The 115,343-nt window shown below is 42.3% G+C and carries 112 protein-coding genes, 1 other RNA gene and 6 pseudogenes (2 of these 119 cut by a window edge); 63 read left to right on the top strand and 56 right to left on the bottom strand.

What is annotated here, in order from left to right:
* From LC065_RS14615 to LC065_RS14640, 6 genes and pseudogenes are all read left to right on the top strand, one after another.
* Positions 1-280 carry the 3' portion of a CotD family spore coat protein gene (locus LC065_RS14615; protein WP_226589720.1) on the top strand. It extends 338 nt beyond the left edge of the window, so the window shows 280 of its 618 coding nt (coding positions 339-618); the start codon falls outside the window, past its left edge; the stop codon is at positions 278-280.
* Positions 281-364: 84 nt separating this feature from the next.
* Positions 365-928, top strand: a pseudogene (locus LC065_RS14620) (SLOG family protein).
* 77 nt (positions 929-1,005) lie between these two features.
* Positions 1,006-1,314, top strand: coding sequence for a cell division regulator GpsB (gpsB, locus tag LC065_RS14625; RefSeq protein ID WP_089652604.1), 309 nt, complete (start codon positions 1,006-1,008; stop codon positions 1,312-1,314).
* 95 nt (positions 1,315-1,409) lie between these two features.
* An RNA gene (gene rnpB / locus LC065_RS14630) (RNase P RNA component class B) lies at positions 1,410-1,784 on the top strand.
* 141 nt (positions 1,785-1,925) lie between these two features.
* The gene (locus LC065_RS14635) at positions 1,926-3,095 is read left to right on the top strand and encodes a THUMP domain-containing class I SAM-dependent RNA methyltransferase (protein ID WP_226589717.1); all 1,170 of its coding nucleotides are present in this window, start codon (positions 1,926-1,928) and stop codon (positions 3,093-3,095) included.
* A 70-nt stretch (positions 3,096-3,165) separates the two neighbouring features.
* Positions 3,166-4,632: a carboxypeptidase M32 gene (locus LC065_RS14640; protein WP_226591642.1), complete on the top strand. Its 1,467-nt coding sequence runs from the start codon at positions 3,166-3,168 to the stop codon at positions 4,630-4,632.
* A gap of 41 nt (positions 4,633-4,673) precedes the next feature.
* On the opposite strand, the gene LC065_RS14645 is transcribed toward LC065_RS14640, so the two are convergent.
* Positions 4,674-5,228, bottom strand: coding sequence for a hypothetical protein (locus tag LC065_RS14645; RefSeq protein ID WP_226589715.1), 555 nt, complete (start codon positions 5,226-5,228; stop codon positions 4,674-4,676).
* Positions 5,229-5,351: 123 nt separating this feature from the next.
* Between LC065_RS14645 and LC065_RS14650 the strand changes: the two genes are divergently transcribed.
* Positions 5,352-6,119 carry an SDR family NAD(P)-dependent oxidoreductase gene (locus tag LC065_RS14650; protein ID WP_226589714.1) on the top strand — a complete coding sequence of 256 codons (768 nt, stop codon included), beginning with the start codon at positions 5,352-5,354 and terminating at the stop codon, positions 6,117-6,119.
* 78 nt (positions 6,120-6,197) lie between these two features.
* On the opposite strand, the gene LC065_RS14655 is transcribed toward LC065_RS14650, so the two are convergent.
* Positions 6,198-6,665, bottom strand: a complete 468-nt coding sequence (locus LC065_RS14655) for a chemotaxis protein CheX (RefSeq protein ID WP_226589711.1) — start codon at positions 6,663-6,665, stop codon at positions 6,198-6,200.
* 114 nt (positions 6,666-6,779) lie between these two features.
* On the opposite strand from LC065_RS14655, the gene LC065_RS14660 reads away from it, so the two are divergent.
* From LC065_RS14660 to LC065_RS14670, 3 genes are all read left to right on the top strand, one after another.
* The gene (locus LC065_RS14660) at positions 6,780-7,862 is read left to right on the top strand and encodes a type III polyketide synthase (RefSeq protein ID WP_226589708.1); all 1,083 of its coding nucleotides are present in this window, start codon (positions 6,780-6,782) and stop codon (positions 7,860-7,862) included.
* Positions 7,863-8,060: 198 nt separating this feature from the next.
* A complete protein-coding gene (locus LC065_RS14665; protein ID WP_306163950.1) occupies positions 8,061-8,375 on the top strand; it encodes an isoprenylcysteine carboxylmethyltransferase family protein in 315 nt (104 codons plus the stop codon).
* A 420-nt stretch (positions 8,376-8,795) separates the two neighbouring features.
* The gene (locus LC065_RS14670; protein WP_226589704.1) at positions 8,796-9,083 is read left to right on the top strand and encodes a DUF6123 family protein; all 288 of its coding nucleotides are present in this window, start codon (positions 8,796-8,798) and stop codon (positions 9,081-9,083) included.
* Between the two features lie 10 nt (positions 9,084-9,093).
* Here the strand turns inward: LC065_RS14670 and LC065_RS14675 are convergent, their stop codons facing one another.
* The 3 genes from LC065_RS14675 to cspD form a co-directional block, all read right to left on the bottom strand.
* Positions 9,094-9,501, bottom strand: coding sequence for a ribonuclease HI family protein (locus LC065_RS14675; RefSeq protein ID WP_226589703.1), 408 nt, complete (start codon positions 9,499-9,501; stop codon positions 9,094-9,096).
* A 14-nt stretch (positions 9,502-9,515) separates the two neighbouring features.
* Positions 9,516-10,193, bottom strand: a complete 678-nt coding sequence (locus LC065_RS14680) for a queuosine precursor transporter (protein WP_226589701.1) — start codon at positions 10,191-10,193, stop codon at positions 9,516-9,518.
* A 769-nt stretch (positions 10,194-10,962) separates the two neighbouring features.
* Positions 10,963-11,163 (bottom strand): cold-shock protein CspD, encoded by a 201-nt coding sequence (gene cspD, locus LC065_RS14685; RefSeq protein WP_306163516.1) that lies wholly within the window; start codon positions 11,161-11,163, stop codon positions 10,963-10,965.
* A 301-nt stretch (positions 11,164-11,464) separates the two neighbouring features.
* Between cspD and LC065_RS14690 the strand changes: the two genes are divergently transcribed.
* The 23 genes and pseudogenes from LC065_RS14690 to LC065_RS14800 all read left to right on the top strand — a co-directional run bounded on the left by LC065_RS14690 (position 11,465) and on the right by LC065_RS14800 (position 31,961).
* Positions 11,465-13,135 carry a formate--tetrahydrofolate ligase gene (locus LC065_RS14690; RefSeq protein WP_306163517.1) on the top strand — a complete coding sequence of 557 codons (1,671 nt, stop codon included), beginning with the start codon at positions 11,465-11,467 and terminating at the stop codon, positions 13,133-13,135.
* Between the two features lie 107 nt (positions 13,136-13,242).
* Positions 13,243-14,097, top strand: coding sequence for a DUF72 domain-containing protein (locus tag LC065_RS14695; protein WP_226589697.1), 855 nt, complete (start codon positions 13,243-13,245; stop codon positions 14,095-14,097).
* 8 nt (positions 14,098-14,105) lie between these two features.
* Entirely contained in the window at positions 14,106-14,723 is a 618-nt protein-coding gene (locus LC065_RS14700; RefSeq protein ID WP_226589695.1) for an HD domain-containing protein, read from the top strand.
* On the top strand, positions 14,710-15,669 hold the full coding sequence (locus LC065_RS14705) for a thymidylate synthase (protein WP_226589694.1): 960 nt from the start codon (positions 14,710-14,712) through the stop codon (positions 15,667-15,669). Before LC065_RS14700 ends, LC065_RS14705 begins: the two co-directional genes overlap by 14 nt.
* Positions 15,670-15,775: 106 nt before the next feature.
* Positions 15,776-16,270: a dihydrofolate reductase gene (locus tag LC065_RS14710; protein ID WP_226589692.1), complete on the top strand. Its 495-nt coding sequence runs from the start codon at positions 15,776-15,778 to the stop codon at positions 16,268-16,270.
* Complete coding sequence (gene mobA, locus LC065_RS14715) at positions 16,270-16,869, top strand: molybdenum cofactor guanylyltransferase (RefSeq protein ID WP_226589691.1); 600 nt, start codon at positions 16,270-16,272, stop codon at positions 16,867-16,869. Before LC065_RS14710 ends, mobA begins: the two co-directional genes overlap by 1 nt.
* A gap of 131 nt (positions 16,870-17,000) precedes the next feature.
* Positions 17,001-17,177, top strand: a complete 177-nt coding sequence (locus LC065_RS14720; protein WP_160913814.1) for a twin-arginine translocase TatA/TatE family subunit — start codon at positions 17,001-17,003, stop codon at positions 17,175-17,177.
* 46 nt (positions 17,178-17,223) lie between these two features.
* A complete protein-coding gene (locus LC065_RS14725; protein WP_226589690.1) occupies positions 17,224-17,412 on the top strand; it encodes a twin-arginine translocase TatA/TatE family subunit in 189 nt (62 codons plus the stop codon).
* Positions 17,413-17,523: 111 nt separating this feature from the next.
* Positions 17,524-18,246, top strand: a complete 723-nt coding sequence (gene tatC, locus LC065_RS14730) for a twin-arginine translocase subunit TatC (RefSeq protein WP_264187795.1) — start codon at positions 17,524-17,526, stop codon at positions 18,244-18,246.
* Positions 18,247-18,429: 183 nt separating this feature from the next.
* Positions 18,430-18,648: a YozE family protein gene (locus LC065_RS14735; RefSeq protein WP_089652524.1), complete on the top strand. Its 219-nt coding sequence runs from the start codon at positions 18,430-18,432 to the stop codon at positions 18,646-18,648.
* Between the two features lie 15 nt (positions 18,649-18,663).
* Complete coding sequence (locus LC065_RS14740) at positions 18,664-19,818, top strand: exonuclease SbcCD subunit D (protein ID WP_306163518.1); 1,155 nt, start codon at positions 18,664-18,666, stop codon at positions 19,816-19,818.
* Between the two features lies 1 nt (position 19,819).
* Complete coding sequence (locus LC065_RS14745) at positions 19,820-22,933, top strand: AAA family ATPase (RefSeq protein ID WP_226589685.1); 3,114 nt, start codon at positions 19,820-19,822, stop codon at positions 22,931-22,933.
* Positions 22,934-23,116: 183 nt separating this feature from the next.
* Positions 23,117-23,821: pseudogene (locus tag LC065_RS14750) on the top strand (uracil-DNA glycosylase).
* Positions 23,822-23,865: 44 nt separating this feature from the next.
* The gene (locus LC065_RS14755; RefSeq protein ID WP_226589682.1) at positions 23,866-24,408 is read left to right on the top strand and encodes a YqfQ family protein; all 543 of its coding nucleotides are present in this window, start codon (positions 23,866-23,868) and stop codon (positions 24,406-24,408) included.
* A 96-nt stretch (positions 24,409-24,504) separates the two neighbouring features.
* Complete coding sequence (gene msrB, locus LC065_RS14760; RefSeq protein ID WP_306163519.1) at positions 24,505-25,464, top strand: peptide-methionine (R)-S-oxide reductase MsrB; 960 nt, start codon at positions 24,505-24,507, stop codon at positions 25,462-25,464.
* Between the two features lie 66 nt (positions 25,465-25,530).
* Positions 25,531-26,103 carry a TetR/AcrR family transcriptional regulator gene (locus LC065_RS14765; RefSeq protein WP_226589679.1) on the top strand — a complete coding sequence of 191 codons (573 nt, stop codon included), beginning with the start codon at positions 25,531-25,533 and terminating at the stop codon, positions 26,101-26,103.
* A gap of 86 nt (positions 26,104-26,189) precedes the next feature.
* Entirely contained in the window at positions 26,190-27,218 is a 1,029-nt protein-coding gene (locus LC065_RS14770; RefSeq protein ID WP_226589678.1) for an AbrB family transcriptional regulator, read from the top strand.
* Positions 27,219-27,321: 103 nt separating this feature from the next.
* Complete coding sequence (locus LC065_RS14775) at positions 27,322-27,921, top strand: alpha/beta hydrolase (RefSeq protein WP_226591641.1); 600 nt, start codon at positions 27,322-27,324, stop codon at positions 27,919-27,921.
* Between the two features lie 70 nt (positions 27,922-27,991).
* Positions 27,992-28,195 carry a DUF6501 family protein gene (locus LC065_RS14780; protein ID WP_226589676.1) on the top strand — a complete coding sequence of 68 codons (204 nt, stop codon included), beginning with the start codon at positions 27,992-27,994 and terminating at the stop codon, positions 28,193-28,195.
* 169 nt (positions 28,196-28,364) lie between these two features.
* Positions 28,365-29,960, top strand: a complete 1,596-nt coding sequence (locus LC065_RS14785; protein WP_226589674.1) for an amidohydrolase — start codon at positions 28,365-28,367, stop codon at positions 29,958-29,960.
* Between the two features lie 82 nt (positions 29,961-30,042).
* Positions 30,043-30,591, top strand: a complete 549-nt coding sequence (locus tag LC065_RS14790; protein ID WP_226589671.1) for a histidine phosphatase family protein — start codon at positions 30,043-30,045, stop codon at positions 30,589-30,591.
* 171 nt (positions 30,592-30,762) lie between these two features.
* A complete protein-coding gene (locus LC065_RS14795) occupies positions 30,763-31,002 on the top strand; it encodes a ferredoxin family protein (RefSeq protein WP_089652514.1) in 240 nt (79 codons plus the stop codon).
* 218 nt (positions 31,003-31,220) lie between these two features.
* Positions 31,221-31,961, top strand: a complete 741-nt coding sequence (locus tag LC065_RS14800; RefSeq protein ID WP_226589669.1) for an SDR family oxidoreductase — start codon at positions 31,221-31,223, stop codon at positions 31,959-31,961.
* A gap of 35 nt (positions 31,962-31,996) precedes the next feature.
* Here the strand turns inward: LC065_RS14800 and LC065_RS14805 are convergent, their stop codons facing one another.
* Positions 31,997-32,272 (bottom strand): acylphosphatase, encoded by a 276-nt coding sequence (locus LC065_RS14805; RefSeq protein ID WP_226589666.1) that lies wholly within the window; start codon positions 32,270-32,272, stop codon positions 31,997-31,999.
* Positions 32,273-32,348: 76 nt separating this feature from the next.
* On the opposite strand from LC065_RS14805, the gene LC065_RS14810 reads away from it, so the two are divergent.
* From LC065_RS14810 to LC065_RS14895, 18 genes are all read left to right on the top strand, one after another.
* Entirely contained in the window at positions 32,349-33,311 is a 963-nt protein-coding gene (locus tag LC065_RS14810) for a P1 family peptidase (RefSeq protein WP_226589664.1), read from the top strand.
* Positions 33,312-33,324: 13 nt separating this feature from the next.
* Positions 33,325-34,206 (top strand): gamma-glutamylcyclotransferase family protein, encoded by an 882-nt coding sequence (locus LC065_RS14815; protein WP_226589662.1) that lies wholly within the window; start codon positions 33,325-33,327, stop codon positions 34,204-34,206.
* Positions 34,203-35,027: an alpha/beta hydrolase gene (locus LC065_RS14820; RefSeq protein WP_226589660.1), complete on the top strand. Its 825-nt coding sequence runs from the start codon at positions 34,203-34,205 to the stop codon at positions 35,025-35,027. Before LC065_RS14815 ends, LC065_RS14820 begins: the two co-directional genes overlap by 4 nt.
* Positions 35,024-36,073 carry a C45 family autoproteolytic acyltransferase/hydrolase gene (locus tag LC065_RS14825; RefSeq protein WP_226589658.1) on the top strand — a complete coding sequence of 350 codons (1,050 nt, stop codon included), beginning with the start codon at positions 35,024-35,026 and terminating at the stop codon, positions 36,071-36,073. Before LC065_RS14820 ends, LC065_RS14825 begins: the two co-directional genes overlap by 4 nt.
* 75 nt (positions 36,074-36,148) lie before the next feature.
* Positions 36,149-36,754 carry a dynamin family protein gene (locus tag LC065_RS14830; protein WP_306163520.1) on the top strand — a complete coding sequence of 202 codons (606 nt, stop codon included), beginning with the start codon at positions 36,149-36,151 and terminating at the stop codon, positions 36,752-36,754.
* Entirely contained in the window at positions 36,747-37,943 is a 1,197-nt protein-coding gene (locus LC065_RS14835; RefSeq protein WP_306163521.1) for a hypothetical protein, read from the top strand. Before LC065_RS14830 ends, LC065_RS14835 begins: the two co-directional genes overlap by 8 nt.
* Positions 37,921-39,738, top strand: a complete 1,818-nt coding sequence (locus LC065_RS14840; protein ID WP_306163951.1) for a dynamin family protein — start codon at positions 37,921-37,923, stop codon at positions 39,736-39,738. Before LC065_RS14835 ends, LC065_RS14840 begins: the two co-directional genes overlap by 23 nt.
* A 154-nt stretch (positions 39,739-39,892) precedes the next feature.
* A complete protein-coding gene (locus LC065_RS14845) occupies positions 39,893-40,390 on the top strand; it encodes a superoxide dismutase family protein (RefSeq protein ID WP_226589654.1) in 498 nt (165 codons plus the stop codon).
* Between the two features lie 256 nt (positions 40,391-40,646).
* Positions 40,647-40,847, top strand: a complete 201-nt coding sequence (locus LC065_RS14850; protein ID WP_027954344.1) for a cold-shock protein — start codon at positions 40,647-40,649, stop codon at positions 40,845-40,847.
* Between the two features lie 76 nt (positions 40,848-40,923).
* Positions 40,924-41,136 carry a cold-shock protein gene (locus tag LC065_RS14855; protein WP_226589652.1) on the top strand — a complete coding sequence of 71 codons (213 nt, stop codon included), beginning with the start codon at positions 40,924-40,926 and terminating at the stop codon, positions 41,134-41,136.
* Positions 41,137-41,196: 60 nt separating this feature from the next.
* Entirely contained in the window at positions 41,197-42,537 is a 1,341-nt protein-coding gene (locus LC065_RS14860; protein WP_226589649.1) for a DUF2252 domain-containing protein, read from the top strand.
* An 81-nt stretch (positions 42,538-42,618) separates the two neighbouring features.
* Positions 42,619-44,235, top strand: coding sequence for an ABC-F family ATP-binding cassette domain-containing protein (locus tag LC065_RS14865; RefSeq protein ID WP_206945137.1), 1,617 nt, complete (start codon positions 42,619-42,621; stop codon positions 44,233-44,235).
* A 328-nt stretch (positions 44,236-44,563) separates the two neighbouring features.
* The gene (locus LC065_RS14870) at positions 44,564-45,370 is read left to right on the top strand and encodes a 3D domain-containing protein (protein WP_226589646.1); all 807 of its coding nucleotides are present in this window, start codon (positions 44,564-44,566) and stop codon (positions 45,368-45,370) included.
* Between the two features lie 124 nt (positions 45,371-45,494).
* Positions 45,495-46,490, top strand: coding sequence for a zinc-binding dehydrogenase (locus LC065_RS14875; RefSeq protein ID WP_226589645.1), 996 nt, complete (start codon positions 45,495-45,497; stop codon positions 46,488-46,490).
* A gap of 143 nt (positions 46,491-46,633) precedes the next feature.
* Positions 46,634-47,020 (top strand): helix-turn-helix transcriptional regulator, encoded by a 387-nt coding sequence (locus tag LC065_RS14880; protein WP_226589642.1) that lies wholly within the window; start codon positions 46,634-46,636, stop codon positions 47,018-47,020.
* Between the two features lie 18 nt (positions 47,021-47,038).
* Positions 47,039-48,031 carry an LLM class flavin-dependent oxidoreductase gene (locus LC065_RS14885; protein ID WP_306163523.1) on the top strand — a complete coding sequence of 331 codons (993 nt, stop codon included), beginning with the start codon at positions 47,039-47,041 and terminating at the stop codon, positions 48,029-48,031.
* A gap of 258 nt (positions 48,032-48,289) precedes the next feature.
* Positions 48,290-48,376 (top strand): YjcZ family sporulation protein, encoded by an 87-nt coding sequence (locus LC065_RS14890; protein WP_008640034.1) that lies wholly within the window; start codon positions 48,290-48,292, stop codon positions 48,374-48,376.
* Between the two features lie 116 nt (positions 48,377-48,492).
* Positions 48,493-49,365, top strand: coding sequence for a CvfB family protein (locus LC065_RS14895; protein WP_226589637.1), 873 nt, complete (start codon positions 48,493-48,495; stop codon positions 49,363-49,365).
* A 92-nt stretch (positions 49,366-49,457) separates the two neighbouring features.
* Here LC065_RS14895 and LC065_RS14900 read toward each other — a convergent pair whose 3' ends face one another.
* The gene (locus tag LC065_RS14900; protein WP_226589634.1) at positions 49,458-49,946 is read right to left on the bottom strand and encodes a YusW family protein; all 489 of its coding nucleotides are present in this window, start codon (positions 49,944-49,946) and stop codon (positions 49,458-49,460) included.
* Between the two features lie 154 nt (positions 49,947-50,100).
* Here LC065_RS14900 and msrB (LC065_RS14905) point away from each other — a divergent pair, with 154 nt between their 5' ends.
* From msrB (LC065_RS14905) to LC065_RS14915, 3 genes are all read left to right on the top strand, one after another.
* Positions 50,101-50,685, top strand: a complete 585-nt coding sequence (gene msrB, locus LC065_RS14905; protein WP_371933346.1) for a peptide-methionine (R)-S-oxide reductase MsrB — start codon at positions 50,101-50,103, stop codon at positions 50,683-50,685.
* Positions 50,686-50,898: 213 nt separating this feature from the next.
* On the top strand, positions 50,899-51,453 hold the full coding sequence (locus tag LC065_RS14910) for a nitroreductase family protein (RefSeq protein ID WP_226589632.1): 555 nt from the start codon (positions 50,899-50,901) through the stop codon (positions 51,451-51,453).
* A 366-nt stretch (positions 51,454-51,819) separates the two neighbouring features.
* Positions 51,820-52,686 (top strand): exonuclease domain-containing protein, encoded by an 867-nt coding sequence (locus LC065_RS14915; protein WP_306163524.1) that lies wholly within the window; start codon positions 51,820-51,822, stop codon positions 52,684-52,686.
* 82 nt (positions 52,687-52,768) lie between these two features.
* Here LC065_RS14915 and LC065_RS14920 read toward each other — a convergent pair whose 3' ends face one another.
* The gene (locus tag LC065_RS14920) at positions 52,769-53,308 is read right to left on the bottom strand and encodes a YiiX/YebB-like N1pC/P60 family cysteine hydrolase (RefSeq protein ID WP_226589626.1); all 540 of its coding nucleotides are present in this window, start codon (positions 53,306-53,308) and stop codon (positions 52,769-52,771) included.
* A 233-nt stretch (positions 53,309-53,541) separates the two neighbouring features.
* On the opposite strand from LC065_RS14920, the gene LC065_RS14925 reads away from it, so the two are divergent.
* Entirely contained in the window at positions 53,542-54,531 is a 990-nt protein-coding gene (locus tag LC065_RS14925) for a potassium channel family protein (protein ID WP_226589622.1), read from the top strand.
* Positions 54,532-55,599: 1,068 nt separating this feature from the next.
* On the opposite strand, the gene LC065_RS14930 is transcribed toward LC065_RS14925, so the two are convergent.
* The 3 genes from LC065_RS14930 to LC065_RS14940 all read right to left on the bottom strand — a co-directional run bounded on the left by LC065_RS14930 (position 55,600) and on the right by LC065_RS14940 (position 59,713).
* Complete coding sequence (locus LC065_RS14930) at positions 55,600-56,763, bottom strand: glycosyltransferase family 4 protein (RefSeq protein ID WP_226589619.1); 1,164 nt, start codon at positions 56,761-56,763, stop codon at positions 55,600-55,602.
* 13 nt (positions 56,764-56,776) lie between these two features.
* The gene (locus LC065_RS14935; RefSeq protein WP_226589616.1) at positions 56,777-57,925 is read right to left on the bottom strand and encodes an NAD-dependent epimerase/dehydratase family protein; all 1,149 of its coding nucleotides are present in this window, start codon (positions 57,923-57,925) and stop codon (positions 56,777-56,779) included.
* A gap of 294 nt (positions 57,926-58,219) precedes the next feature.
* Positions 58,220-59,713 (bottom strand): flotillin family protein, encoded by a 1,494-nt coding sequence (locus LC065_RS14940; protein WP_306163525.1) that lies wholly within the window; start codon positions 59,711-59,713, stop codon positions 58,220-58,222.
* Positions 59,714-59,910: 197 nt separating this feature from the next.
* Here LC065_RS14940 and LC065_RS14945 point away from each other — a divergent pair, with 197 nt between their 5' ends.
* Positions 59,911-61,866, top strand: a complete 1,956-nt coding sequence (locus LC065_RS14945; protein ID WP_306163526.1) for an AMP-binding protein — start codon at positions 59,911-59,913, stop codon at positions 61,864-61,866.
* A gap of 87 nt (positions 61,867-61,953) precedes the next feature.
* Here LC065_RS14945 and LC065_RS14950 read toward each other — a convergent pair whose 3' ends face one another.
* The 13 genes and pseudogenes from LC065_RS14950 to LC065_RS15010 all read right to left on the bottom strand — a co-directional run bounded on the left by LC065_RS14950 (position 61,954) and on the right by LC065_RS15010 (position 78,444).
* Entirely contained in the window at positions 61,954-63,483 is a 1,530-nt protein-coding gene (locus LC065_RS14950; RefSeq protein WP_226591640.1) for an acyl-CoA carboxylase subunit beta, read from the bottom strand.
* 15 nt (positions 63,484-63,498) lie between these two features.
* Positions 63,499-64,281, bottom strand: a complete 783-nt coding sequence (locus LC065_RS14955) for an enoyl-CoA hydratase (protein WP_226589607.1) — start codon at positions 64,279-64,281, stop codon at positions 63,499-63,501.
* Between the two features lie 3 nt (positions 64,282-64,284).
* A complete protein-coding gene (locus LC065_RS14960; RefSeq protein ID WP_226589604.1) occupies positions 64,285-65,193 on the bottom strand; it encodes a hydroxymethylglutaryl-CoA lyase in 909 nt (302 codons plus the stop codon).
* 13 nt (positions 65,194-65,206) lie between these two features.
* Positions 65,207-65,419: an acetyl-CoA carboxylase biotin carboxyl carrier protein subunit gene (locus LC065_RS14965; RefSeq protein WP_146816252.1), complete on the bottom strand. Its 213-nt coding sequence runs from the start codon at positions 65,417-65,419 to the stop codon at positions 65,207-65,209.
* Positions 65,420-65,431: 12 nt separating this feature from the next.
* Positions 65,432-66,790 (bottom strand): annotated as a pseudogene (locus LC065_RS14970) (acetyl-CoA carboxylase biotin carboxylase subunit).
* Positions 66,791-66,807: 17 nt separating this feature from the next.
* Positions 66,808-68,448 carry an AMP-binding protein gene (locus tag LC065_RS14975; protein ID WP_306163527.1) on the bottom strand — a complete coding sequence of 547 codons (1,641 nt, stop codon included), beginning with the start codon at positions 68,446-68,448 and terminating at the stop codon, positions 66,808-66,810.
* Between the two features lie 22 nt (positions 68,449-68,470).
* Complete coding sequence (locus tag LC065_RS14980; protein WP_226589597.1) at positions 68,471-69,613, bottom strand: acyl-CoA dehydrogenase; 1,143 nt, start codon at positions 69,611-69,613, stop codon at positions 68,471-68,473.
* A 69-nt stretch (positions 69,614-69,682) separates the two neighbouring features.
* A complete protein-coding gene (locus tag LC065_RS14985; RefSeq protein WP_226589595.1) occupies positions 69,683-70,315 on the bottom strand; it encodes a TetR/AcrR family transcriptional regulator in 633 nt (210 codons plus the stop codon).
* Positions 70,316-70,535: 220 nt separating this feature from the next.
* A complete protein-coding gene (parC, locus tag LC065_RS14990) occupies positions 70,536-72,989 on the bottom strand; it encodes a DNA topoisomerase IV subunit A (protein ID WP_306163528.1) in 2,454 nt (817 codons plus the stop codon).
* A gap of 15 nt (positions 72,990-73,004) precedes the next feature.
* A complete protein-coding gene (gene parE / locus LC065_RS14995; RefSeq protein ID WP_226589591.1) occupies positions 73,005-74,960 on the bottom strand; it encodes a DNA topoisomerase IV subunit B in 1,956 nt (651 codons plus the stop codon).
* Positions 74,961-75,424: 464 nt separating this feature from the next.
* Positions 75,425-75,838: a CoA-binding protein gene (locus tag LC065_RS15000; protein ID WP_306163529.1), complete on the bottom strand. Its 414-nt coding sequence runs from the start codon at positions 75,836-75,838 to the stop codon at positions 75,425-75,427.
* A gap of 11 nt (positions 75,839-75,849) precedes the next feature.
* Positions 75,850-77,377: pseudogene (locus tag LC065_RS15005) on the bottom strand (ABC transporter permease/substrate-binding protein).
* Complete coding sequence (locus LC065_RS15010; protein WP_226589584.1) at positions 77,374-78,444, bottom strand: ABC transporter ATP-binding protein; 1,071 nt, start codon at positions 78,442-78,444, stop codon at positions 77,374-77,376. Before LC065_RS15010 ends, LC065_RS15005 begins: the two are co-directional and overlap by 4 nt.
* Before the next feature lie 259 nt (positions 78,445-78,703).
* Between LC065_RS15010 and plsY the strand changes: the two genes are divergently transcribed.
* The 4 genes from plsY to LC065_RS15030 all read left to right on the top strand — a co-directional run bounded on the left by plsY (position 78,704) and on the right by LC065_RS15030 (position 81,008).
* Entirely contained in the window at positions 78,704-79,285 is a 582-nt protein-coding gene (gene plsY / locus LC065_RS15015; protein ID WP_226589581.1) for a glycerol-3-phosphate 1-O-acyltransferase PlsY, read from the top strand.
* Between the two features lie 175 nt (positions 79,286-79,460).
* On the top strand, positions 79,461-80,393 hold the full coding sequence (gene folE2 / locus LC065_RS15020) for a GTP cyclohydrolase FolE2 (RefSeq protein ID WP_226589578.1): 933 nt from the start codon (positions 79,461-79,463) through the stop codon (positions 80,391-80,393).
* 8 nt (positions 80,394-80,401) lie between these two features.
* Complete coding sequence (gene yidD / locus LC065_RS15025; RefSeq protein WP_226589574.1) at positions 80,402-80,656, top strand: membrane protein insertion efficiency factor YidD; 255 nt, start codon at positions 80,402-80,404, stop codon at positions 80,654-80,656.
* A gap of 61 nt (positions 80,657-80,717) precedes the next feature.
* On the top strand, positions 80,718-81,008 hold the full coding sequence (locus LC065_RS15030; protein WP_146816278.1) for a HesB/YadR/YfhF family protein: 291 nt from the start codon (positions 80,718-80,720) through the stop codon (positions 81,006-81,008).
* Between the two features lie 17 nt (positions 81,009-81,025).
* Here LC065_RS15030 and LC065_RS15035 read toward each other — a convergent pair whose 3' ends face one another.
* The 7 genes from LC065_RS15035 to acnA form a co-directional block, all read right to left on the bottom strand.
* Positions 81,026-81,334 carry a hypothetical protein gene (locus LC065_RS15035; RefSeq protein ID WP_226589571.1) on the bottom strand — a complete coding sequence of 103 codons (309 nt, stop codon included), beginning with the start codon at positions 81,332-81,334 and terminating at the stop codon, positions 81,026-81,028.
* A complete protein-coding gene (locus LC065_RS15040; RefSeq protein ID WP_226589568.1) occupies positions 81,334-81,759 on the bottom strand; it encodes an acyl-CoA thioesterase in 426 nt (141 codons plus the stop codon). Before LC065_RS15040 ends, LC065_RS15035 begins: the two co-directional genes overlap by 1 nt.
* Positions 81,759-84,023 (bottom strand): AAA family ATPase, encoded by a 2,265-nt coding sequence (locus tag LC065_RS15045; protein ID WP_226589565.1) that lies wholly within the window; start codon positions 84,021-84,023, stop codon positions 81,759-81,761. Before LC065_RS15045 ends, LC065_RS15040 begins: the two co-directional genes overlap by 1 nt.
* Positions 84,024-84,155: 132 nt before the next feature.
* Positions 84,156-84,401, bottom strand: a complete 246-nt coding sequence (tlp, locus tag LC065_RS15050) for a small acid-soluble spore protein Tlp (protein WP_371933347.1) — start codon at positions 84,399-84,401, stop codon at positions 84,156-84,158.
* 144 nt (positions 84,402-84,545) lie between these two features.
* On the bottom strand, positions 84,546-84,689 hold the full coding sequence (locus LC065_RS15055) for an FbpB family small basic protein (RefSeq protein ID WP_160912244.1): 144 nt from the start codon (positions 84,687-84,689) through the stop codon (positions 84,546-84,548).
* Between the two features lie 51 nt (positions 84,690-84,740).
* Positions 84,741-85,313, bottom strand: a complete 573-nt coding sequence (locus tag LC065_RS15060; protein ID WP_226589563.1) for a TlpA family protein disulfide reductase — start codon at positions 85,311-85,313, stop codon at positions 84,741-84,743.
* A gap of 285 nt (positions 85,314-85,598) precedes the next feature.
* Entirely contained in the window at positions 85,599-88,304 is a 2,706-nt protein-coding gene (gene acnA, locus LC065_RS15065) for an aconitate hydratase AcnA (RefSeq protein WP_226589560.1), read from the bottom strand.
* A 278-nt stretch (positions 88,305-88,582) separates the two neighbouring features.
* Here acnA and LC065_RS15070 point away from each other — a divergent pair, with 278 nt between their 5' ends.
* Complete coding sequence (locus LC065_RS15070; RefSeq protein WP_264187704.1) at positions 88,583-89,011, top strand: DUF2621 domain-containing protein; 429 nt, start codon at positions 88,583-88,585, stop codon at positions 89,009-89,011.
* Here LC065_RS15070 and LC065_RS15075 read toward each other — a convergent pair.
* The 7 genes from LC065_RS15075 to LC065_RS15105 all read right to left on the bottom strand — a co-directional run bounded on the left by LC065_RS15075 (position 88,958) and on the right by LC065_RS15105 (position 94,809).
* Entirely contained in the window at positions 88,958-89,506 is a 549-nt protein-coding gene (locus tag LC065_RS15075) for a CcdC family protein (protein WP_306163530.1), read from the bottom strand. The genes LC065_RS15070 and LC065_RS15075 overlap by 54 nt on opposite strands.
* A 249-nt stretch (positions 89,507-89,755) precedes the next feature.
* On the bottom strand, positions 89,756-90,187 hold the full coding sequence (locus LC065_RS15080; protein WP_306163531.1) for a Na(+)/H(+) antiporter subunit B: 432 nt from the start codon (positions 90,185-90,187) through the stop codon (positions 89,756-89,758).
* Positions 90,188-90,251: 64 nt separating this feature from the next.
* On the bottom strand, positions 90,252-90,956 hold the full coding sequence (locus LC065_RS15085; RefSeq protein ID WP_306163532.1) for a cytochrome c biogenesis CcdA family protein: 705 nt from the start codon (positions 90,954-90,956) through the stop codon (positions 90,252-90,254).
* 139 nt (positions 90,957-91,095) lie between these two features.
* On the bottom strand, positions 91,096-91,320 hold the full coding sequence (locus tag LC065_RS15090) for a YneF family protein (RefSeq protein ID WP_035505139.1): 225 nt from the start codon (positions 91,318-91,320) through the stop codon (positions 91,096-91,098).
* A 330-nt stretch (positions 91,321-91,650) separates the two neighbouring features.
* On the bottom strand, positions 91,651-93,651 hold the full coding sequence (gene tkt / locus LC065_RS15095) for a transketolase (protein WP_306163533.1): 2,001 nt from the start codon (positions 93,649-93,651) through the stop codon (positions 91,651-91,653).
* Between the two features lie 180 nt (positions 93,652-93,831).
* Complete coding sequence (locus LC065_RS15100) at positions 93,832-94,065, bottom strand: DUF896 domain-containing protein (protein ID WP_306163534.1); 234 nt, start codon at positions 94,063-94,065, stop codon at positions 93,832-93,834.
* A gap of 84 nt (positions 94,066-94,149) precedes the next feature.
* On the bottom strand, positions 94,150-94,809 hold the full coding sequence (locus LC065_RS15105) for a YneB family resolvase-like protein (RefSeq protein WP_226589549.1): 660 nt from the start codon (positions 94,807-94,809) through the stop codon (positions 94,150-94,152).
* A gap of 301 nt (positions 94,810-95,110) precedes the next feature.
* Between LC065_RS15105 and lexA the strand changes: the two genes are divergently transcribed.
* Positions 95,111-95,734 (top strand): transcriptional repressor LexA, encoded by a 624-nt coding sequence (gene lexA / locus LC065_RS15110; protein WP_226589546.1) that lies wholly within the window; start codon positions 95,111-95,113, stop codon positions 95,732-95,734.
* Positions 95,735-95,782: 48 nt separating this feature from the next.
* On the opposite strand, the gene LC065_RS15115 is transcribed toward lexA, so the two are convergent.
* From LC065_RS15115 to miaA, 9 genes are all read right to left on the bottom strand, one after another.
* Positions 95,783-96,007 (bottom strand): hypothetical protein, encoded by a 225-nt coding sequence (locus LC065_RS15115; protein ID WP_226589544.1) that lies wholly within the window; start codon positions 96,005-96,007, stop codon positions 95,783-95,785.
* Positions 96,008-96,124: 117 nt separating this feature from the next.
* Entirely contained in the window at positions 96,125-97,456 is a 1,332-nt protein-coding gene (glnA, locus tag LC065_RS15120; RefSeq protein ID WP_226589542.1) for a type I glutamate--ammonia ligase, read from the bottom strand.
* 24 nt (positions 97,457-97,480) lie between these two features.
* Positions 97,481-97,885 (bottom strand): MerR family transcriptional regulator, encoded by a 405-nt coding sequence (locus LC065_RS15125; protein ID WP_089652332.1) that lies wholly within the window; start codon positions 97,883-97,885, stop codon positions 97,481-97,483.
* 126 nt (positions 97,886-98,011) lie between these two features.
* Positions 98,012-99,259, bottom strand: a complete 1,248-nt coding sequence (locus LC065_RS15130; RefSeq protein WP_226589540.1) for a methionine gamma-lyase family protein — start codon at positions 99,257-99,259, stop codon at positions 98,012-98,014.
* 57 nt (positions 99,260-99,316) lie between these two features.
* A complete protein-coding gene (gene hflX / locus LC065_RS15135) occupies positions 99,317-100,549 on the bottom strand; it encodes a GTPase HflX (protein ID WP_226589538.1) in 1,233 nt (410 codons plus the stop codon).
* Between the two features lie 80 nt (positions 100,550-100,629).
* Positions 100,630-101,574: an AAA family ATPase gene (locus tag LC065_RS15140; protein ID WP_226589535.1), complete on the bottom strand. Its 945-nt coding sequence runs from the start codon at positions 101,572-101,574 to the stop codon at positions 100,630-100,632.
* 12 nt (positions 101,575-101,586) lie between these two features.
* Positions 101,587-101,727 (bottom strand): hypothetical protein, encoded by a 141-nt coding sequence (locus LC065_RS15145; protein ID WP_306163535.1) that lies wholly within the window; start codon positions 101,725-101,727, stop codon positions 101,587-101,589.
* Positions 101,728-101,732: 5 nt separating this feature from the next.
* Entirely contained in the window at positions 101,733-101,957 is a 225-nt protein-coding gene (gene hfq / locus LC065_RS15150) for an RNA chaperone Hfq (protein ID WP_089652336.1), read from the bottom strand.
* A 45-nt stretch (positions 101,958-102,002) separates the two neighbouring features.
* Complete coding sequence (gene miaA / locus LC065_RS15155; RefSeq protein WP_226589531.1) at positions 102,003-102,932, bottom strand: tRNA (adenosine(37)-N6)-dimethylallyltransferase MiaA; 930 nt, start codon at positions 102,930-102,932, stop codon at positions 102,003-102,005.
* 185 nt (positions 102,933-103,117) lie between these two features.
* On the opposite strand from miaA, the gene LC065_RS15160 reads away from it, so the two are divergent.
* Positions 103,118-103,477, top strand: coding sequence for a helix-turn-helix domain-containing protein (locus tag LC065_RS15160; RefSeq protein WP_220583187.1), 360 nt, complete (start codon positions 103,118-103,120; stop codon positions 103,475-103,477).
* Between the two features lie 111 nt (positions 103,478-103,588).
* Here the strand turns inward: LC065_RS15160 and mutL are convergent, their stop codons facing one another.
* The 9 genes and pseudogenes from mutL to LC065_RS15205 form a co-directional block, all read right to left on the bottom strand.
* A complete protein-coding gene (mutL, locus tag LC065_RS15165) occupies positions 103,589-105,451 on the bottom strand; it encodes a DNA mismatch repair endonuclease MutL (RefSeq protein WP_226589528.1) in 1,863 nt (620 codons plus the stop codon).
* Positions 105,452-105,464: 13 nt separating this feature from the next.
* A pseudogene (mutS, locus tag LC065_RS15170) lies at positions 105,465-108,051 on the bottom strand (DNA mismatch repair protein MutS).
* A gap of 708 nt (positions 108,052-108,759) precedes the next feature.
* Entirely contained in the window at positions 108,760-109,335 is a 576-nt protein-coding gene (locus LC065_RS15175; RefSeq protein ID WP_226589523.1) for an outer spore coat protein CotE, read from the bottom strand.
* Positions 109,336-109,505: 170 nt separating this feature from the next.
* Entirely contained in the window at positions 109,506-109,931 is a 426-nt protein-coding gene (locus tag LC065_RS15180; RefSeq protein WP_226589521.1) for a YlbF/YmcA family competence regulator, read from the bottom strand.
* Positions 109,932-111,503: a tRNA (N6-isopentenyl adenosine(37)-C2)-methylthiotransferase MiaB gene (gene miaB / locus LC065_RS15185; RefSeq protein WP_226589519.1), complete on the bottom strand. Its 1,572-nt coding sequence runs from the start codon at positions 111,501-111,503 to the stop codon at positions 109,932-109,934.
* A 321-nt stretch (positions 111,504-111,824) separates the two neighbouring features.
* Entirely contained in the window at positions 111,825-113,000 is a 1,176-nt protein-coding gene (locus LC065_RS15190; protein WP_226589517.1) for a glycine C-acetyltransferase, read from the bottom strand.
* A gap of 18 nt (positions 113,001-113,018) precedes the next feature.
* The gene (tdh, locus tag LC065_RS15195) at positions 113,019-114,059 is read right to left on the bottom strand and encodes an L-threonine 3-dehydrogenase (protein ID WP_226589515.1); all 1,041 of its coding nucleotides are present in this window, start codon (positions 114,057-114,059) and stop codon (positions 113,019-113,021) included.
* 482 nt (positions 114,060-114,541) lie between these two features.
* On the bottom strand, positions 114,542-114,802 hold the full coding sequence (locus tag LC065_RS15200) for a stage V sporulation protein S (RefSeq protein ID WP_008640081.1): 261 nt from the start codon (positions 114,800-114,802) through the stop codon (positions 114,542-114,544).
* A gap of 108 nt (positions 114,803-114,910) precedes the next feature.
* Positions 114,911-115,343: pseudogene (locus tag LC065_RS15205) on the bottom strand (TIGR00282 family metallophosphoesterase) (it continues 365 nt past the right edge of the window).

The raw sequence follows: 115,343 nt of genomic DNA on the forward strand, positions 1-115,343 counted from the left end.
AGGCCAAATGCCTATGATGAACGAAGAGGATATGGAAGACATGGAAGGTATGATGGGCCAGGGTGGTCAAATGCCGATGATGGGTCAGGGTCAAATGCCAATGATGGGCCAGGGTGGCCAAATGCCGATGATGGGTGACGGTCAGATGCCAATGATGGGCCAGGGTGGTCAAATGCCGATGATGGGTCAGGGGCAGATGCCAATGATGGGCCAGGGTGGCCAAATGCCGATGATGGGTCAGGGTCAAATGCCAATGATGGGCTCAGGATCGAATAGCTAAGCTAAGATAAGCCACAAAACTGTGGCTTATTTTCTTTTTATCAGGAAACGTATTAAAATGAATGAAAGGAAAGGTGGAAGAACATTGAAAACCATTGTTGTTACGGGTTATAAACCGATGGAAATGGGTATTTTCAAGAATAATGACCCAAAAGTCGATTTCGTAAAAGAAGCCATAAAAAAAAGATTACGTTCCTACATAGAAGAAGGTTTACAATGGGTGCTTATTTCTGGACAAATGGGAGTCGAGTTATGGACAGCTGAAGTTGTACTTGATCTAAAAGAAGAGTATGAGGTGAAATTAGGTGTTCTTCCCCCTTTTGAAAACTAGGATGAGCGCTGGCCTGAAGACCTTAAGCTTATTTATGAGGAAATTACAATGACCGCCGATTTCTACCAGCCGATTTATAATAAAGGATATGAAGGCCCTTATCAATTCAGAGCAAAAGATCAATTTTTAATCGACCACTCGGAAGGTTGTCTAGTTCTATTTGATGAAGATACAGAAGGTAGTCCACAATACTTCTTAAGATTAGCAAAAAAGGCACAAGATCAAGGTGACTATGAGGTTGTTTATATTACTCCATTAGACCTTGAAGAGACGGTTGAAGAGCTTCGGATGGCAGATCCGGATTTGTGGAGTCAATAAATGTTCCGGATTTGAAATTGACATTTCCGTGACCTTTTGAAAAAATGGTTATAATGTGTGAAACAGAGGTGAGAAAAATGAACTTAGAAGAGTATCATTTAAGCGGAAAGGATATACTTGAGAAAGACTTCAAAACGTCTATGAGAGGGTATAACCAGGAAGAAGTAGATGAGTATCTGGATTTGATCATTCAGGATTATGACCGTTTTCAGCAGGAAATTGAACGTCTGCAGCAGGAAAATGACCGATTGAAAAAAATGTCATCACGGGAAACTACACAGAGACAAAGGCAACCATCTACGAATAATCATCAAGTGAATTATGACATCTTGAAGCGTGTTTCAAACTTAGAGAAGGCTGTTTTTGGTAACAAATACGCTGATTAGTATTCAATTTTTTCCAATGACAAGCGAGTAAGTGTCTGTTATAATGATTTAGCACGTCTTAAAAGACGCAATGACAAATGATAATGCTCATTTGAATACTCGGGTAATCGCTGTATAGGTTCCTATACAGAGGAAAGTCCATGCTCGCACAAGCTGCGACGCTTGTAGTGTTCGTGCTTGACGAAACCATAAGTCAAGGGAGTTCTTTAGAACTTACGGCAGGGAAAATTCCTAAGTCTTTGATAAGGAATGACTACCTTGAAAGTGCCACAGTGACGGAGCCGATGTAGAAATACTTCGGGTGGAACGAGGTAAACCCCACGAGCGAGCAACCCAAATATAGGTAGGGGCACTTTTCAATGGGAAATGAACCAGAGAAGAGGCCGTTTGACGGCAGATAGATGATTGCCACCGGAGTACGAGGTTGACCACCGTTTGCAGTACAATGGTACAGAACATGGCTTACAGAGTATTCAAAGGTCGCTAATGATACAGATGACACCCTTCTGGAAAGCCTTAAGCTTTTTGGAAGGGTTTTTCTTTTTGTATAACATTTATTAGTGAAGGAAACGTTTCTTGTTTGTTCATGCTACATATGAAGGAGGTTTATCATGTCGAAAAAAGTTACGTTGATTGCAACAGCAGCTATGGGACTTGAAGCCATAGTAGGGAAAGAAGTTAAAGCGTTAGGATATGAAGACATACAGATCGAAAATGGAAGAGTCGTATTTGAAGCGGACGTATCAGCGATACCCAGAGCCAATCTTTGGCTTCGAACGGCTGATCGTGTCAAATTGTTGGTTGGAAAGTTCAAGGCCACATCGTTTGATCAACTTTTTGAAAACACGAAGGCATTGCCGTGGGAAACTTTTATAGAAGAAGATGGCGAGTTTCCAGTAGTTGGTAAATCGGTGAAATCGAAGTTGTATAGTGTGCCTGATTGTCAATCGATTGTGAAGAAAGCAATAGTAGAACGATTAAAAGTCAAACACGGCGTTGATTCATGGTTGAAAGAAACGGGAGCCTTCTACAGAGTGGAAGTGGCGATTCATAAGGATGAAGCGTTATTGACGATTGACACGTCAGGAAGTGGACTGCATAAGCGAGGATATCGTGTAGGCCAAGGGGAAGCACCTTTAAAAGAAACTTTAGCCGCAGCACTCGTACAAATTACAAACTGGAGCCCTGACCAGCCGTTTGTGGATCCGTTTTGTGGCTCCGGGACGATCGCTATTGAAGCCGCGCTGATCGGTCAGAACATTGCACCTGGTTTTAACAGGGAATTCGCTTCTGAGAGTTGGGGTTTCATTCCGCAAAAGGTTTGGGATGATGCTTTTCAAGAAGCGGAAGACGCAGCGAATTATGATCAGCCGCTTCAAATCTTCGGCTCAGATATTGACCCCGACTTGATCGAAATCGCCAAAAAAAATGCGATGGAAGCAGGGCTCGGAGAATTGATTACTTGGAAACAAATGCAGATGAGTGATTTCAAACCGAAGCAGGAAAATGGATACCTCGTGTCTAATCCTCCTTATGGAGAGCGAATGGGTGAACGGGAAGAAGTGGAACAGATGTACCGCAATCTTGGTACGATCATGTGTGATCATCCAACTTGGAGTGTGTACGTTCTTACTTCTCATGAAGGGTTTGAGAAGCTTTACGGAAAGCCTGCCACTAAAAAACGGAAGCTCTTCAATGGCTTTATCAAGACGGATTATTATCAGTATTTCGGTAGGAAGCCAAAATCGAAGCCGGACAATGGCAAAGGATTCGGTTTTTAATTCGTTGATATAGTTATCCATTCAGTGAAGGGGAGAGGTAGTTGTGAGTAAAACAACAGAACGAAATTTTATGGAGCTATTGAAAGAACAATCGGCATACGGGGAAGCAATCGGGCTGATGGCTTGGGACATGCGTACTAAAGCCCCCCGCAAAGGAGTCGAAGGTCGTTCTGAAGTCATCGGCGTAATGTCACAAAAAGTCCATGAAATACAAACATCAGAGGAAATGCGTGGATACATCGATGAATTAAAAAGCAAAACTCTAGATCCAATTTTAAAAAGAGCGGTGGAAGAAGCGGAAGAGACGTACGATAAAACGGCTAAAATTCCTGCTGAAGAGTATAGAGCTTACGTGACGCTCCAAACCCAGGCGGAATCCATGTGGGGGGAAGCCAAAAGTAACAATGACTTCGAAAGTTTTCGTCCATATCTAGAAAAGCTGGTTGAATACAACCGTAAATTCGCGGATTACTGGGGGTATGAAAACCACCGCTATGATGCTTTGTTGAATAATTACGAGCCGGGTGTAACTGTGGAAGTACTGGATAAAGTGTTTCCAAAAGTGAGGGAAGCTTTAACGGACCTTCTTAAACAAATCCAAGAAGCTCCCAATCAACCTGACCCGTCAGTCCTGCAAGGTCATTTTTCTAAAGATCGTCAGGCAGAGTTCAGTGAAGTGATCTTGGAGCGGATGGGGTATGATTTTGAGGCGGGACGATTAGATGAGACCGTTCATCCTTTTGCAATCGGACTGAATACCAATGATGTCAGAGTGACAACGAAATACGACGAAAAAGATTTCCGGACAGCTGTTTTTGGGACGATTCACGAAGGAGGCCATGCCCTCTATGAGCAAAACATAGATCCAAAGCTTGCTTTTACACCTCTTGCTGACGGGACAAGCATGGGTATTCATGAATCACAATCACTTTTTTGGGAGAATTTCATAGCTCGAAGTGAAGGTTTTTGGAGAAATCATTATGAGTTGTTTAAATCCTACGCACCTAAGCATTTCCAACACTTATCCTTAGAGAAGTTTTATCCGGCGGTCAATGAAGTGAAACCATCCCTGATTCGAATTGAGGCGGATGAATTGACGTATTGTTTGCACATTATGGTCCGCTATGAGTTGGAAAAAGCACTGATTGCTGGTGAAATTGAAGTGAAGGATCTCCCTGAACTGTGGAATCAAAAGATGGAAGACTACCTTGGAATCACCCCTGAGAGTGATTCTGAAGGAGTACTGCAAGATATTCACTGGTCTGGTGGGGATTTCGGCTACTTTCCATCCTATGCATTAGGATATATGTATGCAGCCCAGCTAAACTCCAAGATGAGAGAAGAGATCGATGTGGAACGTTACATTGAAGAAGGCGATTTTCACAAAATCAAGGAATGGCTGACTGAAAACGTCCATCAGTATGGAAAAATGAAAAAACCGCTGCAAATCTTAAATGACATCACTGGTGAAGGCCTGAATCCTGAGCATCTCATTAACTACCTAACTGATAAATATAAAAAAATCTATCATTTTTAAAATGAAAAAAGCCCGGCTGAATAAGCCGGGCTTTGTTTTATTTAAGACATTTCTTCCATCAAATCTGGAGTTGCTGGGAAACCGGCTTCCTTAACGATTTCGTTGTATTGATCGTTAAATTCCGTGAATTTCTCTTCAGCTGCTGTAAAGTCAGCATTTTCCATGTTTTCATTCAATGCTTTCTCTACACCTTCATAATAGGCTTGAAGGGAAGGTAGTGTTTCTTCGAATTTTGTCATTACATCATCAGGTAGATCGGCCTCAATTGTATAATCGTCGACCATGGAAGAAGCTTCGCTTGCGGCTGTCTTTGCTTCTTCAGCAGCAGATTGAATGGCTTCTGCATCCGGTTCTTCTGCTGAGACAGCTGCTTTGTATGCAGAAATTTTCTGCTGATATGGTTTGAACGTGTTCGTCAGAGCCATTTGAGCACTGAGCAATTCTTTCTTCACCTTTTGTTCATCGTTTTCTTGATTTTCTGTCGTGTCTTCTGTCTGGTTTTCAGTGTCTGCGTTTGTGCCTTCTTCCGTGTCACTGTTACATCCTGCTAAAACGAGTGCTCCGGAAAGACCTAAAGCTAACAACCATTTTTTCATACAGACAACCCCCTTTTTTCTATTCACGATTTTCATTCTATGTCAGCCTTTCACGTATGTAAAGAAATTGCAAAAATGTTATACTATACTGAAAATTCAACACTATTGATGGAGGCTATTGCGATGTATCTACCAGACTTTAGATTAGAAAATAAACTTGCTGTTATTACTGGAGGAACAAAAGGAATCGGTAAAGCCATCACCCTTGCTTTTGCTGAATCTGGCTCAGATGTGATTGTGATCGCGAGAAACTTGAAAGACCTGGAACAGACGAAAAAAGAAGTGGAAGAGCTTGGACAACAAGCTTCAATTATCTGTCAGGACATTAATGATTATAAGGAAATCATCCAGGAGGTTGAGCGCATTCGTGAAGGGCGGAAGCTTGATATATGGGTTAATAATGCAGGAATGAATATCAGAAGTGAAGCAGAAAGTGTAACAGAGGAAGAATGGGACCAGATTATTTCGACGAATATGCGAAGCGCATTCTTCCTTTCCCAATATGCAGGTCAAGTGATGAAATCGTCCAAGGAGGGGAAAATCATTAACATTTCTTCCGTCGGAGGCCACACAGCTTTACGAACGGGGGTCGTTTATGCCATGACGAAAAGCGCGCTTATCCAAATGACCAAAAACCTGGCCCTTGAATGGGGAAAGTATAATATCAATGTTAATGCCATTGGTCCCTGGTATTTTCCGACCTCGCTCACAGAGAGACTCCTTCAGGATGAGTCCTATGTGCAGGAGATTCTTGAAAGAACACCGCTCAACAGGATTGGTAAATTAGAGGAATTGAGCGGTGCTGCGGTGTTCCTCGCTTCAGATGCTGGGAATTATATGACAGGTCAAACGTTGTTCGTTGACGGAGGGATGACCATTTACGGATTTTAATCGAACCATTCATGTCTGATCTTCATCTTCCATAGCATGACATAACAAAAGCGCCATTTGCTGCAAATGGCGCTTTTGTTATGTCATCCTTAGTTTTTCTTCAATCATTAAAATCAGTGAAAGCTTATGTTCTTGTTCAATGGTCAAAGGGACAAGAAACCCTTTACTGAAATCTTCCACTTTTCGTTTGCCTCCTATGACAGTCGGTGTAGTGATATCGATGGATACTTCCTGCTCAGACACATGAGTAGCGAGATTTCCTGCAATCATATTCCCGAGCTCGCCAGTAAAAGAAGAAAGCATTTCGCCTTCCAGGGGCAGACCGTACATCTTTTCACCTACTAAGCTGAAACTCGCTTCACTTCCCTCGATCAATAGCTTTCCTGTAAAGTCACCGGTCATACCGATCAATACTCCCAGATCCTCATTTAGGTAATCTTGATTTAGAAGGGAGGGTTGTTCAGCTTTTAATTCGAATGGCATGATGCGATGGACTGTATGGATACTTCCATTGAGAACAGCGGTAATGGATTGATTTAAAGACATCCAAATCCCTCCGAAATAGATTCAATTGACATGGGTCTATCATACCACAAAAGTCGTCATTTAAAGACATAATTTCCCCTTTTTTGTACATAGTAAATAAAAAGGAGGATGAAAATGCCATACATATTATCTTCGGGCGTCCAATGTGCTGACTTTTCCTGTAATCAATCCGAGGTTCAAAAGCTCGTTTATGAATTATTTCCTTTAAAAGATCATGAGAAGAAGAGATTAATGCCGATTTTTGAACACGCGAATATTGAAAAGCGTCAATTCGCTGCTCCATTAGAGTGGTTCAAAGAAGATCATGGGTTAGAAGAGAGGAACCATTTATACCATACCAAAGCTTTATCATATAGTTTACAAGCAATCAATTCTTGTTTAACGAACTTACCTGGAGATATCAAATTTTATAAAGAAAATATTGATCATCTTATTTTTGTTTCTTCCACAGGCATTTCTACCCCAACCCTCGATGCTTATATTATGAATGAACTCGGTTTCAGGGAGGATACGAAGCGGACACCTTTATTTGGACTAGGATGTGCAGGAGGAACAAGTGGTGTCGCTAAAGCTTATGAATGGCTTCTCGGCCATCCTGATAAAAATGTTCTTGTCGTTTGCGCAGAACTATGTAGCTTGACCTTTCAACCGAAGGATGCAAGAGTGAGCAATTTCGTAGGCACAGCTCTTTTTGGCGATGGAGCCTCTGCTGTCTTAGTTGCGGGTGACCATTCTTCCCTTCTGAAGAAAACGGAGCACCCTCTTCCGAAAATCATCAATTCCAGTTCCAAAACAAAAGCCCACAGTACAGATGTCATGGGTTGGAGGGTTGTAGATACAGGTTTTGAAGTGATTTTCAACAAAAGTATCCCCAGATTGGTCAAGGAATTTTGGAGTGTCCATGCGGAAGAAGTCGTACGCAGCAATGATTGGCTCATCGAAGAACTTCCTTTCATTGTAGCTCATCCCGGAGGAAGAAAAGTGTTGGAATCTTACGAGGAAGTATTCAATTTGAAGGAAGATGCTTTAAATATCCCTAAAAGCGTGTTGTCCTCTCATGGGAATATGTCTTCCCCAACGGTGCACTTTGTATTGCATGAAGTCTTAAAGACGCAACATGAAAAAGGGACGAAGTCGATCATGACTTCCCTAGGACCTGGGTTTAGTTCAGAAATTGTCAGTTTGGAGTGGGAGTAGAATGGAAATCTTTTTATGGATGATTTTAGCTTTATTAATATTTCAGCGTTTGGGGGGAACTTGCTCTAGCTAACCGCAATCGTAAGTGGATGGTGGAAAGGGGGGCAAAGGAGTGGGGGCAGGGTCACTATTTCCTGTTCATTCTTTTACACAGTGCATTTTTTGTGTGCATAGTTGCAGAGTTCGTTTGGACTCCATATGTTCAGCAGCCATTTTTTTTATATCGCGTTGGCCGGATTCTTCGTGTTACAAGTATTAAGGTTGGTTTGCATTCGAACTTTGGGAAAACGGTGGAATACGAGAATACTCGTATTACCTGATGAAGAGCCGATTAGGAAGGGGATCTACCGGTTTGTGAAACACCCGAATTATGTGATTGTCTTTTTTGAATTGATGATTATCCCTGTATTATTTCATGCGTATTTAACAGCACTGATTTTTCCATTTCTCCACTTGCTCGTCCTTACAGTGAGAATTCCTGCGGAGGAAAGGGCGTTACAAGAACGGGTATAAATATTCAAAAAACATTGCTCATTTCTTGAATGTCTGTTAAGATTCTAATTAGAAATGAAATTCATTTTCAATTAGAAAGGTGAGAACAATAATGGTGGTTTTCATAATGTTAACGGTCGCCGTTTACAGTAGTTTGATGATTTTTGTATTAGCTAAGTTGGGAAGCGTTCCTGCCCAAACCGTCATGAATGTCTTCAGAATGAAAAACCAACGTTCTCATTTTTACCATAAAAAAAGATATGAACGAACCCTTTCGGCCAGGTGAATCCACCTGGCTTTTCTCATCTTTGGAATTCTAACAGGGGAAACAAAAATTCCGTGAAGAATTCAGGTCGAATGGCCGAAAATGCGATTTTTTTGTTATGATATAGAAAAATGTCGAAAATACATACCTATGACGAATAAGGTTAGGAGCGAATTATGGATAGAGACACGTTAGCTTACTTCTTAGAAGATCTTTGGAGTAAGGGATTCAAATTGAGTGATGAGGATGTACAATTTATATATTTTGGGAACAACTCTTCTCATGCTCCGGAATGGAAAACCATTGTAGCTGTTAACATGACTTTGAAAGTCCAACAGTCCTTTGATCCGAGTTTCTTTATTAGTATTTTAGAACTAATTTCAAATCCATCCATCACTAGTAAAAGAAAGGCCTATGAATCCATCGAACAACAACTTTCCATTGCAAGGACCACTCGAAATTAAAAAACCCAGATCATTGCTGATCTGGGTTTTGTTTCGTCTGCAGACACTCTCTGGCAAGGCGGTCTGCATTTTTATTTTTTTTGTCAGGAATCCATTTATAAAAAACGTAGGAGAAGTTTTCTTCAAGGTTCATGATTCTTTCAAACAAGGGCAGGAATTTCTCATTTTTTGTGTACCGCTTATCCATAGTATCTACAGCGATTTTTGAATCAGACCTGATTGAAATGATCTCTCCTGAATATTTCTCTTTGCAAATTTGCAATGCATGAATGATTGCGAGGAACTCTGCTTCATGATTCGTCCAATTCCCCAAGTAGATTTGATGCTCTTCCGTTTTTTGGTTTTGTTTAATGACCACTCCTGCAGCACTAGGACCAGGTTCTCCACTGCAAGCAGCGTCTGTGTACACTTCTAACATGGCTTATGACCTCCTCAATCAGAATGTGGCATTTTTTTGGCCAAATAAAAGAATGGTGTATCCAAAGCTGCCACGACGAACTTGATGATATACGTTGTGATGAAAATCTCAAGCCAAATTTCGAAAGGATACAAACCGAAAAAAGCGATGAAACAGAATATGCTCGTATCTAACAATTGACTAATCATTGTACTCCCATTGTTCCTGATCCAAAGCGCACGATCAGAGGGGAACTGATCTTTCAGTTTAGCATATAACCATACATCAAAATATTGGCTTGCAATATAAGCAAGCATGCTGCCAAGTGCAATTCTCGGGACGAGACCAAATAACGACTGCAAGGCTGGTTGAGCGATGTCGTTTTCGCCTGGGTTGAAAAGAATGGCGAACTGCATGATGATCGTCATTATGATTAATGTGGAAAAACCTAACCACACAGCTTTTCTCGCCTCTTTTTTTCCGTATTTCTCATTGAGAATATCAGTAGCTAGAAAAGCGGTTCCATAGACAATATTTCCAAGAGTTGCATTCAGGCCGAACATCTCTACTGTTTTGACTACTTGGATATTCGCAAGGACGGTGGACATTCCGATCCAGACAAATAAGCCGGGTTTTCCGAATATGCGATAAATTCCTAGTAGTAAGCCGAAATTAATTAGTGCAAATAATATCCATAGGACTTCGTTACTCATCGTATTTCCTCCTTAGTTTTGGTATCGCGGGAGTTTACGAACCGCGGGTAAATAGAACCAACAGCGATCCATTATACGACGGTACGAGCCATTTGACAAGAATGATTTCTCTTATTCAATAATATGGCAGGTTTCTTGAATACTATGTTTCATGGCTTTTATTGAGTGGATGGGGGCTACGGAGAATAGCACGCTTTCCGCGGGAGCGCGGTGAGCCTCCTCGGACTACGTCCTGTGGGGTCTCACCCTGCACTTTTTTCCCGCAGGAGTCTCGCTATTCCCCTCCGCCCCTTTACCATGGAAGATTCTCGAATCCACTACTGCAAAAATCAGCTTGTATGGTTGAGGGAAGTGGATGATATCAACTCTTCCAAGTGGCATTTAGAACGTAAATGCTTGATACAGAGCTCTTTATGCCTGATTAGGAGGGACGAGTGGGATCCCTACTTCTTTGTAAAGGGGTTCGTTTTTCCTTACATGAGATGGGGTGGTTGGGAAGCTGCGAGACTCCCGTGGGAGAAAGGAGATAGGCGAGATCCCACAGGGCTTTAGCCCGAGGAAGCTCGCCACTCCCCCACAGGAAAGCGAGTAGCTTCCCAGCCACCCCTGACTCTCATTATGGCAAACGAAACCCGAAAGCACCTCGAAACTGAATCTTAAACAATAGGGAGCTAATCTTGAATATTGAGTGTGGGAGATATAAGGCTTGTTAGTCTTTAGAGGGAAAAGAAAAAGCAATCTCCGGAGAGATTGCTTTTTGATGATTCATCTATTCTTTCACAACGTTCGCAGCTTGTGGGCCGCGGTCGCCTTCTACGATTTCGAAAGTAACGGCTTGTCCTTCTTCTAGAGATTTGAAGCCTTCTTCATGGATAGCAGAGAAGTGTACGAATACGTCGTTTCCACCCTCAACTTGAATGAAACCGAAACCTTTTTCTGCATTGAACCATTTAACTGTACCATTTTGCATGATTTGTTCCTCCTAAATCTTGCACGTAAAACGTGTAAATTACAAATATCAGACCGAAAAAACCTCATAGAAGCACGGAACGATAAATTCCGAAGCACTTCTATGAGGAGTTACCTGTCATTTATGTTTCCGATCATGTTATTTGCTTAACCCAAATATATCGTATGTAAAAAGGTGCGTCAACAACCTGATTCTAATAAATTTCAACAACTTGTAACCGCTTCCCAGAATGGAATACTATAACTCACAACAAGAGTCAGGTACAATGATAAAAGATACATAAGGAAAGGAAAGATTTTCAATGAAATCCGATATAGAAATCGCTTTGGAAGCTAATATGAAACCAATCCATCAGATAGCAGAACAGTTAAATTTATCAGAGGAAGACTGGGAACCTTATGGGCATTATAAGGCTAAATTGTCGGACCAACTATTGAATAAACTCTCGGATCGGAAAAAAGGGAAAATCATCTTAACGACTTCAATCAACCCGACACCGGCAGGAGAAGGAAAGTCCACAGTAACGGTCGGTTTGGGGCAAGCCTTGAACAGGATGAATCAACGCGCTGTGATCGCCCTGAGAGAGCCTTCCCTCGGGCCTACGATGGGAATTAAGGGTGGAGCAGCGGGAGGGGGATACTCCCAAGTTGTACCGATGCAGGATATCAACCTGCACTTTACCGGCGATATCCATGCCATTACATCAGCTAATAACGCACTTTCTGCTTTTATCGACAATCACATTCACCAAGGAAATGAACTAAACATCGATCCGCGAAGAGTTTCATGGAAGCGTGTAATGGATTTAAATGACAGGGCTTTACGGGAAGTCATTGTAGGCCTTGGTGGCCCTGTGAAAGGAGTTCCGAGAGAAGATGGCTTTAACATCACCGTTGCTTCAGAAATTATGGCTATTCTTTGTTTAGCGAAAGATCTTGCAGACATGAAGCAAAGACTTGCTGAAATTGTCATTGGATACACCTATGACAAAAAGCCAGTTCAAGTGAAACAACTGGGAGTAGAAGGGGCGTTGACACTTCTTTTGAAGGACGCGATCAAACCAAATCTTGTCCAGACCATTGAGAATACACCAGCAATTATTCATGGAGGGCCATTTGCGAATATTGCTCACGGATGTAACAGTGTGATGGCTACAAACTTAGCTGCCAAACTTGGTGATTATGTGGTGACAGAAGCTGGTTTCGGAGCAGACCTTGGAGCAGAGAAGTTTTTGGATATTAAAACGAGAGCAGGCGACTTAGAACCTGATGCAGTCGTCATCGTAGCTACAATAAGAGCATTAAAAATGCATGGAGGTATGGAGAAAGGGGTGCTTGGGAGTGAAAACGTGGAAGCACTAAAGGATGGGATTGGAAATTTGAAGAAGCATATGGAAACTATCCAGCAGTATGAACTTCCTTTTGTTGTAGCGATCAACCAGTTCCCTTCAGATACAGAACAGGAAATTGACTTTCTCACTCGATGGTGCGAAGAGCAAGGAGTCGAAGTATCCCTAACTAACGTTTTTGCTGAAGGCGGCCAAGGTGGTATGGACCTGGCAGAGAAAGTAATGAGTGTTTGTGAGAAGAAAACCGCTCCGATGAAGTATATTTACGAATTGGAAGATTCGATAGAAGAAAAGATACGTAAAATTGCGACGAAAGTTTATGGAGCTGAAGGTGTCGAGTTTTCATCAAAAGCTGAGAAGCAGATGCGCCAACTGAGAGAGCTTGGTTATGGAGAGCTTCCTGTTTGTATGGCTAAAACTCAATATTCTTTATCTGATGATCCTAAAAAGCTTGGACGACCGCAAAACTTCAGGGTAACCGTCAGAGAGATCTACCCATCAATAGGAGCCGGTTTCATGGTCGCTCTAACAGGAGACGTCATGACCATGCCAGGGTTGCCTAAACAGCCTGCTGCTTTACGGATGGATGTAGATGACAAAGGCATCATCCATGGTTTATTCTGATACAAAGCTCGGTGATGATCTGCTATAATCATTCAAGTCGACCATTATTCATGGGTTTGAATCGAAAAGGAGAAGAAACGGTTTTATAGAAGGTAAGGGGGCTTAAAGTGACAATACGCATTGGTTTGACAGGATGGGGAGATCATCCTGCCCTTTATTCCGACAAGACGAGATCCGAGGAGAAATTATCCACGTATGCTTCGCATTTTCCTGTAGTTGAAGTGGACACAGCCTTTTATGCAATTCAGCCAGTTTCCCGTTATGAGAAATGGTTGAAAGAAACGCCTGCGTCCTTTTCATTTGTCATAAAAGCATTTCAACAGTTGACCGGTCATGACCGAGAATCAAGGACGGTGCAGGAAGCGAAGGATTTAATGAAGCGTTACGAAGAATCCATCCAGCCTGTATGGGAAAGCGGACAAGTGTATGCTCTCTTATTTCAATTTCCACCGTGGTTTGATGTGCGAAAAGAAAACATAAGAAAGCTGCGTTATATCCGGGAGTGGATGGAAGACTACCCATTGGCACTGGAATTTAGAAACCGCACGTGGTTTGAATCTTCCTATTATGACCAAACGCTTTCGTTCATGAAAGATCAACAATGGATCCACAGCATTTGTGACGAACCTCAGGCAGGAGAAGGCTCTGTTCCGCGAGTTCTTGAACCAACCCATCCTGAAAAGACATTAGTACGCTTTCACGGTCGAAACATTCACGGGTGGAACAAGAATGGTCGTAAAGACTGGCGGAAAGTGCGCTTTTTGTATAGATACAATGAGGAAGAATTACAGGAGTGGAAGGAACAGGCGTTGAAGCTCGAAGAAATAACCCCTGAAGTGACTCTTTTGTTTAACAACAATTCAGGTGGAGATGCCGCGGATAATGCTAAACAAATGCAGGAGCTACTTAATATTAAATATGAGGATCTTAATCCACGGCAAATGGACCTTTTTAACTTTTAGGAGGCAATATGGACAAAAAGGAAGCACTGGTAGCGATAAGGCATTTCGTTTATGATTTGTTCAGCGATGATACGAGCGGGCACGATTACGTTCACATGAAACGGGTGGCCTCATGGGCAGAATACATCGCAGAAAATGAGGGCGATGATCCTTTTTTATGCGAAGTGGCAGCCCTCCTTCATGATGTGGGAGACCATAAATTATTCTCTGATCCGGCACAGGCGATCCAACAAAGAGATGAACTCCTTTTTAGTATCGGTTTCACGGAAAATGAAGTAGATACGATTGCTGATGCGATTCAGACGGTATCTTTTTCAAAAGGAGCTGTCCCGAATTCTAGAATCGGAGAAATCATTCAAGATGCTGACAGGTTAGATGCCATAGGAGCGGTCGGCATTGCTCGAACCTTTGCATTTGGCGGGACGATCAATCAGCCGATATATAAGGAAGGCGAAAAGGACGCCGTTGGCCATTTTTATGAAAAACTTTTGAAACTAAGAGAATTGATGCATACCGAAAGTGGAAAGCACGAAGCCGAAAGACGCCATCAATTCATGCTTCAATACTTAGAAGAGTTCTACCGTGAACAAGATTGTAGAGAGGAGACCAGCCATGTCACAGAATGAACAAGCTTATTTAAATATGTGCGAACACGTGTTGAGAGAAGGAAACTCAAAAGAAGATCGAACAGGAACCGGTACTCTTTCTGTTTTTGGACACCAGATGCGGTTTGATCTCCAAGAAGGTTTTCCGCTCATGACCACCAAACGTGTTCCTTTTAAACTGATTGCTAGTGAACTGTTATGGTTTATAAAAGGCGATACGAACATTCGGTATTTATTGCAACACAAAAATAACATTTGGAACGAGTGGGCCTTTCAAAAGTGGGTGGAGAGTGAAGATTATCAAGGGCCTGACATGTCTGACTTTGGGCGCCGCAGTCAGAGGGATGAGGAGTTCAAAAAGCAATACAGCGAGCAGATGGATGTGTTCAAAGAAAGGATCCTTCATGACGATGCTTTCGCAAAAACATTCGGAGATTTAGGAGCGGTTTATGGAAAGCAGTGGAGGGAATGGAAAACAAGCAGAGGGCAAACCATCGATCAACTTCAAAATGTGGTTGAAAGCATAAAGAAAAACCCTGACTCCAGAAGACATATTGTCACCGCATGGAATCCAGAGGATGTCCCCTCTAACATGGCGTTGCCACCATGTCATGCTCTTTTTCAGTTTTATGTTGCGGATGGTAAATTATCATGTCAGCTGTATCAAAGAAGTGGAGACATTTTCTTAGGGGTGCCGTTCAATATTGCGAGCTATGCTTTGTTGACCCACCTGATCGCACATGAGTGTGGGTTGGAAGTCGGTGAATTTATTCATACTCTTGGCGATGCTCATATATACAGCAATCATATGAAGCAGATCACTGAACAATTATCCAGAGAACCTAGATCTTTGCCTTCGATATCCTTGAACAAGGAAAAAGAAAGCATATTCGATTTCGAAATGGAGGATATTACCATCGAGGGTTATGATCCTCATCCAAGCATAAAAGCTCCAGTAGCTGTTTAACTTGAAGTGAATCTTTATCGAGCTAGGAAGTTACCACTGAACTAGGCATGGTGCCATAAGTCATATACTTTCATTACTATAAATCTTAATAAAAGAGGTGTTAAGGATGATTTCATTTATCTTTGCCATGGATAAAAACCGATTGATCGGAAAAGACAATGATTTGCCGTGGCATATTCCGAACGACTTTAAATTCTTCAAAGACACCACATGGGGGAAAACAATCATCATGGGAAGGAAAACATTTGAGTCTTTTCCTCAACCTCTACCTGAGCGTGAGCACGTCGTAATTACAAGCAATGAAAATTACGACCGGGAAGGGTGTACAGTGATCCATTCCATTGATGAAATTCTTCAAATGGAGAAGAATAATCCCAATAAAGAATGGTTCGTCATTGGGGGAAGCGTCCTTTTCGAAAAAATGCTTCCTTATGCAGACCGTATGTATTTGACCTATATTGATGCGAGCTTTGATGGGGATACTTATTTTCCAGAGTATGACGAAACCGAGTGGACACTTGTTTCTGAGACGAAGGGTCTAAAAGATGAAAAGAACCCGTATGACTATTATTTCCGTACCTACGACCGGAAAAGCTCCTGATGCAACATAAGCATTTGTGTGGAGTGGTCCTCAATGGTGGAGGATCGACAAGAATGGGAACCGCTAAGTCCTCCTTGGCTTTCGGTTCTATGACCTCACTGGAGTTGATTGCATCGACTTTATCAAGAGTGACCGACACCATCGTAGTGAATCAGAATGAAGGAAATAACGTTCCATACCCGGTCGTCGAAGACATTTACGAAGATGCAGGCCCACTTGCTGGATTGCATGCGGTCATGAAAGAAAAAAAAGCCACATGGTTTGTCATGGCCGCATGTGACACTCCTTTTGTCAGCGAGAAGGTTTATCATCACTTGATCCAAGAGGCGGATGAATCAGTGGATGCGGTGATTCCGATCTATGAGGGACGATATCAACCGATATCCGGAGTGTATCATCACCGGATTTTAGACAAACTGGAGTCTTATCTATCTCAAGGCGGCAGGAAAGTCCTAGGGCTGTTTGATGATATAAAGGTCAAAGAACTGTCCACTTACCCTGGCATCGATCAAGAAAAGGTTTCCATGCACTTTTTTAATATGAACACCCCAGGGGAATACACGAGAGCAAGAGAGTTGTTTAAAAAGTGGAAGAGGTAGAGACAATAGAATACAACGCATGGTATGATAGGGAAGATAAAGATGGTAATAATTTTAGGTGAAGTTGTTTCTTTTCTTTGTCTACTCTTGTAAAATGGATATAAAGTACGTGTTGAAGGCGGTGAATGGACATGCTGTCAAGTATCGGAATACCAGGTCTGATTTTGATTTTGACGATTGCGTTAGTCATTTTCGGCCCGAAAAAATTGCCTGAAATCGGAAAGGCTGCTGGAGAAACGTTAAAAGAATTCAAAAATTCTGCTCGTGAACTTACAAGTGACTCTAGTGAAGAAAAAACGAACAAATAACATAAGCACAAATTTTTAAAAGACATAATTAATGGAGTGATTGACCATGTTATCAAGCATTGGTGTACCAGGTCTCATTCTGATCTTAATCATCGCACTTGTCGTTTTTGGTCCTTCTAAACTTCCTGAAATCGGGAAAGCATTTGGAAGCTCCCTTAAGGAATTTAAGAAAGCAACAGGCGACATTATGTCTGATGATGAAAGCAGTAAGTCAGAAAAGAAAACCAAAGAATAAAATGAATAAAGAAGGTGTAAGGGGTTTTCCCTTACATCTTCTTTTTGTCAGGCTCCTATCAGCCTGGAGGTGAATGTAGTGTCAGAACAAAAAATAACTCAGGATATCGAAATGAATGTGACCGATCACTTGAGCGAGTTGCGTAAACGCGTTTTATGGACGTTAGCTTTTTTTATCACTTTCTTCATTGTCGGTTTTATCTATGTTGAAAAAATACAGATATTCTTTATTAAAGATTTACCTTTTGAATTGAATATGACGAGTCCAGGTGAAATCATATGGATTATTTTCACAATAGCAAGCCTAGTAGCAATTGTAGGAACTTTGCCCATTTTATCGCTGCAGATATGGCTATTCGTCAAACCCGCTTTAACACCTAAAGAGCGGCGGGTTTCGCTTTCATATGTACCCGCGATCTTTTTACTTTTCCTTGCGGGGCTCACTTTTGGTTACATCGTATTTGTTCAGCTGATCCTGCCTTTTCTCTTGTCTCTCAATAATGGAATGTTCAATGAAATTTATACGGTGGAGCGTTATTTCCGATTTCTATTCAGAGTAACGATTCCTTTTGCGGTTCTATTTGAAATCCCCATCCTCATCATGTTCTTGACGAGTCTCGGGATCGTGAATCCCGTCTTTCTTGTGAAAGTACGTAAGTATGCGTATTTTATCTTGATCATTATCGGAACGATCATCTCCCCACCGGATTTCATCTTGCAATTGGTTGTTGCAGTTCCTTTGATTCTTTTGTATGAGGTAAGCATCATCCTATCGAGGATCGTTTATCGTAAGAAACTTCAAAATCACAGGGAATTCATGGAATCTGATGATTAGAGGTAGTCAATAAATAACGAGGCACTTGATCGGCCCAGAGATACACATCTCTGGGCTTTTTATTTGAAGTTTTTCTTCAATTTGCTAAATAGACCTGTTCTCTGTTTTGCAATAATATCTTTTGCTGTAAAGGCCGGAACATGATAAAAATAATGTAGGAATATGCGAGGAGGAACAGAACGAATGAGATCTTTTTACCACTACATGATGAGATATAGAGGGAACAAGAAAAATAATGATGAAAAGCAACTCGCTGAATGGATGTTCGATGACCACAGTTTTCCAAAACAGGCAAAATCTTATGATGAGATTAGCTCCTATTTAGAGTGGAATGCACCATTCCCTTCAGCTTTATCCGTTTTCGATCAATTATATGAGAAATACAAAATAGAAGAAGAGTAAAAGAGAGGTGAATCCATGAAGATTTTACACACGGCTGACTGGCATTTGGGGAAAATCGTGAACTATGTACATATGACAGAAGACCAACGCTATATCCTTAAGCAATTCGTTGAAGTTGTAGAGAGCGAAAAGCCGGATGTCATCATCATAGCAGGGGACCTCTACGATCGTTCCATCCCACCAAAACAAGCGGTTGAATTACTGAATGAAACCTTAACGACCCTCATCAATGATTTCCGGGTTCCTGTCCTAGCGATTTCAGGCAACCATGACAGTCCCGATCGCTTGAACTTCGGCAGTCAAATGTTCAGGAGACAAGGGCTCTTTTTAGATACGAAATTACAAAAAGATAGAGAACCTGTGACATTGTACGACCAAGACGGACCTGTCCACTTTCATCTTATTCCATATGTAGAGCCTGCTGAAGTGGCTTATGCGTTTGAAGATGAACACATTAAAACCCATCAACAGGCAGCAGAAGTTCTGATCGGGGATATCGAGCAACGTTTTAACATGGATGATCGTCATGTCTGGGTCGGTCACTCCTTTTTAGCTGGAGGGATGGAATCGGAATCTGAAGAGCGCCTCTCTATGATTGGTGGCAGCCCCTATGTGGATGCCCGTTTATTCAAAGCCTTTTCTTATGTCGCCCTCGGTCACCTTCATCAGCCCCAAAGAGTAACAGAAGATTATATACGGTACAGCGGATCGATATTGAAATATTCATTTTCTGAAGTCAATCATGCGAAATCTGTGACGCTGATTGATATGGATCGGGAAGGTTCTTGTGAAATAGAAAAAATCCCACTCACGCCGATTAGAGACTTCCAAGTCATTGAAGGTTATTTTGAAGACCTCCTTACGGGAGAAGCCACTGAACATCCTGAAAACTACTTGCATGTGCGTCTCTTAGATGATGGACAACTTGTTGATCCCATGGGCAAATTACGCAAGGTGTACCCGAATATCCTTCATTTGGAAAGACGGAGGTCAAAAACGAATCTGCAAATGGAAGAACTGCAGGAAGTGAAAAAACGTCAGAAACTTTCGCCTGCTGATCTTTTCGCATCTTTTTATGAAGACATTAAAGGGGAAGCAATCCCGCAGGAACGGAAAGAATTGATCGAACAAGCCATAGATAAGCTAAGAAAAGAAGAGAGGGGGAAATAAGATGAAAGCACTCACTCTTACGATGGCGGCTTTTGGTCCTTATCGTCATAAGCAAGTGGTGGATTTTACGACTTTAGGAGAAGAGTCGATCTTCCTCATCACCGGACCGACTGGCGCAGGGAAAACAACGATTTTTGATGCGATGTGTTTTGCCCTCTATGGACGTGCTAGTGGCAGCGATCGGGACCAGGACTCAATGCGTAGTCATTTCGCCGATTCAAACGAGCCAACCTATGTAGAATTCACTTTTGAATTACGAGGCAAAACGTACCGCATTGTGCGTATGCCAAAACAAACGAAAAAAAAGGAGCGTGGTGAGGGTTGGAAAGAGGAGCCTGCCCGTGCCGACTTTTATATCCATCAAGGTGATGAAGAGAAACTGGTAGCATCGAAAATTAAAGAAGTGAACGAACACATTGAAGACATCCTTGGTCTTGATTATGAACAATTCCGGAAAATGATCATGATTCCACAAGGTGAATTCCGAAAATTAATCTCTGAAAACAGTAAAGAGAGAGAGGAAATCTTGCAACGTATCTTTAAAACAGAATTCTTCGCTGAAGTGACTGACTACTTCAAGAAACAGTCGAAGGAACTGGAAACAGAGATCAAGCAATTTGAATGGAAAATTTCTCAGGAGAAAGAGAGAATCGTTTGGGGCGAAGAAGCAGACAGTGAATTGGAGAACGAAGAACTTTCAAAAGTCCGAGAACGCTTGAGTCAACGGATCAATCATCAAATAGAATGGATGACGGAACAAAAAAACTATATGAATCAACTCAAGCAAACGACCGATCACATGCAAAACCAGTATTTCGAATCAAAACAGCTCCTGGATTTATTTGAAGAAAGAGACAAGTTGTCCACGGAACGTCAGAATCTTAACGAACATTCAACTGTTATCAAAGGTCTGGAGAAAGAATATGCTCTTGCAAAACAGGCAGCGGAGGTCCGTTCGTATGAGAAGCAGTATGAAGAACGAAAAAGTGAGCTTGAGCAGCTCCTTTCGAGTCAAAAAGAGAGAAAAGAAACTTACAATCGTGTGAAATCGGAGTTTGATAAGGTTCAGGAAGAGTATGTAAAAGAAGCAGATCAACAAGAAAACCGTGAACAGTTAAAAGAATCCTGGCAGCAAAAATTGAGAGAAAAAGAGCATTTAGAAGAGTTTTTGAAAAAGAATCAAGGACTAAAAAATCTCGAAAAAGAGATGGCCAATCATCGACGTGCCCTCTCAGGCTTGAATGAAACGGAACAAAAGATTCTAGATGACACAAAGTGGATGAAAGAAAAATTGAAAGGCGAAAGGACTTTAAGAGAAGCGGCTTATGAGAAAAAGCAGTCCTATCAGACCCTGAAATTAAGAAAAGAAACCATTGAACGCTTATCCAAAGAATGGCTTCAGTTGGCAAAGCTCCGCTCACGTTATCAGTCTGTTTCCAAACACTATCAGGAAAGGAAACAAACGTCACAAAAAGCCAAAGAATCCTATGAAAAAGCATTGGATGAAATAAGAAAACATCATGCATACACCTTATCCTTACATTTAAGTGATGACACACCGTGTCCTGTGTGCGGTTCATCAGACCACCCACACCCGGCAGGGAAACCGGATGGTGTGATGAGTGAAGAACAGGTGGAGCGACTTAGAGAGAGGCATGGAGAAGCTGAGCAATCTTTCGAGAAAGCACAAGATGAATTAGTTCAGGTGAAATCTGAAGGAGAAGCCCAGCGTCAATTGACAGAAAGTTTGTGGAGTGATTTAAAAATAGAACATGAACTCTCTGAAGATTCGATCGAAAAAGAAAGACAAATCTGCGTTTGGAATATGGAAAAGGTCTTCAAAGAATATAACGACCTTAAAGAACAAATTGAAGACTTGCAATCCACCGAGAAAAAAATGGACCAGATGGATCAACAACTGGAATCACTAAAAAAAGAAAAAGACGCACTTCAACAAAAAATCAATGACCAACAGCAGGAGCAAACCAAACGAAAAACAGAGTTGGAATCATTGAAAGAAAATCTGCCTTCCACGACCGAACATCCTGATATATTAGTAGAAGAAGCGGCCAAGCTTGAAAAGTCATTCAAAGAAGCAGATGAAAAATGGAAAGAAATCCAAAGCTTATATCAAAGCAAAAGGGACGAATGGCAGAAAATCCAAACAGCTGTAGAAGAAGGTCAGAAATACTTGGAGCAGGCGGAGAAGGCTTTAGAACAACGGAAAACGGAATTTGATCAAACGCTTGTTCAATTTTCTTTTGACTCAATCGAGCAATATCAATCGGCTATACGAACACCTCAAAAAATGGAACAAATGATTAACGAAATTCAGCAGCACCAACAACGGGTTCAGGTTGTCAACGAGCATTTGGAAGAATTGGACCAGAAGCTAAAAGAAAAAGACCGTCCAGAATTACATGCCGTTCAGGAGAAGTTGGAAGAAATGCAGGAAAAACTGAACGAGCAGCGGGAAATGGTTAATCATCTTCATATGTCTCTACAACAAAATGAGTCCATTCGAGACAACATCCGAGCGCTGGTAGAAGAACAAGGGGAGCTTGCTGCAAAATATTACGATATTGCTGAGCTTGCTCAGATTTCCAACGGGGACAATCATTTACGTCTCTCATTGGAGAGGTATGTGCTAGCCTCTTATTTGGATGAAATTCTCATACAGGCCAATTTGCGCCTCGATCAGATGACGGACCACCGTTATCAACTGATCCGAAGTGATTCTATAGCTAAGCGCGGTGCTCAAAGTGGGCTCGATCTTGAAGTGATTGATCATCATACGGGTCAACAGCGTTCAGTAAGAACATTATCTGGTGGGGAAGGTTTCAAAACATCCTTAAGTTTAGCTCTTGGAATGGCTGATGTCGTTCAGGCCCATGCTGGAGGTGTTCAATTGGACACATTGTTCATCGATGAAGGCTTTGGAACGCTTGATGACCTTTCGTTAGAACAAGCGATTGGCTGCCTTAGAAGTTTGCAGGACGGCAACAGGATGCTCGGTATTATTTCCCACGTGCAGCAATTGAAAGAGGAAATTCCTGCGAAGTTGCAGATTGATGCAGGACCTGAAGGATCGAAAGTGGAATTTGTTTTTCAATAAAAGGAGGAAGGAATATTTCCTCCTCTTCGGATGGTCTTGTCTAAAAAGCGCCAAGGTACAGCATAAATCTCTTCATTCGCTAGTCGTATTTAAAGAATTTAGAAAGATACCTGTCATATTTTGCGCTTGCCCGGGAAATATCTTAAATTTCCCATGGGAAATGCTCATGTAGGAGGTGTTCGGATGATCCAACCAGCGAATGATTGGTCAGATCTCCTGAACGAAGAGTTTACAAAAGATTATTTTAAAGAATTACAGAGGATTATGGAGAAGGAATACAAAAAGCATGTCATCCATCCTGCCTATCATGATATTTTTGCAGCCTTAGAATGCACTCCATATGCGTCAACTAAAGTAGTGATTCTTGGCTAGGATCCTTATCATGGAAAGAACCAGGCTCATGGTCTCAGTTTTTCCGTACGACCCGGCAATCGCATTCCACCATCTCTTCGTAATATTTACAAAGAACTACAGGAGGATTTAGGTGTTCAACCTCCGGACCATGGCTCCCTTCATTCTTGGACAAAACAAGGGGTGCTCCTTTTAAACGATGTATTAACAGTGAAGGAAGGGGAGGCGAATTCACACAGAGAATTAGGATGGGAAAAGTTCACAGATGCTGTTATTCAGTCATTAAATGAAAGAACGAAGCCGGTTGTATTCTTTTTGTGGGGGAAACATGCACAAAAGAAAGGGGCGTTCATCGATCGGGAAAAACATTTGGTGCTTACTTCTTCCCATCCCAGCCCGTTTGCCGCACACAAAGGCTTTTTTGGTAGCCGTCCCTTTTCTAAGGCGAATACATTTTTATATAACAACGGGATGGAACCAGTGGATTGGTCGTTACCACCTGCTAACACAAAGACAGGAGCCCAAACCAGTTTATAAAAAAGGCATATGCTAGAGTATTCTAACGTTTCGGAGGGGTTTTTATGTTTCCGACAGGTCAACCGCCTTTCCCTCCTATGGGCCAATTCCCAGGGTTTCAGCAAGCTGCACCGCAAATGATGCGCTCAATGGCGCCGTATATAAATGCGGGAAGCCGGGGCTTCGGCGGCTTTGGTGCTCCAGGCTTTTTAGGAAATACAGGTTTTGGGTTCGGATCTGGACTCCCGGGAGTTCTCGGCGGAGGTGGAGGTACTGGTTTTGGTGCACAGGCTCTTGGTGCTGCAGGGACAGCTGCAAAAACAGGAGGAGCTGGATGGCTTGGTCACATGCAGACAGCACTTAAAGCCATGCAATCGGCAGCACCTATGATGCAGCAATACGGACCGATGCTGAAAAATATTCCTGCCATGATCAATATGATGAAGATTATGAATGAACCTGACGATGATGATGATGAGAGTCTTGTATCATTGGACGAAAGCAGTGAGAAAGCGTCTGTTTCTCAAGAATGGGACTCAACGAGTGTTCTCGACAAAAAAGAGAAAAAACGATCTCAAGGTGCATCACAGCCTAAATTATTCATTTAGGCTGTGCGTGTAGCTTGATTTTTTTTGTTGAGTTAGCAAGAATAAGAACATATCCAATTATAGAAGTAAGAACCTATGCCTTTAGGAGGTTTTATATTGAGTACACAATTAGAAAAAGCAACATTCGCAGGGGGATGCTTCTGGTGTATGGTCGAACCTTTCGATGAACGCCCTGCAATCGAATCCATCGTTTCAGGCTATACAGGAGGACATACAGAAAACCCGACATACTTACAGGTGGTCACAGAAACGACGGGGCACAGGGAAGCGGTACAGATCACTTTCGATCCGGCCATTTTTTCTTATGAGCGACTCGTTGAGCTTTTTTGGCAGCAAATCGATCCCACGGATGCCGGAGGTCAATTTGCTGATCGAGGCCACTCTTATACGACAGCTATCTACTATCACAACGAGAAACAAAGGCAAGTGGCTGAAAAGAGTAAAAAAGAGCTTGCATCATCAGAAAAATTCAAAGCCCCGATTGTAACGGAAATTCTGCCGGCAGAAACGTTTTATCCTGCTGAAGATAAGCATCAGGATTATTATAAGAAAAATCGCTTTCATTACAAACGGTACAAGAAAGGGTCTGGACGAGCTGATTTTATAAAAGATCAATGGAGTTATGAAAAAGACCAGGAAGAATTGAAGCAGCGTCTAACCGATATCCAGTATAAAGTTACGCAGGAGAACGCGACCGAGCGCCCTTTTCAAAATGAATTTTATGATCACGAAGATGAAGGCATCTATGTTGACATTGTTTCAGGAGAACCACTGTTCAGTTCAAAAGATAAATATGATGCGGGTTGTGGTTGGCCTAGCTTTACAAAGCCCATTGAAAAGCAGCAGGTGAAAGAAGAAGTCGATCGGTCTCATGGAATGTTCCGTACGGAAATCCGAAGTGACCGTGCCGACTCCCATCTCGGTCATGTGTTCGAAGATGGACCCAAAGATCAAGGAGGATTGCGCTACTGCATCAATTCTGCTGCTTTGCAGTTCATTCCTAAAGAAGAGATGGAAGAAAGAGGATATGGATATTTGACATACCTTTTTCAATGAAATCCCTCGGGCGCCCCTCTCACCTTTGATGATGATATAATGAAGGTAGTTTGAGGAGGTACCGCATTGGGAAGAAAACGAATTCTTACAAAAGAAGAAATATTAAAAGAGACAGGCGCATTGCTCAGGAAAGAGGGAATCCATGGGGTTCATTTTAAAAAACTCTCAACGGAACTCCAGGTGAGCAGAAGTACGCTTTACGAATACTTTAAAAATAAAGAAGACCTCATTCTCTCCTACATGAGAAATATGATGGAAGAGATGAATAAACAAATTGAAGCGATTCCGGAAGAGGAAGAGCCTAATAAAAAGCTTTACGACCTCCTATTTATTTTTCTTGATCATGCAGAAACTCATCACATCGATCAAATGATTCGGGAGCTGCAGAGCAGTGATCAAACCTTAGCCATATTCTATCGCACAAAGATCCATGAAGACCTTATGGGAACTTATGAGCAAATGTTGGAATGGATTGATGAAGCGAAGAGGTCGGGGCTATGGAAAGATGATATAGAAAGCGAGATGGTTGCTGATCTCATTTTCCATTCCATCTTATTTCCCACCAGGCATAAATATGGAGTGAAAGAGATGACGGATCAACTTTTTAGAATGATCGAATTTGGTGTGAGAAACAAATAGGCAAACCGCTTTCCGAGAGGGAAGCGGTTTGTTGTATTTATCTGATTTTTTGTCTTGTTATATTTTCCGAAAGGAGCGGTGGCCCCATGAAACCTTCGAACAAGATGAAGACTTATTTAATCGCATTGCCAGGCGGTCTTTTGTTCGATTTGTTAAACATCCCGATCCCATGGATATTGGGGCCGGTCGTGTTCGTTGTACTTGCTAAATACTTCACGTCAATGAAATCGGAAACGGTACCGGTAGGAAAAAACATCGCTTTTGTTCTACTAGGAATTCAAATTGGTCTGACGTTCAGTGCGAACACCTTTCATTCTATCGGTCCTTACCTGCTCCCTTATACTCTTCTTACCTCATTGATGATTGCGATCAGCTTATTAGCTGGTTTGTACATTGCAAAGCATGGGACAGTTGACAAAACAACGGCGCTTGTTGGAAGTTCTCCAGGAGGGTTGTCAGTCATGATTGCTGTCAGCGAATCTATGAAAGGGAACAGTACGCTTGTTACGATTTTCCATACCTTACGTTTAATCAGCGTTCTTTTTATTATTCCGTTTTTCGTTACCCATGGAAATTTTGATGTCTCAACAACTGTTGTTGCCGGCGTAACAGGAGGTATGGAAAAAGGCTTGTATTATACCATTCCTTTATATATGGTAGCTGCTTTCATTGGCTGGCAGGTGAGAGACTGGATCCCGGCTGCTCTCGTGATCATTCCTATGCTTTTTATAGGGGCACTAAAGACAGCAGGTGTGTCATTCTACCCATTGCCAGGTGTGCTCTTCACTTTTGCCCAGTTCCTTATAGGCACATACTTGGGACATACGGTATCTTTAAGGGAGATTATATCTGCTGGAAAGACTTGCATCGCTTTCTTTGCATTGGCAGTGTCCATGATCGGAATAGGAATTGGGATGGCCTTTTTATTAAGCTGGTGGACAACCATGGACCTAAAGACAGCTGTTTTAGCTCTGGCTCCAGGTGGACTTGTAGAAATGTCTATCACAGCAGAACAAACAGGTAGTGAACCTGCCATTGTCAGCTCTTTGCAGACCATTCGTTTGTTGATGATCGTCCTGTTGCTCCCCTGGTTGTTCAAAAAGCTAAGAACATGAATTTTGACATTATCTCGAATTGAAGATAAAATAATTTTAGAATGAACTAGGTACCCAGAAAAATATTATGTAAATCAGAAAATAAGAGGTGAGCGCAATGAATATGAAACATATTTTCCAAAAAGGAAAGTCTGAACGCACCTTGTTGCTTCTTCATGGCACAGGGGGTACAGAACAAGATTTGCTGCCTATAGCAAAGATGATTGATCCAGATGCATCGATCTTATCTGTAAGAGGGAATGTATCAGAGAATGGAATGCCACGTTTTTTCAAACGTCTAAGAGAAGGAGTCTTCGATGAAGAAGACTTAATAGAAAGAACGGATGAGTTGAACGAATTCCTTGATGAAGCCAGCAAAGAGTACGGATTCGATCGTAACCATATCATTGCAGCAGGATATTCCAATGGAGCGAACATTGCAGGAAGTCTGTTGTTTCATTACAAAGATAGTTTGCGGGGGGCTTTGCTGTTTCATCCAATGGTCCCGCGGAGAGGGATAGAACTTCCTGACCAATCAGGTCTTCCTGTATTTATCGGTGCCGGTGAAAATGACCCGATCTGTCCAGCTCAAGAAACCAAAGACTTAGAAGAGCTATTAACCAAAGCTGGAGCCAATGTCACCGTTCATTGGGAGCGTATGGGGCATCAATTGACAGAAAATGAAGTGAAAACAGCAGCAGATTGGTATAAAAGTCAATTTTAATCATTTGTTTTATTGAGTCATCTCTACGTTCATTGTATGATAGGTACACAGAAACCAAGGAGGATGCTCTATGATTCACAAAAATTGGGAAAACAATGAAACCATCAAACAAATCGAGTGTGTTCATAACGATGCAAAAAAATTCGTTGTAAACAACGTTCTTACTCCAGGCAAAGTGTATGATGTAAAAAATGAAAGTGAAGAGTTTTACTTTATTATTGATAATTCCGGCCGGATGGGCGGTTTCTATAAGGAGTATTTCAAAGAAGTGTAAACGATTGAAAAGCCAGGGAACCATTCCCCTGGCTTTTTCTATGGCTGCAAACTTTCTTCCATTCCTCTCAAAAGAAAAATTCCTTCCTATAGGGATTTGTTCCCATGTTTATAAAAAAGATGATGTGGGGTAATGGTTATTAAAAAATACTTGAAAGGAAGAGTATGCCATGATTTTGGATAACGTTAGAATCTACCAGCCTCATCAAACCTATGAGAGTGACCGCGCTTATGCGATTAAAATAAAAGGGGAGAAGATTGAGTCCATTTATGAGTCACCTTATGATGGTGAGGAAGATGTCGTAGATGGAAGAGGACGAGTCCTTTCTCCGGCCTTCAACGATAGCCATATGCACCTTCTCCGTTACGGTCTGTTAAAGAAGGAATTAGACCTTACCCAAGTAACGAGCTGGGAAGAAATGAAAGCTGTTGTCGAGAATCATTATGATGAACTGCAGCAATACGACTGGGTTTTTGGGAAGGGATTCAACGATGGAAACTTTGATGATATCGACCATCTTTTAACAGCAGAAGACTTAAATGAAATTCAAGTGAATGCGTATATGTACTTCATGCATCAGGATGGTCATGAATGTGTCATTAGTGAACAGGCGATGGATCTGTTGAAAGAAGAAGAGGATTTCAAGAAAGAACCGGATGAATTTAAAGAAAAAGATGAACATGGGAACTGGAATGGCCGCTTTAAAGATACGGCGGTTCATTATATTAAGCACCATTTTTGGGGACGGTCCGCCGAAGATGCAAAAGAAGCATTAAAGAAAGCGATGCCTCACCTTAGTCAACACGGCCTGACCTCTGTGCATACGGATGATATTAACTTCATCGGTTCTTATCAACGGTTGTGGCAGGCCTATACAGAACTAGAACATGAAGAAACTTTACCGATCGATGTACAACTACATCATTATGTTTTTAATATTGATGACATGAAATCCTATTGTAAGGAAAATGATCTTCGCACAGGTCAAGGAACACCTCAAGTGAGAGTAGGGTCTTTCAAGATTTTCTTAGACGGTACCCAGCGGCTTTATACGGCAGCCATGAGGAACCCTTATCCTGTAGAACCGAGTACAGACGGCCGTTTGATTTATACCCAGGAACAGCTCGATGATATGGTCAAATATGCAAGTGACAATGATATGCAGGTGGCCATGCATGCCATCGGGGATCGTGCTGTTGATCAGGCGATTACGGCGCTTGAGAAATCGAAGGAGGCGACGAAATGTTTTAGGCACCGGATTATTCATGCCCAGACGCTTGCTCCTGATCTGATTGCCCGCTTGAGAGAGTTGAAGCCTTACATTGAAACACAGCCTTCCTTTCTTCTTGATGAGTGGAGCGAAAAAGGGAAATGGACACCGGAAAGCCTTCTGCCATATTGTGATGCTTATGAAAGCCTTTTAAAAGAGCAGGTCCCATTAACGTTGAGCTCTGATCTTCCTATTGGTGCGCTGAATCCTTTTACGACCATATTCTCGGCTGTCAACCGGACAGACCTTAATGGAAACCCAGAAGGCGGCTGGATGCCGCAGGAAAAAATAAGCGTAAAGGAATCTTTTATCGGTTTTACAAAAACTCCAGCTGAGCTCGAATATAGAGAACAAGAAAAGGGTAAAATAGAACCTGGTTATCAAGCTGATTTTGTAATCCTGGACAAGCATCCCGAGGAAATAGAAACTGAAAAGCTGAAGGATATAAAAGTATTAGAGACCTGGCATAGAGGAAAGTGTGTCTATAGGAAGTGATGTCTTCTACAACTTTTCTTGTAAACACTCGTTCCATCAGCCATAATGGACATAAGTGATGGAAAGGGGAGGATGGGTAGCAATGGAGAAATTATTTTTAGTGCGTCACAGCGAAACGGAAGGTCAACATGAAGATTCCCCGTTAACAAAGACGGGCATCAGGCAGGCCCAAATGCTTGCGGCTTTTTTAGAGAAGTACGGGCACAACATTGACCGCATCATCTCAAGTCCTTATTTGCGGGCGATTGAAACGATTAAGCCTTTTGCCAGAAAAAATAATGTGACCATCGAAATGGATGACCGTTTAGAAGAGCGTGTCCTTAGCCGCGAACCTCTGGATGACTGGGAAGAAGTCCTTCATGACACGTTTGTCGACCCTGAGCTGAAACTAACGGGAGGGGAATCCTCGACAGAAGCTAAGAAACGTGTCCTTTCTCTGATTGATGAACTTGAAAATGAGGATTGTGGAAACGTTCTCCTTGTTACTCACGGGAACCTGCTCGCCTTATTACTGCAAAAATATAACCGTGAAATCGGTTTTTATGAATGGAAGCGTCTCTCCCGTCCAGATGTTTTTCTTGTACAAAAACAAGGAGGAGAATATACAGTCGAACGCATTTGGGAAGACTGAGATCATCCTTCCCATTTCTTTTTCAGTTCGATGCGAAAATGGTCGAACAACTACGGGAATTGCGATTTTTTATCAAAATCGTTATAGTATATTGTGGTGTTTATCTTAGCCATTATGGGTGAATAGTATTTAATAAGCACACGAAATTATATAAAAGGAGGAGAAATAGATATGGCATTTGTAATCACATCCCCTTGTAAAGATGAAAAAGCTGGAGAATGCGTGGATGTGTGCCCAGTTGATTGTATCGAAGAAGGGAAAGATATGTTCTATATCGACCCTGCGATTTGCATAGATTGTGGTGCGTGTGAAGCAGTTTGTCCAGTTGAAGCGATTTATATCGAGGACGAGGTACCAGAAGAAGAAACTCCATACATCGAGATTAACCGTAAGTTCTTTGAAGAACAATAAGTATCATAACCAGACCGTCTCTTTCCTGAAGAGGCGGTCTTTTTCATATCTTTCGATCCCTTCTTTATCTAACACAATAACTAAAAATCACTCTTCAATAATCTTGCCATATAATCGAATAGTTAAGAGTGCTTTTAGGTCAGTGGGTTGATAAGTGAATAATTCTTCTTTATGCAGGGTAGATAGAAAAAGAATGATTACAAGGGAGGACACAGATCATGACAAAACTAAAAAATCAAACAGCGATCATAACAGGGGCCAGCAGCGGAATCGGTAAAGCGATTGCTCACCATTTAGCAAATGATGGGGCGAATGTTGTACTCGCAGCTAGAAGAGCAGAAAAGCTTAATGAACTCGCAGAAGAAATTATTGAACAATATAATGTAGAAGCGAAAGTGGTAGAAACAGATGTAACGAAAAGAGAAGATGTGGAGAAGCTAGTTTCAGAAACGAAATCAGCATTCAATACGGTGGATCTTTTCATTAATAATGCAGGAGTTATGTTGCTCTCCTTCTTAAAGAATGACCACGTGGATGAATGGGAACAGATGGTTGATGTTAATATTAAAGGGGTTTTATACGGCATCCATGCAAGCCTGCCTACCATGATTGAACAGGAGTCCGGTCATATCGTTAATGTTTCCTCTGTTGCTGGGCATGAAGTCTTTCCATCCAGCACCGTTTACAGTGCGACAAAATATGCGGTAAAAGCTCTTTCGATGGGAATGGAAAAAGAACTTTCTAAATCGGGCGTCCGAGTGACGAACGTTTCACCGGGAGCCGTGGATACAGAACTTACCGACCACATTACAGACGGAGAGGTCATTGATATGTTCAAAAACCGTAGCATGGATCCGCTGGAAGCGGATGATATTGCCCGTGCCGTTGCTTATGCAGTGACTCAGCCATCTTATGTGAATGTAAATGAGGTCATCGTACGTCCCATGCATCAAAAGTAAATGAAAAAAAGATGACCGCAGGGATGCGGTCATCTTCATTGTACTACTTTAAATTTCTTGTAATTATTGATTTTATCTTTATTTTTAACATCGAGTGCTTCTACTTTACTGAAAGGTGTAGGCCCCTCATCTATTTCTTTTATGAACTGCTGTAATTTTCCATGCTCTCCTTCCGCTTCAATAAGAACGGTGCCGTCGGGCTGATTTTTCACCCATCCTGAAATACCGATCTGTTCAGCGATCTGTTTAGTTGCAGCACGGAAACCGACACCTTGAACGCGGCCGTGGACGGTTATCTGATTGTTTTCCATTCTTACACCTCCTCATCTATCCTCTTGTTTCCCCAAAAATAGAATTCGGCAAACCTTAAAAAGGAGTGGATGTATGATGAATGAGATTGATATCACGGAAATTGAAGGGTTCTTTTTTGGTCAAAAAGAAAGTGAAAATCATCACACAGGGTGCACAGTTATTCTGAGTAAAGACGGTGCCACGGCAGGTGTGGATGTCCGGGGCGGGGCTCCAGGTACGAGGGAGACCGATGCCTTGAAATCTGAAAATCTTGTGCAACAGGTTCACGGCGTATTTCTGTCTGGAGGCAGTGCTTTTGGTCTTGAGGTTGGTTCAGGAGTGATGAAATATTTGGAAGAGGAAGGGATCGGTTTTGATGTAGGGGTAACTCGAGTCCCGGTCGCCCCTGGTGCCATTTTGTTTGACTTAAGAGAAAACGACCAGGGCATGCGCCCGGATGCTAAAATGGGTTATGAAGCTGCAGCAGCTGCTTTCAAGCATTCACATTTGAAACAGGGGAATTATGGAGCAGGTGCAGGGGCGACAGTTGGAAAAGGGAAAGGACCTTCTTTTAGTATGAAAGGCGGATTGGGGCATTATTCCATTCAAGTGGGGGACGTAAAAGTGGGTGCGGTCGTTGCCGTTAATTGTTTTGGGGATGTCATCAATCCTGAGACTGGCCAAATCATCGCCGGCATACAGAGAGAGGGTAGTTTCTTAAATAGTGAAGATGTGTTGATGGATCAAATGAAAGAGGGACCGACCAATCGATTTCACGGGAATACGACCATTGGTGCCGTGGTTACTAATGCGAAGGTAGATAAACCGGCAGCAAACAAACTGGCGGCCATGTCCCATGCCGGCCTTGCACGTACCATTCGTCCTTCCCATACATTCGTTGATGGCGACACAATGTTTTTTGCTGGGTCAGGGAAAATTTCCTGTGACTACAACAGTCTAGGAGTCATGGCTGTCAGAGCGGTTGAAAAAGCAGTACAAAATGCAGTGACTCATGCTAAAACAACGAAAAACTTTTTATCAGCTAAAGATCTACAGTAGGAGGAAGAGTGAGATGAACGTTTTTGTTTACGGTTCTCTTTGCAAAAATCAGGAAAATCATCATTATATGAAAGAAGCGACATGTCTTTCAGAACAAGCTTTTGTGAAAGGTACGTTGTATACGGGACATTCTTATTATCCGCTTCTCATAAAAAACGATCAGGAGATCACCTATGGAGAATTGTACGACATTCCCTCTTCATTATTAGCCGTGTTGGATGAATTAGAAGGCTATTCCAAGGATTCAGAGGATCCATATTTCGTACGGGAGATGTGCGAAGTTTCTACACCACAAGGAGTAAAAGAAGCGTTCGTCTATTATTGGCCGCGAGAAGCTGCAGGTGAAGAGGTCCACAATCACGATTGGAAAGTCCATCGATCTATTCAAAGGGAGCATCTCCATTATTTCGCTTATGGGTCATGTATGGACAATTCCAGATTATGCGAGCATGGAGTTGACCATTTATTTACTACAATCAAAGGGAAAGGGATGCTTAACGATTACAGGCTTTCTTTTTCCACTCATTTCGAGGACGGTTCACGAGCTGATATTACCGAACACCCTGGTTCTCACGTGGAAGGAGTTGTTTATGAAGTTGGAAGAGAGGCAAGAGAGTATTTATATCGAAGGGAAGGGGTGGAAACGAAGGTCTATAGACCAACGATTGTTCATGTGATCGGAGATGACGGAATGACAATCCCTGCTCTTTCTTTCACGGTTATTGAAAAGAAAGCTGAAATCGCTCCACCTTTTCATTATGCAGAAGAAATTCATCGAGGAGGTTCGAAATACCTCTCTGAAAACTACATGAAATCTATCGAACAAAAGTTCATAGAAGAATGGAAAGTGCCAGAATTTAGAACGTATTTGCAAAAAAAGGGGTGGAGAGAATGACAAAGGTCATGTGGTCTAGTTACACAGCCAGGGATTTTACTCGTTTACAATATGCGCTTCTTAAGAAGGAGACCTCTTCTAAGGAAGCGATTATTATCGTACACGGGATTACAGCCGAATTTCATCATCATGAAGCTTTTGCTCAGGAATGTCTCCGTGACGCTGATATTTATTTTCCTGTGTTAAGAGGGTATGATCAGAGTCAAAAGAGAGGGGACATTGACTACATTGGGCAATATGATGACGATTTATTTGATTTCATCCATTTCATTGAAAAAAAGGGGTATGAAAAAGTGACCATGGCCGGACACTCCATGGGCTGTGCCAACCTATTGAGGTTGATTCAAACAAACAAGAGCGCTGCCAGTGAATACTTGTTTATCGCTCCATTCTTTCATCCTACTTTGCCTGTCTATCATGAGGATGCGACCGAGCAGTCCACTGATCGAACCGATGTGGATTATACGGTATTCGACAAGAAAGTCATGCTTCTCATGACTTTGTATAAGATGAATATCCATCGATTCAATAACAGGACTGTTGCGGAAATTCCCGATGAGTTCAACAAAACTGAAAAACTAACTTTGAGCTTCCGACTCCTTGCCTCAAGGTTTCTTGAAAAAATCCCCCCAGAATTGCTACATGATATAAAGGGTAGAGTGTCCATTTATGTGGGAAGTGAGGATGAAGTTCTATTGCATGATACATTCCAGCGGTATGTAAATGAGCATTGGAACGTTGAGATCCACATCATTCAAGGAACAGACCACAACCATATCCTTCACCATCCTCAACTGCATAAGGAATGGGCGGAGAAATGAAACCTTTTTATTCCCAGTTGCTTGCATTCCGCGGTCGTTATGACGACTTCGGGTACGAACAGGGAAAACATTTGAAACATACGCTTTTATATAAACACCACGAACAAAGAAGGAAACGATCGAGGCTTCGATACGATGTTGATGTTCAAGTGGTAAAAGAACAAATGGATCTTTATTCAATGGGTCTCTTCGACGAGCTCAGAGGTCTTGCTGAAGGATTACAATGGTCTTTGGAAGAAGTCGTTCATGAATACAGCGGGTTTCAACAGGACTGGGAAGGTTCAGGCTGCTCCATTTTGACAGGAAACGGATACTTTGCAAGAAATTATGATTACCACCCCAAAACGTATGAGGGCCGGTTGGTTTTGTTTCAACCCGAAGATGGTTATGCGAGCATCGGACCCTCCCAGCGCATCATCGGACGTACAGACGGAATGAACGAACATGGACTTTGTATTGGATATAATTTCGTTAACAGAATTCACCCGGAAGACGGGTTTATTTGTTGTCTGCTGACAAGAATGGTCTTAGAAACATGTAAAACGACCAAGGAAGCGGTTCACCTATTGAAAAAACTCCCTCACAGACATTCGTTTAACTATGTAGTATTTGATAAAGAAGGAACATCAAAAGTCATTGAAGGCTCTCCTCGCGGGGTCACCGTGAAAGAAGGGATGGCTTGTACGAATCACTTCACGGAACTTGAGAAAGAAAACCGCAGGCATCTCTCCGATTCACAGGAAAGACTGGATGACCTCAAAAGCCGTCAAGCTTATATTTTTGATGAATTGGAGGCTTTTCATTTATTGAATGACTCCTACGGACCGATCTTTTCTCATGGGTATAAACAATGGACCGGCACAATCCATACAACCTGCTACAGTCCAGGATCTTTAACTCTTCATTTTGGACTCGGTGGAGATACGGAGCCATCCGTGATTTTATTCGGTGACTGGCTGAATGGAAGGACGGTTCTTCCTAGTAAGGTTTATGGGGAATTGGATACGGATCAAACGATTCCCTACATGGATGACCATTCGTTATAAATATCTCCCCCTTGAGGAAACACAGTTCTTCAGAGTAAAATGAGGGAGGACATTGTACGGCAAAGGAGACGAGACATGAGCCATTTGACAGATGTAAGCATCGGTAAAATTCAGAATTTATACGCTTTTTTAAAAGATCAAGGAAATGAAGAACAAAAAGAGAAAGTATTGGATTTATATGGAAAGTTGATCCAAGAAGAAATGATCGTCGGCTTCGCGGGGCACTTTTCAGCTGGAAAATCCACTTTGATCAATACGCTATTAGAGAATGACCTTCTCCCCTCAAGCCCCATTCCTACTAGTGCGAATATCGTTCGGTTAAAGACAGGGGACCCCTATACACTTGTCCATTTTCAAGATGGAACGGTCGTCCGATATGATGCGGATATCGATCTGGAAACGATTAAAGCGCTCTGTAAAGATGGTGAGAAAATTACAGGACTTGAAATCTCACAACCAGGACAGTCTTTGCCTCCTCATGTGTCGATCGTCGATACACCAGGAGTAGATTCCACGAATGACGCGGACCGTTTGATTACTGAATCATCCCTTCATTTGATGGATTACATGTATTATGTGATGGACTATAACCATGTACAGTCTGAAGTGAACCTTATGTTTCTATTGGAAATGCAGCGTCGAAAAACACCTTTTTCAGTGGTGATCAAACCAGGTGGATAAACATGTAGAAAAAGAGCTTTCTTTTGAAACCTATCAAAAAACGGTAAGAAACGCCTTCAAAAAATGGGGCATAGCCCCTGAAGAAATCTATTTCACTTCCTTGAGAGATTATTCCCTTCCTTTCAATGAATTTCAAACGTTAAAGGAAGACTTCCGCTCCCTCTTTTCCATCTCCCAACTGGAAAGACAAGCGGAAACGCAAGTGAAATGGATTGCCGAAGAAGCGGTGATGAATTATTCGGAACTGATCGAAGGTGAGATGGCACAGCTTCGAGAAGAAAAGGAAAATTGGGAGGGAAAGATCGATCAAAGTCCCTTCCATGTTAATGAGCTCGAACACCAGCAAGCTCTCTATGAACAAGCAGAAGCACACTTTCAGGAGAGGGTCAGCCAATTCATTTCGAATGCTTATCTCATGCCCAGCGCTCTACGTGAATATGCGGAGGCATATTTACAGTCTGTACAACCGGACTTTAAAGTGGGAATTCTTTTCACGCAAAAGAAAACAGATGAAGAACGCTCAGCAAGGAAACATGCATTTTATAAGAAGCTTACAGAGTCAGTGGAGAAAAACCTGTACTGGCCGCTGCGGGAACGAATGCTTGAGCTGATGGAAAGCTATTCGATCAGTGACCAGCGGCTGCTCGAACATGTGCAAAAAGAGACCTTCCATTATCCTGAGGAACGGTTGTATGCTCTTGTCGAACGTGGAGCGTCTGTCACAGGTTCTTACGTATTACGTTACACGGATGATGTGTCAAAAGATATCCAAAAGGAAGCGCGTCGTTTCATACAAGAATGGAAGCTTTTATTCCTCGAAGCGGTCGCGGCCAATCAACAAGAAATGGTCGACCAGCATAAAGAAGTTTTTGAAGCGGCTGATAGAAAGCAGGAAATCGAAAAACGACTAGAGGTTTTAAATGAAGAAATCAAAGACTACCGTCATAACCTAGAAGAATACTTGGGAAAAGAGACCTCGGAAGAAGAGAGATTATGGATCAGTGAGAGATGGAAAGAACGACAAGAAAAGATGATTTTTAAAAGTGCTGATGAAATTCCTGCTGAAACGCCGGTCATTGAAGAGGAAGACCTCGACCCTCGTCCAGCGCCTTCTAAAAAAAAGTGGTTCTTCCATCGACCAGGCACTTCTCCGTGCAGAGGAAACATTGGAAAACATCCACTCACTTGAAGGTACGAAGCGGCTCTATGCTCAATTAAAGAAAAAACGAAACCGTCTGGAGGACAGACATTATACAATCGCCCTATTCGGAGCATTCAGTGCGGGGAAATCAAGTTTTGCTAATGCCCTGCTGGGAGACCTGGTACTGCCTGTTTCTCCAAATCCGACTACAGCGACGATCAATAAAATTTCTCCATCTCATGCTGGAAAACCGGACCGCTCGATTGACGCTTATGTGAAGACAGAAGCAGAGATGCTGGAAGATTTATCTCCAATTCTTGAGGCCCTTGATCTCAGCGCTCATACTCTGGAGGATCTTCATACGAAAGCTAACCATATGAAGGAAAAAGATTGGCAGCCACTTGACCATAAGAAACACTCCTTTTTACGTGCTTTCATAGACGGTTATCCAACTATGAAACAGAATCTGGGAAGGTGCATCGATGTGTCATGGGATGATTTTTCATCGTATGTTTCTAAGGAAGAAAAATCCTGTTTCATCGAGTCTATGGAACTCTTCTATGACTGCCCGTGGACGGAAGCGGGAGTCACTCTCGTAGATACCCCTGGAGCGGACTCTGTCAACGCACGTCATACAGATGTGAGTTTTGAATACATCAAGGATGCGGATGCCGTTTTATTTGTCACCTATTATAACCATCCATTTTCACATGCTGATCAAACGTTCCTTAAACAGCTAGGCCGTGTAAAGGATAGCTTCAGCCTTGATAAAATGTTCTTCCTCATCAATGCAGCAGATTTGGCATCATCCGATGAGGAACGGAAGCAGGTGGAAAGCTATGTGAGAGGGCAATTGAATGAGTTCCAAATACGCCACCCGAAACTTTTCTCTATATCGAGTTTACAAGCACTCGATGAGAAAATGGATGGAAAAGATTTGAAGTCAGGCCTGCACGCTTTTGAAGAAAGCTTCCATTCTTTCCTTCACGAAGACCTCGCACAGATGATGATTCATGCGATGGATAAGGATATTAAGAACATAAGACAAGTCCTTGAGAACTTCATCGCTGCAAGTCAGCTCAACGAACAAGAGCGCCGTGAAGAAATTGAAAAGACGAAAGAGGAATACCATCACATACGCGAGACGCTTGAGAAGAATTTCGGTCAGGGGGCGGAAGACGCTATTCATAACAAAGCGGATAAACAGATTCACTTTGTACATGAACGAATGATGCTCAACTTTAATGATCTGTTCAAGCGGCACTTCAATCCAGCCACCATTCAAAACAAGGGAGATTCAAAAGAAGCATTGAAGGTTGCTCAGAAGCAGCTTCTGGATGAATTGAGTTTTGAAATGCTCCAGGAAGTGAAAGCGGTTTGTGTGCGGATGGAGAGGTTCATGGACCAGTTAGTAAATCAGTCCAAAGAAAGGATTGAAAGTGATCTTTATAAAATCCGCCCCTTCCTTCAATTGTCGATGATCGAAGAAGGAACATTCCCTCTTCCGATACTAAGTGGAAATGTTGACATTGGAGAAAAAGAAAAAGCTGGCTTGCGAAAATTTTTCAGAAACCCAAAAGCTTTCTTTGAACGAAATGAGAAAGAAGAGATGAGGGAATCCATGGCAGCTCTTCTTTCTCCGGAGCTGAAAGCGCAATTGGAAACACTTGAATCACTGGTTATTGACCATTATACAGAGTTGTGGCAGAGAAGGTATGCGGAATGTATGAACATTTGGAAAGAGGATGTGTCAGACCATTTCACTCAACTTCAATCTCACCTTGAACGACCAGAAAACACAAAAGACTTGGAAAAGATCCTATCTCAAATTCCTAAGTTCTAATTTACTAAACCAACACATAAGGTAATACATCAGCTTCCCCTTTTCTAAGGATTTCTTCCTCCTCCTCGGAAAGGGGGATTTGTTTTGCTGAAAAACTCTGGTATAAGAAGACAGCGGAAGCCATAAGTATAGACAGAAAGGTAGGTGTTATTCAGTGTATATCCAAAACGGTCCCTATAGACAAACGTATGCTTCTGAAACAGCGCAAGCGAAATTTTTGAGTAGTCCACTTGCTCCCAACTTGAAAGGGACCATCCAATTTTACCAAATGCCCTACGGCGTCGAGGTTTTTGTACAGGTAGAGGGCCTGCCTGATTTCAACAAGCCAAAAAACGGAAAGCAGATTGGACCTCATGGGTTTCACATCCATGAAAAAGGGGTGTGTGAAATCGGGGACGGCAAGGATCCTTTCGCATCTGCAGGTGGACACTGGAATCCAGATGAGCAGCCCCACGGGAATCATGCGGGAGACTTCCCCGTTTTGTTTTCCAATCAAGGAAGAGCACGGATGATATTTTTCACTGATCGGTTCAAAGTGAGTGACATCATTGGCAAATCTGTAATCATCCATGAAGGACCTGATGACTACCAGTCCCAGCCTAGCGGCAATGCAGGGAAAAGAATCGCTTGTGCTATTATTGAAAGATCTTGACGGAATGGAATAATTCACCTTCTCCACGTATATACTAGTCGTGTAACGTTAATAGCACAGCACGCTCTGCTTGACTTCACCGGTGAGTCATAGTATAGTGTATAAAAGGATAAAATTTACCAATATTCAGAAGTTCGCACTTCCAATCACCTATTATAAAGAGTGATCAATCCTTATTGGTACTTTTTATAATATGTGATTTTTTCTTTATTGCAAAACGCATATTAATTTTTGAAACATTGGAGGATCCATCCCTATGAAAACAGGTACAGTGAAGTGGTTTAACGCGGAAAAAGGTTTTGGTTTTATCGAGGTTGAAGGTGAAGATGATGTATTTGTACACTTCAGCGCGATCAACGAAGAAGGCTTCAAGTCTCTAGAGGAAGGTCAAGCTGTAGAGTTTGAAGTGACAGAAGGCAATCGCGGACCACAAGCTGCAAACGTCACGAAACTATAATAAAAAATAGAAAGAGACTGGCTTTTGAAGGTCAGTCTCTTTTATATCATGACATTCTAAAGGGGGGGCTACGCCGATGGCTTTCGGAAAGAAAAATCAGGCAGAGATCAAAGAAGAAGATACGAAGATTTGGGTTTGTACGTCCGAAGACTGCAACTGCTGGATGAGAGATAACTTCAGAACGAATGATAACAAGAAGTGTCCCATGTGCGGAAGTGATATGGAAGAAGAAAACAAAGTGCTTCAAGTTGTCGAAAATAATAGTTTATACTATAAATCAGAGTCTTAAAGAAAAAAGCGGTTGCTTATCAGGCAATCGCTTTTTCTTATATCTAAGGGAGGGGAAACCATGGATCAAAAAATAAAGCAGATGCGTGAAACCAAACAGAGCTTAAGAAAGATTTCACTTTCTACTGTTTTGGATAAATTTGATGGGGATTTAATGGCATTATCTGAAAAAGAAAGAAAGAAGAAGTATAACAAAATGAAAGCTGATCCTTACAGCTTTTTTAGAGGAAGTGCCTACTTGTTCTTTCATGATACCACAGAGCTTCCCTTTACCTTTCATACACCCGCGGACAAACCGACATGGCTCATGGGAGATTTGCATTTCAACAACTTCAGTGTCTTTCAAAACGAAAACAAAGAGATTGTCTTCGATGTGGACGACTTCGATGAAGGTTATCTAGGTTCATATCTATACGACGTCCTACGCATGGTCGTTAGTATACGTTTAATGATGCAGTCCCTTTCGTATGATGATGAAGCCAAGGAAGAGATGGTTCATCGATACTTGAAGACGTACGTGAAGCAAATAGAAGCTTACCATCATCGAGAATTGAGCCCGGAGAAAGTTCAATTTACGAAAGAGTCCACAAAAGGTCCTGTCAAAAAGGCCATTAAAAAAGCGGAGCAAAGAAGTTTGTCACACGAACTGGAAAAGCAGACGATGATCAATCACGAGTCCATACGTTCTTTTGATATCGGGAAAGACAAGCTGTCTTCCGTTTCTAAACACGAGAAACGATTGTTAGAAAGAGCGTGGGAAGAGTATTATCAATCCTTGGAAGAAAAGAACAAGAAAGCGAAGGACTATTACCGCATCAAGGATGTGGTAAAAAAGACTGGAGCGGGAATCGGCTCGACCGGCTTGAAGAGGTATTACATTCTTATTGAAGGTGCGTCTCACGAAGCTCATGAGGATGATATCATCCTTGAAGCAAAAGAAGCGCGAACTCCTATCCCTGCTTATTTCTTTCCCTATGATGAAAAGTTCTGGAACGATCATAAACATCAGGGAAGAAGAGTCATTCACACTCAGCGGGCGATGCACCACCTCTCCGATCCATTTCTCGGCTACTTTACTATGGAAGGGAAAGAATTTTACGTGAGGGAACGATCGCCTTTTTCCAAGGATGTTAAAGAAAAGCATCTAAGTGATCTTAAGTCTGTCAAAAAGACGGTAAAGACCATGGCAAAAGTGAGTGCAAAAATCCATGCGAGAGCGGATGTGGATATTGACGAAGGAATGCTCGACTATCATAGTGAAGACAGCATTATGGAAGCGATCGGGACAGAGAAAAAGAGGTTCCGACAGCAGCTCAGTTTGTGGGCTCATCATTATGAAAGAAAGGTATTTGAAGATTATGATCTGTTTCTTGAGTGGGGAAACGAGCGTGGATATTTTTAATATTGACGACGGCTATCATACAACGCTCAAGAATGATATAATTTCTATGTTATAGAAACGAGAGTACTGGAGGATTATCACATGTTAACAGTAAACAATGTAAGTCTTCGATTCGGCGACCAAAAGTTGTTTGAAGACGTAAATATAAAATTCACCCCGGGCAATTGCTATGGACTGATTGGTGCGAACGGGGCAGGGAAATCTACATTCTTAAAAATTTTGAGTGGTGAGATCGAGGCACAAACGGGTGATGTAAGCTTGAAGAAAGATCAACGTTTGGCCGTTTTGAAACAGAACCATTTCGAATATGATGAATACCAAGTGCTTGAAACCGTCATTATGGGGCATACCCGTTTATATGAAGTGATGAAGGAAAAAGACGCGATCTATATGAAAGGCGATTTTTCTGAAGAAGACGGCATGCGCGCAGCGGAACTTGAAGGAGAATTCGCTGAAATGAATGGATGGGAAGCGGATTCCGACGCCGCCCGTCTATTGAAAGGCTTAGGCATTGGCGAAGACCTTCATGATAAGAAAATGAGTGAACTGCAAGGATCAGAGAAAGTGAAGATTCTCCTTGCACAAGCGCTTTTCGGAAATCCGGATGTCCTTCTTCTCGATGAGCCTACCAACCACCTGGACATTAAAGCGATCCAATGGTTGGAAGACTTCTTGATCGATTTTGAGAATACAGTTATTGTGGTTTCCCACGACCGTCACTTCCTGAACAATGTCTGTACACATATTGCGGACCTTGACTTTGGAAAAATCCAGGTTTATGTCGGAAACTATGACTTCTGGTATGAGTCCAGTCAATTAGCACAGAAAATGGCTGCCGAACAGAATAAGAAAAAAGAAGAGAAGATTAAGGATTTGAAAGAGTTCATTGCACGTTTCAGTGCCAACGCCTCCAAATCCAAACAAGCAACTTCCCGTAAGAAACTACTCGATAAAATCACGTTGGATGATATTCAACCATCTTCCAGAAAGTATCCTTATATCGCATTCAATGCGGAACGTGAAATCGGTAATGACTTGCTGACAGTTGAAAACCTTTCGAAAACGGTAGATGGTGAGAAAGTATTGGACAACGTCAGCTTTACCCTTAATAAAGACGATAAAGTGGCCCTTGTGGGATCAAACGAAGTAGCGAAAACGACTCTTTTCCAAATCCTTATGGGTGAGGTTGAGCCGGACGAGGGAACCTATAAATGGGGTGTAACGACATCGCAAAGCTACTTCCCTAAAGACAACTCGGAATTCTTCGAAGGTTCGAATTTGAATCTTGTCGAGTGGCTTCGTCAGTATTCACCAGAAGATGAAACAGAAACGTTCCTGCGCAGCTTCCTTGGACGTATGCTGTTCTCTGGAGAAGAAGCGCTTAAGAAAGCGAATGTCCTTTCAGGTGGAGAGAAAGTGCGTTGCATGCTTTCTAAAATGATGCTTTCTCAAGCAAACGTTCTTCTTTTGGATGAACCGACCAACCACCTCGACCTGGAGTCCATCACATCCTTGAACAAAGGATTGATTAATTTCAAAGGTTCGGTCATTTTTGCTTCCCACGACCATGAATTCATTCAGACCATTGCTAATCGTATTATTGAAATTACGCCTAATGGTAAGATTGTCAATAAAGAAATGACGTATGATGAGTTCTTGAATGACCCGGAAGTTCAAAAGCAAGTAGCAGCTAAATAAGGATGAGACAAAAGCACAGATCCCAGTGGATCTGTGCTTTTTTTCGCTAGAATATGTTTTTTTCTATCATTTTCGGGTAAAAAAATCTATGAATAGGCAAACCTCCGCTTTGTTGAATGATGACGAAGGGTAGCAGAAGAAGGGCATTTATGACCGTTTCGCGGTGCAAATGCTCCTTTTGTAATGGCTGTGAAATATGGATGTTATGTTTGCAACTAAACTGTTGCTTGTTTGTTCTTAATTTATTCTGAGATTCTGTTAATCTTGTAATTGTGAATGGATCACCTAAATACATAGGGATCGATCAATCAAGAGGAGGCAGAATTTCATGAAAAAAACTGTATTTTCTGTTGTAGCAACTGTCGCATTAACGGGAGCATTCGCCACTTCGGTAAGTGCCCACGAAACGGAATATAAAATCAATCAGGGGGACACTCTTTGGGGAATCTCTCAAAAATATGACGTCAGCGTCCAAGATCTAAAAACATGGAATGGTTTAAATTCAAACATCATCTATCCAAATCAAACGTTAAAAGTAGCAAACGAGTCTAAATCCAGTACACCTTCATCTACTACGTCTTCCAACACATCCACTTATACAGTGAAGTCTGGAGACACGTTGTACGCCATTTCTCAAAAATTTAATATTTCAGTTGATCAGCTGATGGCGTGGAACAACCTGACTTCCACCCTCATTTATCCTGGCGAACAGTTTAAAGTTGATGGACAGGCTGTGCAAACATCTGCTCCAAGTTCCAATAGCAGCTCTAGTAATAGTTCCAGCAACAGCACATCAACAGCAACTCAAACCAGCACAAGTCAAGACACAAGTAACGATGTGGTCAAAGAGTTTACGGCTGAAGCTACTGCCTATACTGCATTTTGCACAGGATGCAGCGGTGTAACAGCAACTGGAATTGACCTGCGTGCAAATCCTGACCAAAAAGTGATTGCCGTAGATCCGAACGTCATCCCACTTGGTTCTAAAGTTTATGTCGAAGGGTACGGAACAGCAATTGCTGGAGATACCGGGGGTGCCATTAACGGCAACCGTATCGATATCTTCATGCCTTCCCGTGAGGATGCTCTTGCCTTTGGTAGACAAACCGTTAAAGTTCAAGTACTGGCTGACTAATTTGATAAGATTTAAAACTCCTTTCTGTAAATGCAGAAAGGAGTTTTTTTATGCGGTTTATTTTGAGTTTCAACCACTTATTGATAGACTAAAGACAATTGTAATAAGAAGGGAGAAGGTATGGATGAAAGCGATTGTACATGAAGGAAAAGATGGACTAGAGGGATTGAAAGTAAAAGAATTACCGAAGCATCAAATGAGTGACAACGAAGTGAGGATTAAAGTACATACGGCAGGAATGAACCGGAGAGATTTGGCTGTGGTCACGAAACGTCACAAAGCGGATGATCCTGCACTAATTCCTGGATCAGATGCTTCTGGAATTGTAGAAACAGTTGGGGAGAGTGTCACCAAGTTTCAGCCAGGTGACGAGGTCATTGTCAATCCTGGACTCGGCTGGCAGAAAAATAGCGCAGCTCCTCCAAAAGGGTTCGAAATCGTCGGTCTTCCTGATCATGGGACTTTTGCTGAATATTACACGTGTACGGAGGACCATCTTGAACGAAAACCTGAGCATTTGTCTTTTGAAGAAGCAGGCGTACTTCCATTAGCAGCGCTAACCGCCTATCGCGCCTTGTTTACAAGAGGGAATCTTGAAGCGGGTCAAACAGTTATGCTGCCAGGGATCGGAAGCGGTGTTCTTACTTTTTGCCTGAAGTTTGCAAAAGCCGTTAACGCAAGAGTCATCGTAACCTCCCGTTCAGAAAGTAAACAAAAGGAAGCGTTGAACCTTGGGGCGGACATAGCCATTTCAACAGAAGAAAGTTGGCAGGAAGCTTTAGCTTCTGAACAAGTGGACTTGTTAATAGAAAGTATTGGGAACGCTACATTCAATAAATCATTGGACATTGTCCGAAAAGGTGGAACCATTGTTACTTTCGGTTCGACGACGGATGATGAAGTGACAATCAATATCCGGGAGTTCTTTTATGGGCAGTACAACCTGCTTGGTTCAACGATGGGGAGCGCAGAGGAATTGCGTGAGATGCTGGACTTTATTAGCAAGCACAACATTAAGCCTCAACTAGACAAGGTTTTTTCGATTGATCAATATAAAGAAGCATTCGAATACATTCAAGATTCCAAAAACTTCGGGAAAATTGCTTTTACGATGGAATAATGTTCTTTATTTAAACTTAGTAGTAACTCCGAATTAATAAAATAAAAAAACACACATCAAGCGAACGAATGTGCGTATAATTAGACAATTCATCCATCTTTTGTTGTAAAATGATAGAAAGACCATTTTATGACAAGGGGTGGATGATTTTGTCACATAAAAACAATCCGAAGCGATTTGCTTTAAACATGAGTGCCGCACAATTTACAAAGTTTTATATCATGCATCTGTTACAAGTGCATCAGCCGATGATTAGTGAACATTTCAAAGCAGAGTTTAAAAAGCTTACGAAAAACTGGATTCCAGCACCTTCCACATTACTTGATACCCTACATGAAATGACAGAGCAAGGATTATTATACCGTAAAGATGATTACAAATCACATGATAAAAAGAGACAAAAAGTATACTGGTATTACCTGACGGATGAAGGAAAAGAAGAATTCGATGTGTTAAAAAAGCGTTATAAGCTGTTATTTGAAGAACAAATGCAAATACTGAAACAAATTATGGATGATGTTTATAGATAAAGGAAAGGTGAGCTTGCAGTGAAATTAAGTGTTCTGGATCAAAGCCCCATATCTGAGGGGGAGTCTGCTCAAGATGCATTACAGAAATCAGTAGAATTAGCGAAATACACAGAGAAATTAGGCTACCATAGATACTGGGTCGCCGAACATCACAATACGAATGGTCTTGCGAATACGTCACCTGAAATTCTTATATCTATGATCGCACAAGCCACAACATCCATTCGGGTCGGTTCTGGCGGGGTCTTACTTCCACAGTACAGTCCATTAAAAGTCGCAGAGAATTTCCGTATGCTTGAGGCTTTGTTTCATGGACGCATGGATCTTGGAGTAGGGCGCTCCCCTGGAGGTGGACCAAAGACAAGGCTTGCCCTTACAGATAGAATCGAAAAGCCCCTCAGTTCTTTTTCTAGACAAGTGAAGGAGCTGAAACAATTCTTACAAGATTCCATTCCTAAAGGAGATCGGTTTTATGGTGTAAAAGCACGCCCGGAAACCCATTATCAACCTGAACTTTGGGTCCTGGGTTTGACCGAGCGGGGAGCCAAACATGCAGCAGTGAACGGCACAGGGTTCACTTTTGGTCATTTCATTAACCCTGATCATGGAAAAATGCCTATTGAAACTTACAGGGAGCGATTCAAGAGCACGGATATGGAAAAACCTAGAGTGAATGTATGTATATTCGTCATTTGCGGGGAGACGGAGGAAGACGCAGAGAAGCTGGCTAAGAGTCAGGACCTCTGGTTGCTTCGTGTGGATAAAGGACTAGATACTCGTGTTCCCTCAGTGGAAGTGGCTGAAAGTTACCCTTATACAAAAGAAGAAATAGAAAAAATAAAAAAGAATCGGAGACGCTGCATTATTGGAAATCCAGATCATGTGAAAACTAGATTGATGGAACTATCTGAATATTATGGGACAGATGAGTTTTTGGTTATTACCAATCTATTTGATTATGAAGAAAAGAAAAAATCCTACAGCAGAATTGCTCATCTATTCACAAATTAATTGAACCTCATGATAGATATGTTCCGTTTGTCCGAGACTCAATTTCCAAATTTTTTGTGATCCTAGGGAGCTGCGGGGAAAGTTTCGTTCTGCTGTTCAAAGCAAACAACCCGGTGATACCGATCTTGTACACCTTAAATTGTAATGGAGCCTTTTTTTAAAATAAGTGTTGATCCGCCTAATCACCAGGGAGCTCAGCCTTTCACCCATACCGATTCTTACCCAGCTTCATATACAGAAGTAAAGGGGGGAATTGGAATGAGTAAAGGATATGGTGGAGGCTTTGCGCTAATCGTTGTTTTGTTTATTCTCCTAATTATTGTAGGAGCTTCTTGGTGGTATTAATCACTATAGAGCGTGGCAGTTGCCACGCTTTTTCTATTCCATAAAATCATCGTTTTAAAATGGATCAATCTAAGCTATAATAAGTAACATTACGTCACGGAAAAGGATGAAATTACATGAAAGATGTCAATATATTGGGAACTATTCAACAAGGGAAAATTAAAAAGAAAATCACAGAGGGTTTCATTGTTCATATCCAAAACGAAGAAGTGGTACTGCCCGACGAAAATGTTACTGAAGAGATTGAATTGGATGAAAGCCGAGACATGTTCATTTATGAAAACAAGAAAGGACAAGCTTCTGCGACCATGGAAATTCCGGAAGTTACAAAAGATACCTATGGTTGGTCGGAAGTGGTAGAAGTCGTTCCGAATATGGGAGTATTTGTGGATATTGGTTTAACAAACAAAGATATCCTTGTTTCCTCCGATCATCTTCCTCTCCTTAAATCTGTTTGGCCGACAGAAGGAGACCATTTGTTTGTCAGTCTGGAACTTGATAAAAAAGGCCGTCTTCTAGCCGAACCCATCTCTGAACAAGAAGTCATGGATGACTTGGAACCTGCACCGAAAGAATTGCTTGGGCAAGAAGTGACCGCTCGCGTATACCGCGCTACGAAAGCAGGCTCTACTGTATTGACTGGCGAAGGATACAGAGGTTTCATCCACCCAAGTGAAAGAAAAGAGGAACCAAGGCTTGGAGAAACAATTACGGCTAGGATCATTGATGTGAAAGACGATGGAACAATCAATTTATCTCTTCGTCCTTTAAAACAAGAGGGAATGAAGGAAGATGCAGAGATCATTTATGAATACTTACAAGAAAATGACGGAGTCATGTTCCTTCATGATAAAAGTGATCCGGAAGATATCCGAAAAACCTTTAAAATCAGTAAATCAGCATTTAAACGAGCCCTCGGCCAATTAATGAAAGAAAGAAAAATCATTCAAGAGAATGGAAAAACAGTGATCAATCATAATCGCACTTAAAACTTAGTAGCAACTCCGAAACTAAATAAAAAAATAAAACAAGCATCTAAGTCATCATCCTAAGGTGCTTGTTTTTTCTTTTCAAATATACGTTAATCTTCGTATTCTGCCTCTATCCCATTGCTATAAACAACTCTCAATGTAAATTCCTTATATGTTTCATCAAGTCCAAATACTTGTAAAACATCTTCTATTACTTCTTGTTCCGATGAATCTTCATCAAAACTGAGTTCCATGAAATGGGGTGTTAGTTGATTGAGCGCCTTTTCTCCTGAGATCTTTTCTTCTCCTATTTCATGAATAACAGCACGTGTTTGTGATTCATCCGACACGTATTGGATTTCATATGAAAGTGTATCAACATAATCAATTTCCAGTACAAATTGTTGAAACGGAAGAGCTTTCCTTGCTTTATCCACCTTCTCATTCGTTTCATAGTTCATATCATTGAGTGAATCGGTGGGGGGAGTAGTGGATAATGGCTGCTGCTCATAATCCATCATTTCCTCTCCATTGTTACCAGCCGCACATCCACTAATGGCGATTAAGGCAATTGTCAGTACTGAGGTTAAAATTTTCATTCATGGTCCCTCCATTCATATCTCTTTTCTTAGGATGGACGAAAATTACTGTTTTCATAACTTGATTTAGATAAGATGAGCGTTGTAATTTTTGATATGGAAGAATCATGATAAAATGAAGATACAAATACTCATAACCTAGGGAGGAGAAGGAATGAATAAGATGACAGCAGTTGCCATCAGCATTCTTTTACTATTGAGTGTCGGAGTCCTTTTCTTTTTCAATAAAAACTCTGGAGCTTCTACAACCAACGACTCTGAAGATGGGAAGAGAGTAGAGGTATATAAAGGTGAAGTTGTTGAATATTCTGAGGAAGACTTAAAAAGCAAGCTTACGGATATCCAATATGAAGTAACCCAGCAAGACGGAACAGAAAAAGCTTTTGATAACGCCTACTGGGACAATAAGAAAGAAGGCATTTATGTAGATATTCTCTCAGGAGAGCCTTTATTCAGCTCGACAGATAAATATAAATCAGGTACAGGCTGGCCTAGCTTCACGAAACCAATCACCGAGAGAAACATCACAACAAAGGATGATCCAGGGATTTTCGGGATGAGAACGGAAGTAAGAAGCAAGCATGGAGATAATCATCTTGGGCATGTGTTTGAAGACGGACCAGAACCAACAGGATTGAGATACTGCATGAATAGTGCAGCCATGGAGTTTGTCCCTAAGGAAGAGATGAAAAAGCGTGGATATGATGAGTTTTTACATTTGTTCAAAGAAGAAGGGTGAACTCACCCTTCTTCTTTTTTGTTTCTGTTAATGAACAATAACTACTCCTTTACACTTTGAGAGTCTAGAAGCTACTTGAACATGGTAGCTTTTGAATATTCTTCAAAATACCCAACGTTATTATCCTAGCTTATAAAGGACGAAACCTTGACAAAAACAATGAGAACGATTATCATTACCGTAAACAAAACTATAGATACGTAGGTGAGAGGTATGGAACAAACAAAAACAGAATTAGCAAAAATCATTCGTGAACGTCGCTCCGTGAAGAGTGGATATTTAGATAAAGAAGTACCAACTGAACTTATTACCGAATTGTTAGATGACGCAAGATGGGCACCCACACACGGTTTACGAGAACCATGGAGATTCATTTTCATTCCTTCTCATGAAAAAGAAGAATTCGTGGAATCCCTTGTACAAACATTTCCTCGTGACATGCAGGAAAACCGCAGAAACTATTTCAGCCAACCGGCCGCTTTTCTTATAGCGATTATGGATGAAGATCCTCGTCAAAAACAGTGGGAGGAAAACTTTGGTGCGATCAGCAGCATGCTTCAAAATTTCCAGCTATTAGCCTGGGAGCGTGAATTAGGTGTATGTTGGAAAACCAACCCACAAATTCATGAGCCAAAAGTGCGTGAACTCTTAGGTGTTCAACCTGGAGAAAAAATTGTAGGTTTTATCCATATGGGCTTCTTCGAGCAACAGCCAAAGCAGAAAAAACGAACACCAATTGAAGCAAAATTGACAGTTTATAAAAATTAAACAAAAGCACACCTTCTATATAACAAGAGAAGGTGTGATCTTCAAATGGATCCGTATTTTATAATTAACAAAAAGACGCCAATCATGGCGTCTTTTTGTTAATCTTTGTACTTCGTATCGTAGGCGATTAAAACGACGTTCAGTTGATCCTCCAGCTCTTTTATCCGCTGCAGCTGATCCTTTGGTAATTCAGCATAATCGAATGCCATCTCCAACGCCTCCTTCGCTTTATCCTTTGCAGAACAGTATAGGAATATTCCATGAACAACAGTTCACCTGCTTCATTGAATGGCAAGGCTTTACAATAGACGAATCTGTGGTTATCCATTTATGATGAAGGTAAGACCATAAGTAAAGGAGATCGTCATGAATTTTGTAGCTCTTGATTTTGAAACAGCTAATTCCTCAAGAGATTCTGTTTGTTCCATAGGTATGGTGGAATATGAACAGGGCTCTATTAAAAGAGAATACTACAGGTTAGTGAAACCTAAGAAAAATTATTTTGCTCCCATAAATATAAGAGTGCATGGAATAACAAAAGGTGATGTTATTAATGCAGAGGAGTTTGATGTATTATGGGAACGCGAGATTAAATCTTGGTTAGAAGGAAAATTTATCGTAGCTCATAACGCTCAGTTTGATATGGGGGTGTTACGTGCGGTTTTAGACCAATACAACCTCAGCTATCCAATGCTTGCGTATAACTGCACCGTCAATATATCCAAGAAAACGTGGCAGCTTCCGAAATACAACTTGAGTATCGTCTCTGACCATCTAGGGTTTTCATTCAGTCACCACCATGCATTAGAGGATGCTAAGGCTTCTGCTCATATTCTTATGTCAGCAAAAGAAGAGCTTGGAGCGACTGATGCTAAGGATCTTGTAAACAAAACAGGTACAACAAATGGAATGATGTTCGATGGGGGATATGAACCTGCGAGAATTAATAAAAGGAAGCGTGCCAAGAGAGCTCATCCTTCTTCCTATGTAGCAGCAACCAAACAGTTTGATCCCTCGCATCCTTTTTATAACGCTGCGGTGGTGTTTACAGGGAAGTTACGAGAAATGAAAAGGGATGAAGCCAGTCAAAAAGTCGTTGATTTAGGTGGTAACCTTCACAACACGATTGAATCTAATACAAGTTTTGTAGTCGTCGGCGAACAAACGTTCGAAGGGTATAAAAATGGCATAAAAACGAGTAAACTTGAAAGAGCAGAAACACTGCTTAGCTAGGGGTATCCAATTGAAATCATCTCAGAGGCAGAGTTTTATCGATATTTAACACGCTCATCCAATGAATAAGGATGAGCGTGTTTTATTTTTCATATAGGAATCTTTGATCTTTTAACCGCTGAGGGTGGACAGATCTTGCATGAGGTGAAATCTTTCCTAAATTAATACCTGCACCAAAATGATAAGATTGCCATACGATTTTTGTACAATATTGTTCCTCGTAGAGACTGCTTATAGGTGTCCATAACTTATAGTCGGCCCGAGGGTGCTCTTTTTGAAGCTTTGCCGCATAATCAGCAGCAGCCTCTCCAGATTTTGAATCAATGGCTGAATAGATGCGTATATAGCTGAATTTGTTGAAATAAGCTTCCATTTGATCTTGTATGACTCCTGAAGGAATGGAATGAATGACTTTATTATCTTTTGTTACAATTCCTACATGACCTATAAATCGCGATTCTCTTCTTCCGATCGGAGAAAACAGTAGGTCCCCAGGTGTAATGGATTTGCTTGTACCTGGATACAGATGAGTCTGTTCTTGTATCAATGGTGCAACTATTTTCTTAGGCTTTATAATTAAGGCCAAAAATACAGTACTCACGAAAAGAAACAACTTCTTCATAAACATCTTCCTTTGTCTTCTTATATCTTTATCCTAGCTAAAATCGTTCGAAAAAACAAAGAGAAGGTGCGAATAATTAAGCCTAAGAACAAATGTTCGCAATCACAAATAAAGAATCGAACATTTTGAGAATTCTTTATTTAATAAAGGATAATATATAAAGCGAAAATGCCTCAAAATTGATATGATTATGAAGGATAGTCTAATCCAATAGAATTAAAAGAGGTGGGGGAATGGAATACCGAAAAATTGTTGTTTCGATCATCCTCTTACATATTATTATATTGCTAGGGATATTCGGGTACATGTTCTTTGAAAATCTGGCATTTTTTGATTCTTTATGGTTAACCATTGTATCCGTTTTAACGATCGGTTATGGAGATATTTCGCCTGAATCAACAGGAGGGAAGCTCCTTACCTTAGTTTTAATTCCAAGTGCCATTGGTCTTACGACTTACATGTTAGCTCAACTGGCAGGTGCCATTATAGGCGGTAAACTATCTAGCGAAGTGAGGAAGAGAAGAATGTCATTAAAGATACAAGATCTTCACCAGCATATTATCTTGTGTGGTTACGGCCGGGTGGGCCAGCAAGTATTTCAACAATTACGGCATGAGAATCAACCATTGGTCGTTATTGAGAGTGATGAAAGTGTCATAGACCAGTTACCTGAAGGTGCTTTATACGTGAAAGGAAACGCCACGGAGGATCGTGTATTGATTCAGGCGGGAGTTGACAGGGCAAAAGGGATGATTGTTACTCTGCCTGATGATGCTGATAATGTTTTTATAACTTTGACGGTAAAAGGGAGGAATCCCGCTCTTTATACAGTCGTTAGAGCAGAAAGGGACTTTTCTGAAGAAAAGCTTTATCGAGCAGGAGCCGATAAAGTGATTAACACCTCCAATATAGGAGGAAAACGTATGGCAACTGCAATTACAAAACCGGTAAGCGTTGAATATGTTGAAACGATTCTCCACGATCCCTTAAATGATTACAACATCGAAGAAATTCACATTACTAATACATCATCTTTATTGAATCAAACATTAAAAGAATCTGATATAAGAAGAATATACGGAGTCAATATCGTGGCGATTAAACGGAAAGACATAATTATAAGTAACCCTGAAGGAGACGAAACGTTTCAAGAAAATGATTTGTTGATTGTTTTCGCAACTCCTGAACAATTGAAGCGTTTTGAAAAAGTAGCTACTGATTAACACAGAAGCTGCTTTTTTATAGGTTAAAAGACAACGATATCAATGTGCATTTCACTGTAGATAGGGTTTATCAATCCATGAAATAATATAAGTCGCGGTTTGTTTACTTAAAATACGTGCGATCAATAAATTCACTTAAAGTAAAAGTTACAGATCAGATTTGTTTTATTCATTTAAAATGAGAATTTCTATCCAATGAAGAAGCGAAGGGAATGGAGGTTCAAGGATATTCTGGTAGTATTATTTGTTTTTCATTTTAGTTTACATAATATTTATTATACTAAGTCAATTTAGGAATGATGATTATATCTCATTTAAGAAGTATACTTATGATATTGAGACATAACAAAAATAAATAAGCATAAATACATCATCTATCCTTAATGTTCATCAATCACTTGTCGTCCGAAATTATTATGCATTATGATTTCTATAAAAATCTAACTCAGCTTTGTTCAGTTCCAGTTAGATTAATTTGATTTATACCTTCCATAAGTCTTTCACAGCAACTCATAAATTTTGCTTTAAGATCTCCAGCAACTGTTAAATCATGTCTAAAGATGTTACGTTACATTTCATCCTGGACATTCTAAACTGTTTTCCATTCAACTCTTGTACGTTTATCGGATTTTACATCACCGTTTTATAAATGTGATTGCATTAATATTTGGATTTATGCGACACATTTATATTTTAATACCCTCAATCTATCATCCAATGAGTTTTTGGGTTCCAACCAAACACTTACTCACGTTTAAGCGTATAAATTTTCATAATTTGTATGATAATCTCCTCATATATAGACTCATTTAAAATTCGTGTGCCTCTCTTCTTTCCTGCTCTAGACATATTCTTGCCTTTGCTCCTCATTGGTTTTAGTATGGAGATGTCTTATTGATTGTTTTTTCTGAATATTTCGGAGTTGCTACTAAGTATGAATAGGTATTTTCTTATAAAAATGCTCATTTTACGGGGGTCGGAACATGTGTTCTGTTTTTGGGTTTTATTTGTATATTTGGAGTTACTACTAAGTTTTTTTGAGCATACAAAAGAAAAGTCACAGAGCATTTACTCTGTGACTTTAACCTTTGATTTTTTTGACGTTGTTGCTGCCTGTTCATCATACACCTTTAACGTCTTATAGTAATACTCAAGGATCTGCTCCGAAGGTTTTTGCCAGCTATACTTTTCAGCTTCTTGGCGCGCATTCTTACAAAGTGTCTGATATAACTCCTCATCTTCCAGCCTTTCAATCGCTTGAATCATGCTGTCGGTGTTCTCATTTTCAAACAATAGTCCAGTTTTGCCGTCTTCTACTTGCTCCATGGTCGGGCCGCTCTTTGCGGCAATGACAGGCAGACCAGAAGCCATAGATTCCAGGATGACAAGGCCGAGCGTTTCTGTGACTGATGGGAAAATCAGAGCGTCAGAAGAAGCGAACGCTTGTGCAAGCTCCTCTCCGTGCATAAGCCCAGTAAACACTGTATTGGTGTCCTTGAAAGTTTCCTCTAATTCATCTTTCACAGGACCATCACCAACGATGGCAAGAGAGATATCGTCTCTCTTTTCCAATAAAGGTTTGATTTTATGAATTTCTTTTTCAGGAGCCAGTCTACCGACAAAAACAAGCAATTTGTTTCCTTTCCTGCCAGCAGATAACCGCTCCCTCATTTCTTCATTTTTATGTCGAGGATGATAATGGTCGACTGCGACTCCACGGTCCCATACACTCACATTATGGAAGTTTTTCTCATCAAGCTCCGTCTTAATGGCTCTGGAAGTACACAAATTTACATCTGCATAATTGTGTAACTTTCTAAAATACCACCAGACAAGAGGTTTGAACGGATATAACCGGTAGTAATCCAAGTATTTAGGGACGTGTGTATGATAGGAAGCAATGAGCGGATAATTCAGTTTATCTGCATAATAGACGCCAGAAACCCCTACAAGTGCAGGGTTGACCACATGGACGAGGTCAGGATCATGTTTTTGCAGCAAGTCCTTCACTCGTCGTTGTGGTAAACTGAATTCTCTATACCTGTAGAAAGGCATTTTTGTCGTTTTGACCCCTTCGACGATCGCCCCTTCATATTCCGTCACACCAAAGTCTGGAGCAATGACGACGACCTCATGATCTTGGTTTCGCAAGTATTTGATGGACTCTTTTAATCGTGTGACGACTCCATCTGTTGATGGTAGGAATGTTTCTGTAATGATGGCGATTTTCAAAGCGGAAAACTCCTTACTTCCAAGTGATTGACGGCAATACGTTCTCTTTGATGATCCGGTCTTTATTTTCGACGGCTGTGCGCAAAATGTCACGAATGACATCGTCTGTCAACAAGTGAGGTTCTAGACCAAGGTCACGCAGTTTAGTATTCACCGCGTTGTAATAGTGGTCTTCATTCTCGATACGAGGATTCTCGATCTTCTTCACTTGTGTATCAAGACCTTCTTCTTTGGCAATTTTTTGAACGCGTTCAGCAAGATCCTGAACTGAGAACCATTCAGTAAATTGGTTGAATACGCGGAATTCACCTTTGTCTGCTGGGTTCTCAGCCGCGATCTCAACACATCTTACTGTGTCTTCAATGTTTAGGAACGCACGTGTCTGCCCTCCTGAACCATAAACCGTGATGTCATGGCCGATGGCTGCCTGGTTGACGAAACGGTTCAGAGCCGTCCCGAATACGCCATCGTAGTCTACACGGTTTACGAGCATCGGATCCTTACGCGTTTCAGCTGTATGTAAACCGTATACGATTCCTTGATTCAAATCAGTGGCGCGGATGCCCCAGATTTTACATGCAAACATAATATTATGGCTGTCATGTACTTTAGACAGGTGATAAAAGGAACCTGGTTGTTTTGGATAAGGAAGGGTATCCTTCCGTCCTTTATGTTCAATTTCAATATATCCTTCTTCAATATCAATGTTAGGAGTACCATATTCGCCCATTGTACCCAGTTTGATGAGGTGACATTCCGGAGCGAATTCTTTAATGGCATAAAGAACGTTCAAGTTCCCCATGACATTGTTTGTTTGTGTATAGACCGCGTGCTCGCGATCGATCATTGAATATGGAGCCGAACGTTGTTCAGCGAAGTGAACGAATGCTTCAGGTTCCGTTTGACGGAAAACTTCGCTAAGGAAATCATAATGGTTCAAGTCACCAATGAATGTTTTGATTTCTTTTCCTGAAACTTCTTTCCATTTAGCTACCCGGTCTTCTAGTGTTGCAATCGGTGTAACTGAATTCGAACGTAGTTCATCATCATACTTTCTGCGTACTAAATTATCTACGATGGTTACATCATGTCCTTGTTCGGATAGGTATAGTGCCGTTGGCCAACCGCAAAAACCGTCTCCCCCTGCTACAATAATTCTCATAATCTACCTCCTAGTTACGTCTTGCATACTCGTATTCCATTATAGAATGACTCTTATGACTATTCGATCTTCTTACCAATCGTCCCTTGTTCGAAGACGGGGAAAAGTCAAGGTCTCTACGTTTTTGACTTTACCATTAATTTAATTTTGAAACAATTAATTCTTTGTTAAACCGTCGATTCTATGTAGAGATATGCTTGTGAGACCTCAAACCTATTTACCCCAAATGAAGATGGCTTCAAACCTACTTTACAATAAAAGCCTGCAGAACAACAAGTTCTGCAGGCTGAGCGGTTATTTTTCTTCTTCCTGACCTTCTGTTAAGGATGTTTCTTCTTCCTTATTCTCATCCTCTTCTTTCGTAGCAGCCGCTTCCTTCAATTCATTATCAGAAGTTCCTCCAAATTCATGGACAGCCCCTCTTGATACATAGCTCTCAAGCATTGCTTTCAGATCCATACCTGTCGTTTCTTTTAATGATTCCTGAATGCCAAGCATGGTAGAAGTCACACTGTTCGCTACTTTCGCAGAACCTCCACGTGAATCGTTTCCTCCCATATCAATGACCTTCATATCTTTGATTTGGCTAATTGGTGCGGATACTTTTTCTGCATATTCCGGCAATACTTTTATGAGCATTTCCATAATAGCCGCTTCTCCATAATGTTCCATCGCTTTCGCCATACGTTCTTTCGATTCCGCTTCAGCAATTCCTCGTTGACGAATGACTTCCGCTTCGGATTCCCCTTTGATTCGTTCATTGTCGGCTTCTGCCTGTGCACGTTTTGTCACTTCATAAGCTTCAGCATCAGCGATAGAGCGGCGGCGTTTGTTCTCTTCCTCTTCTAATTCGACCGCTCTCTGTTTCTCAATGTATTGAACCTTCAACTCTTCTTCCTTGATCTGCTGGGCAAGTTTCTGCCTTTCCAATTCCCCGGCTTGGTCTGCGTTGGCTTTTGCACGGTTCGTTTCTTTCTGGAATTCCGCTTCTTTGATGTCTTTCTCCTTCGTCGATGCCGCAACCGCAGTCAAACGTCGGTTTTCTTCATCTTGTGCTTCATGGTCGTTTTTCGCTTGATATATCCGAGTCTCTTTCGTGGCATCGGACTCTGCCATGTTCGCTTTCTTCTGAACCTCAGCGATATGAGGACGACCTAGCGCATCGATGTATCCATTTTCGACATCCACATCCTCCACATCATTCAGAGCGAAAGAAGTGATTTCAAACCCCATGCCTTTTAAATCGGATTCAGCAATTTTCTTTACCTGAGTGTTGACTTCTTTGAAATCATTATAGATTTTTTCAATCGGAAGCGATGCGATGATCGAACGTAAATGACCATTCAGCACATCTTTCAACTCTGATTCTCTTTCTTTCTGCTTTTTACCAAGGAATTTCTCCGCAAAGTTAGCCATGATCTCAAGCTCACTTCCAATACTGATGACGGCCGTACTAGCAACTCTAACGGGGATCCCCTCTTTTGTATAAGCCTTGTCTGAATTGACTTGTAGTTGGAAAGATGTCAAATCAATCGGTGTCGCTGTCTGGAACATTCTCAGGCGGTACCCTCCACCACGAATGATTTTTACCGAACGTCCATTATCATCTTCAAATACATTCTTTTCTTTTTCCGGATCACCTAGTTTTGGACCTGTAACAATCAACGCTTCATTCGAACTGGCCGTCTTATAGCGCATTCGGAAGACGATAAAAGTTATGATTCCCCCAACAAGAACAACCGCTCCAATAACACCTAGAATTAACAAAAATAAAGCACCTTCAAACAAATAACCACTCCTTTTTATTTCTCCCTATTTATGTAACTAAAGGGGTTATATTACATAACGATTACAACTCTATTAAAGTTTCAGGAATTTTGCAATATCAGACATCTTTCTGTAAGAAACATAAATCAACGAATGCAATCGAGCAGCGAATTCAGTTATAATAGTTATAAGAAAATTCTGAAAAAGGAGGAACGTTCATGGGTACAGATATCAATGCATGGACCCCTACCGCAGAATATAAAGAAGCGACACGATTATTCCGATGGATGAAGAAGCATGGCTACAGCTGCTATGATGACTTTTACTCTAAATCCATTTATGATCTTGAATGGTTTTGGGAAATAGCAGTTAAAGAGCTGGACATCGAATGGTATACCCCTTACAAACAAGTGTTAGATCAAACCCTTGGAGCTATGTATCCTCAATGGTTTAAAGGTGGAGAGCTGAATGTTGCGCACTTAGCTCTTGATCGCTGGGCGGATGATCCATCTAAAAGAAATGACATTGCCCTTTATTGGGAGGGAGATAATGGGCAAACGGCCTCCTTCTCCTTTACTGACTTGCAAAAAGAAGTGGACATGATCGCTAACGGTCTTGAGAGCTACGGGATCGCGAAAGGAGATATCGTTACATTGTATCTGCCGATGCTTCCTGAGACCCTCATTGCCATGTTAGCCATCTCAAAAGTAGGAGCCATCTTTTCACCTGCCTTCTCTGGTTACAAAGCGGATGCCGTCATAACAAGAATTCATGCAAGTAAATCAAAAGCGTTAATTACAGCTGATGGCTTTTATCGGAGAGGAAAAACGATACCCCTGAAACAGGAAGCGGACATCGTTGCACATCAATGCCCATCCCTAGAGCATGTGTTCATCGTCGAACGTACAGGGATGGAAATGAAATTGGAAGAACCTCGTGATGTTCGCTGGAGTGATTTAAGAAAGAAGGAAACCGAGTACAAGACGAAAGTAAAAAGAGCGAACGATCCGTTTATGCTCATTTACACTTCAGGAACAACGGGTACGCCAAAGGGAGCTGTCCATACACATGCAGGATTCCCCATTAAGGCTGCCTTCGATGCTGGCATATGCATGGATGTTACGAAAAAAGATACGTTATTTTGGTACACGGATATGGGATGGATGATGGGGCCTTTCCTCGTGTACGGTGGTTTGGTTAATGGAGCATCCATCGTCATGTTCGAAGGTACCCCTGATTATCCAGAACCCGACCGTTTATGGGACCTTGTGGAGAAGTATCACGTCACCCATTTAGGACTCTCTCCCACCCTTGTCCGCTCCATGATGAAGCACGGGGAAGCTTGGATCGAAAAACATGATCTCAGGTCTTTAAAACTTATCGGATCAACAGGAGAACCGTGGAATCCGGAGCCGTGGCATTGGCTATTCAAACATGCAGGAGGTTCGCGTATACCGATTTTTAACTATTCAGGTGGAACAGAAATTTCTGGGGGGATTCTCGGTAATGTACTCGTCAAACCGATTCAACCGGTCACTTTCAATGCTGCTCTTCATGGAATGGATGTTGATGTTTATGACGAAAAAGGACAGTCACTCTTTGATGAAGTTGGAGAACTCGTGATTAAATCCCCATGGGTTGGGATGACAAAGAGTTTCTTTGGAGACGATCAGCGTTATGAAGAAACCTATTGGAGCCGCTTTAAAGATACGTGGGTTCATGGCGATTGGGTGATTAAAGATAAAAAAGGATATTATACGATTACCGGACGATCCGATGATGTTTTAAATGTGGCCGGAAAACGGTTAGGACCTACGGAAGTTGAATCCATCCTTATTAAACATCATGCAGTGATAGAAGCTGGAGTTATCGGCATCCCTCATAAGGTGAAGGGAGAAGAACCAATCGCTTTTATCGTCCTTAAGGATAACCATCCTCTAGGCGATCTAACAGAAGAGTTAACGGTGCTTCTGAATCAGAAACTAGGTAAGGCACTAGCTCCGAAAAAGATATTCGTTGTTGATGACCTGCCGAAAACGAGAAATGCCAAAGTAATGAGACGGGCCATTAAGTCTGCTTATTTAAATAAACCTGCTGGCGACTTAAGTGCACTCGTCAATCCGGAGAGCGTGAAGCAAATCCGGAATATTGGCCAAAATGTTTCTTCAACTTAATCATGTGACGCTTCTGGAGCACGCTATATAGAATTCCGTATATAAGCAAAAAGGTTCCTGGACTTTAATTGTCCAGGAACCTTTTGATTATACCGGATAGACGCCGTGTTTTCTTTCTGTAAATAGAACATCTTTTGTCTCGTAAGCATCATATCGAGTGGAAAGCTCTTCTCTCAGCTTATTCGGCTGAACGATGTCATCGATCACCATCTCAGAAGCCAAACGATAAATATCAATGTTTTCTCTGTATTCTTCATGCTTTTCTTTAATGAATGCCGGTCGCTCTTCTTCAGGAAGTGCGGCAATCTTATTAGCATAAACAGCGTTTACAGCCGCTTCTGGACCCATGACAGCAATCTGTGCGGTAGGCAAAGCTAGACATGCATCCGGCTCAAACGCAGGTCCTGCCATTGCATAGAGTCCTGCTCCGTAGGCTTTACGAACAACAACAGAAATTTTAGGTACGGTCGCCTCGCTCATCGCAGAAAGCATCTTCGCCCCGTGACGGATAATCCCTGCACGCTCGACTTTCGTTCCGATCATAAACCCTGGAATATCAGCAAGGAAAAGCAGCGGAATATTAAAGGCATCACAGAGCTGGATGAATTTCGCTGCTTTATCTGCGGAATCAGGGAAAAGGACGCCTCCTTTTGCTCTCGGCTGATTGGCGATAATTCCTACAGGCCGCCCTTCGATTCTCGATAGACCTGTAATGAGCTCCGGAGCAAACTTTTTCTTAATTTCACAGAACGAATGATCATCAATGAGACGATCAATCAACTGATACATATCAAACGGGGCATTTTGGTTTTTTGGAATCAATTCTTCCACGCTCTTCTCAAACGGAGCAGGCTCTCTTGATTCTGCCTTTTTCGGTAATTCCCTGTAGGACTGTGGGAAATAGCTCAAATATTTTCTGGCGAATGCAATCGCATCACTTTCATCCTTCGCGAGTACATCCCCGCAACCAGAGACGGAACAATGCATATTCGCACCACCCATTTCCTCGAGCGACACTTTTTCACCAATAACTTTCTCTGCCATACGCGGGGAACCTAAATACATCGAGGCATTACCATCGACCATGACGACGATATCGCAAAAGGCAGGTATGTAGGCCCCACCCGCTGCGGAAGGTCCGAATAATAAACAGACTTGTGGCACACGGCCGGATAGTTTGATTTGATTATGGAAAATACGTCCTGCTCCGCGACGATTAGGGAACATCTCCACCTGATCGGTAATCCTTGCCCCTGCAGAGTCGACAAGGTAAAGCATCGGTACATTCAGTTTTAATGCGGTTTCCTGAATCCGTATGATTTTTTCAACGGTCCGCGCTCCCCATGAACCCGCTTTTACGGTGGAATCGTTGGCCATTACACATACTTTTTCTCCGTTGATCTTCCCGATGCCTGTGACGACACCATCAGCAGGGAGGGAATCATCCTGACAATTAGCAAAAAAAGCATCTTCAATATCGATGTTGTCATCAAACAGAAGCTGTAGACGTTCACGCACGAACATTTTTCCTTTTTCAGCATTCTTGCTATGATACTTTTCAGCACCACCAGAAGCAATTTTCTTCGCTCGTTCTTCTAACGTTTCATTTGTAGGCATCGTTTTTTCCACCTTTTATTCTCCTTTGTATTCCGGTTTCCTTTTTTCCTTAAATGCTTGAAGTCCTTCTACACGATCATCCGTTGGAATCGTCTTTTCATAACAGCCACGTTCAATCTCAAGACCTGAAGACAAATCGGTATCATATCCCTGATTGATTGCTTTTTTTGCCTGCTTCATGGCAATTGGACCGTTTCGTGCGATGCATGCAGCCAGGTCCTTCGCTTCTTCCATAAGGAACTGCGGTTCGTGCATATATTCGACTAGACCAAGGGTGTACGCTCGCTTTGCTTCCACCGGCTTAGCGGAATAAATCATCGCTTTGGCCTGACCGATTCCAATCAATCTGGATAAACGCTGGGTCCCACCTGCGCCTGGGATAATGGCAAGAGATGTTTCCGTCAGTCCCACTTTCGTTGATGTACTCATCATACGTAAGTCGCAGGCAAGCGCGAGTTCCAGTCCGCCCCCAAACGCGACCCCGTTGATAACAGCGATCGTCGGTACATGAATATCTTCAATCATCCGGACCGTATCTCCGATTTTTCTAACGGTCTGGATGACTTCTTCATCACTCATTCCCCGTCGTTCTTTTAAATCAGCTCCTGCGCAAAAGGCTTTCGTTCCTTCCCCAGTCACTAGAACCACCCTGATTTCCTGACGCCGGTTGATTTCGTGAGCTTTTTCCTGCAGTTGAGAAAGCAAATCGCTAGACAATGCGTTCGCTGCATCGGGCCGGTTCAAATTCAGTACATATACATGTGGGGAAAGCTCCTCTAACGTGACTAGCTCCTCCATTCGTTACACCCTTTCTTTGTTTACCACTTGCATTTGATGACTTGGCAATGCCTTATTCAGGACGCGCTGGATATAAACGGCCGCTTCCTTCAGTTTTTCTTCGTCGATCCCTGTTTCAATACCCATTTGATGGAGCATGTGCACAAGATCGTCGGTTGCTAAGTTTCCGGAAGCTCCTTTGGCATAAGGACAGCCGCCGAGCCCTCCCAGGGCCGCATCAAAAGTGGTGATGTTATGCTGCATGGAGACAAGAACGTTGGATAAGGCCATCCCTCTGGTATTGTGAAAATGCATGGCAAGCTTATCGAAAGGCAGCCATTGTTTCCATTCGGAAAGCGCTTGATCCACTTGTCTTGGATTTGCTACACCAATCGTATCTCCTAAAGAGAGCTCGTCAATGCCCATGTCCAGTAGACGCTCACTTACCCGCGCGACCTGGTCTGTAGCAATGGCTCCTTCATAAGGACATCCAAAAACCGTAGAGACATAACCTCTAACACTCTTACCTTCTAATTTTGCTTCTTGGACAACTTCTTTCAGAACCGGATACGTTTCTTCAATAGACTTGTTGATATTTTTTTTGTTATGCGTATCGGAAGCGGACATGAATACAGAAACTTCATTCACGTCCGTATCGATCGCTGCTTCTAGCCCTCGCCGGTTAGGGACGAGAGCGGCATAGGTGATCCCTTTTTTTCGGGAGATCATCTCTGCCACTTCTTTTGCATCTTTCAACTGTGGGATCCACTTCGGATGGACGAATGAACTAAATTCGATGTACGAATATCCCGCTTCTGACAAAAGGTCGATCCAGGCAACCTTATCTTGAAGCGGCACTTCTACAGGTTCATTCTGCAAGCCATCACGCGGACCGACTTCTTTAATGGTGACTTTTTCAGGCCATTCCAACATAAGAACCTCCTGTTTATTCGATGATTGCGATGACGTCCCCTTCGTTGACGAAATCCCCTTCACTCACTTTCAACTCTTTGACTGTTCCAGATGTTTCTGCAGGGATTGGAATCTCCATTTTCATAGATTCTAGGATGGCGATATCCTCCCCATCGTTCACTTGGTCCCCTTGGTTTGCAACAATTTTCCATACACTTCCTGCCATGGATGCTTTGATTTCTGTCATGATTGTTCCTCCTTAATGATTCGTCAATGTTGGTAGATAATAGTTTTCTACGAATGTGGTTTTTGTTTTGCCTTCTTTGAACTTCTCATGGGTGACGACGCTCTTCAGCATCGTCAGGTTACATTTGATACCTTCAATTTCATATTCTTTAAGAGCTTTTGTCAGTCGTTCTATGGCGTCCTCGCGATTCTCTCCATGCACGACGAGTTTAGCAATCATAGGATCATAGAACGGTGTCACTTGTGAATCCCCTTCTACCGCTAACTCATGGCGGACACCAGGACCTTCAGGAAGGACCATTTTCGTCAATTTTCATGGTGAAGGATAGAAAGTATTGGGATCCTCCGCATAGATTCTCACTTCGATCGCGTGTCCATTGATGGTCAAATCCTTCTGACTAAGCGATAATTTTTCACCATCCGCTACCCGCAACTGTTGTTCGACTAGGTCGATTCCTGTGATCTGTTCCGTTACAGGGTGCTCGACTTGTAAGCGTGTATTCATTTCAAGGAAATAAAAATTCTCTTCATCATCAACTAGAAACTCAATCGTACCGGCATTGGAATAGCCGAGGGAAGATACCGCTTTAAGCGCGCTTTCTCCCATTTTTTCTCGAGTTACTTCAGATAGAACTGGTGTGATGGAGCTTCTTCGACAACTTTTTGGTGCCTGCGTTGGATGGAGCACTCTCTTTCAAATAAATGAACAGCATTTCCGTGACGATCCGCTAACACTTGAATTTCGATATGACGCGGATGTTCGATCAATTTCTCAATGAACATTTTCCCGTCCCCAAAAAAGGCCTGGGCACGTTTGGAGTTGCCTTCAAACGCTTTTTCAAGTTCTTCATCGTTATAGACCGCCTGCATGCCGATGCCACCGCCGCCCGCTGCTGCTTTCAACATGACCGGATAACCAAATTCACCAGCAATTTTCTTGGCATCTTCTGTGTTAGCCACTGCATCTTCCGTTCCAGGGGATGATTGGAACGCCGGCCGCCTTCATTTCCGCTCTCGCGGCAATCTTATCTCCCATTTTCGCAATAACATCCGCACTCGGCCCGATAAACGTTAGGCCTGCTCCTTCGGTTCTCCTTGCAAACTCCGCATTTTCGCTCAAAAGGCCATAGCCCGGATGAATCGCTTCCGCTCCAGAGTCTTTGGCTACTTGTAAAATCTTATCGATATTTAAGTACGATTCGTTGACACGTGGCTTACCAATGAGCTGACTCTCATCCGCCATTTGTACATAAGGGGCGTGTTGATCCGCTTCCGAATAGACAGCGACTGTTTGGATGTTCAGCCTTTGACATGTCCGAATAATTCGGGAAGCAATTTCTCCCCGGTTGGCAATTAGGATTTTTTGAAACAACAGTGATCACCTCTCTATTAGGATTTTAGGTTCATCATTTCAAGCGCGTGTTCCCGAAGTCTGAATTTCTGGATTTTTCCGCTCGCTGTCATTGGGTATTCATCGGTAAAGCTTATATAACGAGGGATTTTATGTTTCGAAATTTTACCTTGACTGAATTCCCTGATATCGCTTTCATTTAATTGCTTGCCTTCTTTCGGAATAATCCATGCCATGATCTCTTCCCCATACTTCTCATCGGGGACTCCGACCACTTGCACATCGAGAATGTCCGGATGCTGATACAAAAATTCTTCAATTTCTCTCGGATAGACGTTTTCGCCACCACGAATAATCATGTCTTTAATTCTACCGGTGATTTCGATGTATCCGTTTTCATCCATGACTGCAATATCTCCCGTATGAAGCCAGCCATCTGGATCGATCGCAGTCATCGTTGCTTCCTCGTTTTTGTAATACCCTTCCATAACAAGGTAGCCTCTCGTACAAAGTTCACTAGGAACCCCTGTGTCGACTTCCTCACCTGTAGCGGGCTCAATGATTTTCACTTCGACATTCGGATGAGCCTGGCCGACACTGCTTACTCTTAAATCGATCGGATCATCAGCTTTCGTCTGCGTAATGACAGGGGAAGACTCCGTCTGACCATAGGCAATCGTGATTTCTTCCGCTCCCATATCTTCAATCACACTCTTCATGACTTCCATTGGACATGTGGATCCCGCCATGATTCCTGTTCGTAAGGTCGTCGGCTTCAAGTCTTCGTATTCAGGATGGTTCAATTCGGCAATGAACATGGTAGGCACTCCATGCAATGCTGTGCAATTTTCTTCTTTCACAGCCTGCAGCACTTTTTTCGGATCAAACTGTTCCAGAATGACCATCGTGGTCCCTTTGGAAACGGCAGCCATCGTACCTAAAACACATCCGAAACAGTGGAAAAATGGCACTGGTATACAGAGGCGGTCTTCTTCTGTCAGGCGCATACAATCCGCTACCTGGTTTCCGTTGTTCACGATATTATAATGACTTAACATGACTCCTTTTGGAAAACCTGTCGTTCCTGATGTGTACTGCATGTTGATCACATCACGATGATGGAGGGTTTCTTTCCGCTCTTTCAGTTCATCATCAGTTACGGTCATCGCCATATCAAGGATATCCTGCCATGAATAACAGCCCCGATAGGACTTGTCACTCAAGACGACGACATTCTTTAAAAATGGCAAACGATCACTTTGAAGATCTCCTTTTTCAGAAGTTTCAAGCTCCGGACAGATTTCTTTCAAAATATCAATATAAGAGGTTCCTTTGAAATCCTCAGCAAGAACCAATGTGGACGCATCTGATTGTTTTAATAGATATTCTAGCTCCTGAGCACGATAGTTCGTGTTGACGGTGACGAGCACGCCACCCATTTTTCCGGAAGCAAATTGGGATTGTAACCATTCCGGCTTGTTATCAGACCATATGGCGACATGCTCTCCTTTTTCAATTCCAAGAGCCATGAATCCCTTAGCTAATTCATCCGTCATGTCGTTGAATTCAGCATAGGTTTTTCTAAGGCCTTTCTCAGGATAAACGAACGCCTCATGATCGGGATGGGCTTTTGCCTGCTGTTCTAGTAATTCACCAACCGTCTGTTCTAGTAGGGACATATCATTTCCTCCTTTATAATTTTTAACAACCTAACTGACGGGCAATGACCAAGCGCTGGATTTCAGATGTTCCTTCACCAATCTCCAGGAGTTTCGCATCACGGAGAAAACGTTCAACTTCGTACTCTCTCATATATCCATAACCACCATGAATTTGAATGGCCTGATTCGCAGATCGGAAAGCCGTCTCTGAAGCAAAAAGTTTCGCATATGCCGATTCTTTCGTGAAATTTCTCCCTTGATCTTTCAACCATGCTGCTTTTAGAACCATGTTACGAGCAAGTTCCACTTCCATTGCCATATCGGCCAACTTAAACTGAATGGCCTGGAATTTTGTTATCGGCTGACCGAATTGCTTCCGTTCTTTCGCATAGGCGAGTGCACGGTCCAATGAGGCTTGCGCGATTCCTACTGCCAGGGCAGCGATAGAAATCCTCCCACCATCCAATGTATAAAGGAATTGCTTGAACCCTTTTTCTGGATCACCGAGAATATTTTCTTTCGGTACTTTTACATCTTCTAAAATAATTTCAGAAGTGTTCGATCCACGAACACCCATTTTGTCATAAGGACTTGTAATCTTCATGCCTGGTGTATCTTTCGGAACGATGAAAGCAGAAATGATATTTTTCCCGTCTTCGCGTTTTCCTGAAACTGCCGTGACTGTGATGGACCTCGCATATTCAGCATTTGTAATCCAGCACTTTTCACCATTGATCACATAGTGGTCACCTTTCAATTCGGCACGCGTCTTCGTTCCTCCTGCATCTGAACCGGCATTCGGTTCGGTCAATCCAAAAGAAGCCAATCCTTCACCTTTAGCAAGCGGGGTTAGAAATTCTTGTTTTTGTTCTTCTGTCCCGAAATAATAGATGGGGCTTGCTCCTAGAGAAACAGCGGCTGCGTAACTGAGGCCTGTCGAACCACAAACACGACCAATCTCTTCCACAGCAAGAGCATAACTGACCGTATCTCCCCCTGAACCGCCATACTCTTCAGGGAACGGGATACCTAAAAGTCCAAGCTTACCCATTTCATCGAAGATATCCTTCGGGAATTCACTGTTAATATCGATGTCCACTGCTCGAGGGGCGATCACATCCTCTGAAAAATCACGGACCATCTTCCTTGTCATTTCCTGCTCTTTCGTTAAATCGAAGTTCATATGATTCCTCCTTAGGGAAATAAAGACCGACTGGTTGGTCTGTTGTAATGATAAATATAATGAAAGCGTTTACTCACTTTCATAAAAAAAAGGAACTTTTAACATATGGCTGAAGTATTCACTGTCTTCTTTACCTGGAAGCAAAAAGTGCAGCACCAGATCAGTAAAAACCTCTGCAATTTGATCGATGGTGTAAGTCCCATCCCTCCGGTACCATTTATAAATCCAGTTGACCATACCTAAGATTGCCATGCCGGTGATCTCAAGCGGAAGTTCTCTTCGGAAGTGGCCAGACTCTTGGCCTTCCGCAATGACATTGAACACCATGCGTTTGAATTCATCGCGCTTTCCTTTGATCTCTTCCTCATACGCTGGTTTCAAATACAGGCTTTCCTGATAAAACACCGAGATATGTGGTTTGTACAAGTCGAACACTTGGACAAACGATTGAATGATCGCCTGTACTTTTGGTATAGGAGAAGAATGAGTAACGTTAGCGGCCTGTGCTTCCTTCAATACATATGTAATAAACGTGTCGTGAATAACGAATAGAAGTTCATCCTTTGACTGAAAGTGATGATAGAAGCCGCCTTTTGATGTGTTGGTTTGCTGTACAATCTGCTTTACTGAAACGCCGTGAAAACCATGGCGGTCGAACAACTCTAAAGATGTCTGGATGATTTTTTCTCGCAAATCGCTCATACATCAACTCCCATCTGCTGAATATACACTCATTTTATCACATTTTTCTGAAAATACAACGGTCTAAAGAATGACTTCAAATGCACATCCATACACCCTGTTCAACCTATCAGTTACTGGTCTAGAGTTTTCATAAACAAATCCGATCAAGGTAGAGGGAGGAGGGCACTTTTACTTCCACATAAAAAAGCCCTCTGAACACAGAGGGCTTTGCACATCATTAGGTATCGGATTCTGTTTCAAACGGAACACGGTAGACCGGCTTGATCCAAGCCTCTTCCGCTTGTCCTTTTTCTTCTGTATCCAGGACATAAGAGCCGTTGCTGTAACGATCATTTGCTTTAAAATCCATCGTGTTGACGACGATGGTTTCTTGTTTTGCTGTCATGATCATCACTTGGTCATCTCTATTCACAAGGTGTACATCCACCAATTGATGTGGATTCTTCTTCAACTCTCTTAACATGAGCACCCCGCGTTTTGCCCGGGTGGTTCGTTCAAACTCTTTCAACCGCATGCGCTTCACCGCCGCACGGTGAGTGGTCAGAAGAATGGAAGGGTCCTCGGACGCTCTAAACAACTGTCCAGACACAACTTCATCGTCTTCTTTCAGGTTGATCGCTTTGACACCTGCTGCTCGCTGACCGACGGTGTTCACTTCTTCTTCATGATACCAAAGGCCATAAGCTTTCTTCGTAGCAATAAACAAATCCGCCTTGCCATCCGTTTTGTGGACATCCACTACTTCATCATCATTTTTCAGATTGATAGCAACGAGGGCCTTGGAATGCCGCTGCGCTTGATAGAGCTGCAAATCGCTCTTCTTCACCATTCCGTTCTTCGTGAAGAAAATGAGGTATTCCTCTGATGTGAAGTCCCGAACAGGAATGGCTTCGACGATATATTCTTCTTTGTCCACCTGAACGATGTTTGAAATGTACTGCCCAAGATCCTTCCACCGGATATCCGGCAGTTTATGAACAGGTAAGAACAAATATTTACCGAGGTTCGTAAAGAGTAAAATGGTATCCGTCGTATTGATTTCAAATAGACCTAACAGGTGGTCGCCGTCTTTCAATGCAAAATCTTCTCCATTTGATGCCGCATAGGAACGAAGGCTTGTCCTCTTGATATACCCATCTTTCGTCACGGACACAAGAACATCTTCACTCGCGACTGTGACTTCAAGGTCTACTTTCAACTCTTCTACTTTTTCCTCAATCTTAGTCAATCGCTCATCATTGTATTGCTTTTTCATAGAACGGAGATCGGATTTAATGACCTTCATCATCTCATGTTCACTGGATAAAAGTTTTTCTAAGTACTCGATTTGCTTTTTCAGTTCATCCGCTTCTTTTTGCAAGGCTGTAATATCTGTATTCGTCAAGCGATACAGCTGCAAGGTGACGATCGCCTCTGATTGTTCTTCTGTGAAATCATAGCTTGCGATGAGCTGTTTCTTTGCATCCGCTTTGTCTTTGGAGCTGCGAATTGTTGCGATAACATCATCCAAAATAGAAATTGCTTTGATCAGGCCTTCCACAATATGAGCACGAGACTTCGCCTTATTCAAATCATAGATCGATTGTCTTGTGACTACTTCTTTCTGGTGCTTGATATAAGCATCAAGCATCATCGGAAGACTCATAAGGCTAGGCGTGCGTTCGTGAATGGCGACCATGTTGAAGTTGTAAGAGATCTGAAGGTCTGTATGTTTGTAAAGATAATTGAGAACACCTTCACTATTCGCATCCTTTTTCAGATCAATGACGACCCGCAGGCCGGTACGGTCCGTCTCATCACGGACTTCAGCGATTCCTTCTACTTTTTTATCGATTCTCAGTTCATCCATTCGTTTGACCATGCTTGCCTTATTCACTTCAAAAGGAATTTCGTCAATGACGATTTGTTCACGTCCTCCGCGCTGCTCTTGGATTTCTGCACGTCCACGCAGGACGATTTTCCCTCTTCCTGTTTCATAGGCTTTCTGAATACCATCAATCCCCTGGATGATTCCGCCTGTTGGGAAATCCGGACCTTTCAATTTGGTCATCAGCTCAGGTACAGTCGCTTGAGGTTTATCGATCTTCATGATTACCGCATCTATCACTTCTCCGAGGTTGTGGGAAGGGATTTCTGTCGCATAACCTGCGGATATCCCCGTAGATCCGTTAACAAGAAGATTTGGAAACTTCGCAGGGAGAACGGTCGGTTCATCGATTGTATCGTCAAAGTTCGGAATAAACTCCACCGTCTGTTTTTCAATATCCCTGAGCAGTTCAGATGAAATAGCGGAAAGTCTTGCTTCTGTATAACGCATCGCCGCAGGCGGATCACCATCGACACTTCCGTTATTTCCGTGCATTTCTACTAAGGATTTTCTCACTTTCCACGTTTGGCTTAACCGAACCATCGCATCGTAAACGGATGTATCCCCGTGGGGGTGATAGTTACCGATAACGGTACCAACCGTTTTCGCGGATTTCCGGTAAGCTTTGTCGTGGGTGTTTTTTTCCTGGTGCATCGCATAAAGGATACGTCGCTGTACAGGCTTCAGGCCGTCCCTGGCATCAGGGAGGGCGCGTTCATGGATGATGTATTTACTATATCTCCCGAAGCGGTCTCCGAGAACTTCTTCTAATGGTAAATCTAAAAACTTCTCTGCCTCTGCCAACAGAAGGTCCCCCTTTTACGTCTGTATTTTATCGTTTTCTAGTATGCTCGCTTCATCTTCAAGACCAAAAGCGACATGGGATTCAATCCATTTACGGCGAGGTTCAACCTTATCTCCCATCAACGTCGTCACCCTGCGTTCGGCACGGGCGATATCGTCAATCGTTACGCGGATCAATGTGCGTGATTCAGGGTTCATCGTCGTTTCCCAAAGCTGATCGGCATTCATTTCACCTAAACCTTTGTATCGTTGGATCGAATAACCGTTTTTAAATTCCTTCAAGACCTTCTGCATGCCTTCTTCGTCCCACGCATATTCGACTTTTTCTTTCTTCCCTTTTCCTTTTGAAACTTTATAAAGGGGTGGGAGAGCTATGAAGACTTTTCCTGCTTCTACAAGCGGTCGCATGTATCGGAAAAAGAAGGTTAATAAAAGCACCTGAATATGTGCCCCATCGGTATCTGCATCGGTCATGATGACGATTTTATCATAGTTACAGTCTTCGAGCGTAAAGTCCCCACCGACTCCAGCGCCAATGGTATGAATAATCGTGGAAATTTCTTCATTTTTGAAAATATCTGCGATTTTCGCTTTCTCTGTATTGATCACTTTTCCCCGTAAAGGAAGAACGGCCTGGAATTTCCGGTCACGCCCCTGTTTAGCTGATCCGCCGGCTGAGTCACCCTCCACAAGATACAACTCGTTTTTCTTAGCATTTTTGGATTGAGCTGGAGTGAGCTTCCCGCTTAAAAGCGTATCTTTCCGTTTCTTTTTCTTCCCTGAACGAGCATCTTCTCTCGCTTTCCGTGCGGCTTCTCTCGCTTCTTTTGCTTTGATTGCTTTTTTAATGAGCATCGAAGCGACATCCGGATTCTCTTCAAGGAAATAGGACAACTGCTCAGCGACGATGCCATCAACGGCGGAACGAGCTTCAGATGTGCCAAGTTTACTCTTGGTTTGTCCTTCAAATTGAAGGAGTTCTTCTGGAATCCTTACCGATATAACTGCGGTAAATCCTTCTCTGATATCGTTGCCTTCTAAATTCTTGTCTTTATCCTTCAGAAGTTGGGCTCGTCTTGCATAGTCATTGAAGACCCTAGTGATAGCCGTTTTAGCTCCGGATTCATGGGTTCCTCCATCTTTCGTCCGTACATTATTGACAAAGGATAAGATGTTCTCTGCAAACCCGTCATTGAATTGAAAAGCAAAATCCGCTTCAATTCCACTATGACTTCCCTCGAAAGAGACGACGGAATGCAATGTATCTTTTTCTTCATTTAAATATTCGACGAATGAGACCAGCCCGTCATCATATTGATATTCTTCCTTGACCGTTTCTTTTCGTTCATCCACGAGGACAATACGGAATCCTTTCAACAAAAAGGCTGCTTCTCGTAAACGTTCGGATAAGGTTTCGAAATTAAATTTGGTTATTGAAAAAATAGAAGCGTCCGGTTTGAAACGGATCGTGGTCCCTGTTTTACGTGTCGCCCCTTTATTTTCTAGGGAAGTAACAGGGACGCCTCCATTCTCAAATCTTTGATAAAATTTCTCGCCATCTCTGCAGATGTGTACTTCCAGCCATTCGGAGAGAGCATTCACAACAGATGCTCCTACACCATGCAAACCACCTGAGGATTTATAGCCTCCTTGACCGAACTTTCCTCCTGCGTGAAGGACGGTCAAAATGACCTCTGGTGTCGGTTTACCTGTTTTGTGCATCCCCGTAGGCATTCCTCGCGCTTCATCCTGAACCGATACACTACCATCCTTATGGAGCGTGACAGTCATTTTTTCGCCGAATCCAGATAACGCCTCATCGATCGCGTTATCTACAATTTCGTGAACGAGATGGTGCAGACCTCTATGATCCGTGGATCCAATATACATCCCCGGTCTTTTCCGAACGGCCTCCAATCCCTCCAGCACTTGAATAGAATCATCTGAATACGTTTGATTTTGACTCGACAATTTACCATCGGCTCCTTTCTCTAACACACTGCTACATCAATAATAGAACAAACGTTCGATTATGTAAACGATGAGTGCAACTCCAGGTACTTCAACACTCACGACATAAGTCAATCAACGGTGTGGAGTCTCTCACTTCCACTCCATTGATTGGCTTATGATCTAGGAAAGGCCGAAGAACCCTGCACAAGAGATGGGATCATAGAAGCATCCCGTTTGATTTCGCTTACATTTCTTATTGTTTCTTAGACAACCGCTCTGTTAAACATTAGCTCTCCAAATAAAAAAAGTCTTTCTAAGAAAAGGACCATTTCTGTTTTTTAGAGCTGTTCGATGTCTCTAACAAAAAAACGTCGCTTGTTATATTGTAGCGATTTTATAAGGTTTCGCAAACATAAATCTTCCAAAAAACATGAAAAAACCCCTGAATGAACAGGGATTTTTTCATTTTCCACCTGATTTTTTTACCTGTAAATCGCATGGGCGACCTTAATGCAAGAGTCCATGATGACAAGCTTTGAATCGCCTTTTAGGATGTGATCCGCTTCTTCAGAATACACCCCTTGTTGAGCCCAAAAGGCTTTAGCTTCAATATTTTTCGATTCCTTTGCAATTTGCGGTAGATGTTCGGATCGTCGAAAGACATTGATAATATCTATAGGTTCATGGATATCATGAAGACTCGCCACTGCTTTTTCCCCAAGGGACTCCGTAATTTGAGGGTTCACCGGGATGATCTTATACCCTGCATTTTGCATCGCCTCACTCACTTGATAGGACGTGCGGTGAGGTTTATCGGAAAGTCCTACGACAGCGATTGTCTTCGATTGGGCCAATAGGTCTCGAATTTCTGCATTGGACGGATTTTCAAAAGTCATCTTCAAACCTCCTATTCGTCGATTAATCCTTCATTGACTAAATATTCTCTTGCCACTTCTTCAGGATCGCGGTCTTCAAAATCAACCTGGTAGTTCATTTCCCTCATTTTATCACCAGTAATCTTTCCTCCCAATTGATTCAGGACATCTTCAAGCTCTGGGTATTGATCTAAGGTTTCCTGCCTCATCAATGGTGCGCCCTGGTAAGGTGGGAAAAGATTTTCCGGATCTTCTAATACTTTCAAATTGAGGTCAACCATATAACTAGCTGTAGCATAAGCGTCGATGATGTCAACTTCTCCACTTTCAATAGCTCCCTGCCTCAAGCCAGGGTCCATCGTACGGACTTCTCCAAGGTTCAAGTTATATATTTTTTTTCATGCCCTGATAACCGTCCTGACGATCATTGAATTCGAGTGTGAAACCAGCTGTAATTTGATCTTCAACGGGTTTCAGATCCCCGATCGTTTCCAAACCGTACTGCTCTGCAAGCTCTTGTGTAGTCGCTACAGCATAGGTATTGTTGAACTGCATCGGTTGTAAAAAGGCCATATCATAGGTTTCTGCCATACCTTCTTTTGCCTGTTCGTATACTTCTTGTGGTTCATTACTGTTCGCTTCCTCTCCTAAGAGAGAAACGATAGCAGTTCCTGTGAATTCCGGATAAATATCGATACTTCCTTCTTCCAAGGCACTAAAAACCAAATCCGTTTTTCCTAAGTTCGGTTTAAGACCTACACTCAAGTCTGTTTCTTCTTCTATTAAAAGCTTATACATGTTAATGAGAATAGCAGGCTCCGATCCAAGCTTAGCTCCAAGTGTTAAGTCATTCTTCACTTTTCCACCGAACGCTAATGGACCAACAGCAATCAATGCTGCAATCACTAATAAACTGACGAGGGAACGGAAGCCGGATTTGGCTGACGTTCGCTCAAATAGACGTAGAATAAGATCCAAAATAATGGCTAGTAATGCAGCCGGAATGGCTCCGAGCAAGATAAGGTTGGCATCTCCTCCTCTATCCAAACCGAGCAGAATTAAGTCACCAAGTCCTCCTGCACCAATAAGGGCAGCAATGGTAGTCGTCCCTACGATCAGTACCATGGATGTGCGTATTCCAGCCATAATGACAGGCATGGCGATCGGTAGTTCAATCTTGGAAAGACGTCTGAATGATTTCATGCCCATCCCTGTCGCCGCTTCCTTTAAAGCTGGGTCAACTTCCTTGATTCCTGTATATGTATTTCTAAGGATAGGAAGCAGCCCGTAGGCAGCAAGGGCGATGATAGCTGGTGTTTGACCAATACCGAAAAACGGAATGAGAAATGCCAGTACCGCAAGGCTTGGAATCGTCTGCAGAACGGCCGTCATACCGATAATTGGTTCTGCAACTCTCTGCTTTCTTGTCAGCCATAATCCAAGAGGGACGGAGATCAATGTAGCAATTACTAATGCAATAATGGATATTTGTAGGTGTTCCCATATTTTCTCTAATAGAATGCCCTGTCGTTGGTTAAAAACATCTAAAAACTCACTCATTTATTTTCTACCTCCTCTTCCTTTTTACGTGACTGCTCTCTAAGGTAGAGGACAATATCCCTGTAGGATAAGGTACCGATCAATTGGTCACCTTTTACGACTGGTAGGATCGAGGAGTGACCCTCTTCAAAGATTCGAACCGCGTCTCTCAAAATCATATCATTGGATAACGGAGGCGCTTGCACCTGATTTCCATCCTCAATCATCCCCTGATACGTCCCATCGTGATTTTTAAGGGCAAAAGGACCATCCAGGACGACATGACCTTTTTTATATTCTTCTTCTGATACGACACGCTTTTCGGCATGATTCATGATGACATCAACGGCTGTCTGCCAAGGAGTTTTTCTTCCTCCAATAAAATCTTCAACAAACGTATTGGATGGATTCAATATGAGGTTTTGTGGTGTATCCAACTGGACAATTTCCCCTGCTTTCATTAGGCAGACACGATCGCCAAGTGCGAGGGCTTCGTCCATATCGTGGGTGACGAAGACAATCGTTTTCTTGATTTCCTTCTGTAATTGACGGATATCGGTTTGCAACTGTTCCCTGCTGATTGGATCGAGGGCACTGAATGGTTCATCCATTAGAATTATGTCCGGGTCTGCGGCTAATGCCCTTATGACTCCGACCCGTTGCTGCTGACCGCCGGACAGTTCACTTGGTTTTCTTTTGCGGTGCTTTTCCGGATTCAGTCCAACCATATTCATCAATTCATCAATCCGTTTTGATAAATCCTTTTTCTTCCACTTTTTCATTTCCGGTACAACGGATATGTTCTCTTCTACCGTCATATGGGGGAAGAGAGCAATTTCCTGTAACACATAGCCGATATTCCAGCGTAGTTCGTGAATGTTATATTCTCTAATATCCTTATTATGTATGGTAATAGTCCCTTCCGTCGGATGAATCAGACGGTTAATCATTTTCATGGTGGTTGTTTTCCCACAACCGCTTGGACCGATCAGCGCAAGCAATTCTCCTTCTTGCACTTCTAAGTTTATGTTCTTCAACGCTGTCGTTCCATCTGGGTACGTCTTCGTTACATCTGTGAACGTGATCATCGTTTTCCCCCTAAACAAAAAATAAAAGACCTATTTCTATAACCACATTTCCACAATCTGAAACATTTTGCAATTCTCCTGCCTCTTATTTCCGCGCTATTTTGCCAACGGTATATCGTGAGATTTATCCTACACTATCAAAACAACTTGATACCTGGTACTAAATTGATATAATAGAGAAGCTGCCTTATGAAATAAGAGTTCTTTATCTATGAAGCCCATGATAAAATAGTAGAAAGTGCAGAAGGAGTTGAACTTATTGGAATATGTACTCTATATCCTCGTTGCCTATCTCCTCGGATCCATCCCTTCAGGGTTAATTGTAGGTAAAATCGGTTACGATACGGATATTCGCGAACATGGAAGTGGAAACCTTGGAGGTACGAACACATTCCGAGTATTGGGGATCAAAGCAGGTTTGATCGTTACTGTCGCTGATATTTTGAAAGGGACATTAGCCGCCGCCCTTCCTTATTTTATGGGAGCTGAAGTCGTTCCTCTAGTTATAGGTATTTTTGCGGTTGTAGGTCACATGTACCCTGTATTTGCGGGCTTTAAAGGTGGAAAAGCTGTCGCTACATCCGGAGGTGTGATCCTGGGTGTCAACCCACTCATTTTTGCTATCCTCTTATTGTCTTTTTTCATTGTCCTATATTTAAGTAAATACGTCTCCTTATCTTCTATGGTAAGCGGGATTGTTGGCATTGTCGCGACTTTAGTCGTAAAGGAGTACGGTTTGACCATCATCCTTTCCTTGTTTACCATCTTCGTGATCTATCGCCACCGTGCCAACATAAAGAGGATCATGAATAAAACAGAGCCAAAAATCACATGGATGTAAAAACTATTCAAGCTTGAAAGGGTAACGATTGCGGAGATAGTCTATCCTATAGAAGGATAGGCTTTCTTTTATGGTGTATTCTATAAATGCACACTCATCAAGCAATCCATTGTATAATCAGAAATACATATTGTATACTTTGACATAGAAAGAAGGCCTGAAAGGAGTCTTTGTTATGAATAAGACTGATTTGAACCAAAACAAACAACTACCATCCAAAAAAGAACGCCATAAATTATTCGGCTCTGTGGAGCCGGGTCCACGAACAAAGCCTATGGAAAAGGACCAAATGGCTGATCTTCAAAACTCAAAAAAAGACTTTTTATTTGAGATTGATATGGTGGGGATTTCCAGTGTTAAGCACCCCATCCGTATTCCCAGCAAGATGACGCCAGAGATCCAGACAACCATCGGAACCTTTTCATTCGGGTCCTCCATTGCTCAAGGGAGCAAAGGGACGAATATGAGTCGCTTCACGGAGCAGCTCGATAAATACCACAATGAGGGATTCGCCGTTGACATTGTCACACTAAAACAATTCACCGAAGAGCTGGCCGGCCGCCTCAAGCAATCAGATGCGGAAGTGGAAGTGACATTCCCGTGGTTTTTTGAACGAAAAGGTCCATACTCTGGCCTTACAGGAATGAACCATGCGGATGCAACCATCCGGGTCGAATATGATAAAAAAACGGGACATGATGTGACCGTTACTCTTACTGGGAAAATCACGACGCTTTGTCCTTGTTCCAAGGAAATTAGTGAATATAGTGCGCACAACCAACGCGGAAACGTAACCATGAGTGTGAAATTGACGGATGATTTTGACGAGCAGGAAATTGATTGGAAAGCAGTGCTTCTTGAAGCAGCAGAAAGTAATGCCAGCGCCCGCATCCACCCGGTATTAAAACGTCCAGATGAAAAGATGGTAACAGAACAAGCCTATGAGAACCCTCGATTTGTCGAGGATATCGTAAGACTAGTTGCTGCCGATCTTTATGAGTATTCCTTCATAGAAGCATTCACAGTGAAGTGCCGCAATGAAGAATCCATTCACCTGCATGATGCGGTGGCGACCCTCAGTTATGATAAGAAAAAGGAAGCTGAGTAAAAAAGCTGATGAAGCAAATCATGATTGCCTTGATTCAATTTTACCGCAAGGGCATCAGTCCTTTTTTTCCACCATCTTGCAGGTTTCAACCCACTTGTTCAGAATACGGGTTGGAGGCTTTTCGCCGTTTCGGTTTTTTCAAAGGCAGTTATTTGACTGTCAAAAGAATTCTCAAGTGCCATCCTTTCCATCCAGGAGGATTTGACCCTGTACCCATGAAGCAATCGAACGATAGCTCTGATCCGTCTTCTCCTGAAAAATAGGTTTATAAAACGACGACAGAGGAAAGAGACAAACACGCACCCCATTACAGGAGTTGATCTAATGAACTTAACAGTAACAGAAGAAGCAGCGAAATGGTATGAAGAGGAACTTGATATTGATGGGAACGTCGACTTAAGATTTTACGTCCGTTATGGCGGCGTTGGCGGACTTCAACCTGGATTTTCTCTTGCCATCAAACTAGAGGATCCTGAAGAACCAATTGCAGAAACGACAACCGGCCCCATTCATTTCTTCATTGAAGCGGACGATGAGTGGTATTTTGATGAACATTCATTGGAAGTTACGCTCGACGAAAAATGGAATGAGCCGTCATTTGAATACAAAAAATAAGACGCCGATATGGCGTCTTATTTTTTGTGTAATTGGAAGCGATGAATTTGCTCCCAATACCCTTCTTCTTTCAATATATGCAGCTGACGGTCACCAAATAAATCAAAATGAGGGAAATGTGGATCGTTATGAATCCACCCCGGCTCTAAACCGTATTGTTTACCCCACGCCTGCAATTTGTTGAGATCAGAACAACCGACTTTTGTGACTGTATCGCACCCCGGGAAACGGTCATCCAACCAGAAATGAGTCAAAATAGCAATTTCCCCTTGCTTTACTTTCGCTTTCCAATCCTTTAGTTCCGCCTTTTTCACACCAAAAGCCATTAGGATTCAGGCTCCATGGCAGCCAAATAGGCTTCATGCCATTCTGGAAAGCTACGCCTGATGGATACAGGTTTGAAGTTATCTTTTTTCACGATGACATGTTTCGTTACACCAGTAACTGCTACATCACCGTTTCTGAACGCTACTTCATAGCCGTAGGAAACACGGAGACCATCATAACTTTCCACCCACGTCCGTACATGGACATCGTCACCGTATTTCACAGGTTTTTTAAAACTCATCTGAGCATCAATGACAGGAGAAACAACCCCCTGCTTTTCGATTTCAGAATACTTAAATCCAAGATTTTCAATGAAAGATGTTCGTCCAATCTCAAACCACACTAGATAGTTGGCATGGTAAACGACGCCCATCATATCCGTTTCCTGATACCTTACTTGAATTGGTGTTTCTACCACTTTCATTAAGAAGACTCCCTTCGCACCATCTGCCATGCTTTTTCTAAATCGACGAGTTCAAGTTCATTCATGTCTTCCGCTTCATCTTCCATAATGCGAATCGCCTGGAATTGAATCGCTTCGTTCACAAGGTTATTGATGAAGCGTCCGTTCCCCCGAACTTTGTGCTCCGTGTATTTTTCTAAAAGGAATGATTCTGCCCATTCATTAAAATGATACCCGAATTGTTTTGCCTGATAGTGAGTCATGGCAATCAGCTCTTCCTCTGTATAATCCGGGAAGTGGAAATATTTCTTAAACCTCGAAGCCAACCCTGGGTTGCTCTCCACCAACTGCTCCATTTCGCGTTGATAACCAGCTAGGACAACAACAAGGTTTTCATTGTGTTTGGTCATTTCGTCGACGAGTGTTTCAATAGCTTCCTTACCAAAATCATCTCTACCTCCGTTGTACAACGAATAGGCTTCATCAATAAACAAGACACCACCGAGAGCTTCCCGGATCTTCCGTTTTGTTTTGATGGCCGTCTGTCCTACATACCCCGCGACAAGATCGCTCCTTGAGACGACTACGGTATGACCTCTCTTTAGCAACCCACATTCTTTCAAGACATCTGCATAGATTTCTGCAACTGTTGTCTTTCCGGTTCCGGGGTTTCCTGAGAATACGGAGTGTAATTGAATAGGGACGACAGGATACCCTTTCTCTTTCCTTTTTTGCTGGGCTTGAACGAAGGAAGACAGTTTTTTCACTTCTTCTTTGACATTAGACAAACCGATCAGTTCATCCAGACGTTGCATCGGTGAACGCTCGTCTTCATCTGTTTCTTTCTCCCATGCAAGATCTTCCGTAGATATCCTCATATGATCCAGCCAATGATGCTTATCCTGCTCTGCTTCCTTCGCTCCTTTTTGGAATATAGTCTTTAACACTAAATTCTTGACCGTGCGTGCATTACCGAATGAGTCATCCACACGCTCTTGATCAATGAGCGAAGTAAATTCGTTCAATGCAGCTCTTGTGAAAAAGAAATCATTGTCGGTGGCCGTCTGCTCAGCAATCGTCAACAATTCATCCATGTGATAATCAGGAAGTTCAATATGATTTTGTTCAGGAAAACGACTTCTGAGGCCCGGGTTTGACCATAAAAACTGGCGCATTTCTTCTGGATAACCAGCCAGAATGACGGCGAACTTCCCTCCATATTCTTTGCTCGTCATCGCAGATACAAGGGTGTCAATGACCGCTTGTCCATAATCATTTCCTGTTTGACCTTCCCTTTTCAGGCTGTATGCTTCGTCGATGAACAAAACACCACCGATCGCTTGTTTGACGTAGTTCATCGTATTCTCTTCACTTTGGCCTAAATAAGATCCGACAAGGTGAGACCGATTCACTTCCACCACTTCTTTTGTATCCAGTATTCCAAGCTCATGGTAAATATTAGCAAGTAGCCGGGCAATGGTTGTTTTTCCCGTTCCGGGATTTCCAGTAATGATCATATGTAACCCGGGTTCATCTACCATGGAAAAACCATAGTTCTTTCTTTGCTGTTGGTATCTTAAAAAGTGATAATACCGTCGAATATACGTTTTAACATCATGCAATCCTACCATTTGATCGAAGGCTTCCAATGGATTTTGAATGGATTGATCAGTTAAAAAACTTGGCATTCGTTTGTATATCTCATCCTGATTATCCGAAAGGCGTCTTGTACGATCGTTGATTTCTTTTACAGGAACTCGAATACGTCTATTTTCAATGGAATTGATGGCTTCTTCCAGCATCTGTTCCAAATCAGACAGTTCCTCATAGACATCCTGATACAAAGTCAAACGGCTGGAGGCGTCAATGATTGTCTTTTTGGCTAGATCATCGTCCCACTGCTCCTTTAAATCACAGACATCAGAATAAATGGCTTTCGCTTTTTTGGCTTTTGCTGAATCATGATCCGTTTCATGTAGGATCCACTGATCAAGAGGTGTTTTTTTCAAAAGTGTATAGGCCTGCATCAACTGTTGAGACTCATACAATGCCGCTACTAAGGGGTGAGAAGGATTGAGAACCCGTGCCTCATCAATGAACTGCTCTGCAAGAGGGTCATTCCCCGGGTGTCTTTTAATCCGATGGTAGGCTAGAGTGACATAAAGCAGAGCCTTAGCTTCTTTCTCCTGCTCCCCATCCGTTTGGTCCATATATCGTAAAGCCTCCATTTCGGAAATCGGAGGCTGTTGTTCTAAACTATTCCACTGTTTCAGTTGGTCTAACATCTTCATCACTTCCTTTTCTATCGCCGATATCCATTTTATCATAGTCAAGATTTAATGTAGATGAAGATGCCTTAAACCTATACGGAATAGAGAAAAAACCGCTCCTCTAAAGAGAAGCGGTTGATCAGCACGTTAATATTGTTGATGACGGGCTTCGTCCTTGATTTCATCACGCATGGCTTCTAACGATTGGTTTCTTCGTTTATTTTTCTTTTCGATATTTCTCTTTTCTTCTTCAGATGCAAACTGCATAGCATCATGGGAAGCTTCAATGTTTTCAATTGTATCCGTGACTTTTTCTTGGAGACGATCGACGTTATCTGCTCGATTGTCAGGGTTAGGTTTCTGGTTCGCCATATGCTGTTGCTTGTGGGACATGTTCGTTTCCCTCCTGTAAATGTCAATGGACCCTTGATGAGTCATCCTTTACTTTTCCCTGGAAGAAGACGAATTATGAATAGAAAAAGGAAGGAGCATGCTCCTTCCTTAATGGTTTACACTATGTATAAAAACAAACCCCGGTTACGATGGGATTTGCTTCATACGCTCATTATGACGCTTCTCAATCCGTTCATCGATCTGGTCCAATAGCTTTTGATCAGCTTTGATGGAACGAATATTTTCTTTCACACGTTCTTCAAAAGATATGCTTTTATGTTTTCTCATGGATATCTCTCCTTTTATAGGTAGGATTTCCATGAATTGATTAAAATATTCCTATTTCAGCGCATCTTTCTTCTTTTCCATCATTTCATAGGTCATCGGACCAACGATTCTTGGCTCCTGAATGATACCATCCGAACCTATGAAATAAGTCGTAGGGATGGATAGAATCTGGTATGTCTGATTAATTTCAAGCTCCTTGTCCAGCAGAATGGGAAATGTGTACCCTCCCTCATTGACGAAACGGTCAACATCTTCCCTCTTTTTCTCTGTGCCCGTTCCGTTAACAGCCAAAACGACTACGTCATCTCCATATTTTTCATGGAACTTCTGCATTTCAGGCATTTCTTCACGGCATGGTGGACACCACGTGGCCCAATAATTGAGGAAAACTTTTTTCCCACGATAATCAGAAAGCTTAACGGTTTCACCGTTTACCGTTTCTAGGCTGAAATCCGGGGCCTGCTCCCCTACTTGTAAGCCATCGGGGGCATTCGGTGCAACCATCCCTATTTCCTGATTTGCAGAAGATTTTTGTTGCTTCTTCTCATCTTCTTCAGAAAAGGTTGTAAAAATAACGAGACCTAAAAGTATAACCAGGAAAGCTGTTGCTAACCATTGTTTCATAATGATAGCCTCCGTCCATGATCCAAACGTTACTGTTTTATGTATAAGAATAAAGAAAACCATTTATGCTTGTAAAGCTTTATCCGAAAATGTAAGAGAATCGTTATGGATTTGTTTTGATTTTTCATTATATTTCGGAGTTGCTACTAAGTTTTAAGAGAGAGTAATTGGGTATATAACATTGATCCATTTACCAGTTAGTTTTGTACTTGTTCAATCATTGTCCGTATCGTCTTGAGAAGAATAAAAAGATCGCCCATTTAAGGGCGATCTTTAGAAAGAAACTTAGTTCAATTTGTTACGCAGAACCATTTGTAGAATACCACCGTGGCGGTAGTAATCGACTTCCACTTCACTGTCAAAGCGGGCGATGACTTCAAATTCTTTCTTATTGCCGTCTTCATCTGTAGCAGTCACTTTGACAAGGTCACGTGGTTTAACATCTTCACCGACTTTTACATCGAAAGTTTCACGGCCTGTCAAACCAAGGGACTCGATGCTATCTTCTGGCTTAAACTGTAATGGAAGAACTCCCATCATGACAAGGTTTGAACGGTGGATACGCTCGAAGCTTTCCGCGATGACCGTCTTAATTCCAAGAAGATCCGTACCCTTGGCAGCCCAGTCACGGGAGCTTCCCATACCGTAGTCATTACCAGCAATGACCATCAATGGAGTCTGGTCTTGCTGGTACTTCATAGCCGCTGTATAGATCGGCATCACTTCTTCTGTCGGCCAGTACGTAGTGAAACCACCTTCTGTACCTGGAGCCAACTGGTTACGGATACGAATATTTGCAAACGTACCACGCATCATAACTTCATGGTTACCTCGACGAGAGCCGTAGGAGTTGAAGTTACGTGGGCTTACGCCATTGTCTTGCAAGTACTCCCCTGCAGGCATATCTTTCGGAATCGCACCTGCTGGAGAAATGTGGTCCGTTGTTACGGAATCACCGAATTTACCGATGACGCGCATCCCTTCCAATGGTTTAACCGTTTCAGGTTCACCGGAAAGCCCTTCGAAGAACGGAGGATTCTGAATGTATGTGGATTTGTCATTCCAGTCATACAATGGTTCATCCGTTGTTTCGATTTCGTTCCATTTTTCGTTCGAGTTGAATACATTTTCATACTCTTTACGGAAAATTTCTGGAGTGACAACACGGGAAATTTCTGATTTGATCTCTTCTTGGGAAGGCCAAATATCATTGAAATAAACGTTGTTTCCTTCACTGTCTTTTCCAATCGGTTCATTTTTCAGATCGATATCCACAGTTCCCGCAAGTGCATAAGCGACAACTAATGGCGGAGATGCCAGGTAGTTGGCTTTTACTAGAGGGTGGATACGTCCTTCAAAGTTACGGTTACCAGACAAGACAGAAGAAGCTGTCAAATCACTGTCAGCAATCGCTTTTTCAATTTCAGGCAGTAATGGACCTGAGTTACCGATACATGTCGTACATCCATATCCAACGAGGTTGAATCCTAGATCGTTAAGATAAGTCATCAGCCCTGAATCTTCAAGATATCGAGTAACAACCTTGGATCCCGGTGCTAATGATGTCTTCACATAGTCTGGAACCTGTAATCCTTTTTCAATCGCTTTCTTAGCGACAAGACCAGCTCCAAGCATAACGTGAGGGTTGGATGTGTTTGTACAAGAAGTGATGGCAGCAATCGCAAGAGCACCAGTCTTCATGATGGACTTGTCGCCATTATCAAACTGCACTTCAACTTCCTTATCGAACTCCGATTTATCTAGGCCAAAACCGTGGTTGCCTGCTGGACCTGTAATTGCCTTTTCAAATGATTGCTTCATTTGAGAAAGAGGAATTAAGTCTTGAGGACGTTTTGGTCCGGACAAGTTCGGCTCCAATTCACCGAGATCGATTTCAACCAGTGACGTAAATTCCGGATCCTCGAAGGACGGATCATACCACAGGCTGTTCTTCTTGCAGTATTCTTCTACAAGCTTAATTTGCTCTTCGCTGCGGCCTGTAAGACGAAGGTATTCAAGAGACTCTCCATCAACCGGGAAGAAACCACATGTCGCACCATATTCAGGAGCCATGTTTGAAATCGTCGCACGATCAGCCAAAGGCATTTCCTGCAGTCCCGGGCCGAAGAATTCAACGAATTTACCAACTACGTTTTGTTCACGCAGCTTTTGAGTGACTTTCAGTGCTAAGTCAGTAGCTGTTGTTCCTTGTGGGAAGCTACCATTCAGCTTCACCCCAATAACTTCAGGAGCTGGGAAGTAAGACGGCTGACCAAGCATTCCAGCTTCAGCTTCAATACCACCAACACCCCAACCCAGGACACCAAGACCATTGATCATCGTAGTATGTGAGTCGGTTCCGACAAGTGTATCAGGATAAGTATCATAAGAGCCGTTCTCGTTTTCTTTCGCGTGAACGACATTTGCGATGTATTCAAGGTTTACCTGGTGAACGATACCTGTTGCAGGTGGAACTGCACGATAGTTATCGAACGCTTTTTGAGCCCAGTGCAGGAATTCATAACGCTCTTCATTTCGTTCGAATTCAAGCTCCATGTTCACATTCAAGGCATCAGGAGTACCATACTTGTCTACTTGTACAGAGTGGTCAATAACAAGATCAACAGGAACTTCCGGGTTGATTTTGTCAGGGCTTCCTCCCATATCCACCATCGCTTTTCTAAGAGATGCCAGATCGACCACGGCAGGTACGCCGGTGAAGTCTTGCAGGATAACGCGGGAAGGTTTAAACGGTACATCTTCCCCTTTTGACTTTTCAGTTCCCCAGTTTGCTAGACTCTCGACATGATCATCACTGATGACTCGTCCGTCGTGTTGACGTAAAAGAGATTCTAGTAGGATACGGATGGAGAAAGGTAGACGGGAAATCTTACCATGTCCCGCATCTTCTAAGGCTTTCAAATCGTAATAGTTGTACGTTTGGCCATTGAGTTCAAATTGTTTGCGAGCATTAAAAGCATTGCTAGCCATATTCCTTTTACCCCCTCATCAATATTCAAATAGTGACCCTTTTTAAGGTTTCACCATTCCCCAATTTCTTACATTTGTTCCCTTTGTATAAAACAAGTTCACAAATCTGCAATCCTTATTGTAAATGAAAACGATTTATAAGTAAAATGAATGACCACAAATTTTTCTGAATTCGATAATTTTTATACAAAAGCCTACAAAAACGCATGCTTGTATTTAAAGGACCAACCTTTTATAATGAAATTAGATAAGTCTAAGATAATGAAACAGGTGATATTATGTCAGGTGGATTTGCCCTATTTATCGTCGGGTGGATTATCATCATGGTTGGTCTGATGAGCATTGGCGGTTTTTTTATGTTCCGCAAATTCCTGAAGCGTCTTCCAAAGGAGGACGGGAAATCGATCATTGATTGGGAAGAATATTACGTGGACAAGACAAAACACATGTGGTCCTCAGAGCAAAAAGACCTACTGGAGGAGTTGATCTCTCCCGTTCCTGAACTGTTTCGGGATGTAGCAAGACAGAAGATCGCAGGACGCATCGGAGAAATTGCCCTTCAAAAGAAGAAAAAGATAATCACACAGGAGATTTTGATTGAGGGCTACATACGTGCGACCCCAAAGCGGGACCATAAGTTTCTCGTCAAAAAGTTAGAAGAGAAAAAAATAGACATGAGCCCTTACGACCCACTTATTGAACGTTAAAAAGGACCCGGCTAAAGCCAGGTCCTTTTTTAATTCCAACTTTTTTTCTAAATGTAAGTATTGTTTCAACATGGCGATCCGCCATGTCATGATCATCCCGAAAGCGAGCAAAAAGAACATTCCACTCGTCTCCCCAAGGGAAACATGCTGTCCGATCATGAGCTTGAAAACGATTCTCAAAATCAGGAGTCCAAAAAGGACAAAGACAAAGGCCCTTGATGGTTTCAAATAGATATCTCCATCCCTCACTTCAAATTTAGAAGTACGAATGAGAAAGATGGAAAAAATAACTCCAATGAGCATGGCTTCAATCACCTGGGTCCATTCTACTCGGAACACCGGAAACACAAACATAAGAGCTCCTGTGCTCATCATGAAAGGTGGCAGAATGATCTTTTTTACACTTGCCGGTTTTTTTGCCGCTCTCAATCGGACGAAAATCATCGCTGTGGCCATACCAGCAGCGACAATGGTACTTGCAATTAACCAAAACATAACGATTCACTCTTTCTACTCTGTCCTTAATATCAGTTCAACACAAGATTCTAGGGCATCCAGGACACGAGTTTCACCATAATGGGGTTAGACGGTGAAGTCTTTTGTACAACATTGAAAGGCCGGTAAGACCATTTACTCATGCCCCCTGAGTACATGTTGTCCGTTCTCCCTTATATTCTTCAGAGTTAGATGCATGTCCATGCAATCATCTACACTCAAAACTCTAGCCATGACGGGGTTTATCTTTTATTCCCTGTCGTAGGCAATTGTCAAAATGATCGTCATTGTCACCCCTACAACAGCTAGATAAACACCAAGGTCGAACAAAAGGGCCGTAGCAAGTTCGGTCTTACCTAGGATTGGCAGCTGAAAGTAAGCAAACGTCTGGGTAAGGAAAGGCGCATCAAAAAGCATTCCACCAATTCCAGTTGCTGCTGCTACCATCAATCCAACAGGTATCAGAAAACGGAAATTAATCGGCAAAATCTTTTCCATTGCCTTACTTCCATAGGCCATATACATGAGGATGATTGCTGCAGCAGTCATTAAACCACCGATAAACCCTCCACCACCTGGAGCATTATGGCCAGCAAAAAATAAATAAACCGAAAACCCTAGTAGGATAAAAGCTATAAGTGTGGTTGTCGTTCTTAATATAATATCGTTGGTCTGGGTCATCAAAAAGCTCCTTTATTTTTTCTCTTCTATCATCTTAATATAAATGCTCACTAAAATCCACGGCTTAGAACCCCTGGTGGAAATCAAAGAGCCCGGCAAGGTAGGAAGTAAGCATCGTCATCCAGTCAAAATAAAGTGCAATTCCGACAAGAATCATAATATACCCACCTACCTTAACAATTCCCGTACTATGCCTTTTAATCCAACTCAATTTGCCAATAAAAAAGGATAAGGCCAAGAAAGGAATGGAAAAACCGAGGGAATAAGACAGCATCATGACTAAGAAAAGATCAGGAGAATCAGCAGCTAATGAAAGGACAGAAGCTAGTATAGGGCCTGTACATGGCGTCCAACCGAGTGAAAATGTAAGTCCGATAAGAAACGTACCTATGTATCCAGAGGGTCTATTCTTGAAAGTTACCTTCCTGTCTTTCATCAAGAAATCAAAGTTGAATACTCCAATAATGACAAAACCGAAGAAAATTATCAGAATGGATCCTAAACGACGTATCAAGGATTCATACTGTATAAAAAACTGGGCAAAAAACGAACCTGAGAACCCTAATATCAGAAAGATCGTCGTAAATCCTAATAAGAATAAAACCGTATGAATCAGACTTGCTCTTTTCAGCATCCCATTGTCTTCCCTTAGTTCATGTACACTCATCCCTGTAATATAAGAGAGGAATGCAGGGTATAGAGGAAAAACACATGGGGATATAAACGATAAAAACCCTGCTCCGAAAGCAAGGAAAAGATTCACATCCATTCAATCATCACACCTTCATTCATAGTCGCCTCCTATTGTATCAGAGCTTTACGCCTAACACGATGTTTATCTTGTGAACATCTAAAGAAGTTCTCATAGAGAAAGCCTTCTTTCATTCACGAAAGAAGGCTTTGTGTCATTATTTCATTTGATTGTTCATTGAACGCATCATCTGATTGATCTTCTTCTGCGAAGGCTTTTGGCCCATCTGCATCATCAGTGTACGTAACATTTGTTCGTTAATTGGCGGGTTCTTTTTCAAATAATTCATCATATACTTTCTTGCGATGAAGAAGCCTAGAGCTGCACCACCGACAAGAGTCAATAAAGCAATGATGATGACCCAAACGATCCCCAATGTCATGACTTCGTCTTCCTCCTTCGTGTTGTCTCCCATAACAGTATAGTAAAACGTTCTGTAGAATACAATAGTCGTTTCAATATGACCATAATTCAGAGGCTACTACAAGGGTCAAGCGTCTATGTGTAAGCAACAGGACCCCCATGAAAATAGAGTCATCTGCTATGAACGATGACCGTACCAGAGACAACAATCATTCTTATGCCTATTATATCATATCGCGTAGGGAAACCGAAAATGGTTGTCCTTACTTTCATCCCTCATTTTTGAGATGATATTGAAACTCTCAGAATAAGAAGAAGCTGCCTTAGGAACTGGCAGCTTCTTTCTTGTTTATTTCATCAAGTTTTCCGCATGCTTCACTACGTTTTCTACCGTGAAACCATAGTTTTCAATTACAGTATTTCCTGGCGCAGAAGCACCGAACTTGTCGATTCCGATGACGGAACCATCCAAACCTACATATCGGTCCCAACCGAATGAAGCGCCCATTTCAACTGCCAGACGTTTGCGGACAGAAGAAGGCAATACCTGTTCCTTGTATTCCTTAGGCTGAGCTTCAAAGCGATCGAAAGAAGGTACACTGACAACGCGGACATCGTAACCATTCTTTTTCAATTCAGCTTGAGCTTCAACAATCAATTGCACCTCTGAACCTGAAGCAAGCAGGATCGCATCCGGCTCTTCTTTATCAGAATCGCTAAGGATGTATGCCCCTTTCTTCATTCCTTCATAGGCATGTTCCTCTGTACCTTGTAGGGTCGGTAAACCTTGACGTGTAAGGACAAGTGCGGTTGGAGTCGATTCAGACTCTAAAGCAAGTCTCCACGCTGCATTGGTTTCGTTCCCATCCGCAGGACGAAGCACAGAAAGATTAGGCATCGCGCGAAGAGAAGCCAGTTGTTCCACAGGTTCGTGAGTCGGACCGTCTTCTCCAACGGCAACAGAATCATGAGTGAAGACATAGTTCACTGGAAGGTTCTGTAGGGCAGAAAGACGAACAGCTGGGCGCAGGTAGTCACTGAAGACAAAGAATGTACCCGCATAAACTTTTAATCCTCCATGAAGGCCCATTCCGTTCATGGCAGACGCCATAGCAAATTCACGAACACCGAACCAGATGTTTCGACCAGCGTAGTTGTTACGTGAAAAGTCTTCTTCATCTTTAACGGCCGTTTTGTTTGAACCTGCAAGATCGGCACTACCACCAAAGAAATTAGGGATAGCTTTAGAAAGTGCATTGATCGCATCTCCTGAAGCAGCACGTGTTGCAGGGCTGTCTCCTACCTGGTATGTTGGAAGGCTTTGATCCCAGCCTTCAGGAAGCTCTCCGCGGATTGCGCGCTCAAATTCTTCCGCAAGCTCCGGATACGCCTCTTTGTACTGAGCCATTAAGTTGTTCCAAGATTCTTCTTTATCCTGACCATTTTGTTGAACTTTTTCTTTGAAGTCCTGATAGACCTCTTCAGGTACGTGGAACGGCTCGTGTTCCCACTCGTAAAACTGTTTTGCAGCTGTTACTTCCTCATCACCTAGAGGAGCACCGTGTGAAGCAGACTTACCAGATTTGTTAGGAGAACCATACCCAATGACTGTTTTCACTTCGATCATTGTTGGTTGATCTGTGTTCGCTTTTGCTTTCTCTAGTGCTTTCGCAACTTCTTCTGTATTCGTTCCATCTTCTACACGGATCACTTGCCATCCATACGCTTCATAGCGTTTTTCAACACTTTCGCTGAAGGAACGATCAAGATCACCATCAAGAGAAATGTCGTTGGAATCATAAAGAACGATCAATTTACCAAGGCCTAGGTGACCGGCAAGAGAAGCTGATTCCTGTGATACACCCTCCATCAAGTCACCATCACCACAAATCGTATATGTGTAATGGTCAACAACGTTGTACCCTTCGCGATTATATTTCCCGGAAAGATGAGCTTCTGCCATCGCCATTCCGGTCGCCATTGCAATACCCTGCCCTAGGGGACCTGTAGTTGCTTCTACACCGTCTGTATGACCAAACTCTGGGTGCCCAGGGGTTTTTGAATCCCATTGACGGAAGGACTTAAGGTCGTCCATCGTCACGTTATAACCGGATAAGTGGAGCAAGCTGTAAAGAAGCATAGATCCGTGTCCAGCTGATAGGACGAAACGGTCGCGGTCAAACCAGTTCGAGTTTTTCGGATTGTGATCCATGAACTGAGTCCATAGCGTATATGCCATCGGTGCTGCACCCATCGGCATCCCCGGGTGTCCGGAGTTTGCTTTTTCTACTGCATCGATTGTTAAAGTTCTAATCGTATTGATTGATGTTTGTTCAAGGCTGTTTGCCATGTTCAACATTCCCCTTTCGTTTCAGGTATATGTACCATGTATTATCCTATAATGAAATTCATTTCGAAACAAGCTTTGTGCAAAATTTCGCACAGCCTCAAACCTAATTTCCCCCTTATTCAGGGAATTAAACAAGAAAAAATCCGCATTCGAAAATTATCGAATACGGACGATTTGGCCTTAATTCTTTTTTTCGTTCTTTTGCATTTGACGAAGCTTCTCTGGAGTTACGTCATTCCCTTTCGGATCAATGACGGTCACACCTTTCAGCTGATTCTTGAAGGATGCGCGCGCATTTTTCAAATATTCATGGCGCAGCTTCTGTTGTTCCGCTTTCTCTTCCTTCGAAAGCTCTTCCTGCTTAGATTTATTAGCTAGCTCATTTATACGATTAATTTTTTCTTTTGATAACATAGATCCTTCTCCTTTAATCATAGTCTGGATCGTAAAACATGAAAAAGACAAGAAATCCAAAGATCCTTGTCCACACATCCTATATTACCGTGATTCTTCCTCTTTTTCAAGCGATAGGTACTCTTTGTATCTGCGATGCACCGTAGCTTTTGATACATCATATCCCAACCCTCTCAAAGTCGCTGCGATATCTTTGAATGTCAAGTCATTTTTCCTTAATCGAACAACCTCTTCAATAGGAAAGTCGATTCTCTCACGACCGGGTGCCTGATCACGGTTGGATAAGTTGGCGGATGGATCATAGCCGCCCTCTACCGCTTTTCTCATCCCCCGCCGTATTTTCATATTATGTATTTTCCTTTGGTATTCTTCTACGATGCCAACAATCTGTAATACCATCGAATCTGATTCCGATAACTGTAATTCTCCATGGTTGGAAAGGGAGTACACCTTGACCTTCAAACGGTTCAATTGATGAAACAAAGCGATCTTCGTATTTCCTCGGCCTAATCGTGTTTCATCTTGGATTAATAAGGCTTCCGCACGCCCTGAAGAAAAGCATTCCAGCATGCGGAAAATCCCTTCACGTTCAATATCGTAACCACTCGCTTGTTCTTCAATGCACTCCACAACTTCGAAGCCGTGATGATCCGCCATGGATGTCAACTCAGCTTTCTGCCGCTTTAAAGAAGTCACTTGAGCTTCTTTTTCCGTACTTACCCTGCAATATAAAATTACTCTCACTTGGATGTTCCTCTCTCTTTCTCTATTAAACAGCTGTGACCATAGAATAATAGAGAATGATAAAACTAACAATAAAAAGAATGATGTAGGTGTAATCCAGCTTAGATAATTTATTAAACATTGATAACCCCTCCGCTTTCCTAGAACGAACGTTCTTAAGAACCTGTGTTCGCGTTTGTTAATTCTCATTATATACGAACACAGGTTCTTGTCAATGGTTTTTTTCGAACGCGTGTTTGTATTTTTGAAATATAAGTGGTACAATGTGGTTACTATAATCCTATGTACGAGGTGCTAATCTATGAGTAAACTTTCAAAGCGGCAGCAGGAAATACTAGATTTTATTAAAGAACAGGTTCTAGCAAAAGGATATCCACCATCCGTAAGGGAGATCGGTCAATCCGTTGGTCTTGCTTCAAGTTCGACTGTGCATGGTCACTTGTCCAGATTGGAGAAAAAAGGATATATTAGACGCGATCCGACCAAACCTCGTGCCATTGAAGTAATTGAATTAGAAGAAGATCACAGCATCCCGAGAAGTGAAGCTTCTTACGCTCCAGTAATCGGTAAAGTCACGGCGGGGTCACCGATTACAGCTGTTGAAAACATTGAAGAATATGTCCCTCTACCCGATTCACTTGCAGGGTCGGATGACAACACCTTCGTACTAATTGTACAAGGTGAAAGTATGATCGAGGCAGGAATTCTTGACGGGGATATGGTCATCGTCAGACAACAACAGACCGCTCAGAACGGCGACATCGTTGTTGCAATGACGGAAGACGAAGAAGCCACTGTGAAGCGGTTCTTCAAAGAAAGAAATCATGTTCGCTTGCAGCCTGAGAACGCAACGATGGAACCCATTCTATTACAGGATGTATCCATTCTTGGGAAAGTCGTAGGTCTTTACAGGACCGTACACTAAAAGAAAGAGGCGAGGTTTAGTTAAACCTCGCCTCTTTCTTTACTTATGTCATACTCCATAACTTTTACGGATAGATGTTAAAGGAAGTACAGACAATATATGATCTTTTATAATCGTTCCCACCTGTTTTCGCTCATAGAAGTAAGCAATGATCTGTTCATCCTGAATGTCGACCACTCTCACCACTCTTTGTGATATGACGCCTTCGCGATTGATATAGATCCACGCCAACTTAATCTTCTCCAGTTTCATAAGCTGGAAGTACGCTTCCATTGGTAACCCTCTATAACTGGAGCGTTTGTTCTTATTTTTGTTACATGTAACTCCCCATCGAAAGTATAGAAATACATAAAAAACCCTTGAAGCTAAAAGCTTCAAGGGTTTTATACTTTAATACGTCTGCAAATATTGTTCGCGTTCCCACGGATGAACCTGGGTGCGGAACATATCCCATTCGATTTCTTTCGCTTCAATGAAGTGTTCAAATAGGTGTTCCCCTAGGGCTTCTACCATAATCGGATCCTGATGCAGCTCTTCCAGTGCATCATACAATGTAGCAGGCAGGTCTTTCACCCCGTGAGCTTCCCGCTCTTTCTTATCCATCACGTAAATGTTTCGATCGACAGGAGCAGGTGCTTCCAGTTTATTTTCCACACCATCAAGTCCAGCAGCAAGAAGTACAGCCATCGCCATGTATGGGTTCGCTGATGGATCCACACTGCGTACTTCGATTCTTGTGCTCAATCCACGGGATGTAGGAACACGTACGAGCGGACTACGGTTTTGACCGGACCATGCTACATAACACGGTGCTTCATACCCTGGCACAAGACGTTTGTAGGAATTGACGGTAGGGTTCGTCACGGCTGTGAAGTTCGTTGCATGCTTGATAATGCCTGCTGTGAACTGATAAGCCACCTCAGACAATTGTTCCTTCCCTTTCTCATCAAAGAACGCATTGCCCTTTTCATTGAAAAGAGACATGTTCGCGTGCATACCAGATCCGTTTACACCGAACAATGGTTTAGGCATGAATGTTGCATGCAAACCATGTTGACGTGCAATGGTTTTAACGACGAGTTTGAATGTTTGGATATCATCACAATGCTTGATTGCATCCGCATATTTGAAGTCAATTTCGTGCTGGCCTGGAGCTACTTCATGGTGAGAGGCCTCAATTTCAAAGCCCATTTCCTCAAGCTCTAGGACGATATCCCGGCGGCAGTTTTCGCCAAGGTCGGTCGGTGCTAAGTCGAAGTAGCCACCTTTATCATTCAATTCCATCGTTGGTTCGCCTTTTTCATCTAATTTGAATAGGAAAAATTCAGGTTCTGTACCAATGTTGAAAGCAGAAAATCCGAGTTTCTCCATTTTTTTGATGTTACGCTTCAAATTGTAGCGTGGGCATCCTTCAAAAGGAGTTTGGTCTGGGTTATAGATGTCACAGATGAATCGTGCAACTTTCCCTTTTTCAGAAGTCCAAGGGAAGACGACGAAAGTATCCAGGTCTGGGACCAAATACATGTCAGACTCCTCGATACGAACGAAACCTTCAATAGAGGATCCGTCAAACATCATCATGCCATCAATAGCTTTATCCAACTGGCTAAGTGGAATTTCCACATTTTTGATTGTACCAAGCATATCCGTGAACTGCAGACGGATAAACTTGACGTTTTCCTCATCGATTTTTTTGTAAATTTCTTCTTTAGTTAAACCCATTGAATTTCTCCTCTCAACACAATATTAATGGAAGAACCTTGACATTTCTCCCTGTCTGATTGCTAATTTACCTTGTCTTCCCGCTGTGAATAGTTCTCGTTGCAGCATACGACGAAGTTCTTTTTCGGTAAGTTCATTGTGTACTTCCTTCACCTGATCCTCATCATATACTTCATTATCTGGCTGATCGTTCAGCTTCAGAACTTTCTTGATTCCGGCCATGTTCACACCCTGATCGATCAAGTCTTTAATTTCAAGAAGTCGATCGACATCATTGAATGAAAACATACGTCGGTTCCCTTCTGAACGGGCCGGCTGAACAAGCTCGTGCTGTTCATAGTACCGAATCTGCCGTGCAGTAAGGTCTGTCAATGATTGAACAATCCCCATCGGGAATAACGGCATAGAACGACGAATTTCATCACTCATCGATGTGCCACCTCCCCATAAGAATGATACTTTAATTATACGTCACGAAAGGGATATGTCAACATATGTGAGGAATGTTCACACAATTTGGAGATGTTTTTTGAAAGGGTTACCATTCCCTTTGCTTCAAGCTTTGACCATACCCTCTTCTACCAACTGTTGCACCGCTTGTACGACAGCGATCTTTACATGCGCATAAGTCAATCCCCCTTGGACGAAGGCTGTATATGGGGGGCGAATAGGACCGTCGGCGGTCAATTCGAGACTGGCTCCTTGAATGAAAGTCCCTGCAGCCATGATCACTTCGTCCTCATACCCCGGCATGACGCTTGGCTCTGGTTTGAATTGGGAATTGATCGGGGATGCCTGCTGAATGGATTGACAGAAGCTGATCATTTGTTCAGCGGTTTTAAAGTTGACGGATTGAATTAAATCTGTTCTCTTCACATCATAAGCAGGATTGGTGTCGAAACCCCATTCACTTAAATATTTCGAAGTGAAAATAGCTCCTTTCAAAGCTTCTCCCACGACATGAGGGGCAAGGAAAATCCCTTGATACATCTCTTGCAGGCTGTTCAAACTCGGGCCTGTTTCCTTCCCTAGCCCAGGAGCTGTCAATCGATAGCTGCATTTTTCAATGAGGGATTTACGTCCTGCAATGTACCCACCGACTCTGGCAATTCCACCTCCAGGGTTCTTAATTAACGAACCAGCGATCATATCAGCGCCTACTTCAAGCGGCTCTTTCGTTTCTACGAATTCACCATAACAATTGTCAACAAAAATAATCACATCGTCTTTTATGTCACGCACAAATCGTATGATGGATTGTAACTCGTCAATGAGGAATGAAGGACGGTCCTCGTATCCTTTTGATCTTTGGATGGCTACCACCTTCGTCTTATCTTGCATAGCTGTTCGGATTCTATCATGGGCAAAAGCTCCGTTTTCTTCTAAAGGAACGGTTTGATAGCTGATACCAAAATCACGTAGAGAACCTGTATCTTTCTTGTCCTCAGAACCAATGACATCTCTTAGGGTGTCATAAGGTTCTCCTGATATGTATAGCAGTTCATCACCCGGACGTAATACCCCGAATAAGGCTGTGGTGATTGCATGTGTTCCCGAGATGAGCTGAGGTCTGACAAGCGCATCTTCCGCTTTGAATATCTCTGCATACAATGCTTCCAGAGTGTCTCGCCCGAAATCATCATAGCCATAACCTGTTGTCGGGTTAAAATGAGAATCGCTGACCCTCAGTTTATGGAAGGCCTTTAAAACTTTTTCTTGATTGTAATCGACAATCTCGTCAACCCTATGATGTTGGTTCTTAATCTCTTTTTCTACACGTTGTTTCATTTCTTGAATGTTCATGATGGGTCCTCTTCCTATCTTGCAGTATATTTCGTTGTTCCAACGTTTTGTTCATATTTATAATATTTGATGTTTCAATGGGTGTTCGGGATGGATGAAACCGTGAAGGGCATAGCCCTCTTTTTCTTCATAAAAATTTATGCTCGTAATCATACTGTAGGCCTTGAATTGCTGCAGCCGTTTCCCTTCAGAAGCCGGCACGAAAACATCATACTCATCCCACTCTTCTCTTAAAACCTCTTCGATTTTATGAAGGACACGTTTACGATCGATTGGATCATGCACGCTCACTGTCAGCGAAGGGAAGGAGTGCGGAATGAAATCCTCCTTCAGTAGATCTTTCTTATTATATACGGTCAGTATCGGCAGTTGACCAGCCCCGAGTTCGTCCAACAACTTCAATACAGTCTTTTCCTGCTGCATATGATCAGGGTGTGAAGCATCAACCATATGAACGATAAAATCTGCCTCTGTCACTTCTTCTAACGTAGATCGGAATGCTGCTATGAGCGTCGTTGGCAAGTCCTGAATGAATCCTACCGTATCAGATAGGAGAGCCAAAAAGCCAGAAGGAAGGCTCATCTGCCTTGTCAAAGGATCGAGTGTAGCAAACAATAAATCCTCTTCAAAGGACTGGCTATCGGTTACTCTATTGAAGAAAGTCGATTTACCAGCATTCGTATAACCGACGATTGCCACTTGAAAGGCGCGGTTTTCTTTTCTCCGCTTCCGGTATTGCTCTCGTTGTTTAACGACCGTATCCAACCTCTTCTTGATATCATCAATTCTCCGTTGTATATGACGGCGGTCGGTTTCCAATTTGGTTTCACCAGGACCTCGTGTACCAATTCCTCCACCTAACCGGGATAACGCTGTCCCCTGTCCGGATAGCCGAGGAAGCATATATTGCAGTTGAGCAAGTTCTACCTGCAATTTCCCTTCTTTTGTACGGGCTCTTCCTGCAAAAATATCAAGGATCAGCTGACTTCTGTCGATCACGCGCACACCGACCCTATCCGCTATGTTTCTAAGCTGACCAGGAGATAACTCATCATTAAATATGACAAGCTCAGCTTCAGATTCCTCGGCTGCTTCTTTTATTTCTTCCAGTTTACCCTCACCTAAATATGTAGCCGGGTGAACCCGGTCACGCTTTTGAGTTATAATTTTACATACTTCTCCATTAGCGGTCTCAGTCAGCGACTGAAGCTCTTCCAAGGAAGACTGAAACCGTTCTTCCTTTTCGGATGGATCTTTTCTAGCAACTAACACGACCAATTCTTTTGCCATCTGTCTCTTCACCTACTCTTCCATCTGCCTGTATCTTTTTCATCATAACAGAAAAATGATTCCTATGAATGGACGACCGTTCAGATCAAGTCTGTTTCTTGTAAAGGAAAGTCAAAGTCTTCAGCCTGTAGGGTCATCAATGTCTTCTTCTTAGGGTTAGGGGTGCTGATTACTCTCCAGGCATGTTTTCGAATGGCCTCTTCAATAAGGTTCCTTACATAACGGGCATTTGAAAAATTTTCCTCGCGCCTGACGTACACGTAGGCCAGATGTTGGAAAAGTTTTCGTTCCGCCTCTTTTGTTAAACAATATTCCCTTTCTTCAATCATTCCAAAAGCAATCTGGGTAAGTTCTTTAGCAGAATAGTCCTTAAATGAAAGCTGGATGGGGAACCGGGAAGCAAGACCTGGATTTAATGTCAGAAAATCTTCCATTTCATCTGGATAACCAGCAAGGATAATAATGCATTCATTATGATGATCTTCCATGCATTTCACCAATGTATCAATCGCTTCTTTTCCGAAATCCTTTTCTCCACCTCTTGCTAAGGAATAGGCTTCATCAATAAAAAGGACTCCCCCCAATGCTTTATGGATCAGATCCTTCGTCTTTTGGGCTGTATGACCGATATACTCGCCTACAAGGTCACTCCGATCCGCTTCTATGAATTGACCCTTATCAAGCACCCCGACTTCACGGAATAACGCAGCAACCATTCGCGCGACGGTCGTCTTTCCCGTACCGGGATTTCCGTGGAAAACCATGTGTAGTACTTGCGCATTCGATTTCAATCCTGCTTCTTCTCTTTTCTTTGAAACGAGCACCTGTGCATAGATTTCTTTGACCCTGGTCTTTAAATCCTCCATTCCAATGATGGAATTGAAAAATTCCTCGATCTTCAGAAAAGGCGCCCCCGTCTGTTTGAGGGTGGCTGCTTTCCGATCAGGAATCGCTTTTTCTTTAGAATCATTCAACACAATATTGATTGTGCTGCTCGGTCTCACTGTTTTCGCTTGGGGTTGCACATCGATCCCTCCTCATTCTTCTTCATCATACGCGTAGGGATGGTTTCCTGTGACAAACGCCCAATGGGTGGATGCGCTTCTTTCATTCCCTTCATCCATGAAAGAAGCGGGTGCCGTATAAAGGCACCCGCTTCTTTCGGTTTCATGAACCATTCACACTATTCTTTATCCAATGAAACATTTTTGACAGGAGCAAATGTTGAAATGGCATGTTTGAAAATCAATTGTTGCTTTCCTTCTGTCTCTAACAAGACAGTGAAGTTGTCGAAGGCTTTAACGATGCCTCTCAATTGAAATCCGTTGAGCAGAAAGACAGTCACCTGCATGCGTTCTTTCCTTAATTGATTCAAATAATTGTCCTGGATATTAACCGATTGGGCCATGGATCTTCCTCCTCTTTTCTATCTGTAATAATACGATTCTACGCATTAGTCTATCTTTCCTGCTAAATCGCCTAAAATTGTTTCAAATTTCTCCTCGTAGTTTGAAGGAGATACTTCATACCAATGGATTTCCATTTTGTTCTTGAAGTACGTGTACTGACGTTTGGCGTAGCGTCTGGAATTACGTTTCAGCAATTCAATCGCTTCCTCTAAGGTAGATGAACCTTCAAAGTAAGGAATCAATTCCTTATAACCGATCGCCTGCATCGATTGAACATCCTGCAATCCCTGTTCATAAAGATGCTGAACTTCTTTTACCAAGCCCTGTTCAATCATCTGATCAACCCTTTTATTGATACGGTCGTACAACAACTCACGGTCCATCTCCAGTCCAATTAGCAACGGGTTAAAAGGAGATTTATTCTGCTGCTGTTGGTGACGGTCACTCATTACCCGACCTGTTGTTTCATAAACTTCAAGCGCACGCAACACTCGTCTTTCATTATTCGGATGTATTTTTTCTGCTTGTTCGGGATCAATTTCAACAAGGCGTTTGTACATATAATCCCTGCCCTTTTCTTTCCGCTCTTTTTCAAGCTTCTCCATGATGGCAGGATCCTTTTTTTGTTCTGAAAAATGGAAATCAAAAAGTGTTGCTTGTATGTATAAGCCTGTACCCCCGACCAAAACCGGCAGCTTTCCCCGCTCATGGATTTCCCTGATTAACGCTTGCACATTTTCCTGGAACTCAGCGACTGAAAACTGCTCATCAGGGTCTTTAAAATCAATCATATGATGCGGAATGCCCTGCATCTCCTCTTCTGTCACTTTCGCTGTTCCAATATCCATCGTGCGGTAAATCTGCATGGAATCTCCACTAATCACTTCGCCGCCAAAACGCTGAGCGATCCGGATCCCCAAATTCGATTTTCCAACTGCTGTAGGACCAACCACTGAGATCACCAATGGTTTCACACTCCCACCTCCTTCACATGTCTCTATTATACATGAATGGCTCTACAATCATACCTCAGGCAGCTAACTAACGCAATCCGTTACCATGACTAACGGTTTCCGTTATAAATATTCAAAATATTCGTTAGTCATACTATCGCAATTCGTTAGTCTGTGTTATAGTATAGAAAAGGAGGCGTCTTAAAGTGGTTCATGAAAGAATTCGTTCACTTAGAAAAGAAAGACGTTTTACACAATCGATGTTAGCTGAAAAAGTCGGTGTGTCCCCACAAGTCGTATCGAATTGGGAACGAAGTTACACTTCACCAGATCTAGATGATCTCACGAAGATTGCTCACGCTCTCCATACCACTGCAGATTATCTCCTCGGTTTAAGTGATGAACAAGAGGATGAAATGCGCGAAATTAAGCAGCTCCTGGAAACAAAGGGATACACTAAACCTGTATTCTTTGATAAGAAAGCATGGTTCGGAATTCAGCCAGAAGACATTAAACAAATCGATAACTATTTTCGTTTTCTTCTCCAACAGAAGAACATCTCCTAACCCCCTACTTCGTCATTATTCGTACTTATATAAACTTGATCATAAATATATTATGTAAACAAAAATGGGAACATAAAAAGAGAGACTCCGAATTCGGAGTCTCTCTTTTTATTACATTACACGTTTGAACATTTTTTCCATCTCATACTCAGAAAAGAAGACGATGATCGGCCGTCCATGAGGACAAGTGAAAGGATCCGTCGATTTTCTCAAATCTTCTAAGAGATGGAACATATCGGTCTGATTCAAGTAGTGATTCGCTTTAATCGATCGTTTACACGACATAAGAATAGCAGCTTCTTCTCTTAGTTTAAGAATATCAATCCGGTCTTCCTCCATCAACTGTTGGATCATTTCATCAATCACTTCCTCTTCAAATCCTTTCGGGAACCACTGAGGGTGACTGCGCACGATATAGGTGGTATCTCCGAATGGTTCAAAGAACAACCCCACTTTTTCCAGCTCACCTTTGTATTCTTCTAATCTTAAAGACTCAGCTTTTGAAAATTCAAAGGTCATTGGTACAAGCAATTCCTGTACTTCGTGATTCACTTCTGACAATTTGTCCCTGAAGAATTCGTATTTGATTCTTTCTTGAGCCGCGTGCTGATCCACGATATACATCCCTTCCTCGTTCTGCGCAAGGATGTATGTTCCATGCAGCTGCCCAATCGGATGCATTGTCGGAACTCTTCTCTGTTCTTGAGAAGATTCTTCCTTTTCGAATTCATCTTCTGCCCATTCATTCTCTGTTGGAACCGAAACATCGGAGTCAAATGTCGGGACCATCTCTTTGATTAAATCGTCTTGATTTTCTTTAAAGCCATCCTCTTTGGGAAGTCCTTGCTCGCTTTTCACTAAGTGGTCCACCGTGGCTTGCCGCTCGCGATGGGCATCTTCCTCCCTCGTATGATAAAGGTTGAAAGATTCCTGTGTGGTTTTCTCTTTTGCAGTCTTTGTCGCTGGCTGTGACACATCAGGAATAAGGGTTTGTTTCCGGAAGGCCTGTCGAACGGTCTCTTCTAACAAATCATACAATTCCTTCTCTTTACTAAAACGCACTTCCATTTTTGATGGATGAACGTTGACATCGACAAGAATCGGATCCATGTCTATATTTAATACGACAATCGGACTTTTACCAATCGGCAGCAGGGTGTGGTAACCTTGCAAAACGGCCTTATTTAATGGAATACTCCGAATGAAACGACCGTTGATGATCGTTGACATATAATTTCTCGAAGCACGGTAAACTTCGGGCTTTGCAATATAGCCATCAACTTTAAAATCTGCCGTTTCCATCTTTATCGGGATCATTTTTTTTGCAACATTCATTCCGTAAATGTTCGCTATGACTTGGAGGAGATCTCCCCTGCCATTCGTCTTGAAAATCTGCTTTTCATTATGAGTACAAAGGAATTGCACTTCCGGATGGGCTAATGCCATACGATTTAATACGTCCGTCACATGACCAAGCTCTGTATGGATGGTTTTCATATACTTTAACCGGGCGGGCGTATTGAAAAACAATTCCTCAACCGTAATGTCCGTTCCTTTTCTTGCATCACTTTTCCCTCTAGAGACGAGGCGACCTCCTTCGAGATTCATTTTCGTACCAGCACAATCTCCCGTGGAGGTCTGGATACTCAAGCGGCTCACTGCAGCAATACTTGCTAATGCTTCCCCGCGAAAACCTAGGGAACGGACATGAAAAAGATCGTTTTCATCAAGGATTTTACTCGTTGCATGGCGATGAAAAGCGATTTCACAGTCTTCTTCATCCATTCCTGCTCCATCATCGGTGATCCGGATGCGCTGCAATCCGGCCTCCATTAAATCGATTTTCACCCATGTGGCACCTGCATCAATACTGTTTTCTACCAGTTCTTTGACGACAGAGGCTGGGCGCTCAACAACTTCTCCGGCCGCTATTTTGTTGGCTAGGTGGTCTGGCATCAGTCGGATCCGCGCCATCTCTGTTCCTCCTTTATGATTTCAAACGTTTTTGCAATTGGTACAATTCGTTCATAGCATCCATCGGAGTCATTTCCATTAGATCTAATGACTGAAGACGCTTTTCAATATGTGAAGCGTGAGGAGCGGTTGTCTCCTTTTTCTCCGGCTTCGATTCTTCTATAAACAAACTTAACTGCTCCTCTTCTGCTGTTGCAGAGGTTGAGGCTTCATTTTTGATGGACCCATTTTCAAGCTGATCCAGAAGGGCGGTTGCTCTGTTGATCAGTGGATCAGGCAAGTGCGCAAGCTTCGCCACGTGAATACCGTAACTTTCGTCCGCAGGTCCCTCTTTGATCTGATGAAGGAAAACGACATTCCCCTCATATTCTTCTGCTCGCACATGGACGTTTTTCAAACGCTCCAGCTGTTCCTCAAGGGATGTCAATTCATGATAATGGGTGGAGAACAGGGTTTTTGCTTTAATCTCTCCATGAATATACTCCACAATGGCCTGAGCCAGAGCCATTCCATCATAAGTACTTGTTCCTCTTCCTATTTCATCAAGAAGGATCAAGCTGTTCTCTGTCGCATGAGTCAAAGCATGATTCGCTTCTAGCATTTCCACCATAAATGTACTATGACCGGATACGAGATCATCGGCTGCGCCAATTCTTGTGAATATTTGATCGAAAACTGGTAAACTCGCAGACTGACATGGCACAAAAGAACCCATTTGACCGAGAATGGCCGTCAATGCAAGCTGACGCATGTACGTACTTTTACCGGACATGTTCGGTCCTGTAATCAGTAGCACGTCCGTCTCTTCATTCATGTAAATATCATTCGGGACGAACGTTCCTTCCTGCATCACTTTCTCAACAACAGGGTGACGGCCTTGACGGATGTCCACCACGCGTTGTTCCCGATACTCCGGTCTCACATATTGATAGGACTCTGCTACTTGAGCAAAACCTTGGAGAACATCAATACGACTGATTTGTTCTGCAAGCTGTTGAAGCCTCTTAACGTAAGCCTTCACCTTTTCTCTTACTTCAAGGAACAACTCATACTCAAGCTCCACACTTTTCTCCTGGGCCTCTAGAATCATCGATTCTCTTTCTTTCAATTCCGGGGTAATAAACCGTTCTGCGTTGGTAAGCGTCTGCTTCCTCTCATACCTACCTTCTGGTAAATGTCTCAAGTTCGCTTTTGTCACTTCGATATAATAGCCGAACACGCGGTTATAGCCGACTTTCAAAGATTTGATCCCTGTTTCAGCTCGTTCCCTTTGTTCAAGCTCTGCAATCCACTGTTTTCCGTTCTTGGAAGCATATCTATAGTCATCCAGCTGTTTGTGGAATCCGTCAAGAATCAAACCCCCTTCTTTTACAGAGATTGGAGGATCATCGGCAATGCTTTCTTCAAGAAGATCTTTTAATTCATGAAGCGGATCAACATGGTCATAAAGCTTTTCGATTGAAGAATGATCGAATTTAGATAGCGTGGCTAAGATATCCGGGATATGGCTTAAAGAATTCCTTAATTGGATCATATCCCTGGCATTCACATTGCCAAAAGCTACTCTTCCAGCTAAACGTTCGAGATCGTAAACATTCGAGAGCTCATCTCTAAGAGTCTCACGTTCAAAAAACTGGTCGAGAAAGCCTTCGACCTGGTCATGCCTCGTCGCAATTGCATCCGCTGACAACAACGGCCGCTCCATCCATTTTTTGAGCATACGCGCACCCATCGAAGTGACGGTTTTATCGATGACGGAGAGCAAACTTCCCGCTTTCCCTTTCTTTCTGATGGTTTCCAACAATTCTAAGTTTCTTTTAGAATACATATCAAGGGTCATGTATTGTTTCAATTCGATCACTTTCACTGGTTGAAGGTGATCGAGAGACCTTTTTTTGGGTATGCTGGATATAATTAAGAAGCCTACCGAAACCAATAATTAGTTTGTCCTGATGAACGCCCTCAACAAGAGGTTGAAATTCAGGTGTGACCTCCGTCTCTTCTTGATGAGAAACGGTGTAATCCAAGCGATCGATCAGCATTTGTTTATGCTCGACATCAAAATCATTGGATACAACCACTTCTTTCACCGGCCGGCTGTACAATTCACTCAAGGCTGCATCAAAACCGCCTGGAATAAGAGCCACACTGTTTTCACCAGTCGTGAGGTCATTGTAACTAACTACGTAAGAGCCATCTTCAAATGCACTTAAAGAGGCCAAGTAGTTGTTTTCCTTTTCATCGAGCATACTGCCTTCCATGACCGTCCCGGGAGTGACCATTTGGACAACTTCCCGTTTTACGACACCTTTCGTCGTTTTCGGATCCTCGACCTGTTCACAAATGGCAACCTTGTACCCCTTCTCGATCAACTGCTTTATATAATTGTCTGCGGAGTGGTATGGTACTCCACACATAGGAATCCTACCGTTTGCGCCTCCGTCCCTGCTTGTCAATGTAATTTCGAGCTCCTGGGATGCTTTTAACGCATCCTCAAAGAACAACTCATAAAAATCGCCTAATCTGAAAAACAGAAAGGCATCTTTTTGGTCTGCTTTAATTTTCAAATATTGCTGCATCATGGGTGTGTATTGTGCCATAAGGTTAAACCTCCAAAACGTACATAAGATTCTCCACCTATTATAGCATACGAGGCAAATGATCTTACACGAAAGAACATGACCTTATTAAAGTATATGGCCGGTTTGAGGAAGACTTAGTTTCGAAATGTTCTCGGGTTCGTTACCCGTGTTGAGCGTCAGGGGTGGCTGGGAAGCTACTCGCTTTCCTGTCGGGGAGGGCCGAGCTTCCTCAGGCGTTCTGCCGCACTAATGGATCTCGCCTATCTCCTCCTCCCACGGGAGTCTAGCAGCTTCCCAACCAACCCATTCGATGTAGGGGAGAAACGAACCTCTTCACTTGGGGAGGGTGATTTCCACTAATCCGATGTCATAGGCATAAAGCGCTCTATACCAAGTTTTCTGCATGCAGAATATTATCCCTAGGAGTTCATTTCCTTCCAATTACCATTTGCATATAAGGCACTTATTCCAGAAGTGGTTTCGAGAAACTTCTCTGGCAAAGGGCGGAGGGGAATGGCGAGACTCCTGCGGGAAAAGAGTGCTTGGTGAGACCCCGCAAGGCGTAAGCCTGAGGAGGCTCACCGCGCTCCCGCGGAAAGCGAGTCATCCCCGCAGCCCCAACCCACCGCACCAAAATCTCGAAACAGAGTCTTCAACACACGGGAGCTATGGAAGTATAAGAAAGCAAAAAAAGAATTCCTCGCTGAAGCAGCAAGGAATCCACCATTAATCGTGACTATCGTGATCTCTGTCTGATGAGGATGGAAGGAAGTCCGTTTCGATGGCTGAAAAATCATCCGAAGACAAATCATAATCGTAATCATCATCATGGCCGCATCCATGAGGATCTACTTTCACACACAATTTCGTTTCACCTATGACATCTACAGCAAACTCTCTTTCTACTTCTACGCAAATTTTTTGCCCATTCCCTGAAATGTTCGCTTCTAAACAGTTCGGTTGTTGTACGACCTTAGCGATTACCTCAAAGTCATCATGTACACAATTATCATCTTTCACTGCCAACTTGACGTGATCACAATAGCTGACACGCTCTGTAACGACTTCTGTTTTTGTATTGTCGTTATACGAATACCAGACGTTCACATCGTAACTGCCAGAGATTTCAACGTGATCTCCTTTCTTTTTGGCATTGTAGATGTGATTGATGACCCAACAACCTAGGATACTTGTCGGACGGTGCGAAGGGCTGATGGTGTGTGTGGATTCTGTAAACTTTTTACCTTTACCGATTACAGCTTTTGTAATGATCTCTCTGTAATCTCGTTCAAAAAAAGACATAGGGTTTCACTCCTCCTTATTCTACCACCCATCCTATGTGTGGGTTGGGCGAATGGTGACTAGCGGGAAAATGGCCTAAGGACGTGTTTAATTCATTCTATGCACTAGCCCATAAAATTGTACGAAAAAAATCCGCCAGAGGGGAAAACCCTCTGACGGAAGTGTATGCATTAATGACCGCAACCATGACTTGATTTATTTGAACCTGTTTCTCCTTGCAGGAGATCCCCGCCCGTAGAACGGATAACTTCATTAGTAACTTCGCGTGAAATCGTGTTTGAAACCATTTGAAGGATATCGTTAATAATGGTTTGAGAATCTTTAAATTCTGCTACGACCGGAATCTCATCGAGCTCATCTTGAAGTCGATCGATTTCTTTTTCAATTTTTTGAAGAGCTTCTGTTTTTCCGTACGCTTGAAAGTTAACCGCCTGCTTTTGCAAAGCTTTGATTTTCTTAATATGGGATTGAACTTTTTGATTGTCATTCAATTTCGCTTCCAATTGCTTGAAACGGTCAATTTCTTCAATATCAGCCATCATTTTTGCCAATTTTTTTGCTTCTTCTACAACTTCTTGTCTAGTATATTGTGCCATTTATTTCACCTCTGCGTTGATTTCTACTAATTCTCCATCAAGAGACCACGTTTTCGCTTTGGTCACTCTTACAGGTACGATTTGTCCGATTGTAGACTCAGGTGCACGGAAGTTGACCAACTTGTTCCGTTTCGTGTACCCAGCTAACACATCCGGGTTATTTTTACTTTCTCCTTCAACAAGCACGTCTACGATTTCACCTTCATATGCTTTCATGGCATCTGCAGATTGCTGGTTGACAATTTTATTCAACCGCTGCAAACGATCCTTCTTCTCTTCCATTGAAACGTTATCTTTCATCTTAGCTGCGGGCGTATTATCTCTTGGAGAATAAATAAACGTATAGGCCGCTTCAAATCCGACTTCTTCCACAAGGGATAACGTATCCTGGAACTGCTGCTCCGTTTCATTAGGAAACCCAACGATGATATCCGTCGTAAGTGTTGCATCCGGCATGGCTACACGAATTTTGCGAACAAGTTCAAGATACTCTTCCCTCGTGTATTTACGACCCATGATTTTCAGAATATCGCTATTGCCTGATTGGACCGGTAAATGGATATGATCAAGCATATTACCGCCCTTAGCAAGTACTTCAATCAAGCGGTCGTCGAAGTCTCTTGGATGAGATGTTGTAAAGCGAACCCGCGGAATATCAATACTCCGCAGTTCATCCATCAAGTCCCCAAGCCCATAAGTCATATCCAAGTCTTTTCCATACGCATTGACGTTTTGTCCAAGAAGAGTGATTTCTTTATATCCTTGGGCCGCTAAATGCCTAACTTCCTGGATGATGTCCTGTGGTAAACGACTTCTTTCTTTCCCTCTTGTATAGGGAACAATACAGTAGGTGCAGAATTTGTCACAGCCATACATGATGTTCACCCAAGCCTTGATTTTTCCTTTCCGAGATCTTGGAAGGTTTTCAATAATGTCCCCTTCTTTCGACCACACATCAATCACCATTTCTTTCCCGAACATCGCTTCTTTTACGAGCTGAGGGATTCTATGAATATTGTGTGTGCCGAAAATAAGATCGATAAAAGGGTGTTTTTTTAGGATCCGGTTTACGACAGACTCTTCTTGTGACATACATCCGCATATTCCGATAATCAGATTTGGATTTTCCATTTTCAAAGGCTTCAAGTGTCCGATTTCACCGAACACTTTATTTTCTGCATTCTCTCGGATGGCACAGGTATTTAAAAGAATAATATCTGCTTCTTTCGTATCTTTTGTAGGTTCATAACCCATTTCTTCAAAAATTCCTGCCATGACTTCAGTATCATGTTCATTCATCTGGCATCCATATGTACGGATCAAATATTTTTTACCTTTGCCGGCTTGATCCATATCTTCAGGAATTTCAAAATCATAATGCACATCCGTTTCTTTCCTTTTCCGGCGCTGCGCATCCCTCATGTTCGGAGGTTGGTATGTCGTTTCAAAATATTTAACAAAATCTTCGCTTGTTTTTTGTTTCAGGCGATTTAGGTTATCTTGTTCTGCTTTATCATCTGCCGTGGAAGGCTGACGAATTTGTGACATTTCCTTACGTTGCTGTTCGTTCATAATGATCTCCTTTCAAGCCGAACCTTCTAACTGTATCATTATATCAAGTTTTACATGATAAATTAAGCGTAAACATAAATTCCACCGTTTTTCATCTGCTTTCCAATCATTTTAATCAACGATTTGGCAGGATTCTTAAATAATCGAGATGTGTCAGGTTCGTTTACTGTTTTGAGTGTCAGTGGTGGCTGGGAAGCAGCTCACTTTCTTATCCCTAAACTAAGCCTTCCACAATCGGGAGAGTTTGTTTAAAAGAATGGGTACTGTTTTTTAAATGAAAAAGAAGCCAGCTATGAAATTTCATAGCTGGCTTTTTTACTATTACAAGATCCCTAATTTTTTACCGACTTTTTCGAAGGCATCAAGAGCTTCTTGTAGTTCTTCTTTAGAATGTTCCGCTGTAACGATCGTGCGGACGCGTCCCTTTCCGCGCTGAACTGTCGGGAAGACGATTCCCTGAGCAAATACGCCTTCTTCAAACAATTCATCGGAGAATTTGTGAGTAAGGGCGTCATCCCCAATCATGACAGGTGTTACCGGTGTTTCACTGATTCCCGTGTCAAATCCAAGAGCGTTCAAGCCATCTTTGAAGAATTTTGTATTGTCCCAAAGTTTTTCAATCAGCTCTGGTTCCTCTAACAATACATCAATCGCAGCATCATTCGCGGCCGTCACTGCCGGCGGATGGGATGTACTAAACAAGAACGGACGTCCTTTATGAATCAAGTAATCTCGAAGGGTTTTTGTACTGGCGACATATCCTCCAAGTACTCCAATCGCTTTACTGAGTGTTCCGACTTGTATGTGGACGCGACCATCCAAATTGAAATGGTTGACTGTTCCACGTCCGTTATCACCAAGGACACCACTAGCATGAGCATCATCCACCATGACGAGGGCATCATACTTTTCAGCAAGTTCTACGATTTTTGGTAACGGAGCGATATTACCGTCCATGGAAAAAACACCATCGGTAACGATCAATCGTGTACGATAATCGCCACTTTCTTTTAACGCTGATTCTAAAGACTCCATGTCGACGTGTTTATAAATTTTACGATCCGCTTTTGTCAAACGAATCCCGTCGATGATTGAAGCGTGATTCAACTCATCGGAGATCACTACGTCTTCTTTACCCAGAATAGAAGACAGGACACCCTGGTTTGTTGTGAAGCCGGATTGGAATACGAGGGCGGCTTCTGTATGTTTGAATTCCGCTAATTTCTCTTCAAAGTCTTCATGCATTTTCAATGTACCTGCAATTGTACGAACAGAGCCTGTTCCGACGCCATATGTTTCATTAGCTTTTTCCGCTGCTTCTTTCATCTTCGGATGTGAGGTAAGCCCTAGATAGTTATTGGAAGAAAGTTGAATCACTTCTTTTCCTTTGATTGTCACCTTAGAACCTTGTGCAGATTCCAGAGGGATCAATGTACGGAATGTACCTTCTTCCTGCATCTCGTTTAGTTCTTTTTGCAAGTATTCAAAGCCTTTCATAAAACATCCTCCTTACAATTATGGGTGTAAAACTACTTTTCCACATTGACCCTGATTCATTAAATCAAAGCCCTTCTCAAATTCTTCAAGCTTTAAGTGGTGAGTAATCAATGGAGAGACATCCACTTGTTGAGATTGAAGAAGACGAGATACCTGCTGCCACGTTTCGTACATCTTTCTTCCAGTAATCCCTTGAACCTCTACGCCTTTGAACACGATGTCATTCGTCACATCGAGGCTCACTCTCTTGGTAGGTAGACTTAGAATGGAAACGCGACCTCCATTCGTAATCATTTTAAACCCTTGGTCCATCGCTACAGGATGTCCACTCATTTCACAAACAACGTCCACTCCGTGGCCATCTGTCAATTCTTTTGCTTTTTCAACCGGATCGATTTCACCAGAATGAACCACAGTTGTCGCGCCCATTTTCTCAGCAAGTTCAAGGCGATATGGATTCAAGTCAAAAGCAAGTACTTGAGAAGCTCCAGCCGCCTTGGCTACGCCTACAGCCATCAAACCAATAGGCCCACACCCGATGATGGCGACTGATTTTCCTGCTACATCTCCATTCAGAACCGTATGTACAGCATTGCCCATCGGCTCTTGAATGGAAGCGATGTCTGTTGGCATATTATCAGGGTTCTTCCAAAGGTTATCTGCTGGAAGAGCAACATATTCTGCAAAACACCCTTGTGTATCCACACCAATAATTTTAGTGTTTTCACAAATATGGAATTTACCCGTCAAGCATTGTGGACAGTGACCACAAATAAGGTGCGTCTCTGCACTCACATAATCTCCTGTTTGGAAATTATGAACCTTACTTCCTGCTTCCACAATCTCTCCTGAAAATTCATGACCAAAAACATACGGAGGATTAACGCGGCTTTCAGACCACTCATCCCAATTATATATATGGACATCCGTCCCACAAATCGATGTCGCTTTCACACGAATCAATACTTCATCATCACGGATCTCTGGAATCGCAACTTCTTGCATTTGCGCTCCTGGACCTCGGTGATGCTTAACGATCGCTTTCATCGTTCCATTCACAGTGAACACTCCCAACCTCAATAAATCATTATTAAACCTCTTATATAAACAATATTAACATGTATTGAGGAAAACGCAAACTTGGTTGTCCACTGGAAAAATACAAGTGCTCATATTACTCTCCATTCTATTAACCCCTACTAAATATCTTTAATCAAGGTATAGAAAATTTCTATTCTTCAAGGTTTTAATTGAGATTTTAAACAAGTGAGCGACTCTGGGATAATTGCTTATAAAATTGCCTCTTCTATCGAAAATGATCCTTTCCCTAACCTTCGATATAGTTGGATGCCCTACTTTTGAAAAATCATTCAAACTCTAAGAAAAAGGTTACTTCATAAAGGCATAAAACAAGGGCGTACTTAATTGTAAGTACGCCCTTGTTTGATCCATTCTATTTTGCTTTCATCCATAAAGACTAGGTATTTGCTAGCAAACATCATAAGTACGCGAAACTTATAAAAACTCTTGGGTTAATAAGTTCATCGAGGTTCGACGATCAACTTAATCGCTGTTCGCTCCTCCTCATCGATCATGATATCTGTAAATGCCGGAATGCATATCAAGTCCATGCCACTCGGGGCAACAAACCCTCGAGCGATGGCAACAGCTTTAACTGCTTGATTCAATGCTCCGGCTCCAATCGCTTGAATTTCGGCCGTCCCGCGCTCTCTTACTACGTTGGCCAAGGCTCCTGCTACTGAATTAGGTACGGATTTGGCTGATACTTTTAAGACTTCCATTACTAGCTCCTCCTTCAATCACTATAGTTGTTCCATAACTACTATATTCTTGGAGATGTAGGATATTACCTTTTCATTATGAATGAATTTGTCGCAAAATTCAAATAATCATTCAAAGAATGGATGGTCATCGTTAATTAAAATGCGCTGGACTTTTGTAGATTTTCCTGTCTTGTCATCTACATCCACCAAGAAAGCACTCAGTTGTGCTCTTCCCTTTTTTGGAACTTCAAAACGTACAGGTAAGTTTGTAAGAAAACGCTTTAAAACCGCTTCACGTTCCATCCCTAGAATTCCATCGTAAGGTCCTGTCATACCCACGTCAGAAATATAGCCTGTACCTCCTGGAAGGATCCTTTCATCTGCTGTTTGAATATGAGTGTGTGTCCCTACGTTTACACTCACTCTGCCATCTACATACCAGCCCATCGCCTGTTTTTCACTTGTTGCTTCTGCATGAAAATCCAGAAAAATGATAGATGTCCTTTTTTTCGCTTCTTCTATCAGCTCATCGATCTTTCTAAAGGGATCGTCATTTGGA

The organism is Halobacillus litoralis, assembly GCF_020524085.2.
Lineage (GTDB): Bacteria > Bacillota > Bacilli > Bacillales > Halobacillaceae > Halobacillus > Halobacillus litoralis_E.

Excerpts from the sequence above, each read along its gene's own strand:
- cspD (WP_306163516.1), bottom strand. The coding sequence starts at position 11,163 with ATGCAAAATGGTACAGTTAAATGGTTCAATGCAGAAAAAGGTTTCGGT.
- LC065_RS14710 (WP_226589692.1), top strand. The coding sequence starts at position 15,776 with ATGATTTCATTTATCTTTGCCATGGATAAAAACCGATTGATCGGAAAA.
- LC065_RS14960 (WP_226589604.1), bottom strand. The coding sequence starts at position 65,193 with ATGTTGGAATGGCCTGAAAAAGTCACCATTAAAGAAGTCGGTCCGCGT.
- gpsB (WP_089652604.1), top strand. The coding sequence starts at position 1,006 with ATGAACTTAGAAGAGTATCATTTAAGCGGAAAGGATATACTTGAGAAA.
- LC065_RS15045 (WP_226589565.1), bottom strand. The coding sequence starts at position 84,023 with ATGTTAGACCAACTGAAACAGTGGAATAGTTTAGAACAACAGCCTCCG.
- LC065_RS14805 (WP_226589666.1), bottom strand. The coding sequence starts at position 32,272 with ATGGAAAACAATCAGATAACCGTCCACGGCCGCGTTCAAGGTGTCGGT.
- mobA (WP_226589691.1), top strand. The coding sequence starts at position 16,270 with ATGCAACATAAGCATTTGTGTGGAGTGGTCCTCAATGGTGGAGGATCG.
- LC065_RS15010 (WP_226589584.1), bottom strand. The coding sequence starts at position 78,444 with ATGATCACGTTCACAGATGTAACGAAGACGTACCCAGATGGAACGACA.
- LC065_RS14640 (WP_226591642.1), top strand. The coding sequence starts at position 3,166 with ATGGAGCTATTGAAAGAACAATCGGCATACGGGGAAGCAATCGGGCTG.
- LC065_RS14775 (WP_226591641.1), top strand. The coding sequence starts at position 27,322 with ATGAAACATATTTTCCAAAAAGGAAAGTCTGAACGCACCTTGTTGCTT.
- LC065_RS14790 (WP_226589671.1), top strand. The coding sequence starts at position 30,043 with ATGGAGAAATTATTTTTAGTGCGTCACAGCGAAACGGAAGGTCAACAT.
- LC065_RS15175 (WP_226589523.1), bottom strand. The coding sequence starts at position 109,335 with ATGTCTTTTTTTGAACGAGATTACAGAGAGATCATTACAAAAGCTGTA.
- LC065_RS14860 (WP_226589649.1), top strand. The coding sequence starts at position 41,197 with ATGGATCAAAAAATAAAGCAGATGCGTGAAACCAAACAGAGCTTAAGA.
- LC065_RS15075 (WP_306163530.1), bottom strand. The coding sequence starts at position 89,506 with ATGTTTTGGTTAATTGCAAGTACCATTGTCGCTGCTGGTATGGCCACA.
- LC065_RS15070 (WP_264187704.1), top strand. The coding sequence starts at position 88,583 with ATGTCAGGTGGATTTGCCCTATTTATCGTCGGGTGGATTATCATCATG.
- LC065_RS15040 (WP_226589568.1), bottom strand. The coding sequence starts at position 81,759 with ATGAAAGTGGTAGAAACACCAATTCAAGTAAGGTATCAGGAAACGGAT.
- acnA (WP_226589560.1), bottom strand. The coding sequence starts at position 88,304 with ATGGCTAGCAATGCTTTTAATGCTCGCAAACAATTTGAACTCAATGGC.
- LC065_RS15060 (WP_226589563.1), bottom strand. The coding sequence starts at position 85,313 with ATGAAACAATGGTTAGCAACAGCTTTCCTGGTTATACTTTTAGGTCTC.
- LC065_RS14910 (WP_226589632.1), top strand. The coding sequence starts at position 50,899 with ATGGAACAAACAAAAACAGAATTAGCAAAAATCATTCGTGAACGTCGC.
- LC065_RS14920 (WP_226589626.1), bottom strand. The coding sequence starts at position 53,308 with ATGAAGAAGTTGTTTCTTTTCGTGAGTACTGTATTTTTGGCCTTAATT.
- LC065_RS14955 (WP_226589607.1), bottom strand. The coding sequence starts at position 64,281 with ATGGAGGAGCTAGTCACGTTAGAGGAGCTTTCCCCACATGTATATGTA.
- LC065_RS14890 (WP_008640034.1), top strand. The coding sequence starts at position 48,290 with ATGAGTAAAGGATATGGTGGAGGCTTTGCGCTAATCGTTGTTTTGTTT.
- LC065_RS14795 (WP_089652514.1), top strand. The coding sequence starts at position 30,763 with ATGGCATTTGTAATCACATCCCCTTGTAAAGATGAAAAAGCTGGAGAA.
- LC065_RS15080 (WP_306163531.1), bottom strand. The coding sequence starts at position 90,187 with ATGACCCAGACCAACGATATTATATTAAGAACGACAACCACACTTATA.
- LC065_RS14720 (WP_160913814.1), top strand. The coding sequence starts at position 17,001 with ATGCTGTCAAGTATCGGAATACCAGGTCTGATTTTGATTTTGACGATT.
- LC065_RS14820 (WP_226589660.1), top strand. The coding sequence starts at position 34,203 with ATGACAAAGGTCATGTGGTCTAGTTACACAGCCAGGGATTTTACTCGT.
- LC065_RS14915 (WP_306163524.1), top strand. The coding sequence starts at position 51,820 with ATGAATTTTGTAGCTCTTGATTTTGAAACAGCTAATTCCTCAAGAGAT.
- LC065_RS14880 (WP_226589642.1), top strand. The coding sequence starts at position 46,634 with ATGATTTTGTCACATAAAAACAATCCGAAGCGATTTGCTTTAAACATG.
- LC065_RS14895 (WP_226589637.1), top strand. The coding sequence starts at position 48,493 with ATGAAAGATGTCAATATATTGGGAACTATTCAACAAGGGAAAATTAAA.
- LC065_RS14690 (WP_306163517.1), top strand. The coding sequence starts at position 11,465 with ATGAAATCCGATATAGAAATCGCTTTGGAAGCTAATATGAAACCAATC.
- LC065_RS14780 (WP_226589676.1), top strand. The coding sequence starts at position 27,992 with ATGATTCACAAAAATTGGGAAAACAATGAAACCATCAAACAAATCGAG.
- msrB (WP_371933346.1), top strand. The coding sequence starts at position 50,101 with ATGAATAAGATGACAGCAGTTGCCATCAGCATTCTTTTACTATTGAGT.
- LC065_RS14770 (WP_226589678.1), top strand. The coding sequence starts at position 26,190 with ATGAAACCTTCGAACAAGATGAAGACTTATTTAATCGCATTGCCAGGC.
- LC065_RS15200 (WP_008640081.1), bottom strand. The coding sequence starts at position 114,802 with ATGGAAGTCTTAAAAGTATCAGCCAAATCCGTACCTAATTCAGTAGCA.
- LC065_RS14745 (WP_226589685.1), top strand. The coding sequence starts at position 19,820 with ATGAAAGCACTCACTCTTACGATGGCGGCTTTTGGTCCTTATCGTCAT.
- miaB (WP_226589519.1), bottom strand. The coding sequence starts at position 111,503 with ATGAACGAACAGCAACGTAAGGAAATGTCACAAATTCGTCAGCCTTCC.
- LC065_RS14635 (WP_226589717.1), top strand. The coding sequence starts at position 1,926 with ATGTCGAAAAAAGTTACGTTGATTGCAACAGCAGCTATGGGACTTGAA.
- LC065_RS14830 (WP_306163520.1), top strand. The coding sequence starts at position 36,149 with ATGAGCCATTTGACAGATGTAAGCATCGGTAAAATTCAGAATTTATAC.
- LC065_RS15085 (WP_306163532.1), bottom strand. The coding sequence starts at position 90,956 with ATGGATGTGAATCTTTTCCTTGCTTTCGGAGCAGGGTTTTTATCGTTT.
- tkt (WP_306163533.1), bottom strand. The coding sequence starts at position 93,651 with ATGGCAAACAGCCTTGAACAAACATCAATCAATACGATTAGAACTTTA.
- LC065_RS14655 (WP_226589711.1), bottom strand. The coding sequence starts at position 6,665 with ATGTCTTTAAATCAATCCATTACCGCTGTTCTCAATGGAAGTATCCAT.
- LC065_RS14645 (WP_226589715.1), bottom strand. The coding sequence starts at position 5,228 with ATGAAAAAATGGTTGTTAGCTTTAGGTCTTTCCGGAGCACTCGTTTTA.
- LC065_RS14650 (WP_226589714.1), top strand. The coding sequence starts at position 5,352 with ATGTATCTACCAGACTTTAGATTAGAAAATAAACTTGCTGTTATTACT.
- LC065_RS14755 (WP_226589682.1), top strand. The coding sequence starts at position 23,866 with ATGTTTCCGACAGGTCAACCGCCTTTCCCTCCTATGGGCCAATTCCCA.
- LC065_RS14735 (WP_089652524.1), top strand. The coding sequence starts at position 18,430 with ATGAGATCTTTTTACCACTACATGATGAGATATAGAGGGAACAAGAAA.
- LC065_RS14670 (WP_226589704.1), top strand. The coding sequence starts at position 8,796 with ATGGATAGAGACACGTTAGCTTACTTCTTAGAAGATCTTTGGAGTAAG.
- LC065_RS14975 (WP_306163527.1), bottom strand. The coding sequence starts at position 68,448 with ATGTCCCTACTAGAACAGACGGTTGGTGAATTACTAGAACAGCAGGCA.
- LC065_RS15100 (WP_306163534.1), bottom strand. The coding sequence starts at position 94,065 with ATGTTATCAAAAGAAAAAATTAATCGTATAAATGAGCTAGCTAATAAA.
- LC065_RS14935 (WP_226589616.1), bottom strand. The coding sequence starts at position 57,925 with ATGAGAATTATTGTAGCAGGGGGAGACGGTTTTTGCGGTTGGCCAACG.
- LC065_RS14725 (WP_226589690.1), top strand. The coding sequence starts at position 17,224 with ATGTTATCAAGCATTGGTGTACCAGGTCTCATTCTGATCTTAATCATC.
- LC065_RS14855 (WP_226589652.1), top strand. The coding sequence starts at position 40,924 with ATGGCTTTCGGAAAGAAAAATCAGGCAGAGATCAAAGAAGAAGATACG.
- glnA (WP_226589542.1), bottom strand. The coding sequence starts at position 97,456 with ATGGGTTTAACTAAAGAAGAAATTTACAAAAAAATCGATGAGGAAAAC.
- LC065_RS14825 (WP_226589658.1), top strand. The coding sequence starts at position 35,024 with ATGAAACCTTTTTATTCCCAGTTGCTTGCATTCCGCGGTCGTTATGAC.
- hflX (WP_226589538.1), bottom strand. The coding sequence starts at position 100,549 with ATGGCAAAAGAATTGGTCGTGTTAGTTGCTAGAAAAGATCCATCCGAA.
- LC065_RS14850 (WP_027954344.1), top strand. The coding sequence starts at position 40,647 with ATGAAAACAGGTACAGTGAAGTGGTTTAACGCGGAAAAAGGTTTTGGT.
- LC065_RS15115 (WP_226589544.1), bottom strand. The coding sequence starts at position 96,007 with ATGGAAGCGTACTTCCAGCTTATGAAACTGGAGAAGATTAAGTTGGCG.
- LC065_RS14785 (WP_226589674.1), top strand. The coding sequence starts at position 28,365 with ATGATTTTGGATAACGTTAGAATCTACCAGCCTCATCAAACCTATGAG.
- LC065_RS14900 (WP_226589634.1), bottom strand. The coding sequence starts at position 49,946 with ATGAAAATTTTAACCTCAGTACTGACAATTGCCTTAATCGCCATTAGT.
- LC065_RS14660 (WP_226589708.1), top strand. The coding sequence starts at position 6,780 with ATGCCATACATATTATCTTCGGGCGTCCAATGTGCTGACTTTTCCTGT.
- LC065_RS14815 (WP_226589662.1), top strand. The coding sequence starts at position 33,325 with ATGAACGTTTTTGTTTACGGTTCTCTTTGCAAAAATCAGGAAAATCAT.
- LC065_RS14700 (WP_226589695.1), top strand. The coding sequence starts at position 14,106 with ATGGACAAAAAGGAAGCACTGGTAGCGATAAGGCATTTCGTTTATGAT.
- LC065_RS15180 (WP_226589521.1), bottom strand. The coding sequence starts at position 109,931 with ATGGCACAATATACTAGACAAGAAGTTGTAGAAGAAGCAAAAAAATTG.
- LC065_RS14945 (WP_306163526.1), top strand. The coding sequence starts at position 59,911 with ATGGGTACAGATATCAATGCATGGACCCCTACCGCAGAATATAAAGAA.
- lexA (WP_226589546.1), top strand. The coding sequence starts at position 95,111 with ATGAGTAAACTTTCAAAGCGGCAGCAGGAAATACTAGATTTTATTAAA.
- LC065_RS15090 (WP_035505139.1), bottom strand. The coding sequence starts at position 91,320 with ATGACATTGGGGATCGTTTGGGTCATCATCATTGCTTTATTGACTCTT.
- LC065_RS14985 (WP_226589595.1), bottom strand. The coding sequence starts at position 70,315 with ATGAGCGATTTGCGAGAAAAAATCATCCAGACATCTTTAGAGTTGTTC.
- folE2 (WP_226589578.1), top strand. The coding sequence starts at position 79,461 with ATGAATAAGACTGATTTGAACCAAAACAAACAACTACCATCCAAAAAA.
- yidD (WP_226589574.1), top strand. The coding sequence starts at position 80,402 with ATGAAGCAAATCATGATTGCCTTGATTCAATTTTACCGCAAGGGCATC.
- LC065_RS14740 (WP_306163518.1), top strand. The coding sequence starts at position 18,664 with ATGAAGATTTTACACACGGCTGACTGGCATTTGGGGAAAATCGTGAAC.
- LC065_RS15145 (WP_306163535.1), bottom strand. The coding sequence starts at position 101,727 with ATGGTTCATGAAACCGAAAGAAGCGGGTGCCTTTATACGGCACCCGCT.
- LC065_RS14980 (WP_226589597.1), bottom strand. The coding sequence starts at position 69,613 with ATGAACTTCGATTTAACGAAAGAGCAGGAAATGACAAGGAAGATGGTC.
- LC065_RS15000 (WP_306163529.1), bottom strand. The coding sequence starts at position 75,838 with ATGACTTTTGAAAATCCGTCCAATGCAGAAATTCGAGACCTATTGGCC.
- LC065_RS14680 (WP_226589701.1), bottom strand. The coding sequence starts at position 10,193 with ATGAGTAACGAAGTCCTATGGATATTATTTGCACTAATTAATTTCGGC.
- LC065_RS14870 (WP_226589646.1), top strand. The coding sequence starts at position 44,564 with ATGAAAAAAACTGTATTTTCTGTTGTAGCAACTGTCGCATTAACGGGA.
- LC065_RS15030 (WP_146816278.1), top strand. The coding sequence starts at position 80,718 with ATGAACTTAACAGTAACAGAAGAAGCAGCGAAATGGTATGAAGAGGAA.
- LC065_RS14705 (WP_226589694.1), top strand. The coding sequence starts at position 14,710 with ATGTCACAGAATGAACAAGCTTATTTAAATATGTGCGAACACGTGTTG.
- LC065_RS14675 (WP_226589703.1), bottom strand. The coding sequence starts at position 9,501 with ATGTTAGAAGTGTACACAGACGCTGCTTGCAGTGGAGAACCTGGTCCT.
- mutL (WP_226589528.1), bottom strand. The coding sequence starts at position 105,451 with ATGGCGCGGATCCGACTGATGCCAGACCACCTAGCCAACAAAATAGCG.
- LC065_RS14665 (WP_306163950.1), top strand. The coding sequence starts at position 8,061 with ATGTTCAGCAGCCATTTTTTTTATATCGCGTTGGCCGGATTCTTCGTG.
- LC065_RS14925 (WP_226589622.1), top strand. The coding sequence starts at position 53,542 with ATGGAATACCGAAAAATTGTTGTTTCGATCATCCTCTTACATATTATT.
- LC065_RS15130 (WP_226589540.1), bottom strand. The coding sequence starts at position 99,259 with ATGAACATTCAAGAAATGAAACAACGTGTAGAAAAAGAGATTAAGAAC.
- LC065_RS14800 (WP_226589669.1), top strand. The coding sequence starts at position 31,221 with ATGACAAAACTAAAAAATCAAACAGCGATCATAACAGGGGCCAGCAGC.
- LC065_RS14965 (WP_146816252.1), bottom strand. The coding sequence starts at position 65,419 with ATGACAGAAATCAAAGCATCCATGGCAGGAAGTGTATGGAAAATTGTT.
- LC065_RS15125 (WP_089652332.1), bottom strand. The coding sequence starts at position 97,885 with ATGAGTGATGAAATTCGTCGTTCTATGCCGTTATTCCCGATGGGGATT.
- LC065_RS14810 (WP_226589664.1), top strand. The coding sequence starts at position 32,349 with ATGAATGAGATTGATATCACGGAAATTGAAGGGTTCTTTTTTGGTCAA.
- LC065_RS14875 (WP_226589645.1), top strand. The coding sequence starts at position 45,495 with ATGAAAGCGATTGTACATGAAGGAAAAGATGGACTAGAGGGATTGAAA.
- LC065_RS15190 (WP_226589517.1), bottom strand. The coding sequence starts at position 113,000 with ATGAAAGGCTTTGAATACTTGCAAAAAGAACTAAACGAGATGCAGGAA.
- tatC (WP_264187795.1), top strand. The coding sequence starts at position 17,524 with ATGAATGTGACCGATCACTTGAGCGAGTTGCGTAAACGCGTTTTATGG.
- LC065_RS15055 (WP_160912244.1), bottom strand. The coding sequence starts at position 84,689 with ATGAGAAAACATAAAAGCATATCTTTTGAAGAACGTGTGAAAGAAAAT.
- LC065_RS14950 (WP_226591640.1), bottom strand. The coding sequence starts at position 63,483 with ATGCCTACAAATGAAACGTTAGAAGAACGAGCGAAGAAAATTGCTTCT.
- LC065_RS14865 (WP_206945137.1), top strand. The coding sequence starts at position 42,619 with ATGTTAACAGTAAACAATGTAAGTCTTCGATTCGGCGACCAAAAGTTG.
- tlp (WP_371933347.1), bottom strand. The coding sequence starts at position 84,401 with ATGTCCCACAAGCAACAGCATATGGCGAACCAGAAACCTAACCCTGAC.
- hfq (WP_089652336.1), bottom strand. The coding sequence starts at position 101,957 with ATGGCCCAATCGGTTAATATCCAGGACAATTATTTGAATCAATTAAGG.
- LC065_RS15035 (WP_226589571.1), bottom strand. The coding sequence starts at position 81,334 with ATGGCTTTTGGTGTGAAAAAGGCGGAACTAAAGGATTGGAAAGCGAAA.